Annotated in this window: 117 protein-coding genes and 3 pseudogenes (1 of these 120 running past the window's edge); 78 read left to right on the forward strand and 42 right to left on the reverse strand. The window is 44.0% G+C overall.

Features of this window, described 5'->3' with window-relative positions; genetic code table 11:
* Positions 1–175: 175 nt before the first annotated feature.
* Together AB4263_RS17975 and AB4263_RS17980 are read left to right on the forward strand one after the other, a co-directional pair.
* Positions 176–1096, forward strand: coding sequence for a LysR family transcriptional regulator (locus AB4263_RS17975; RefSeq protein WP_372083661.1), 921 nt, complete (start codon positions 176–178; stop codon positions 1094–1096).
* Positions 1097–1277: 181 nt separating this feature from the next.
* A complete protein-coding gene (locus AB4263_RS17980; protein ID WP_102333278.1) occupies positions 1278–3323 on the forward strand; it encodes a TonB-dependent receptor domain-containing protein in 2046 nt (681 codons plus the stop codon).
* Positions 3324–3452: 129 nt separating this feature from the next.
* On the opposite strand, the gene AB4263_RS17985 is transcribed toward AB4263_RS17980, so the two are convergent.
* Positions 3453–4196 (reverse strand): class I SAM-dependent methyltransferase, encoded by a 744-nt coding sequence (locus tag AB4263_RS17985; RefSeq protein WP_029235353.1) that lies wholly within the window; start codon positions 4194–4196, stop codon positions 3453–3455.
* A 459-nt stretch (positions 4197–4655) separates the two neighbouring features.
* Here AB4263_RS17985 and AB4263_RS17990 point away from each other — a divergent pair, with 459 nt between their 5' ends.
* The 7 genes and pseudogenes from AB4263_RS17990 (at position 4656) to AB4263_RS18020 (ending at position 12565) form a co-directional block, all read left to right on the forward strand.
* Positions 4656–5180 carry a GNAT family N-acetyltransferase gene (locus AB4263_RS17990; RefSeq protein ID WP_017059192.1) on the forward strand — a complete coding sequence of 175 codons (525 nt, stop codon included), beginning with the start codon at positions 4656–4658 and terminating at the stop codon, positions 5178–5180.
* A gap of 14 nt (positions 5181–5194) precedes the next feature.
* On the forward strand, positions 5195–5791 hold the full coding sequence (locus tag AB4263_RS17995; RefSeq protein ID WP_017059193.1) for a LysE/ArgO family amino acid transporter: 597 nt from the start codon (positions 5195–5197) through the stop codon (positions 5789–5791).
* 13 nt (positions 5792–5804) lie between these two features.
* Positions 5805–5981: pseudogene (locus AB4263_RS18000) on the forward strand (porin family protein); the annotation flags it as partial.
* Positions 5982–6194: 213 nt separating this feature from the next.
* Complete coding sequence (gene sbcD, locus AB4263_RS18005) at positions 6195–7448, forward strand: exonuclease subunit SbcD (RefSeq protein ID WP_372098651.1); 1254 nt, start codon at positions 6195–6197, stop codon at positions 7446–7448.
* A 4-nt stretch (positions 7449–7452) separates the two neighbouring features.
* Positions 7453–11169, forward strand: a complete 3717-nt coding sequence (locus AB4263_RS18010) for an AAA family ATPase (protein ID WP_372098652.1) — start codon at positions 7453–7455, stop codon at positions 11167–11169.
* Positions 11170–11443: 274 nt separating this feature from the next.
* Positions 11444–11587, forward strand: coding sequence for a DUF2256 domain-containing protein (locus AB4263_RS18015; RefSeq protein WP_004733920.1), 144 nt, complete (start codon positions 11444–11446; stop codon positions 11585–11587).
* Positions 11588–11680: 93 nt separating this feature from the next.
* Positions 11681–12565, forward strand: a complete 885-nt coding sequence (locus AB4263_RS18020) for a PA4780 family RIO1-like protein kinase (RefSeq protein WP_029235559.1) — start codon at positions 11681–11683, stop codon at positions 12563–12565.
* A 147-nt stretch (positions 12566–12712) separates the two neighbouring features.
* Here the strand turns inward: AB4263_RS18020 and AB4263_RS18025 are convergent, their stop codons facing one another.
* The 3 genes from AB4263_RS18025 to AB4263_RS18035 all read right to left on the reverse strand — a co-directional run bounded on the left by AB4263_RS18025 (position 12713) and on the right by AB4263_RS18035 (position 15740).
* The gene (locus tag AB4263_RS18025) at positions 12713–13453 is read right to left on the reverse strand and encodes an SDR family oxidoreductase (RefSeq protein WP_065583629.1); all 741 of its coding nucleotides are present in this window, start codon (positions 13451–13453) and stop codon (positions 12713–12715) included.
* Positions 13453–15024, reverse strand: coding sequence for a cryptochrome/photolyase family protein (locus AB4263_RS18030; protein ID WP_372098653.1), 1572 nt, complete (start codon positions 15022–15024; stop codon positions 13453–13455). Before AB4263_RS18030 ends, AB4263_RS18025 begins: the two co-directional genes overlap by 1 nt.
* A gap of 293 nt (positions 15025–15317) precedes the next feature.
* Positions 15318–15740: a universal stress protein gene (locus AB4263_RS18035; protein WP_017063967.1), complete on the reverse strand. Its 423-nt coding sequence runs from the start codon at positions 15738–15740 to the stop codon at positions 15318–15320.
* Positions 15741–15975: 235 nt separating this feature from the next.
* Between AB4263_RS18035 and AB4263_RS18040 the strand changes: the two genes are divergently transcribed.
* From AB4263_RS18040 to AB4263_RS18085, 10 genes and pseudogenes are all read left to right on the forward strand, one after another.
* Complete coding sequence (locus AB4263_RS18040) at positions 15976–17106, forward strand: PcfJ domain-containing protein (RefSeq protein ID WP_017059201.1); 1131 nt, start codon at positions 15976–15978, stop codon at positions 17104–17106.
* 39 nt (positions 17107–17145) lie between these two features.
* Complete coding sequence (locus tag AB4263_RS18045) at positions 17146–17280, forward strand: hypothetical protein (protein ID WP_017059202.1); 135 nt, start codon at positions 17146–17148, stop codon at positions 17278–17280.
* A gap of 66 nt (positions 17281–17346) precedes the next feature.
* Positions 17347–17781 (forward strand): annotated as a pseudogene (locus tag AB4263_RS18050) (GNAT family N-acetyltransferase).
* A gap of 242 nt (positions 17782–18023) precedes the next feature.
* A complete protein-coding gene (locus AB4263_RS18055) occupies positions 18024–18278 on the forward strand; it encodes a DUF3297 family protein (RefSeq protein ID WP_017059204.1) in 255 nt (84 codons plus the stop codon).
* Positions 18279–18783: 505 nt separating this feature from the next.
* Positions 18784–20157, forward strand: coding sequence for a glycerol-3-phosphate transporter (gene glpT, locus AB4263_RS18060; RefSeq protein WP_029235560.1), 1374 nt, complete (start codon positions 18784–18786; stop codon positions 20155–20157).
* 77 nt (positions 20158–20234) lie between these two features.
* Positions 20235–21290 carry a glycerophosphodiester phosphodiesterase gene (gene glpQ / locus AB4263_RS18065; RefSeq protein ID WP_372098654.1) on the forward strand — a complete coding sequence of 352 codons (1056 nt, stop codon included), beginning with the start codon at positions 20235–20237 and terminating at the stop codon, positions 21288–21290.
* A 263-nt stretch (positions 21291–21553) separates the two neighbouring features.
* On the forward strand, positions 21554–22018 hold the full coding sequence (locus AB4263_RS18070; protein WP_017059207.1) for an ASCH domain-containing protein: 465 nt from the start codon (positions 21554–21556) through the stop codon (positions 22016–22018).
* Between the two features lie 130 nt (positions 22019–22148).
* Complete coding sequence (locus AB4263_RS18075) at positions 22149–22652, forward strand: HAD family hydrolase (RefSeq protein WP_137002090.1); 504 nt, start codon at positions 22149–22151, stop codon at positions 22650–22652.
* A gap of 112 nt (positions 22653–22764) precedes the next feature.
* Positions 22765–23145, forward strand: a complete 381-nt coding sequence (locus tag AB4263_RS18080) for an STAS/SEC14 domain-containing protein (RefSeq protein ID WP_372098655.1) — start codon at positions 22765–22767, stop codon at positions 23143–23145.
* 233 nt (positions 23146–23378) lie between these two features.
* Positions 23379–23780: pseudogene (locus AB4263_RS18085) on the forward strand (NUDIX hydrolase).
* A gap of 53 nt (positions 23781–23833) precedes the next feature.
* On the opposite strand, the gene AB4263_RS18090 reads toward AB4263_RS18085, so the two are convergent.
* Positions 23834–24235, reverse strand: coding sequence for a YkgJ family cysteine cluster protein (locus tag AB4263_RS18090; RefSeq protein WP_017065706.1), 402 nt, complete (start codon positions 24233–24235; stop codon positions 23834–23836).
* Between the two features lie 208 nt (positions 24236–24443).
* Here AB4263_RS18090 and AB4263_RS18095 point away from each other — a divergent pair, with 208 nt between their 5' ends.
* The 8 genes from AB4263_RS18095 to AB4263_RS18130 all read left to right on the forward strand — a co-directional run bounded on the left by AB4263_RS18095 (position 24444) and on the right by AB4263_RS18130 (position 29001).
* Positions 24444–24605, forward strand: a complete 162-nt coding sequence (locus AB4263_RS18095; RefSeq protein ID WP_017066554.1) for a hypothetical protein — start codon at positions 24444–24446, stop codon at positions 24603–24605.
* A complete protein-coding gene (locus tag AB4263_RS18100; protein ID WP_372098656.1) occupies positions 24605–25303 on the forward strand; it encodes a pseudouridine synthase in 699 nt (232 codons plus the stop codon). The genes AB4263_RS18095 and AB4263_RS18100 overlap by 1 nt, the downstream gene beginning before the upstream one ends.
* Positions 25304–25368: 65 nt before the next feature.
* Positions 25369–25743, forward strand: a complete 375-nt coding sequence (locus AB4263_RS18105) for a VOC family protein (RefSeq protein WP_017059214.1) — start codon at positions 25369–25371, stop codon at positions 25741–25743.
* A gap of 94 nt (positions 25744–25837) precedes the next feature.
* Positions 25838–25972, forward strand: coding sequence for a hypothetical protein (locus AB4263_RS18110; RefSeq protein WP_017059215.1), 135 nt, complete (start codon positions 25838–25840; stop codon positions 25970–25972).
* A gap of 77 nt (positions 25973–26049) precedes the next feature.
* Positions 26050–26463, forward strand: coding sequence for a GFA family protein (locus AB4263_RS18115; RefSeq protein ID WP_017059216.1), 414 nt, complete (start codon positions 26050–26052; stop codon positions 26461–26463).
* A gap of 229 nt (positions 26464–26692) precedes the next feature.
* The gene (locus tag AB4263_RS18120) at positions 26693–26944 is read left to right on the forward strand and encodes a hypothetical protein (protein WP_017066550.1); all 252 of its coding nucleotides are present in this window, start codon (positions 26693–26695) and stop codon (positions 26942–26944) included.
* Between the two features lie 331 nt (positions 26945–27275).
* Positions 27276–28022: a hypothetical protein gene (locus tag AB4263_RS18125; RefSeq protein WP_017061792.1), complete on the forward strand. Its 747-nt coding sequence runs from the start codon at positions 27276–27278 to the stop codon at positions 28020–28022.
* 118 nt (positions 28023–28140) lie between these two features.
* Positions 28141–29001, forward strand: a complete 861-nt coding sequence (locus tag AB4263_RS18130; RefSeq protein WP_017061793.1) for an NAD(P)-dependent oxidoreductase — start codon at positions 28141–28143, stop codon at positions 28999–29001.
* Between the two features lie 153 nt (positions 29002–29154).
* Here AB4263_RS18130 and AB4263_RS18135 read toward each other — a convergent pair.
* A protein-coding gene (locus AB4263_RS18135) for an IS3 family transposase (protein ID WP_102420178.1) occupies positions 29155–30332 on the reverse strand; the annotation gives its coding sequence in 2 pieces (ribosomal slippage) (positions 29155–30074 and positions 30074–30332; 1179 coding nt in all).
* 71 nt (positions 30333–30403) lie between these two features.
* Here AB4263_RS18135 and AB4263_RS18140 point away from each other — a divergent pair.
* From AB4263_RS18140 to AB4263_RS18200, 13 genes are all read left to right on the forward strand, one after another.
* Complete coding sequence (locus AB4263_RS18140) at positions 30404–30784, forward strand: NUDIX hydrolase (RefSeq protein WP_372098702.1); 381 nt, start codon at positions 30404–30406, stop codon at positions 30782–30784.
* Between the two features lie 25 nt (positions 30785–30809).
* Positions 30810–31247: an NUDIX pyrophosphatase gene (locus tag AB4263_RS18145; RefSeq protein WP_372098657.1), complete on the forward strand. Its 438-nt coding sequence runs from the start codon at positions 30810–30812 to the stop codon at positions 31245–31247.
* A gap of 87 nt (positions 31248–31334) precedes the next feature.
* Positions 31335–31742: a bleomycin resistance protein gene (locus tag AB4263_RS18150; RefSeq protein ID WP_372098658.1), complete on the forward strand. Its 408-nt coding sequence runs from the start codon at positions 31335–31337 to the stop codon at positions 31740–31742.
* A gap of 77 nt (positions 31743–31819) precedes the next feature.
* Entirely contained in the window at positions 31820–32254 is a 435-nt protein-coding gene (locus AB4263_RS18155) for a GNAT family N-acetyltransferase (RefSeq protein ID WP_372098659.1), read from the forward strand.
* 89 nt (positions 32255–32343) lie between these two features.
* Positions 32344–32700 (forward strand): hypothetical protein, encoded by a 357-nt coding sequence (locus AB4263_RS18160; protein WP_372098660.1) that lies wholly within the window; start codon positions 32344–32346, stop codon positions 32698–32700.
* Positions 32701–32736: 36 nt separating this feature from the next.
* On the forward strand, positions 32737–33207 hold the full coding sequence (locus AB4263_RS18165) for a GNAT family N-acetyltransferase (RefSeq protein WP_372098661.1): 471 nt from the start codon (positions 32737–32739) through the stop codon (positions 33205–33207).
* 77 nt (positions 33208–33284) lie between these two features.
* A complete protein-coding gene (locus tag AB4263_RS18170) occupies positions 33285–33629 on the forward strand; it encodes a VOC family protein (RefSeq protein ID WP_017061800.1) in 345 nt (114 codons plus the stop codon).
* A 119-nt stretch (positions 33630–33748) separates the two neighbouring features.
* A complete protein-coding gene (locus tag AB4263_RS18175) occupies positions 33749–34165 on the forward strand; it encodes a VOC family protein (RefSeq protein ID WP_017061801.1) in 417 nt (138 codons plus the stop codon).
* A gap of 129 nt (positions 34166–34294) precedes the next feature.
* Complete coding sequence (locus AB4263_RS18180; protein WP_372098662.1) at positions 34295–34876, forward strand: HD domain-containing protein; 582 nt, start codon at positions 34295–34297, stop codon at positions 34874–34876.
* A gap of 203 nt (positions 34877–35079) precedes the next feature.
* Positions 35080–35337, forward strand: coding sequence for a hypothetical protein (locus AB4263_RS18185; RefSeq protein ID WP_017066541.1), 258 nt, complete (start codon positions 35080–35082; stop codon positions 35335–35337).
* 181 nt (positions 35338–35518) lie between these two features.
* A complete protein-coding gene (locus tag AB4263_RS18190; RefSeq protein WP_372098663.1) occupies positions 35519–35983 on the forward strand; it encodes a DUF302 domain-containing protein in 465 nt (154 codons plus the stop codon).
* 259 nt (positions 35984–36242) lie between these two features.
* Positions 36243–36758 (forward strand): adenylate kinase, encoded by a 516-nt coding sequence (locus AB4263_RS18195; protein WP_372098664.1) that lies wholly within the window; start codon positions 36243–36245, stop codon positions 36756–36758.
* 132 nt (positions 36759–36890) lie between these two features.
* Positions 36891–37133 (forward strand): hypothetical protein, encoded by a 243-nt coding sequence (locus AB4263_RS18200; RefSeq protein WP_029235167.1) that lies wholly within the window; start codon positions 36891–36893, stop codon positions 37131–37133.
* Positions 37134–37237: 104 nt separating this feature from the next.
* Here the strand turns inward: AB4263_RS18200 and AB4263_RS18205 are convergent, their stop codons facing one another.
* Positions 37238–37570 (reverse strand): PBPRA1643 family SWIM/SEC-C metal-binding motif protein, encoded by a 333-nt coding sequence (locus tag AB4263_RS18205; protein WP_017068336.1) that lies wholly within the window; start codon positions 37568–37570, stop codon positions 37238–37240.
* Positions 37571–37825: 255 nt separating this feature from the next.
* Here AB4263_RS18205 and AB4263_RS18210 point away from each other — a divergent pair, with 255 nt between their 5' ends.
* The 7 genes from AB4263_RS18210 to AB4263_RS18240 all read left to right on the forward strand — a co-directional run bounded on the left by AB4263_RS18210 (position 37826) and on the right by AB4263_RS18240 (position 41698).
* A complete protein-coding gene (locus AB4263_RS18210) occupies positions 37826–38542 on the forward strand; it encodes an HAD family hydrolase (RefSeq protein WP_372098665.1) in 717 nt (238 codons plus the stop codon).
* Between the two features lie 51 nt (positions 38543–38593).
* Positions 38594–38977, forward strand: a complete 384-nt coding sequence (locus AB4263_RS18215) for a nuclear transport factor 2 family protein (RefSeq protein WP_372098666.1) — start codon at positions 38594–38596, stop codon at positions 38975–38977.
* 89 nt (positions 38978–39066) lie between these two features.
* Positions 39067–39798 carry a glucose 1-dehydrogenase gene (locus AB4263_RS18220; RefSeq protein WP_017066537.1) on the forward strand — a complete coding sequence of 244 codons (732 nt, stop codon included), beginning with the start codon at positions 39067–39069 and terminating at the stop codon, positions 39796–39798.
* Between the two features lie 93 nt (positions 39799–39891).
* Positions 39892–40524 (forward strand): type B chloramphenicol O-acetyltransferase, encoded by a 633-nt coding sequence (gene catB / locus AB4263_RS18225; protein ID WP_017063920.1) that lies wholly within the window; start codon positions 39892–39894, stop codon positions 40522–40524.
* 170 nt (positions 40525–40694) lie between these two features.
* Complete coding sequence (locus AB4263_RS18230; protein ID WP_017068339.1) at positions 40695–40946, forward strand: Rho-binding antiterminator; 252 nt, start codon at positions 40695–40697, stop codon at positions 40944–40946.
* Between the two features lie 8 nt (positions 40947–40954).
* The gene (locus tag AB4263_RS18235) at positions 40955–41188 is read left to right on the forward strand and encodes a hypothetical protein (protein ID WP_017068340.1); all 234 of its coding nucleotides are present in this window, start codon (positions 40955–40957) and stop codon (positions 41186–41188) included.
* Between the two features lie 60 nt (positions 41189–41248).
* Positions 41249–41698 (forward strand): GyrI-like domain-containing protein, encoded by a 450-nt coding sequence (locus AB4263_RS18240; protein ID WP_372098667.1) that lies wholly within the window; start codon positions 41249–41251, stop codon positions 41696–41698.
* A gap of 223 nt (positions 41699–41921) precedes the next feature.
* Here the strand turns inward: AB4263_RS18240 and AB4263_RS18245 are convergent, their stop codons facing one another.
* The gene (locus AB4263_RS18245) at positions 41922–42512 is read right to left on the reverse strand and encodes a glutathione S-transferase (RefSeq protein WP_017061817.1); all 591 of its coding nucleotides are present in this window, start codon (positions 42510–42512) and stop codon (positions 41922–41924) included.
* Positions 42513–42685: 173 nt separating this feature from the next.
* Between AB4263_RS18245 and AB4263_RS18250 the strand changes: the two genes are divergently transcribed.
* Positions 42686–44941, forward strand: a complete 2256-nt coding sequence (locus AB4263_RS18250) for a peptidase U32 family protein (protein WP_372098668.1) — start codon at positions 42686–42688, stop codon at positions 44939–44941.
* 187 nt (positions 44942–45128) lie between these two features.
* On the opposite strand, the gene AB4263_RS18255 is transcribed toward AB4263_RS18250, so the two are convergent.
* Both AB4263_RS18255 and AB4263_RS18260 read right to left on the reverse strand, forming a co-directional pair.
* Positions 45129–45593 carry a thioesterase family protein gene (locus AB4263_RS18255; protein WP_065583652.1) on the reverse strand — a complete coding sequence of 155 codons (465 nt, stop codon included), beginning with the start codon at positions 45591–45593 and terminating at the stop codon, positions 45129–45131.
* Between the two features lie 149 nt (positions 45594–45742).
* Positions 45743–47578: an ABC transporter ATP-binding protein/permease gene (locus AB4263_RS18260; RefSeq protein ID WP_372098669.1), complete on the reverse strand. Its 1836-nt coding sequence runs from the start codon at positions 47576–47578 to the stop codon at positions 45743–45745.
* A gap of 563 nt (positions 47579–48141) precedes the next feature.
* Between AB4263_RS18260 and artP the strand changes: the two genes are divergently transcribed.
* The 10 genes from artP to AB4263_RS18310 all read left to right on the forward strand — a co-directional run bounded on the left by artP (position 48142) and on the right by AB4263_RS18310 (position 54979).
* Positions 48142–48870 carry an arginine ABC transporter ATP-binding protein ArtP gene (gene artP, locus AB4263_RS18265; RefSeq protein WP_032545343.1) on the forward strand — a complete coding sequence of 243 codons (729 nt, stop codon included), beginning with the start codon at positions 48142–48144 and terminating at the stop codon, positions 48868–48870.
* A 120-nt stretch (positions 48871–48990) separates the two neighbouring features.
* Positions 48991–49722, forward strand: coding sequence for a lysine/arginine/ornithine ABC transporter substrate-binding protein (locus tag AB4263_RS18270; protein WP_372098670.1), 732 nt, complete (start codon positions 48991–48993; stop codon positions 49720–49722).
* A 3-nt stretch (positions 49723–49725) separates the two neighbouring features.
* The gene (gene artQ / locus AB4263_RS18275) at positions 49726–50412 is read left to right on the forward strand and encodes an arginine ABC transporter permease ArtQ (RefSeq protein ID WP_017078229.1); all 687 of its coding nucleotides are present in this window, start codon (positions 49726–49728) and stop codon (positions 50410–50412) included.
* Positions 50409–51077, forward strand: coding sequence for an arginine ABC transporter permease ArtM (artM, locus tag AB4263_RS18280; protein ID WP_017068344.1), 669 nt, complete (start codon positions 50409–50411; stop codon positions 51075–51077). The genes artQ and artM overlap by 4 nt, the downstream gene beginning before the upstream one ends.
* Before the next feature lie 322 nt (positions 51078–51399).
* Positions 51400–52185, forward strand: coding sequence for a hypothetical protein (locus tag AB4263_RS18285; protein WP_372098671.1), 786 nt, complete (start codon positions 51400–51402; stop codon positions 52183–52185).
* A gap of 313 nt (positions 52186–52498) precedes the next feature.
* Complete coding sequence (locus tag AB4263_RS18290; RefSeq protein WP_372098672.1) at positions 52499–52921, forward strand: hypothetical protein; 423 nt, start codon at positions 52499–52501, stop codon at positions 52919–52921.
* 26 nt (positions 52922–52947) lie between these two features.
* Positions 52948–53400, forward strand: coding sequence for a hypothetical protein (locus AB4263_RS18295; protein WP_372098673.1), 453 nt, complete (start codon positions 52948–52950; stop codon positions 53398–53400).
* A 104-nt stretch (positions 53401–53504) separates the two neighbouring features.
* Positions 53505–53909, forward strand: a complete 405-nt coding sequence (locus AB4263_RS18300) for a DUF1801 domain-containing protein (RefSeq protein ID WP_372098674.1) — start codon at positions 53505–53507, stop codon at positions 53907–53909.
* A 194-nt stretch (positions 53910–54103) separates the two neighbouring features.
* Positions 54104–54385: a hypothetical protein gene (locus tag AB4263_RS18305; RefSeq protein ID WP_017059577.1), complete on the forward strand. Its 282-nt coding sequence runs from the start codon at positions 54104–54106 to the stop codon at positions 54383–54385.
* A gap of 78 nt (positions 54386–54463) precedes the next feature.
* On the forward strand, positions 54464–54979 hold the full coding sequence (locus tag AB4263_RS18310; protein ID WP_372098675.1) for a GNAT family N-acetyltransferase: 516 nt from the start codon (positions 54464–54466) through the stop codon (positions 54977–54979).
* 253 nt (positions 54980–55232) lie between these two features.
* On the opposite strand, the gene AB4263_RS18315 is transcribed toward AB4263_RS18310, so the two are convergent.
* The 17 genes from AB4263_RS18315 to AB4263_RS18395 all read right to left on the reverse strand — a co-directional run bounded on the left by AB4263_RS18315 (position 55233) and on the right by AB4263_RS18395 (position 75076).
* Complete coding sequence (locus tag AB4263_RS18315) at positions 55233–55892, reverse strand: sugar transferase (RefSeq protein ID WP_017063903.1); 660 nt, start codon at positions 55890–55892, stop codon at positions 55233–55235.
* A gap of 9 nt (positions 55893–55901) precedes the next feature.
* On the reverse strand, positions 55902–57089 hold the full coding sequence (locus AB4263_RS18320) for a glycosyltransferase family 2 protein (protein WP_017059581.1): 1188 nt from the start codon (positions 57087–57089) through the stop codon (positions 55902–55904).
* Positions 57086–58186: a glycosyltransferase gene (locus AB4263_RS18325; protein ID WP_017070860.1), complete on the reverse strand. Its 1101-nt coding sequence runs from the start codon at positions 58184–58186 to the stop codon at positions 57086–57088. The genes AB4263_RS18320 and AB4263_RS18325 overlap by 4 nt, the downstream gene beginning before the upstream one ends.
* 398 nt (positions 58187–58584) lie before the next feature.
* Entirely contained in the window at positions 58585–60009 is a 1425-nt protein-coding gene (locus AB4263_RS18330; protein WP_017063900.1) for a Wzz/FepE/Etk N-terminal domain-containing protein, read from the reverse strand.
* Positions 60006–61124 (reverse strand): glycosyltransferase, encoded by a 1119-nt coding sequence (locus AB4263_RS18335; RefSeq protein ID WP_372098676.1) that lies wholly within the window; start codon positions 61122–61124, stop codon positions 60006–60008. The genes AB4263_RS18330 and AB4263_RS18335 overlap by 4 nt, the downstream gene beginning before the upstream one ends.
* Complete coding sequence (locus AB4263_RS18340) at positions 61117–61902, reverse strand: DapH/DapD/GlmU-related protein (RefSeq protein WP_372098677.1); 786 nt, start codon at positions 61900–61902, stop codon at positions 61117–61119. The genes AB4263_RS18335 and AB4263_RS18340 overlap by 8 nt, the downstream gene beginning before the upstream one ends.
* 92 nt (positions 61903–61994) lie before the next feature.
* Entirely contained in the window at positions 61995–63371 is a 1377-nt protein-coding gene (locus AB4263_RS18345; RefSeq protein ID WP_372098678.1) for an O-antigen ligase family protein, read from the reverse strand.
* A 251-nt stretch (positions 63372–63622) separates the two neighbouring features.
* Positions 63623–64729 (reverse strand): glycosyltransferase family 4 protein, encoded by a 1107-nt coding sequence (locus tag AB4263_RS18350; protein ID WP_102320216.1) that lies wholly within the window; start codon positions 64727–64729, stop codon positions 63623–63625.
* Positions 64710–66221 (reverse strand): sigma-54 dependent transcriptional regulator, encoded by a 1512-nt coding sequence (locus tag AB4263_RS18355; RefSeq protein ID WP_017059588.1) that lies wholly within the window; start codon positions 66219–66221, stop codon positions 64710–64712. Before AB4263_RS18355 ends, AB4263_RS18350 begins: the two co-directional genes overlap by 20 nt.
* A 223-nt stretch (positions 66222–66444) precedes the next feature.
* Complete coding sequence (locus AB4263_RS18360) at positions 66445–66849, reverse strand: Hpt domain-containing protein (protein ID WP_017059589.1); 405 nt, start codon at positions 66847–66849, stop codon at positions 66445–66447.
* Between the two features lie 394 nt (positions 66850–67243).
* Entirely contained in the window at positions 67244–68476 is a 1233-nt protein-coding gene (locus AB4263_RS18365; RefSeq protein ID WP_017059590.1) for a glycine betaine/L-proline ABC transporter ATP-binding protein, read from the reverse strand.
* The gene (locus AB4263_RS18370; protein ID WP_017059591.1) at positions 68469–69368 is read right to left on the reverse strand and encodes a proline/glycine betaine ABC transporter permease; all 900 of its coding nucleotides are present in this window, start codon (positions 69366–69368) and stop codon (positions 68469–68471) included. Before AB4263_RS18370 ends, AB4263_RS18365 begins: the two co-directional genes overlap by 8 nt.
* Positions 69369–69515: 147 nt before the next feature.
* Entirely contained in the window at positions 69516–70508 is a 993-nt protein-coding gene (locus tag AB4263_RS18375; RefSeq protein ID WP_017059592.1) for an ABC transporter substrate-binding protein, read from the reverse strand.
* Between the two features lie 554 nt (positions 70509–71062).
* Entirely contained in the window at positions 71063–71752 is a 690-nt protein-coding gene (locus AB4263_RS18380) for a tyrosine-protein kinase family protein (protein WP_017063892.1), read from the reverse strand.
* Positions 71752–73851 carry an SLBB domain-containing protein gene (locus AB4263_RS18385; protein ID WP_102320213.1) on the reverse strand — a complete coding sequence of 700 codons (2100 nt, stop codon included), beginning with the start codon at positions 73849–73851 and terminating at the stop codon, positions 71752–71754. Before AB4263_RS18385 ends, AB4263_RS18380 begins: the two co-directional genes overlap by 1 nt.
* Positions 73848–74684, reverse strand: a complete 837-nt coding sequence (locus tag AB4263_RS18390) for an OmpA family protein (RefSeq protein WP_102320212.1) — start codon at positions 74682–74684, stop codon at positions 73848–73850. Before AB4263_RS18390 ends, AB4263_RS18385 begins: the two co-directional genes overlap by 4 nt.
* 62 nt (positions 74685–74746) lie before the next feature.
* Positions 74747–75076, reverse strand: a complete 330-nt coding sequence (locus AB4263_RS18395) for an STAS domain-containing protein (RefSeq protein WP_050621341.1) — start codon at positions 75074–75076, stop codon at positions 74747–74749.
* Positions 75077–75387: 311 nt separating this feature from the next.
* Between AB4263_RS18395 and AB4263_RS18400 the strand changes: the two genes are divergently transcribed.
* On the forward strand, positions 75388–76230 hold the full coding sequence (locus tag AB4263_RS18400; protein ID WP_065584423.1) for a DNA ligase: 843 nt from the start codon (positions 75388–75390) through the stop codon (positions 76228–76230).
* Between the two features lie 101 nt (positions 76231–76331).
* Here AB4263_RS18400 and AB4263_RS18405 read toward each other — a convergent pair whose 3' ends face one another.
* Positions 76332–77702: an MATE family efflux transporter gene (locus AB4263_RS18405; RefSeq protein ID WP_372098679.1), complete on the reverse strand. Its 1371-nt coding sequence runs from the start codon at positions 77700–77702 to the stop codon at positions 76332–76334.
* Positions 77703–77863: 161 nt separating this feature from the next.
* Between AB4263_RS18405 and AB4263_RS18410 the strand changes: the two genes are divergently transcribed.
* Complete coding sequence (locus tag AB4263_RS18410; protein WP_017063887.1) at positions 77864–78472, forward strand: riboflavin synthase; 609 nt, start codon at positions 77864–77866, stop codon at positions 78470–78472.
* A 108-nt stretch (positions 78473–78580) separates the two neighbouring features.
* Here the strand turns inward: AB4263_RS18410 and AB4263_RS18415 are convergent, their stop codons facing one another.
* Both AB4263_RS18415 and AB4263_RS18420 read right to left on the reverse strand, forming a co-directional pair.
* Positions 78581–78784: a CPXCG motif-containing cysteine-rich protein gene (locus AB4263_RS18415; RefSeq protein WP_017059600.1), complete on the reverse strand. Its 204-nt coding sequence runs from the start codon at positions 78782–78784 to the stop codon at positions 78581–78583.
* A 63-nt stretch (positions 78785–78847) separates the two neighbouring features.
* Positions 78848–79714 (reverse strand): fructosamine kinase family protein, encoded by an 867-nt coding sequence (locus tag AB4263_RS18420; RefSeq protein ID WP_017059601.1) that lies wholly within the window; start codon positions 79712–79714, stop codon positions 78848–78850.
* A gap of 585 nt (positions 79715–80299) precedes the next feature.
* On the opposite strand from AB4263_RS18420, the gene AB4263_RS18425 reads away from it, so the two are divergent.
* Positions 80300–80644, forward strand: a complete 345-nt coding sequence (locus tag AB4263_RS18425) for a DUF3802 family protein (RefSeq protein ID WP_010440912.1) — start codon at positions 80300–80302, stop codon at positions 80642–80644.
* A gap of 107 nt (positions 80645–80751) precedes the next feature.
* On the opposite strand, the gene AB4263_RS18430 is transcribed toward AB4263_RS18425, so the two are convergent.
* Positions 80752–81237: a C40 family peptidase gene (locus AB4263_RS18430; RefSeq protein ID WP_017059602.1), complete on the reverse strand. Its 486-nt coding sequence runs from the start codon at positions 81235–81237 to the stop codon at positions 80752–80754.
* Positions 81238–81341: 104 nt separating this feature from the next.
* Here AB4263_RS18430 and AB4263_RS18435 point away from each other — a divergent pair, with 104 nt between their 5' ends.
* Positions 81342–83387, forward strand: a complete 2046-nt coding sequence (locus AB4263_RS18435; RefSeq protein WP_372098680.1) for a methyl-accepting chemotaxis protein — start codon at positions 81342–81344, stop codon at positions 83385–83387.
* Positions 83388–83576: 189 nt separating this feature from the next.
* On the opposite strand, the gene AB4263_RS18440 is transcribed toward AB4263_RS18435, so the two are convergent.
* A complete protein-coding gene (locus AB4263_RS18440; RefSeq protein WP_102320209.1) occupies positions 83577–84380 on the reverse strand; it encodes a sterol desaturase family protein in 804 nt (267 codons plus the stop codon).
* A gap of 68 nt (positions 84381–84448) precedes the next feature.
* On the opposite strand from AB4263_RS18440, the gene AB4263_RS18445 reads away from it, so the two are divergent.
* Together AB4263_RS18445 and nagK are read left to right on the forward strand one after the other, a co-directional pair.
* Positions 84449–85195 carry a tRNA-uridine aminocarboxypropyltransferase gene (locus AB4263_RS18445; RefSeq protein WP_081324484.1) on the forward strand — a complete coding sequence of 249 codons (747 nt, stop codon included), beginning with the start codon at positions 84449–84451 and terminating at the stop codon, positions 85193–85195.
* Positions 85196–85357: 162 nt separating this feature from the next.
* The gene (gene nagK, locus AB4263_RS18450) at positions 85358–86266 is read left to right on the forward strand and encodes an N-acetylglucosamine kinase (protein WP_017068179.1); all 909 of its coding nucleotides are present in this window, start codon (positions 85358–85360) and stop codon (positions 86264–86266) included.
* Positions 86267–86445: 179 nt separating this feature from the next.
* On the opposite strand, the gene AB4263_RS18455 is transcribed toward nagK, so the two are convergent.
* The 6 genes from AB4263_RS18455 to AB4263_RS18480 form a co-directional block, all read right to left on the reverse strand.
* On the reverse strand, positions 86446–86712 hold the full coding sequence (locus AB4263_RS18455; protein WP_017063882.1) for a DUF2960 family protein: 267 nt from the start codon (positions 86710–86712) through the stop codon (positions 86446–86448).
* 281 nt (positions 86713–86993) lie between these two features.
* Positions 86994–88811: a bifunctional molybdopterin-guanine dinucleotide biosynthesis adaptor protein MobB/molybdopterin molybdotransferase MoeA gene (locus AB4263_RS18460; protein ID WP_017071478.1), complete on the reverse strand. Its 1818-nt coding sequence runs from the start codon at positions 88809–88811 to the stop codon at positions 86994–86996.
* Entirely contained in the window at positions 88811–89395 is a 585-nt protein-coding gene (gene mobA, locus AB4263_RS18465; protein ID WP_004733776.1) for a molybdenum cofactor guanylyltransferase MobA, read from the reverse strand. Before mobA ends, AB4263_RS18460 begins: the two co-directional genes overlap by 1 nt.
* A complete protein-coding gene (locus tag AB4263_RS18470; protein ID WP_372098681.1) occupies positions 89373–90092 on the reverse strand; it encodes an energy-coupling factor ABC transporter ATP-binding protein in 720 nt (239 codons plus the stop codon). The genes mobA and AB4263_RS18470 overlap by 23 nt, the downstream gene beginning before the upstream one ends.
* Before the next feature lie 10 nt (positions 90093–90102).
* Positions 90103–90801, reverse strand: coding sequence for an ABC transporter permease (locus tag AB4263_RS18475; RefSeq protein ID WP_372098682.1), 699 nt, complete (start codon positions 90799–90801; stop codon positions 90103–90105).
* 208 nt (positions 90802–91009) lie between these two features.
* Entirely contained in the window at positions 91010–91816 is an 807-nt protein-coding gene (locus AB4263_RS18480; protein WP_372098683.1) for a substrate-binding domain-containing protein, read from the reverse strand.
* Between the two features lie 302 nt (positions 91817–92118).
* Here AB4263_RS18480 and AB4263_RS18485 point away from each other — a divergent pair, with 302 nt between their 5' ends.
* On the forward strand, positions 92119–93582 hold the full coding sequence (locus tag AB4263_RS18485; protein ID WP_065584417.1) for a sigma-54 dependent transcriptional regulator: 1464 nt from the start codon (positions 92119–92121) through the stop codon (positions 93580–93582).
* Entirely contained in the window at positions 93572–95599 is a 2028-nt protein-coding gene (locus AB4263_RS18490; protein WP_102333335.1) for a cache domain-containing protein, read from the forward strand. Before AB4263_RS18485 ends, AB4263_RS18490 begins: the two co-directional genes overlap by 11 nt.
* A gap of 368 nt (positions 95600–95967) precedes the next feature.
* Here AB4263_RS18490 and AB4263_RS18495 read toward each other — a convergent pair whose 3' ends face one another.
* Together AB4263_RS18495 and AB4263_RS18500 are read right to left on the reverse strand one after the other, a co-directional pair.
* Positions 95968–96855 (reverse strand): mechanosensitive ion channel family protein, encoded by an 888-nt coding sequence (locus AB4263_RS18495; RefSeq protein ID WP_372098684.1) that lies wholly within the window; start codon positions 96853–96855, stop codon positions 95968–95970.
* 1 nt (position 96856) lies between these two features.
* Positions 96857–99202 carry an ATP-binding protein gene (locus AB4263_RS18500; RefSeq protein ID WP_017068188.1) on the reverse strand — a complete coding sequence of 782 codons (2346 nt, stop codon included), beginning with the start codon at positions 99200–99202 and terminating at the stop codon, positions 96857–96859.
* Positions 99203–99664: 462 nt separating this feature from the next.
* On the opposite strand from AB4263_RS18500, the gene AB4263_RS18505 reads away from it, so the two are divergent.
* On the forward strand, positions 99665–101248 hold the full coding sequence (locus AB4263_RS18505) for an ABC-F family ATPase (RefSeq protein ID WP_372098685.1): 1584 nt from the start codon (positions 99665–99667) through the stop codon (positions 101246–101248).
* A 222-nt stretch (positions 101249–101470) separates the two neighbouring features.
* Here the strand turns inward: AB4263_RS18505 and fdhD are convergent, their stop codons facing one another.
* Positions 101471–102292 carry a formate dehydrogenase accessory sulfurtransferase FdhD gene (gene fdhD, locus AB4263_RS18510; protein WP_372098686.1) on the reverse strand — a complete coding sequence of 274 codons (822 nt, stop codon included), beginning with the start codon at positions 102290–102292 and terminating at the stop codon, positions 101471–101473.
* Positions 102293–102689: 397 nt separating this feature from the next.
* Between fdhD and AB4263_RS18515 the strand changes: the two genes are divergently transcribed.
* The 11 genes from AB4263_RS18515 to cobB all read left to right on the forward strand — a co-directional run bounded on the left by AB4263_RS18515 (position 102690) and on the right by cobB (position 114276).
* Entirely contained in the window at positions 102690–103154 is a 465-nt protein-coding gene (locus tag AB4263_RS18515) for a DUF3305 domain-containing protein (RefSeq protein ID WP_372098687.1), read from the forward strand.
* Positions 103144–103827: a DUF3306 domain-containing protein gene (locus AB4263_RS18520; protein ID WP_017066647.1), complete on the forward strand. Its 684-nt coding sequence runs from the start codon at positions 103144–103146 to the stop codon at positions 103825–103827. Before AB4263_RS18515 ends, AB4263_RS18520 begins: the two co-directional genes overlap by 11 nt.
* A 299-nt stretch (positions 103828–104126) precedes the next feature.
* Positions 104127–105788: a 4Fe-4S dicluster domain-containing protein gene (locus AB4263_RS18525; protein WP_372098688.1), complete on the forward strand. Its 1662-nt coding sequence runs from the start codon at positions 104127–104129 to the stop codon at positions 105786–105788.
* Between the two features lie 9 nt (positions 105789–105797).
* Positions 105798–106436: a molecular chaperone gene (locus tag AB4263_RS18530; protein WP_105057160.1), complete on the forward strand. Its 639-nt coding sequence runs from the start codon at positions 105798–105800 to the stop codon at positions 106434–106436.
* 78 nt (positions 106437–106514) lie between these two features.
* Positions 106515–106715 carry a twin-arginine translocation signal domain-containing protein gene (locus AB4263_RS18535; protein WP_008217926.1) on the forward strand — a complete coding sequence of 67 codons (201 nt, stop codon included), beginning with the start codon at positions 106515–106517 and terminating at the stop codon, positions 106713–106715.
* Positions 106716–106725: 10 nt separating this feature from the next.
* Positions 106726–109581, forward strand: coding sequence for a molybdopterin-dependent oxidoreductase (locus tag AB4263_RS18540; RefSeq protein WP_372098689.1), 2856 nt, complete (start codon positions 106726–106728; stop codon positions 109579–109581).
* Positions 109582–109592: 11 nt separating this feature from the next.
* On the forward strand, positions 109593–110201 hold the full coding sequence (gene fdh3B, locus AB4263_RS18545) for a formate dehydrogenase FDH3 subunit beta (protein ID WP_004742271.1): 609 nt from the start codon (positions 109593–109595) through the stop codon (positions 110199–110201).
* 13 nt (positions 110202–110214) lie between these two features.
* The gene (locus AB4263_RS18550; RefSeq protein WP_372098690.1) at positions 110215–111288 is read left to right on the forward strand and encodes a formate dehydrogenase subunit gamma; all 1074 of its coding nucleotides are present in this window, start codon (positions 110215–110217) and stop codon (positions 111286–111288) included.
* Entirely contained in the window at positions 111272–111688 is a 417-nt protein-coding gene (locus tag AB4263_RS18555) for a hypothetical protein (RefSeq protein WP_017059624.1), read from the forward strand. Before AB4263_RS18550 ends, AB4263_RS18555 begins: the two co-directional genes overlap by 17 nt.
* 376 nt (positions 111689–112064) lie before the next feature.
* Complete coding sequence (locus tag AB4263_RS18560; RefSeq protein WP_017059625.1) at positions 112065–113285, forward strand: ammonium transporter; 1221 nt, start codon at positions 112065–112067, stop codon at positions 113283–113285.
* Between the two features lie 256 nt (positions 113286–113541).
* A complete protein-coding gene (gene cobB, locus AB4263_RS18565; RefSeq protein WP_017063867.1) occupies positions 113542–114276 on the forward strand; it encodes a Sir2 family NAD+-dependent deacetylase in 735 nt (244 codons plus the stop codon).
* A 94-nt stretch (positions 114277–114370) separates the two neighbouring features.
* Here cobB and AB4263_RS18570 read toward each other — a convergent pair whose 3' ends face one another.
* On the reverse strand, positions 114371–115343 hold the 3' portion of the coding sequence (locus AB4263_RS18570; RefSeq protein WP_017059627.1) for an extracellular solute-binding protein. Its footprint extends 65 nt past the window's final position; only the last 973 of its 1038 coding nucleotides appear in the window; its start codon lies off the right edge, out of view — the gene reads right to left on this strand; the stop codon is at positions 114371–114373.

The following is a 115343-nucleotide window of genomic DNA, read 5'->3' on the forward strand; positions in this document are numbered from 1 at the left end:
CCTCCTCCTACTCGATTTTAAACAGTTCTGACTTAGAGCTTTAAAACCCACTTAACCTTAAACTCTGCTCTGCATATTGCTCTAGATCAAAATAGGAGTGATTATCAATTGTATTACATGTTGAGAAATAGCACTATGCGCACATTGAATTTTATATATTGTTAATATTTGCATAATGAATCTTGCTCAAGTCGACCTCAATCTACTCGTTATTCTTAAACACCTTCTTGAAGAGAAGCACGTTTCCAACACGGCATTGGCGCTGGATATGAGCCAACCTACGGTGAGCCGATCTCTGCAAAAACTGCGTACCGTTTTCAATGATGATCTATTGGTGCGAGCGGCTTATGGCTATGAGTTAACGCCAAAAGCAGAAGCCATTAAGCAAGATCTCAATTCGGTACTGACACGTTTAGAAAAGCTGGTACATGGCGATGTATTCGAACCGCAAAGCAGTGACAGTACGGTTCGCTTCTTTGGTTTAGTGCCTAATGTCGCGCACTTGCTGCCCAAGGTAGTTGCGGAGATACGTCAACAAGCGCCAAACATGACTGTTGATATCGACTCGATTCCTAAACGACACTTTGAGCCTCTGTTATCCGGTGATGCGCACTTTGTGTTGTCGACCCACGAGCCGTTAAGTTCAGAGCAAAATTTGTATCGAATGTTCGTGATTAGCCGCGATTACCGTTTGCTGATGAGTAAAAAACATCCTTTGGCGGACAAAGAGATCACGGTTGATGACTTGTTGAATAGCCAACTTGGTCAAATCTCACTGCAAGGGGATAAGAAGCTCTCGATCGAAAGTCGATTTAAAGATCTTGGCTTGATTGATAAGCAGCGCCAGCTGTCCATTCCAATTCAGCTTTCCAATTTTAACGTCGCGCCGGATATGGCAGAAGCAACCGACATCATCTTTCATTTACCGACACCTTTTGCTCAACAAGCCGCTAAGCAAAGAGATCTTGTTTGTAAACGCGTGCCTAAAGCGTTGCGCCACCCATCAGAAGACGTCTACTTATACTGGCATAAGCGCTTTCATAACGACCCGATGTGTCGCTGGGTTCGCAATATATTCAAAGAGCTTTATACATAATCCATCTGCAGGGTGAATGAAAATTACGAATACCTATCGAGTTGGATATAGATCTCTTTCATTATTTGAATGGTGAATAACGAGAATCGATTTTTGGTATGAAACTTTCGTTGATAAGAGTGGTAGTTGGTTGTTTAATGCAAACCATTATCATTACCAATCACATATAAGAATGAATATCATGTCTGAGAGATCTCTTTTGATTCGCAAACCTCTTTTGGTTCGTAAACCCCTTTCGATCGCAGTCGCTGTTATTTGTACCTCACTTTCAGCTAACGTGTTGGCGCAAGAAGAAGCGCAAGCAACAGATGAGCAAATGGTTGTTACGGCAACTCGTACCGAGATGGCACTAAAACAAGCGCCAGCTTCAATGTCGGTTATCACCGCGCAAGACATTGAAGACAGCCCTGGTATTACCTTGGCAGACATCGTTGCAGAATCAACGAGTGTCGAATCTGATTTTGATAGCACACGTGCTGGCCGTCAGATGATCTCTATTCGTGGTATGGATTCAGATTACACTCTTATCATGGTGAACGGTCGTCGTTTAAGCTCTGCAAGTGCCATCATCCGTGGTAACGACTTCGACCTATCAACGATTCCTGCTGATTCGATCGAACGTGTTGAAATAATCCGTGGCCCAATGTCTGCACTTTACGGTTCAGATGGTATGGGCGGTACAATCAACATCATCACTAAGGCTCCAGAAAACGATTGGAGCTCTACACTGAGCATGGACACTTCATCTCCACTTGATGGTGATGGAGGGGAAGAGTATTCGATGGGCTTCACAACATCGGGCGCGTTAATTGAAGACGAGTTGTTTGCTCGCCTATCTGTTAACCAAACTAGCCGTGATGCTTGGCAACCCTATTCTGGTACGCATAGCTCTGGTTACGATCGTTCAGACATTACTGCGTTAGAAGAAAGAGAGACATTAAGCTTACTCGCGAGCCTGACATGGAATGCAACAGACAACCAAACCATTGATTTCGATTTTGGTTACAGTGACGACGAACGTGAATCATCTGCAGAAAACGTATCGTCTGTGATTGAGTCTGACACACGAGTAGTGCGTCAGAGCCAAGCGATTACGCACAGCGGATTTTGGAGCTGGGGTGATACACAAGTTCGCTACTCACGCGAAAATGTGACTGACAACGACGCTGCGGATTCTGATACTAACTACAGCAGTGACATCGAAGAGCTGACTCAAATTGTTGAAGCTTCGGCGACCACTTATCTTGGTGATAGTCACACCGTAACGTTTGGTATGGACTACCAGTTGAGTGAATTAACCAACAAAGAAAACTTAGTCAATGGTACATCTGAAGCTTATCAAGGTGCGTTATTTGTTCAAGACCAATGGTTAATGACGGATCAACTAACGGCAACCATTGGTGGTCGTTTAGATAAGCATGAACTGTACGGTGAAGAGTTCAGCCCACGTGTGTACTTGGTTCATCAAACAACGAATGACCTGATCATCAAGGGTGGTGTGGGTAAAGCATTTAAAGCACCAACATTGACTCAAAATCAGACAGACTACACAGTTAATAGCTGTAAAGGCGTATGTGATTTACATGGTAATGAAGATCTTAAGCCCGAAACCAGCTTGAACTATGAGATCGCTGCGATTTATAGCCAACCTCGTTGGAATGTTGAAGGTGCCTTATTCCGAAATGAAATCAACGACCTAATTGATCGTGATGAAACCTATTGTGAGAACGGCGGAGTGTTTGAATCGGGTAAAGGTTGCGCTGATAGTTCAAGCTCAACTGGCTATGTGAATGGTAAGCGTACTTATACAAACGTATCAGAGGCTGTAGTTCAAGGTGCTGAGCTTACAGGCCAATTCCAAATTACTGATGAATGGGGTGTGTCTGGTAATTACACATTCTTAGACACTGAAGATAAGTCTACTGGTGACGAATTACTTGAGCGTTACAAGCATTCGGGTTTAGTTAAACTGAACTGGAGCCCAACTTACGATCTAAGTACCTTCGTGAGTGCGCGTTACCGTGGTGAACGTCAGATCGAAAGCGATCTAACTCAAGACGCTTACACAACGCTGAACCTAGGTGCTATCTACAACGTGAATGCTTCAGTGCGACTACGTGCAGGTATCACGAACTTAACTGACGAAGCTGTATCACAAGAGCTAGAGAGCATGGGCTATGTTGAAGAGCCACGTACTTACTACGTAGGTATGACAGCGGACTTCTAATTTAGAGTTCAGTAACTGATAGCTTGATACAAAAGAACCCACACTGGCTGATGCTCTAAAAGGAGAATGGCGAGTGTGGGTTCTTTTTTGATCTATAGATTTGGTTTAATTTGCCGTTTATCTATTAATCTAGATTTTGACACATGTGATCAGCGCATTACCGGACTGAGTATCCCAAGGAATCAGCTTGTCGTAATCGTGCTCGAAGATATTAACCTCGAAGTAGGGCTTCAATATCTCGATTAACTCTTTAAACGAGAATGCCACCATTGGGTGTTCATCATTCCACATTTGAGTTTCACCAGCAGTCGTCTTTTCGATGCTAAGCTTTAGCGCTTGCTTATCACCCTGACCAGAGTAATACCAACCAGAACGGAACGTGAAATCGTCTTTGTCTTGGTTTGTTGTGTGTCTAACAAACAGGTCGTTGCTGATCTTGTCTTTATCAACCACGTTAAAACAGAAAATACCTTCTGGCTTTAACGCACGATGCACACTTTCAATACACTCTTTAAGCTTCTCAAGGCCATCGTTGTAATGGATGGAATACAGGAAGCAAGTGATAAGATCGAGTGGTTCCGTGACCTCAAAGTTACTCATGTTTTGTACTGAGAACTTGGCTTCCGGGCAGCGAACTTCTGCGATATCTAACATCGGCTTGTTAAGATCTAGGCCACCGCTTTGGTAACCGAAATCAATAAAATGACGAACGTGTGGGCCAGTGCCACAAGCTAAGTCGAGGTGTGTTTTTCCTTCATTTCCAAAGATTTGATGGAGTCTACGTACGCAGTTACTTTGCGCTTGGTAGTCAATATCTACACACATTAAATCATAGTAACCGGATAGGTCGGTATAGAGTGCGTTGGCGGACATATTTGCCTGCAGCATAAGCTGAAAAATTAGGGTGGCGCATCATATACCGAAATTGGAAAATCGCAATCAAATATTCGATCAATGAAAGCGTTTTATTTTCTAACTTATGGTCGTTTTAAATGAGACCGTTTAAAGGGATGTTTAAGCTGCCAACAACATCAGTACGCGTGTCATCGCTATTCACTTTGCCCTGACTACTTATTCGTTAACTAAAACAGGTGTTGCTCCCTCAATGCAGCGACCATACGGGCTTTGCGGAACGCTTTTATCACGAGACGAGATCGGAAAAATATGGTATCTAGGTAAACCCAGTGTGACATTTATAATTTTATGATTAATCAGTAATTTTACTGATTCAAACCGAGTTCTTGAAAAGGAAACAATTCAGGAAAGTGGGCTGTTGATAAAAACCAAATCACTCAAGCTAAATAAGCGAACTAAACAAGGAGAGTTGAAACAATGACATCAGCAATAAATGCACAGGGTTCAATGGAAAATAGAACAGCATTGGAAAGCAGTGCTTCAATAGAAATTAAGGTGGATGACTTGTCGGGTGGGGAAGTCATTGAATTGCTTGAAGAGCACCTTGCTGATATGTACGCAACTTCGCCAGCCGAAAGCGTCCATGCACTGGATCTAGATGGGCTCAAGTCACCAGAAATTACCTTTTTCAGTGCTTGGAAAGACAGCCAACTACTTGGGTGTGTTGCCATTAAAGAGCTAAATACCCAACACGCTGAACTCAAATCGATGAGAACCTCACAGTTTGCTCGAAAGTCAGGTGTTGCGAGCCAACTTTTACAGCACGTATTGGATACAGCAACCGCCCGCCAGTATCAAACAATCAGTTTAGAGACCGGCTCAGAAGACTACTTTAAGGCTGCGCGTAACCTGTATGAAAAGTTTGGCTTCGGATACTGTGAACCCTTTGCTGATTATGTGTTAGACCCGCACAGCCAGTTTATGAGTATTGAGTTGCGTTAAGAGACTAGCCTTAGATGTCGACTTACTTTGCAGGTTTCTCCCTTGGCCTTTCGCTGATTCTTGCGATTGGCTCTCAAAATGCGTTTGTTTTAAAGCAAGGGCTTAAGAACCAACACGTATTGGCAGTTTGTGCTGTATGTGCCATTTCTGACGCCTTACTGATTAGCTTTGGCGTGACGGGCTTTGGCGCAATCGTTAAGCAGTTCCCACAAATTGAGCAGTTCGCCCGTTATGGTGGCGCTATCTTTTTGGGTGTCTATTCATTCTTAAGCTTCCGATCAGCATTTACCGAAAACCACGCCTTAGAAGCCACGGCAGAAACTAAAGACTCATTAACCAAAGCGATTGCGATGTGTTTGGCGTTCACTTGGCTTAACCCGCATGTGTATTTGGATACTGTGGTATTGCTGGGGTCTATCTCAACTCAATATCAACCGGATCAAATGTTGTTTGGCGCTGGGGCGGTATCGGCGTCATTCGTGTTCTTCTTTTCACTTGGATATGGCGCTCGCTTCTTGGCTCCAATGTTTAAGAACCCGAGAGCGTGGAAGGTGTTGGAATTTGTCGTTGGCGTGATCATGGCATCTATTGCAATATCTTTGATTGTCTAGCTGCGCGTAATTAGGCTTCCATTTTGGTATAGGTGTTGAATACACGCCAGTAGAAAACCTAACCTTACGTTTAATCTCACAAGCAGACGCAGTAAACATCGAATTCTTCGATAGAACAACGGGTAATCGATTAGAAAGCCGTGATGTAGCGTTTAGCACAGTAACTCTGGGTGCTTCGTACAATTTTTAATGACCGATGTGGAATAGCTTAAAGCTAAAGCTATGGACACCTAAAACCGCTCTAACGTTGAGCGGTTTTTTTATGTCAAAAATAACGATTGGTCACGCTATGGGCGGAGTTGGTCCAAAGCCTGAAATTAGTTGGTTTTCACAAGCTTATAAAAGGGAATTATCTCGACTATTTTGGTAGATTAAAGGTATTACAGACTTCCAGTGAGCAGCAATGAAGATTCTTCACACGTCCGATTGGCACCTTGGCCAAAACTTCTACAATAAAAGCCGTAAGAATGAACATGAACGGTTTTTACAATGGTTACTTGAGCAAGTTACAGAGCACGACATCGACGCGATCATTGTTGCTGGCGACATTTTCGATACCAGTACACCGCCGAGTTACGCTCGTGAGATGTATAACAAGTTTGTGGTCGATTCGAACAAGATCGGTTGCCAATTGGTGTTATTAGGTGGAAATCACGATTCAGTCTCTGTGCTTAAAGAGACGCAACAGCTGCTCAAATACATGGGCGCAGACGTGATTCCTAATACCAATGAAGATCATGCGACTCAGGTTGTCGAACTAAAAGGCAAGAATGGTGATGTAGAAGCGCTGGTTTGTGCTATTCCTTTTATTCGCCCTCGCGATGTGTTGACCAGCCAGGCGGGTGTCACAGGCGTTGAGCGTCAGAAGCAACTCGGCGATGCAATCAAACAGCACTACCAAAGTGTTTATGATGCCGCTGTAGAACAACGTGCGACGTTTGAAAATAGCGAGCACATGCCGATTATCGCTACTGGTCATTTAACGGCGATGGGCGTTCAACAATCGGATTCGGTACGTGATATCTATGTCGGCAACCTTGATGGTTTCGCCGCTGATGGCTTCCCAGACGCAGACTATATTGCACTTGGTCATATCCACCGCCCACAAGTGGTGGCAAAGCGTGAATACATTCGTTATTCAGGCTCTCCAATCCCACTAAGCTTTGATGAACTTAAATCTCAGAAACAAGTGTGTGTTGTTGAATTTATTGAAGGTGAGCGCACCATTTCTCAATTGCCTGTTCCTACATTCCAACCTCTAGCTGAAATCAAAGGCGACTTGAGCGAGATCGAATCTCAGCTTAACCAATACATAGGTTTAGATAGCGACCAAAGCGTGTGGTTATCGATAGAAGTGCAAGCACAAGATTACTTGTCGGATCTTCAAGAACGCATGCGCGCACTAACCGAAGGTTTGAATGTGGAAGTACTTCAATTGCGCCGCGCAAGAGAACGTCGTAATCAAGCATTAGAGCAAGAGTCAGCAGAAACGCTGTCAGAATTGAGCCCGATGGACGTGTTTACGAAGCGTATTGCCTTAGAAGAGTTTGAAACGGATTCTGAAAAAGCGCGTTTAGAGCGAATTACGGTGAAGTTTAAACAAGTGATGGTTGAAGTGTCTGAAAGCGCTCAAGCGCCCAATAAAGTAGAAGAGTAATCGTATGAAGATTTTAAGCCTAGAATTTGAAAACCTGAACTCTTTGAAAGGGCGCTGGAAGCTCGATTTTACCCAATCGCCGTTTGCAGAAAACGGTCTGTTCGCAATTACTGGTCCAACAGGGGCGGGTAAAACCACCATTCTTGATGCGATTTGCTTGGCACTTTTCCATCGCACACCGCGTTTGAAAAGCATTGCTAAAGGTAATAATGAATTAATGACTCGTGGTACGGGCGAGTGCTTTGCTGAGCTTGAATTTGAAGTGCAGGGTAAAACGTACCGCTCTAACTTCCACCAAAAGCGCGCACGTGGCAAACATGATGGCGCACTGCAAACGCCGACCTGTGAATTTGCAGATGCCGACACAGATAAAGTGTTAGAGACCATGCTCACTAAGAAGATCAAGTTGGTGGAGCAGGTCACGGGCCTCGATTTCTCACGCTTTACTAAATCGATCATGCTGTCTCAGGGTGAGTTTGCGGCGTTCTTAAATGCCAATGCCAACGATCGTGCAGAGCTACTAGAAGAGCTAACGGGTACCGAAGTGTATAGCCTGATCTCAGAGCGCATCTACGATCATTTTAAGTCGAGTGAAGAGTCGCTTAATCAACTTAAAGCGAAAGCTGAAGGTGTGAGCTTACTGTCTGAAGAGCAAATCAAAGAGCTGACCGCAGAGCGTGAAACGCTAGAAGTAGAGCAGAAGCGTTTAGCCGAGCAATTAAAAGAGTGGCAAGTGCATCTTAGCTGGTGGAAAGACGTGACCAAAGCTGAGCAAACTATTGCGACCAGTGAGCTCGATCTGAAAACCGCTCAAGATGAACTAGACCGTAACCAACCGTCACTAGAGCGCTTGGCAAACAGTGAGCCGGCTGAAAAGCTGCGTCCAGTACACAAAGATTTAAAGCGTTGCGAACAAGAGGTGAACACTACTCAAGCTCACCTAGATAACAGCACCAAGTTACTTGCCGTTCGTGATGCAGAAATGCAAGACGCGCAAACTAAACTGACTCAAAGCAGTGCGATTGTCGAACAGGTAAAAGCCGAACAGCAGGATCAAGAGAAGATCATCGAGCAGGTTCGCCCGTTAGATAACCAAATTGCCGTACTCAAAGATAAGCAAACTGCGGCCGTTAGTGCAGCGAATACGCTTAACGAGCAACATACGCAGCAGCGTAATCAACAGATTGTTTTAGTCCAAAAAACAGATGCACTGAAGCAACAAGATAAACTCAGCACTGAGTACCTAAATACGCATCAAGCTGACCAACATCTGGAAAAATACCTAGGTCAGTGGCAAGCAAAGGTCGAGCAAGTTCGTACTCTAGAGCGCCAGCATTCAGAGCAGTTGAATTCAGCGAAGCAAGCTTTGTCTGCAGTTGATGCACAGCAAACGATCATCAAATCCGCGCAAGATGCTAAAGCAACGCAAGATAAAACTTTAGCTGAATTGGTTGTTCTCGAGAGTAGTGCAAAGCAACAGTGGGAAGCCTTGCAAGGCAACACTAGCGAGCAAGTGTTGAATTCGCAAAAAGATCTGTTGGAGTTTTGGAATCGCAATACGCACTCATTACTCGAGATCAATCGTGGTTTCCTAAATGCCCAACAACAGCTGCACGCAAAAACACAGGCACATCAAACCAACACCCAGTTGGTCGACAAGCTTTCGAAAGAGCGTGAAGTGTTGCTTCTGCGATACCAAGAAAAAAAGACCTCACTTGAACGTTTAGTTCGCTTAATTGATCAAGAAGGTGACCTTGCGAAATACCGAGCGTCATTGAAGCCAGGTATGGATTGTCCATTGTGTGGTTCAACAGACCATGCGATCGAACAATCACAAAGTTCGAAGGATTTGAATGCCCAGAAAGAGCTTGAGGAACAAGAATTAGCAGCGATTCAGAAAGAAGGCCAAGAGCATCGTCAGCAGTTAGATTCTCTTACCCTTGTGATTGTGGCGCTTAACGATGACATTCAACGTGCGCAAGCGGATATTCAACAAGCTCAGCTGAATTGGCAAGGCGTTGTCGGCAAGCTTCAACAGAGCTTATCGGATTTCGTTGGCACGGCTCCTGAACTGGCACTGCTAACGATTAACGATTTAGGCAATGAAGCTACAGTCGCGACCTTTGCTCAGCAGTGTGAACTTCAACTAAGTCAGAGCGCGCAGCAACTCAAAGCGTTGGGTGATGCTAAAGCGCATTACGCTGAAGCTGAGAAACAACGCCTGTCTGTAAGTGTTATGGCTGACAAGGCGCAGTCTAATCTCGAGTTGGCCGAGCAACGCTTAGCTGATTTGAATAAGCAAAACCAAGTCGCAAACGAGCAAGTGACTCAAATAGCTCAAGCGAAAGGCCAGCAATGGAACGCTTTGAAAGAGAGCATTGTTCAAACTTCTATCGAAGCACCTGAACTTGAGCATATCGATGATTGGTTTACTGCGAAATCGCAAGCATCAAGCACATGGCAGCAAACCAAACAGCAACAGGCCGATATTGAGAAGCAACTGATTACTCAAAATGCCGAATTGAAAACGTTAGACGACAAGCTAAGCAGTGTTGAGAAAGAGCTCGCGACACTGACGCAACATAGTGAGTCTTTAGTGTCAGAACTCACTCGTGTAACGGCTGAAAGAACAGAGTTGTTTGGTGACAAAGACATTCAAGCTACCAGCAATGCGATGAAGCAAAGAGTCACTGAAGCAGTAAATGCATTTGATGCCGCGCAGTTAGTGCTTAACCGCAGCGAACTTGAACATCGAACCGAGCAAACCAAACACACTGGTTTCTCGGACGAGTTAGTCAGTAAGCAATCGAGCTACACACAAGCGTCGAATGCTTGGTTAGAAGCGCTGAAAACTAGCCCGTTCGAAGATGAGGCTAATTTTGAAGCAGCGTTGTTAGATGAAGAGGTTAGAACTCAACTTCAAAGCCTGAAGAAGTCTTTAGACGAAGCGATTGTCAGTGCGCAAGCTAGGTTGAACGCCGCCAAAGCGACACAAGTGGATCTACTAAATCACGAAAATGCGAAAGCATGGCAAGAGCAAGACCAACAGCAAGTTGAAGAAGCGACTACTGAGTGTCAAAACGCACAGCAAAGCCATGCGACAAAGATCGGTGCAATTTCTGCCAATCTTGAAACGGATAGCCAGAACCGCAGTAATCAGCAAGATCTGTTCAAGCAGATCGACGAGCAACAAGTCGAGTTTGATGATATTTCACGTCTGAACTCACTTATCGGCTCTAAGAACGGCGATAAATTCCGTAAGTTTGCCCAAGGTTTAACGTTGGAAAACTTGGTGTACCTTGCGAACAAGCAGCTACAGCGTTTGCATGGTCGTTACGAGCTTAAACGCAAAGCCGACGATGGTTTAGAACTGCAAGTGCTCGACACATGGCAGGGCGATGTGATGCGTGATACCAAGACGTTATCAGGTGGCGAAAGCTTCTTGGTGAGCTTGGCGTTGGCATTAGCGCTTTCTGATCTTGTGAGCTACAAAACCAGTATTGATTCTCTGTTCTTAGATGAAGGTTTCGGCACGTTGGATAGTGACACATTGGACATTGCACTGAATGCGCTCGATAACCTGAATGCGTCTGGCAAGATGATTGGTGTCATTAGCCACGTTGAAGCACTGAAAGAGCGAGTGCCCGTTCAGCTTAAAGTAACAAAACACTCTGGCTTAGGTGTGAGTGAGATGGAGAAGCAGTACAAGGTTGTTGCTTAGTCTTGATATAGATGCGGATAAACAGCCCCTGACTCAGTCGTGTTTCCTTCTCGAGGATGACGGAGTTTCGGGGCTGTTATCAATCACTCCGCCGTCACGTTCTGCAGTAAAGAATGATTAGAGTAACTGCCGCTATTCCCTAAAGTGAGTTACGAACGTAGTAGGGACTTTAGATTTGTTCTTATTACCTTCGTCATTCCCTAGAGTGAGGAACGAACGTAATAGGGAATCACTAGTAGACGCGGGAAGTGAACTCGTCAAAAAGGAAACGGCCATGCACAAGAAGCCTCATTTACCAACTAAGACATGTCCTATTTGCCAAAAGTCTTTCTCATGGCGTAAAAAGTGGCAACGTTGTTGGGATGACGTGATTTACTGTTCTGAACGTTGCCGTCGTCATAAGACAACTTTGGCGTAATTTCTGTTCGTTTTTACAACACGTTAATAGTTTCGTCATTCATTTCTTAAGTTAATATTTCTATCTGTAAGACAACTAATGTATAAAGGCGGCATGAAGATACCTAAAAGAATACAGCCCTTAGTTGACGATGGTTTAGTCGACGAGGTGACAAGCCAACTCATGAGTGGCAAAGAAGCATCGGTGTACATTGTGCGCTGCGGCGATACGATCCGTTGTGCCAAGGTATATAAGGAAATAAGCCAACGCAGCTTCAAAAAAGCGACCGCGTATCGTGAAGGCCGAAAAGTCCGAAATAGCCGCCGCGCTCGAGCGATGGAAAAAGGCTCTGGCTTTGGTCGTGAACAACAAGAAAAGGTTTGGCAAAGTGCTGAAGTGGATGCCTTATATAAACTGGCAGAAGCGGGTGTTCGTGTGCCAGTCCCTTATGGTTGCTTTGATGGCGTACTGCTTATGGAGCTGGTCACTGACGATGAGGGTTACGTTGCACCACGTTTGAACGATGTGGTGATGTCAGCAGAGCAAGCGATCGAAGACCACGCCGTGATGATGACTTACGTAGTTAAAATGCTGTGTGTTGGTTTGATCCATGGTGACTTGTCTGAGTTCAACGTATTGGTGGATGAGTACGGTCCAGTAATTATCGACCTACCACAAGCGGTTGACGCTTCGGCTAACAACAACGCTGAGTGGATGCTGGCTCGTGACATCAATAACATCCGTGACTATTACGCTCAGTTTGCTCCTGAACTGGCAAAAACCGAGTATGCCAAGGAAATGTGGGCGCTGTACGAGAAAGGCGACTTGAAGCCAGACAGCAAACTGACGGGTGAGTTTACGGAAACCGACGACTTGGCTGATATCGAAGCCATCATGCAAGAGATAGACGCTGCGCGAATTGAAGAACAACATCGACGCGAGCGAGCTAAAGAAGAGAAAGAAGGTGTTGACGATACTAAGTTCAATTGGGCTGAATAATCGTGATGATCAGTTTTGATCTTTAGCTAGATATCAACCAAACGCCTTTTAAAACAGAGGCATTCTTTCTAAATAAAAACCCAATGGAGCTTCAACTCTGTTGGGTTTTCTTTTTTAGCACTAATGAAAGACGAACACTCGTATCAACTACCAATTTAACTGTTCACCATCGTAAGCGTAGAAGTGCCCACTGTTATCCGGTGTGGCAGTGCGAATAATATCGACCAACTGATGGGCGACATAGCTTGACTCAAACAACTTACCTTCAGGGACATTGGTCTGAAAAGGCTTCGACAGAGCTGTGTCTGTCGTGCCCGGGTGCAGAGCCAACACGGTGCCTTTCTTAATGGTGCGTTGCCATTCGATCGACATGGTTTTGATGAACATATTTAGGGCTGCTTTCGATGAGCGGTAGCTATACCAACCGCCTAATCTGTTGTCTGAAATACTACCTACTTTTGCGGATACCACAGCAAACTTTGGATTGTCGCTCGCTTTAAGTATCGGCGTGAAGTGTTTTGCTAATAACAAGCTGGGCAGGGTATTCACAGAGATGTTTTTGAGGAAAAACTCAGGGTCGATGGACGACAAGTTCTTTTCCGGTCCAAGATCTGGAGTGTGGAGCATACCCACGCAGTTGATCAGCCAATCAAGTTGTTCAAACTCAGAACTCAAGCGCTTAATATCAGCTTCGTCGGTGGCGTCGACTTTGTGCCAGCTCAAGCGATTGTTTTCTAGTTCCGGCTGTTGAGAGTGGTAAGTCGCGTCTACATGCACATCAAGAAAATCAAACCGAGAGAGCTCAGATAATAGGTGTTTAACCACAGCGAAACCAATACCGCCGCTCCCACCGACCACCAATATGTGTAATCTGAGTTGCTCCACCATTATAAGTTCTCCAAGTTTGTGATTCGTTGTTCAGCAGTATCGAGAATCGCTTGTTGTGATTGCTCATCCATGTTGTCCCAAGAGCGATATAACATGCCCATACGTGGGTTGCGGTTTAACGCATTGCGGTGCTGGTCCATAAAGCGCCAATACAAGCTATTGAAAGGGCAAGATTGCTCGCCGCTGCGTTCTTTTATCTTGTAGTGACAGTCTTTGCAGTAGTCACTCATGCGGTTGATATAGGAACCGCTGGCAGAGTATGGTTTGGTTCCTACGATCCCGCCATCCGCAAACAGTGCCATACCTCGCGTATTTGGCATTTCAACCCACTCAATCGCGTCGACGTAAATACCGAGATACCAACTATCGACTTGGTCAGGGTCTATACCCGTGATTAAACAGAAGTTGCCAGTGATCATTAACCTTTGGATGTGGTGCGCGTAAGCAAACTCAAGAGACTGGTCAATCGCATGCTTCATGCAGTTCATCTTGGTTTGTCCGTCCCAAAAGTAATGGGGCAGGTTATTATGTGCTGAGTAATGGTTTTTGTTGGCGTAAGCAGGCATGTTTGCCCAATAGACGGCGCGTATGTATTCTCGCCACCCCAGTATTTGGCGGACAAGTCCTTCGACCTGTGCAATATCGATGCTTGGCTTATCTGGTGAGCTGTCTCGAAGACAGGATGCTTGGTAGGCCGACAGTGCTGCATCAATCACTTCTTTAGGGCTCAGCAGTTTACTGTTCAGCGAGAACGATATACGGCTATGATACAAGCTCCATTTAGAGTCGTGCTCTGTCGTCATCGCATCTTGAAACTGCCCAAATAACGGCAAGCAGACTTGGCAGAAATGAGCGAGTAGAGACAAGCTTTGTGCGCGGTTCACCGGCCATAGTAACTGGTTACCGACTTGACCAATAGTTTGCACTTGGTGGTGCTCGATACGCTGCAAAATGTCGGTTATGTCATTGGTAAACATTAGCGGCTGAGGCAGGTTTTCGATGTCTTGTTTCTTGAGCTTATTTCGATTGTTCGCGTCGTAATTCCATTTTCCGCCAACGGGCTTTCCGTCTTCTAGCAAAATGTCGAAACGTTTTCTCATTCGGCGATAGAAGTGTTCCATCATGATGTGTTTGTCTTTTGGAAACTGTTGTTCTATCTCCTCGAATGGAAAGAGGAAGTGTTCTGTATCACAACAACCTTTGGTCGCATTGGTCAGCTTGAGCTTGTTCATCTGCTCTAAGAGGCGATATTCATCTGGCCTTTGATATTCGAATTTCTCTGCGCCGAATTCGTGTACATAGTGCTTTAAAAGTGTGTCTAGGTTTTCATATTGCGTTGTGTCGTCAAGAGTAAGGTGGAGTACTTGATGACCTTGTTCTTTGAGTTCGTTAGCGAAGTAACCCATCGCACAGAAAAACGCGGCCACTTTTTGAACGTGAGAGGCAGAATAATCTGTTTCTTGTTTTAGCTCAGCAATGATGTAAATAACGTCATCGTTAACCTGTCTAAACCATGAATGCTCAATGTTGAGTTGGTCACCTAATACAAGTCGTACCGTTTTAAATTTCATAATGCGTCCTGGTTTGTGAGGCTTGTTGTGACTGCGTTACCGCCTGTCCATTGATTGATGAAGGCATGGTCTGGGTCGTACATTTCAGTACGTTGATTCAAATCGAAATGACGTGATTTGTTAATTATTAGACGCTTACGAGTTGATAGGCTGACAAGCTCACAAATGATTACTCTAAGTGGGAAATAGGAGATTTCGGTCAGGATGAGTGTGTTGAAGAGGATATCAAGCCAACCAATAATACCGATAGAGGTTGGCAAAGCCGGTTATTTTTGAGTGTCGAACTGGAGTTTCTATTCCATAGGAACAACGAGAATATCGATAGGGGAAGTATCGATGATCTGTTTAGAATGGGAGATGAGCTTATGCCAAAAATCATGGTGATGGCCGCATAGCAATAGGTCAACGCCGTTGGCTTCGATGGCATTTTTGAGCTTATCGTTCAAATCACCCGTTCCCACGAAAATGTGCTTGATTGGGTGCTTGGCGTAGGCTTCAAACTCTTTCAAATGCTTAACGGCATCTTCATTGATGGGTAAATCACCGTCATTTCCCTGAATATCAACGAGCTCTGGATAAATTTCTCCATGCGTACCATCGATATAAACAAATGAAATGCCAGCCTCCAGTTTATCAGCGAAGAAGGTCGCTCTATCAATGAGAATCTTGGTGTCGTCAGACAGTTCAAGTGCGACCAGAATATGTCGGTAATCCATAATTAAAGCCTCTTGTTGTGAGTTATGTAACAAGCATAGTTTCTGTTGACGCAAATGATATCGAAGAGATCTCATATTCCGTAAAATCATCATTCAATGTTCTTCTAAGCACTATCGTATTTATATCGCTTTGATTGGTAAGAAATTTACAAAAGGTTGATATAGTGGTTGAAGCGCTAGCTTATGCTGTTAGATAGGCTTGATAGTTCAATGCGCGAATAACGAAGAGGCATCAATGACAGCACTACTAACCATTCCCACTCGAACATTAGGTTTCGACTACGATATTGAGATCCGAGACTGGTCTCAAAAGCTCGTCGGCTTTCATGTGTTTGAAGATGGTAGACGACCGCTTGATGGAGGCATTGGGCTGAGCCTCAACCTTGTTGAACAGTTTGACGTGAATGGTCGTTGGCTAAATTCATTACCTGCGCGTTATCGTGAAATCACCGACGACTTTCCAGAATACCAATACCAGATGTTGTGGCTTGCTGCGAATACTTATGAAGCCGCGCAATTGCTTGAATTAAGGCCTGTTATTTTGGCTTTGATCTGCATGAAATACAGTGTCGACAACAAGAAAGCACTGGCACTAAGTCGCTTAGGGCAGAAGAAGATCCTTACCAAGTTGGGCTTAGACGGCAGCAAGGCGACACTCAAATTCATCGACAAGCTAGAGCTTCATTACAATGTTGGTGATGAACTCGACCACATTGTTCGTATTCTCGAACCGCTGCAAAGACGAGTCCTTAAGTTTAAGCATTACTCAAAAGTTGGATACACAGCCCTGCGTTTGGACCAAGTTCATCCATTTCTAACTGGTAGCAGGCTAGGGATTGCAATGGTGGAAGAGGGCAGACTTAACGCACCGTCGAAGATGGCGATGTTCCAAGATGCGATATTGCTAGGGCAAGATTTGGAGATGGATGATCCACTGCGCGCGATTACCAGTCAGAACTCTTTTGCGATGTTTGAGCAACTGCATGACCGCTGGACGGAGCAACGCCAATTACGACGCTTGGAGGGTAACTGCCCAATGGATAAAGACATCCCTTATCCCGTTCCTTTACTTGGCAATGACAACATTCATCCGCTCACGGATTATTACGACCTTGAACACGAAGGCATCGAGCAGAAGCACTGTATTGGCGTGTATCACAACCGAATCATGAGCGATCGTTATGTGGTGTTCCGCATGCTCAAGCCTCAGCGTTTAACCATAGGTTTGCGCCGTGTGCCAAGTAAAGCATTTCCTTTTGAAATTGACCAAATCTGCGGAAAACGAAATGCTCCTCCATCAGAATCCGCTCGCCAAGTGATTCACGACTGGTTGGAAGCGAGTAAGCAGAAGTATCCTAAGCAATAACCATCCCAATCAATAACCATGAAGTAGAAGGAATACAGGATGTTTCAACAAGGCGATCTTTGCCCGCATTGTGGTTTGATTATTGTGATGCCTACGGATCTGCAAGGTGAATGCCTAGGATGCGGCGAAGAAATTAATCAAGACCCAGCAGACGATTACGACGAAGAAGAGTAGCTTTACCTACACTTAGATTAAACAAGGCTAGGATAGCCGAATTACTCTCTTTAAAAGGACGGAAAAATGCAGAAAGTAATCTTTAGAAATTGCGATGAAAACTCACCTTATTGGCATGAGTTAGAGGGCTTATTTCAAAGTGAATGATCTGATTTCAAGTTTAAAGATACATATAAAGAAAACGTACAACTCCCTCCAGTAATAACAGTACTTCGCGATAATGTGGTCATTGGTGGCTTGGCGTATTCCTATTTTCAAGAACCTCACCAAGTTCGTGATGTAGTGTGGATCAACGCTGTGTTTGTCGACCCTCAATGGCGCGGTCAAGGCATTGCCAGTGAACTGATTAATCGTGGTGTCAGACAGGTTTCTTCTGCAGTGCAAACTCAACTCTACGCGTACACCAATATCATGGGTCTCTACCAAGGGCTAGGTTGGTCAATCGTAAATATCGAATCAGAACCGAACCATAAAGTGATGAGTATTGAGCTTAATCGATAAGCTCGGAATAAAAGCCTGATATTAGTTTATCTGCCGTTCGAGTAATGAATTTCTCCCTTTCATCCATAATGCATAAACCTGTTAAATTTTCGTTGAAACTCATGCCGATATCGCCTTTAAATCAAACAACTAGCTGTTGATTAAAACGATCAAGACGATTTATTGCAGCAGTTGTTGAGCACAAAGCCTATATTGACTAGAATGACGCACTTTTTTTATTTACGTACATACAGGTAATGAACATGAGCGATACTAATTCAAGACCAGCTTTACCAGATCATCTTGCAGGCAACCCACGCAGCCCACACCACGTTGCTGAGTGTTTCGAATACCCAATCGGCATTCGTCTAAATGGTAAAGAGCGTACTGATGTTGAAGAATACTGCATCAGCGAAGGTTGGGTTAAGATCCCTTCTCCAAAAGCGCTAGATCGTTTTGGTCAGCCGATGCTTATTACTCTAAAAGGCACTGTAGAAGCTTTTTACATCGACGCATAATCATGTCGTGTGGCTAGCTAATACTTCGAGTAATTAGCTAATGTTTGCTTAATTAGCCAACATCAAGACACCAAGCGTTATTACCTAAAAGGGTCTAGAGAAATCTAGACCCTTTTTGTTTGCATTGATTTTAGCGAACTTCTTTAACCAATAGCCCAAACCACCTTCATAACTCCACAGATTCAACCAAAATTGTTGTTATTCACTATGCATTCGCAGTAATAACAAAGTTGTTGTTGGTTGATTTATGTTCGCTCGCTCTTTTTGGATTTGTTCGTACTCGAAAGTTCTGATGTTTAATTAAACAGATACAAACAAAAATATGAAGCGCAGTCTAATTAAATGAAACTAATGTGCTGTATTTAAAGTTATTTTTTGTTAATAACTACCTCTATCACAGAAATTAATCCTGAAGCACATACAATTCCCTTGATTTCGAATGAGCGCTAAATTTTTTCGTTCGAGCATTTAAATTCTTCCTTCGCCCAATAATTATGAGGTTCCTATGTTTGGAATATTCAAACCTATGGCGCATATCGATCGCTTGTCATCAGATAAGATCGATAGCACCTACACACGACTACGATGGCAGCTGTTTCTTGGCATCTTCGTTGGCTATGCGGGGTACTACTTAGTCCGTAAAAACTTTAGTTTGGCGATGCCTTATCTCATTGAACAAGGTTTTAGCCGTGGAGAACTAGGGGTTGCATTAGCGGCGGTATCTATCGCTTACGGCTTATCTAAGTTCTTAATGGGCAGTGTTTCTGACCGTTCTAACCCTCGTTACTTCCTCAGCGGTGGCTTGTTAATGTCGGCACTGGTGATGTTCTGCTTTGGCTTTATGCCTTGGGCAACAGGCAGCATCACTGCGATGTTTATCCTGCTGTTCTTGAATGGTTGGTTCCAAGGTATGGGTTGGCCAGCTTGTGGACGAACCATGGTCCACTGGTGGTCACGAAAAGAACGTGGTGAGATAGTGTCAGTATGGAACGTTGCTCACAACGTGGGTGGCGGTTTGATTGGCCCAATGTTCTTGTTGGGGCTGTGGGCTTTTAACGACGATTGGCGAACCGCTTTTTATGTTCCTGCATTTTTTGCCACTCTCGTTGCTGTCTTTGTTTGGTTTACTGTAAGAGATACACCTCAATCTTGCGGCTTACCACCGATTGAAGAACACAAAGACGATTACCCAGACGACTACGATACGTCTCATGAGAAAGAAATGACGGCGAAAGAGATCTTCTTTAAGTACGTTTTCTCTAACAAGCTGTTGTGGTCAATCGCTATTGCCAATGCGTTTGTTTACCTTATCCGCTATGGCGTACTCGATTGGGCTCCAGTTTACTTAAAAGAAGCAAAAGACTTCTCTGTAGATAAATCATCTTGGGCTTACTTCTTGTATGAGTGGGCAGGTATCCCTGGCACCTTATTGTGTGGTTGGATTTCAGATAAGTTATTCAAAGGCCGACGTGCACCTGCAGGTATCTTGTTCATGGTTCTAGTGACAGTCGCTGTGTTGGTATATTGGCTGAATCCAGCAGGTAACCCAACGGTTGATATGCTGGCACTGGTTGCGATTGGTTTCCTTATCTATGGTCCTGTAATGCTGATCGGTTTGTATGCACTGGAACTTGCGCCTAAGAAAGCAGCGGGTACAGCGGCTGGTCTAACGGGTTTGTTTGGTTACTTAGGTGGCGCGGTTGCTGCGAACGCAATACTCGGCTTTATGGTTGACCATTACGGTTGGGATGGCGGCTTCATTATTTTGGTCGGCGCTTGTGTGGCTTCAATCATCTGTCTGCTGTACGCCTTCTTAGGTGAGCGTGCGCACCATAAACAAAAAGATCTCGAACGAGAGAAAGAAGCGTTAGCTCAGTAGTGTATTTACTGAATCACATCTATAAATAACAACAGAGGCAGGTATATCCTGCTTCTGTTTTATCAAGGGAAACAATAATGAAAACAACGTCACTGTCTCTGACCTTATTAGCACTAAGTTTATCTACAAATGCGTTCGCCGATCCTTTAGTGATTGCGCATCGCGGCGCTTCTGGTTATTTACCCGAGCATACATTACCGGCTAAAGCACTCGCTTACGCAATGAAACCTGACTATATCGAACAAGATGTCGTGATGACTAAAGACGACCAATTGGTGGTTTTGCATGATCATTATCTAGATCGAGTCACCGATGTCGCGGATCGCTTTCCAGACCGTGCTCGTTCAGATGGCCGTTATTACGCGATTGATTTTACGCTCGCTGAGGTCAAATCATTAAAGGTGACTGAAGGCTTTAAGTTAGATGAACAAGGCAACAGAGTGGCAGGGTACCCAACGCGCTTCCCAATGTGGCAGTCTGATTTCCGCGTCGCTACATTTGCAGAAGAAATCGAGCTGATCCAAGGCTTAAATAAGACCTTAGGTTATGACGTGGGTATCTATCCTGAAATTAAAGCACCTTGGTTCCATCGTCACGAAGGCAAAGATATCTCCAAAGCTGTACTTGCGACCTTGCATCAATATGGTTACCTATCGAAAGACGACAAAGTGTACTTGCAGTGTTTCGACGCCAATGAACTTCAGCGTATCAATGATGAACTTATGCCAGCGATGGAAATGGATCTTAAGCTCGTTCAGTTGATGGCCTATACAGATTGGAATGAAACCATGACTTACCAAGGTGACAAAGCAACGGCGTACAGTTACGACTGGATGTTTGAAGCTGGTGGCATGGAAAAAGTGGCGAATTATGCGGAAGGAATAGGCCCTTGGAAGCCAATGTTGGTGGATGATGCATCGACCAAAGATAACATCATTATTAAACCGTTAATGAAGTCAGCAAAAGACGCGGGCTTAGATGTTCACCCGTACACGTTCCGTGCTGACCCGGGAAGAATCCCAGCTTATGCTGATAACTTTGATGGCATGTTGGATGTCTTCTACAACCAAGTCAAAGTTGATGGTGTGTTTACCGACTTCCCAGACAAAGCGGTCGACTTCTTGAACCGTTAATACCCCCGTCAGTTACGAGCTATTAGTAACGAGATACTAAGAGCCAAAAGCACCGACTAAAGGTGCTTTTGGCTCTTCTTTCACTTTTTGGATCTCCTTGTACTGGCCTCGAAATCCTACCTATATTCTTCTTTCTCAGCCCACATTTTGATATTCACTCGGTTTACAGCTATAACCTGACTTGATAGGTTACTCCCAATGCAGCCAGATGCTTAATCTATAAGTGTTTATCGGCTCAACCTGATATTGAATTTGGAAAGATCATGGAAGAAAGAAGCAAAGCTTATCTTGATAGCTACCTCAACACATTACCAGCAGACGTTGCTTCGCAATACACCTCTTTTAGTGCCGACTATTACTGTGCTGATGAATACAACGCCAACCTCTGCGCCCAGTTAATTCTCAAGGGTGAAAAACAAGCGTCTTGCAGCCTTGAATATTGGTACAGCCATGAAGGTGAGACGAGACCAGTAGTTGGTCACTTGCAAGTCGTCACTGACTGGGATGGCAAGCCAGTTTGCATTGTAGAGATCACTTCAGTCTCACAGTGCAAATATAACGAAGTGACGGCGGAGTTTGCTGCTGCCGAAGGCGAGGGTGACAAAACACTCGAATGGTGGAAAGAAGCTCACTGGAACTTCTTCTCTCGTGAATGTGAAGAGCTCAAGATCTCACCAAGTGAAGACATGTTACTTATGTTGGAGCGTTTCAAAGTGGTTTATCAATAAAGGGTATTTTGTGTTTAGAAGATCGTGCTCCATAAACAGTAACAAGGTTGTCCATAATGAGCCTAACCGTCCGAGAAGTTTTTATAGGCTCGCTTAAACATTAGATAATTCATCGTATGCAGGAGGCAAGATGACAAAGCTAATCGAATTAACAGAAATAGTCTTATTCGACTGGGGCAATACGCTGATGGTCGATTTGCCAGACGCACAAGGGAAGATGTGTGACTGGGAAACCGTACAAGAAGTGAGTGGTGCTCGTGCATTACTGGGGGAGTTGTCGAAAACTCATCTAGTTTATGTTGCTACCAATGCTGGTGATTCCAGTAAAGACGACATCATTCGAGCCTTTGAGCGTGTTGGCCTGTCTCAATATATCTTGGGTTACTTTTGTAAGGCGAGCATTGGCTTTTCTAAGTTCGAGTCGGGGTTCTATCCTGCCATTATTTCTAAGCTCGGTGTTTCACCACAAGAGATCACCATGGTAGGCGACACTCTAGAGAAAGACATTTACCCAGCACTTGAAGCGGGTTTGCAAGCGGTGTGGTTGAATACGGAAGGAGTTGATCTTAAGTCAGAGCATCCGAATATCGTACAAGTTCAAAACCTAAGCGAACTGTTGGAGAAACGCGATTAACTCTCTGATATTAAGTTCAGATAAAGCGCTTGTCCGTTTTGACGTAAACCTCTCATCTCTTTGCTGTTTAATCCTCTAAGCTAACTCTAGTTTCCACTATGAGGGCTAGGTTATGAGTATCGAATGTCACGGAATATCGGTTGGAATTGAACGTGTTAGCGGTGAAACCATCGTTGTGTTCAAAGCGAAAGGCAAACTCACACACGATGACTATCAGGCAATGATGCCAATTCTAAATACCACGCTAGAAGAACTCGATTCATCTAAACTCAAGATGCTGGTCGATATCTCAACCTTAACAGGATGGGAGTTACGTGCAGCTTGGGATGATTTTAAACTGGGATTAGAGCTCAATTCTAAGATAGACAAGATTGCTATTTTCGGCGATAAAAGCTGGCAAGAATTCGCTTCAAAAGTAGGGAGCTGGTTTCTGTCCGGTGAGATTAAGTCATTCGAAGACCATGACTCTGCGCTTAAGTGGCTAGTCGATTGATACTATTCGCGGGCAGCTAGAGAGCAGTTCGTAAACATCGCCAATGACAGTTGACGAGAATTGTCTCGAACGCTGTCATTTTTCGTTTTGGTTATGATATTTCCTATTTGATTCAATAGAGTATATTCATTCCAGCGTGTAACATACCCAGGCTTTGTTTGGTCGTGACTAATAGAATAGCGCGGCCAGATTCAGTAATAACGAGAACTAAAACAGAAATAAGGTCTAACGACATGCATAAGGTAATTGATAAGCTGGCTTGTATATTCATCAAAGACGGCAAGTTGTTGATGGTGAGATCAAAAGGCAAAGAACTGTTCTAGCTACCGGGTGGTAAGCGTGAAGCTGGCGAAAGTGATGAGCAAGCACTGGTTCGCGAAATCAAAGAAGAGATCTCAGTCGATTTAGTGCCTGATTCCATCAAATACGTCGAGACGTTTACAGGCCAAGCTGATGGCAAAGCGGAAGGCGTATCAGTGCAATTGACTTGTTATCTTGCTGATTATACAGGCGAACTGTCTCCAGATGCTGAAATCGAAGAGCTTAAGTATGTGGATATCAACGACAGAGCGGTATGTTCATTGGCAGCACTGGTTGCGCTTGATTGGTTAGAAGCGAACCAGTACTTGGCTTAAGGTTTTAGCGGCTATTAGCTAATGCTGAAGATTGATCTTCAAAAGATCATCGCTTACGAATAGCTTGAAGGGCGGCTGTCTTTCATCAACAGGTCGAGTTTCCTTTGAGCTTTCTTCGTGTCTTGTAAATCCACCACCTCAATCATTTCACACTCATCTCGTACCATCTCATTAATTAGGCTTGGGTAGTGTCGGCAATCTTCTGGTCGGTCTAAGTAAATGCTACATGTGTACTTGGCTTGAGCCTTGGTGTCTTTCGTCGGAACCAGCTCCAGAAAAGGGCAGCGAGTTAAACGTTCGCCAGATTCAGGGTCGAACCAGATCTCGCTTCCTCGAACATATTCAAAGATGTCTGGGTTGAACAACTCCCACAAATCGATCTCTTCTTGAGTCGCGGCAAGGTCGCCATCTCCGTATTTGATACAGCATTTTCCGCATTGATTACAATCTTTCATTATCGACTTCATAAGTTGGTGAGCTTTTATCATTTTACCACTGATAGGCGTGGCACGTTGATTTTGTTGTTCATGGTTAAGCCGTTACGGGCGGGAACTTGGAATAGCGGTACTTAAAATCAATTTATCTATGAACCGCCACTCCAATCAAAGCTGTAAACAGTGATACAATTTGCGCCTCTCACGTTATTCAAGCAAAGGCATCAAGATGAGAACCGTATACACCACCGAAGTCAACATTAACGCAAAGAAACAAAAAGAGGCTTACCCAAAGCTCGCTTTATGTGACAAGTGCGTTGGTGACTATGTGGTTATCGAGCAAGGTGAACGAACTTACAAGCCTTGTGCTAAATGTGGTGCCGACGATTAATGCGCCTTGATAAATACCTATGTAAAAGCACTGACCTAACCAAGCCTGAAGCGATTGAACGCATCCATAATGGCGAGGTGAACGTAAACAGTGAAACAGTCACCGATGAATCGACTCAGGTTCATGAAACCAACGCCATCTTGTTTAATGGCATGCCGCTTAAATTGCGTGAATTTCGATACCTCTTAATGCACAAGCCTGCGGGTACTATCTGTTCTAATGTCGATGAAGTTTATCCTTCACTGTTCAACTACATCGAGATAGACAAAGCATCAGAACTGCACATCGCAGGGCGCTTAGATGCCGACACCACAGGTTTAGTCTTAATTACCGATGATGGGCGATGGTCATTCAACATCACGTTGCCAACCAAGTCATGTAAGAAGGTGTACCGCGTGACATTGTCACGAGATATCAAAGACGATGTCGCTGATAAGTTTAAAGCGGGCATTCAATTGCAGGGCGAGCAAAAACCGACGCGTCCGGCAGAGCTTGAAGTGATTACCAATAAAGAAGTGCTGTTGACCATTACAGAAGGCAAGTTTCATCAAGTAAAACGAATGTTTGCTGCGGTAGGGAATCGAGTTGTTGGCCTACACCGTGAACAGATTGGTGATGTTCGTTTAGATGTTGAAGCAGGTCAGTGGCGTTATTTAACCGAAGCCGAAGTCGACTCATTTCAGCAGGGCTCTGAATAGACGCTGTAACCACTTAAAGCGTTAAGCGTGTCAGCACTGGAATATCAACACTATAAGGATGTAGGATGGAAAACCTCAAAGTCTCAGAAATTAAGTCTTTCGTACCCGCGAAAGACTTCGATTTATCTAAGCGTTTTTACCAGTCAATCGGCTTTGAAGTGATGTCTGAATTTCACGATATCGCCTATCTGCGTCACGGCAGTTGTGCGTTCCTTCTGCAAAACTTTTATGAACCTGCGCACTGTCACAATTACATGATGCACTTGCTGGTTGAAGACGTAAAAAGTTGGTATCAACACATCCAAAACTCTAATGTAGTGTCGGAATTTGAAGTTACCGTTTCCGAGGTTGTTGAGCAGCCTTGGGGAATGCTTGAGTTTTGTATCACTGACCCAAGTGGTGTGCTGTGGCGTGTGGCTGAAAACATCAGGCCGCGTTAATTCATCCAACTTGCATTGATAGTATGTCTAGGTTCACGGTGCTTTTCTGTCCTATTTGCTAGAGTGACAATTCAATGAGCATGGAGGTTTTATAATGGGAACTGTAATCGGTTTGGTGATTTTAGTTGCTATAGATTGGTATCTTGTTCGTAAAACAGGGCTTCATATTCATAACTGGATCTCTAAAAAGTATGCCGTGTATTTGTCGGAGAAGGGAAACAAAAAATAGCCTTTCTTATTAAGTCATCGGTATAAAAAGCGTTATCGGCTATTCATTTTACACACATTGCAAAGATTGGAGGATTTATGAAAGGTAAAGGAAAGTGCCTATGTGGCTCGGTTAAGTTGGAAGTAGAGTACGCCAGTAATGAATTGGGGGCTTGTCATTGTAGTATGTGTAGAAATTGGTCGGGCGGTCCGATGTTAGCCATTGATTGCGCTGATTCAGTTAAAATATCAGGTGAATCGAATGTAGTTAGATATAAGTCGTCCGATTGGGCTGAGAGGGGTTTCTGCGGTAAATGTGGTACTCACTTGTTTTACTTTTTGGTGCCAAATAATCAGTATCACCTTCCTGTCGGTTTATTGATGTCTGGGGATGACTACAAGTTAACTCATCAGATATTCATCGATGAAAAGCCCGAATACTACGAATTTAAAAATGAAACAAAAAATATGACTGGTGCAGAAGTATTTGCCCACTTTGAAAGTGGAGAGTAGCACTTAGTTTTTATTAGCTTAAGACTAATTCACAACGCTCGGCATTTTTTAGTTTCGGTCGAGTTTTGTGTTTGCGGTGTAATGGTTTCGGTTAGGTGGTGCTCACGCCTAACATCCCAGCATCAACCCCCAACTTGAAGTACCTCGAAACTCGATTATGTGAACTCCTAATAGCTGAATAGTTACTCTAATATACAATGAGTTTTCTAATGGCTCTGAGGGGGCGGACATGACAGATATGGCAATATCAAGTTACCTTGGCTGGTTGTTACTTCTTATAGGTTGTTATCCTTTCTTGCTTGTTGGTGTCAGTATGTTTTTCTATGATGCAGAGCGTAAACAAGCATTAAGGTGGTTGAACGGAGTTAGTTTTCTATTGGCTGTATTCCTTCTTTACATGCATATGCAGACAGAAGTCATCTATGGTCGGGAACTGCTCGAAGCCTGGTATCATGATAACCCAGAAGATAGGCCTCAATAAAAAGTACATAACAAGTGTTTATTATCCATTTCGGTATATAAAAATGATGCTAAACGATTGGCATTTCCAGCTAGAATCAACTTTAGTGTTTTCGGCACAATGGGTGAGGTGAGGTGATCGCGATGTCAGCTACTTCAAGCGGCGATAACTCTTCTAACCAATAGTGCTTATCGGAGTGAACCATGTTCTCTTAACAAGTATAGCTCACCATTTTTGGCATCAACTACGTACGGTTTTTGACTGGTTAAAAGAGTTACTTAATGTTGGTAATTACTTAGGTTACTATTTAGCTCAGTATTGATTTGATATACAAAATTTTTGGACGAAGGTTATGAGAAAAATAATATTAAACATTGTCTTACTATCGGTGTTTGTTGCGTCTTTATTTCTAACAATTTCATCAGCAATAGACATTTCAAAAGAAGTGACAGTAAAGCTCCATGAGTTTGATTGGAGTGGTGTCTCCGGTGTAATGGACATGGTCATGGTTATTTTAACTTTCGTCTTACTGGTTGGACTGAAACAAGGTTCGAAATCTATTGAGGAATCGACCCGAAGTCGTAATGCCGAATTGTTGAATTGGGCGATGGAAGAGATGTCAGCATTAAAACCTGCGATTAGGTTGGTGACAGACGCTCACAAAAGAGAGCCTTATAGTCAGGTAACTAGTGACGTTAGTGTGGATTATGTATCGACATGGAGCAAAGAAGAATTACAAGCAGCTCAAGCTGTAAGTGTCGCGTTGCAGAGAATGGGGTACTTTGCTACTCATGATTTGGTATCAAAAAAGCATTTTCTGAATCTTTGGGGGCCTTTATATCTATCATGTTGGTATTCACTCGAAGGTTGGGTTAAACATAAGCGACTTCAACTTGATGAACCTTTTGATATCGCTGATGGTGCATACTCGAGACTGTACTTTGAAAAATACGCCATGTACTGTGAAGAAAAGTTACCGCCTTTGTTATTGAATAATACAAGAAAGCAGTTTGGCTTAGAGCCAATGGTTCAACCCAAAGCCCACATTAAGTTGGGCATAAAATTGAAAGCAAGGCTCACAGAAAAGGTTGATATCTAACTATTCACATCACAATACTTTTTGGAATCAAAGGGGCTTGTTAACGCGATCAACACATAAATGCCAAGAGTGTATTGGCTGATCGTATATTGAAGAATGTTTCTTCAAAGGGAGATGCATGTCATTGGTTATGTGTAATGGAGAGAATAAGGGAATAACGAAAGTACTAATTGCGGGGGCTAGTGGATACATTGGTCGTCACGTTACATCGCTATTCACAAAAAGTGGCTTTGAAGTTTTTACATACGGTAGAGACAAAGTCGTCACTCCTCCTTTAGTTGGGTTAATAAAAGATAGAGCTGACTATGAAGGCTTCTTTGACGTGGTTGTGAATTGTGCGCGTCCACATTGGTCACAATTCTCCGCACATGAAATTGCCGATGTGGAGCAGGAATTGCTCTCTGAGTTAGACCTACTTGCTGCTAAAGGAGCAACAAAGATACATACATCAGGTGTTTGGCTATTTGGCAACGCCTCTAGCGCTGATTTGAGACAGTTTAGACTGAAACCCTTAGACGCCGTTAGATTAGACGTAGAAACGATACATAGCGCTATTAGAAACAGGTGGCACGTCGTTTACTGTCCTAGTTTGGTTTATGGCGGTGAGGATTGTCAGCTAAAACGAATTGTAGAATCTTTCGCTAGCCAAACGATTCAAGTAGGTGTGCCGTCTATCGGCTATAACCAATATGTTCATGTCTACGACATTGCGAAGTTCTATCTACTTTTGGCGCAAGGCCGAACCTTAGAAAAGCAGCATTTTATTGCTGAGACGCAAGGCTATAGTCCTGCAGAGTTCGCTCGACTCTTACTAGCTGCAAAAGCTGTAACAAAAGTAAGAAAGATCCGTTGGGAAGAGTTTGAGGTAGAAAACGGTTCGTTAGCTGTAGAAGTCGAGAAGATGAACCTTACACTTCCAATTAGTTATTCGTTTGAGGCTACTGAGTCAATTAGCGAATATATTGGAAATTACATATAGTTGAGTGCTTATTTCTGATTCTCAACCCTCGGTACTTTTAGTTGAGTTTAGTCTCTCCGGCGTATGAGCTTAAGTTAATCAGCAGCGTCATTTTTTAGTTAGCTCGCATTGAACGACAAGCGCGCTCCACACCTTTATACAGCATTGTAGTGGTCAACTGATATTGGCCACGTTCCTAGAGTTTAACCAGAACAATCGTTCTGATTCATTGGGAGTCAAACCACCGTTGTATTGGTGCGGGCGGAGTTGGCAATAATACCCAATAATGTATCGAGTAATTTCTTGTTGTGCCTCTGCAAAGCTCCGATAACCTACTGTAGGTATCCATTCCGTCTTCAAGCTTCTAAAGAAGCGTTCCATTGGTGCATTATCCCAGCAATTTCCTCGTCGAGATAAGCTTTGCTTGATCTGAAAGCGCCACAGTAATTGCCGATAACTTCGGCTTGTATAATGACTGCCTTGATCACTGTGAAACATGACGCCCTGTGGTTTACCACGAGACTCATAAGCCATGGCAAGAGCCTTACGAGTTAATCGACTATCGGGCGATAATGACATTGCCCAACCAATCGTTTTTCTAGCGAACAGGTCTAAAACTACGGCTAAGTACATCCAACGATAGCCAGTCCAAACATAAGTAACGTCACCAACCCAAACTCTGTTTGGCTCCGTAACTGCAAACTGGCGGCCTAAGAGGTTTGGGATCTCAATATGTTCTTGTGATGCTTTACGATACCTGTGTTTTGGCACTTGGCAGCTCACTAGACCAAGGGCTTTCATGAACTTCGTTGCTCTGTAGCGACTCAGGTTAGTTCCCTGACTCGTTATTATGTCAGCAATGGTTCTCGCTCCCGCAGAACCGTTGCTTGCGGCATGTGCCTCGCTAACTAAACTACGGAGCTTTGCTGTTTCGGCATCAATTTCTACTGGACGTTTTCGCCAGTAGTTATAACTGCTTCGATGAACATTGAACACTTCACATAATATTTTTACGCTGTGGCTCTGCTTGAGTTTCTTGATTATCAAGAATTGTTCAGTGAGTCCGACATCAACAGAGCCGTGGCTTTTTTTAATATTTCATTATGCTCTTCAAGGCGAGCTAACTTCTTTTTTAATTCACGTATTTCAATTTGCTCAGGCGTCATCGGCGATGCTTTAGGTGCTTTCCCCTGACGTTCCTCTTTTAGTTGGCGAACCCACTTATCCATCGTGGACTTCCCAACATTCATAGCTTGAGCAGCCTCTGTCACAGAGTGGTTCTGATCTAGAACCAGTTGTGCCGCTTCTAATTTGAATTCAGCGCTAAATAGTCTTCTTGTACGTTTTGTCATAGTGTCACCTGTTAACTTATGAGGTGATGATATCACCTCTAACTAAGTGACCAAATTCAGCGTACCACTACATTCTACGTGAAGGACGAGTACTACTTGGAGAACGAATTGGTTCTCATGGGGCTCATACGTGGGCAACGCCGGGCGGACACCTTGAGTGGGGTGAAAGTATCGAAGAGTGTGCCAAACGCGAAACACTCGAAGAGACTGGTTTAGTTGTTAGTGCATTTGAGAAGCTTTCTTTTACCAATGATATTTTTGAGAAAGAGAACAAGCACTATATAACGCTGTTTGTTGTTGCTTCTGACGCTAGCGGCGAACCAGAGATAACAGAACCTGATAAATGTAAGCAGTGGAAATGGTTTAAGCTCGATGAGTTACCAGAGCCATTGTTTCTTCCTCTGACGAATTTGCTTAACGATCCGGTCATCCTTGGGAAGCTAGCGCCGTAAACGTGAACGATTGGAGGGCATATCAATGAGATCACCTTTTCAAGTTTTAGTCTTTCCCTACAAAACAGTCGATAACAAATCTCGATTTTTAATCGCACGCAGAAGGGACAATGGTGTTTGGCAGGCAATATCGGGTGGTGGCGAAGACAATGAATCATTACTTGAAGCAGCAAAACGAGAACTCTCTGAAGAGACTCGGCTAGTCGGTTGTAATTGGCAGTTGCTCGATTCAATGTGCATGCTTCCAAAAGTCTTTTATGCAGGAAATCACAATTGGACTGAGCATCCATTCGTAATTCCTGAGCATTCCTTCTCAGTTAAAGTGACGAAAGATCCTCAATTATCAAATGAACACACAGATTACCGTTGGTGTGACTACCAAGAAGCTATTGAACTTCTAACATATGACTCGAACAGAAACGCGCTTTGGGAGATCAACGAAAGGCTTTACAAAGCTAGCTAAAGTATACAGATTAATTAAATCTATATTAGAGTAGAAATCCTGATTAGATTCTTACTAATCTCTCGCTATTTAGTGAATAGGTAAATCATGACATTACGAGTAGTTCCAGAGCTTTATTGTTTCGATATTAATGTGAGCAAATCCTTCTTTGTCGATGTGTTGGGGTTTGAAGTGAAATACGAGCGCCCAGATGAGGAGTTTGCTTATCTAACGCTTGATGGTGTTGATGTGATGCTTGAAGGGATTGCGGGCAAAAGTCGAAAATGGCTTTCAGGTGACCTGGAATTTCCTTTAGGGTGTGGCGTTAACTTTCAATGGGATGTTATCGATATCGAACCACTTTATCAGAGAGTTAACGAAAGCGCCGCTGATTCTATTTGCTTAGCGTTAGAGTCGAAGTCTTATCAATGTGGGGGTTTGATCGCGACTCAGAAGCAGTTCATCGTTCAAACTCCTGACGGTTATCTCTTTAGGTTCTGCCAAGATATTCGTTAACACATAAGTATTATTAGCTACTCATTTATTACGAGAAACACGGCTAACTAAGTACCCGTATAAACAAGGAGAGTAGAGTGGTCAACATTCGGGAAATGGACATTTCAGACTACGACTCAGTGATCGCGTTGTGGTGCCAGACAGGAGGCATGAGTATTCGCGATGCCGATTCGAAAGAAAGCATTGCGAGCTATTTAGAGCGTAACCCCGGTCTGAGTTTTGTGGCTGAAAGTAACAACGAGATCATTGGCGCTGTGTTGGTCGGAACGGATGGACGTCGTGGGTATTTACAACATTTAGCTGTCTCGGCCAACTTCAGAGGGCAAAAGTTAGGTTGTAAGCTTGTTGCAGAGGCGGTCAACGCCCTTGCAGGGTTAGGCATCCCGAAGACCCACTTGTTTGTCTATAACGACAACATCAATGCTCAACAGTTTTACGAAACGTTGGGCTGGTTTCCTCGAGATGAAGTTCGAATGTACTCGTTTAATAGTTCGGATAATAGTAACGTTTAGCTTTAAAGGTTCGCGCTGGCTGAGCTTGAATTTGTAACAGGTTCGCGCGCATCCGCCCAATATCAAAACAATCCTTGGAGTATTTAGAAATGTTGTTTTCTAGTCTGTCTAAACCATTGGTTCATAGCTCCGAGTTATGTTCTGAGCTGCTCAACTTCTTAACCGAGCATAAGAGTGATTTCGAAGAAAAGTTAATCCCTGATCTGTCATACATCGATGATATGGCACATGTGGTGAACGGTATCAAAATCAAAGGCGTTCTCCACATCAATGCGAATCAATACCGACTTCAATATTCGTTTGATTGGGAGCGGTTTCTAGGCTGTTCAGATAGAAACGAAACCGGTGTAGAGAATGGAAGTGTTCTATTCACTCTTGAGGACGATAACGTTCTTAATATCAACTTCCCAAACTACGGTTCTCGAGACACTAGCGATGAGCTTTAGTCGGTTTTTCACGCGTGTTATACAGAAGGAACAACAATGATAACTATCGAAAGGCTTGAAGAATCCCATGTGGTGTCAGTTCAGGCCATCCAACTCGCCGATGAACAGGTTAAGTTCGCTGGTACAGCTGCAGAGTTTTTATTAGACGGCAGTGAAACGACGCACTTGCACGTGATTAAGTCTGATAACGAAGTTGTGGGTTTCTTTAAGCTGGATATCGCTTACGCAGAGCACTACGAATTCTGCCCTGAAGGAAGCATTGGCTTGAGAGCTTTTGTGCTTGATAAAAACCAGCAAGGTAAAGGTTTAGGAACAGGCACGGTGAAGGCTTTGTTTCCGTATTTAAAAGCGAATTACTCAGCGTATGAGTCGATTTACTTAACTGTGAATTGCAAAAATCCGGCAGCATTCAACTGTTATAAGAAAGGCGGCTTCGAAGATATCAATCAACAGTATTTAGGTGGCGCAGCAGGCCCGCAATTTATCATGCGCGGTCGAATTGCTTAGTAATAAATTATTGATGAGAAACACCTGCACAGCTGTATGCAGGTTGAGAGTCTTAAAGAACACGAGAATGAAATTTGATGAAGGTTCAATATCTTGAAGTGGTTACCCCAGAGGTCGATGTCGTTTGTGCAACATACGCTCAGCTCTACAACGTGAAATTCAGTGGTGCAGATGTGAACCTTGGTGGGGCGCGCACTGCAAAGCTATCTAATGGCGGGGTAATTGGCATTCGAGCACCGCTTCGTGAAACTGAAGAACCAACTGTTCGTCATTACACGTTGGTTGAGGATATTCAGTCTGCAGTAACTGCAGCCGAGAAACTAGGCGCCGAAGTTGCGGTGCCGCCAATGGAGTTACCACGTCACGGGATGTGTGCCATTGTCATTCAAGGTGGCGTCGAGCTCGGATTCTGGCAGTTATAAATGATGTATACCTTTTAGATTGTGACGGACGAGATACTACGATTTATGATGCGACACCTAGTGTCTTTACCTGCTTCATGGCATCATTCCACGCAGCTAAAACCCCAACAAGGTATGTTATGAAACAGAATATTGTCCACATTGCACTCGTGGTAAAAGACTACGATGAAGCGCTTGATTTCTATGTAAACAAGCTTAAGTTTGATCTCATCGAAGACACGTATCTGCCAGAAGAAGATAAGCGCTGGGTTGTTGTTGCTCCACCAAATTCAACCGGTGTGAGCCTGTTACTTGCTAGAGCTTCCAAGCCAGAGCAACTCGATTTCATCGGCAACCAAGCTGGTGGACGCGTATTCCTATTCTTAAACACCGATGACTTCTGGCGTGATTACGAACGTATGACGTCTTTGGGCATTAACTTTGTCCGAGAGCCTAAAGAGCAAGGCTACGGCACCGTTGCTGTGTTTGAAGATCTTTACGGTAACTTGTGGGATCTGCTTCAGTTAAATCCTGAACACCCTATGGCTAACAGGTAGATAAGCTTAGCCCACAACCATCGGGTGTTGCGTATTACAAAATGTCGGTTCATTGGGAGTAACGCTTCTCTTTCGTTAGGTTAACCCTCCGCACCGCTAAATCATCAACTTAAGTTAAGGAAGCTCATCGTGGAAGAAATCAAAGGCATTCTGCAATTCATGGTCGAGATTGAACAATTAAAGGATGTTCATCGACAGACAAAACCGGTTGGATTGGATCGATATGAAAACTCCGCTGAGCACAGTTGGCACGTCTGTTTGAGCGCACTCATGTTGAAAGACTATGCCAATGAAGAAATCGATATTACGCGAGTAATGAAGATGCTGCTGATTCATGATCTTGGGGAAATCGATGCCGGAGACACCATCATTTATGCCAGTGAAACCGAAGAAAACAAGCTCAAAGAGAGAAACTGCGTTGAGCGCTTGCTGAAATCATTACCGAGCCATTCAAGAAGCGAGTATTTGGATTTATGGCTTGAGTTCGAAGCAGGTGAGTCACCAGAAGCCAGATTTGGTAAGGCGATCGATAGAGTGCCGCCTTTGCTTCATAACATCCATGGTGGTGGTCACAGCTGGAAGAAGCACAACGTATCTAAAGACAAAGTACTGACCTTCAATGGCGAGCGTATTTCTAAAGGCAGTCGTGCTCTATGGAAAGAACTAGAAGTACAACTTGAATGCGCTGCAGACAAAGGGTTATTAAAGTAAAAGCTAATTTCATACCTTAGCGTAAGTATAGCTTTAGCGGCTCAATGAGGGAGATCTCGATGGTAACTGATTCAAGATGCATGGCACTTACCTTGTGTCTCATTTCTTTCTAATAAAACTCTAGTGGACAACAATAAGTTCGAGAACCGAGTGATAAGTTGTTAGTATGTATTAAATTTATAAATATCAGTTGGCTTATATAAATGCTTGATAATAAGTATATTAAACACCCTTATCACTGTGAGCAGTGCGACGCACTTACCCCGCACCTTGCTGTTAGCGCTTCCGATGCTGAATCTAAAGCGGACGCTGAATCTGAAAAGAAACAATGGAAGTTAGGCGTGTTGATGGAGTACCTGGTGACGTTATTGTTTAGAGGTGACCATAATGTTCCCGGTTTTTATGTAGACAGTGATTACGAATACCAATGTGAGAAATGTGGAACCAAATCGTGGCACTGATCGTGTGTTTAACTTTTGAAAAAATCCCCACCTAAACTGATGATAATAAGACGCATTAGAAAAGTGATCCTCTCTGCAAACTGAGAATGGAATCGCGTCTATACTGACATGGGTTACGTCGCTGAATTTGGAAGTGGCGCTATGAATGTAAGTTTGATTAGGTTAAATCTCAGAGGTGACGATGAAAAAACTACTACCACTATGCGCCATTTTACTCTCGGTATCATTTTCAGCTGCGGCTTCTGATGGTTTGATTAAATACCAAAGTAATTATTCAGTGAAAGAGACCGCTGACCGCTTTGAAGAAATCGCCAAGAGCAAAGGTTTGACCTTGTTTGCGAGAATCGACCATCAGAAAAACGCGAGTAAGGTCGATCTTGAATTGAGACCAACGGAAGTCATCATCTTTGGTAACCCGAAAGTAGGGACACCATTAATGCAATGTGCTCAAGAAGTCGCGATAGATTTACCGCAGAAGGTGTTAGTCACTGAGGATTCTAATAAGAAAGTATGGTTGTCTTACAACGATCCTAATTACTTGGTAGAGCGTCACGCGATCAATGGCTGTGACGAGGTCGTTAAGAAAGTATCGGGTGTACTAAGCAAGCTATCAGAAGCGACAGTGGCGAAAAAGAAAGCAAAATAACCAAGATCAATAAGCACTCATTAAGACTATTAATGGGTGCGATATGACGATGATATCGCCCATTAGTCATTGTGTTGACAACTAAGCAACAGTATATAAAAGTAGTTTTATGAAACTGAATTTAGCGCAATCTAACCAACGAATTATCATCATTCCATAGGAATGGTGGGATTGTTGATGCGCTTTGTTTATCGAACCCACCCGTAAGGTGGGTTTTTTGTCGCTGTCTTATGGGTTTTATCTGAATAGAGGAAGTCATATGAAAAAGGTCGCGGTTTTTGGCAAACCTGGGAGTGGAAAGTCCACAATCAGCAAGGCGTTGGCTCTAGCTACAGGCATAGAGCTTCACCAGTTGGACTCTATTGTTTATAAGGCCAACGGAGAGTTTGTTGAGCGTGAAGTGTTCGAGCAGGCTCATGAGAGCATACTTAAGTCAGAAAGCTGGATCATCGATGGTTTTGGCCCTCTAGGCTCGTTCAACACACGTTTAGATGCAGCTGATACCTTGGTTTATATCGACCTTCCTTATTCAATTAGCTACTGGTTTGTAACCAAGCGAATGCTCAAAGGTCTATTCGTTAAACCTGAAGGCTGGCCTGATGGAAGTTCAGTTATAAAAGGCACGATACAAAGTTATAAGACACTAAAACTGTGTCCTAAATTTTGGAATGACGACTTTAAAGCGCAGTTAGAATTGCGCGCTAAAGAGAAAGAGGTTTACATCATCAGAAGCGTGACTGAATTGAATAACTTTGTTCATCAACACGTCACTTAACAGTCGAGAGCTTACCTTTCTTTGAAACGCTTTAATTTGCTCATAACTTCATGAAAATATATAGATTTAACTCAACATGTGGCATATTTGCCATGTGTTGAATTTGTGCTTTGAATTAAGGCTATAGATATTATGTATGGAAGTGAGAAGACGAGAGCGTTCTGCTGTAACTGTAAGGAACTTACACTGCATAGGTACACGATGTTCAGTAGCCAAGTGCAAAAGGCACCACAAGCTGAAGATAAAGAACCGAGCTTACTCCAACGAATTTTATCGGAGTTTCTATCTTTTGGTGTTACAGGTTCGGGCGCGACAGGTGATTACAAATGTACCCAATGTGGAACATATCTGAATACACCAGACAACCTCGACTGAGTTTGTGAGTTTGGCTTAGGCAAATAAAAACGGGAAGACCTCAATGATCTTCCCGTTAGATATTACTTAACTCATCGTGCTATTGGCAGTTTGAGTGAGAAGCCTTATGCACAACACTTCTTGTATTTTTTACCGCTGCCGCAAGAACACGGATCGTTACGGTTAGGGGTCTTTTCAAACGTCATCGTTTTTGGCTTGTTCAGTAGAGTATCAAGCTCGATGGTGTTCTCTTCTTTGTCTGCGTCGACTGTAACAGTAACGAAGATAGTATTTTCAGCGGCTAGTGCTTCAACTTCTGCTTTGCGCGCTTCAGTTTGAACCATTACTGCGATTGGAGATTCTTCAGTACCCGCTTTCACATCGCGGTTTACGTTGTAGCCAGCAAGAACGTGGTTCTGTCTTGTTTCGATACGGCCTTTGAAAAATAGTTTCGACATTGGGTACTCATTAAAAATGTTGAATGGCGCTATTTTTAACGGCGATAGCGCAATGGAGCGGGGATTATACGCATATATTGCAATTGATAAAGCAGTGATGTGAGCAAACACTGTTTGGTTTTTGTTTGCTAGTAACGGTTTGTTCTCTAGCTTTGCTTCTATTCGACAAATTTCGAAATTCAAGACAATAAAATTGCCCTAAATAGGCTTATGAATGATAAATTCAAATTACTAATCGAAACAAAGAGATAGTGTATGAAGTTAGATGCCATCCTTTGGGATTACGATGGAACCATAGTCAATTCCGTTCCAAAGAATATCGCAATCACAAAAGACATTATCTCTTTAGTCGCGCCACACTTGTCAGGCGACAACTTACCTAAATATTTGCTTAGCGAAGCGCTTTATCATGAAGCCAACCACGGGGCTAAAAACTGGCAAGCCTTATATATCGACTATTACGGCTTATCACACGATGAAATGTTGATCGCTGGTGGAATGTGGGCAGAGCATCAAGAGAAAAACCAAACAGCCGTTGCTTTGTTTGAAGGAATGGAAACCGTGGTTAATCACTTTGCTCATCTTCCACATGGGATCTGCTCTCAAAACTCTCAATTGAATATTCGTGGTGTACTCGACAGTTATGGCATCGGCGATTTGTTTAAATCGGTCGTGGGCTATGACGATGTCTCGAACGGCAACCAAAAACCCCATCCATTTGGTGGTGTGAAATGTGTCGAGAACATATTTGGCGCAGATCCGACTAACGAGCTTTGTTTGATGTACATCGGTGACCATGAAGCGGACACACAGTTTGCTCGCAATATTGAAGCCGCGCTGGGTAAAAACGCAAAAGTGATTGCCGTTGCAGCAGGTTATAGCCGATCGAAACCTGAAAATTGGCAAACCAAGCCCGATTACATTGCTAACAGTGTCGATGATCTTTTAACGATCATTAGCAAGTACGCATAACGAAGCAGACATTTAAAAATCACCACACGTAAATAACTTTAAGGAAGAATAATGACACCAAAACAAGTGGTATTGGGATTTTGGGATGCAATGCGCAGTAATGATTTTGCAAAGGCAGGTGAATGGCTAACCGCAGATTTTGAAGGCTATTGGCCGCAGTCGTCTGAATTGACGTTAGGGCGCGACAACTTCACTGCAATCAATACTGAATACCCAGCCAATGGTGTTTGGGAATTCACGCTCAATTCGATTGTCTGTGAAGGTGATACGGTAGTCACGGACGTTTCGGTCACTGACAGTGTGTTGAAAGGCCGAGTGATCACCTTTCACACGGTGGTTGACGGTTTAATTCAAAAGCAAACTGAGTTTTGGCCAGACCCATTCGAAGTGCCGGCGTGGCGATCGCAGTGGGTTCAGATCGTATCGAACAATTAGTTTGTATCGATACGATCAGTTTGTCACGAACAACTAGGTCGTATCGAATAATCAGGTTGCACAGAATAAGTAAACATTAGGAGGTTTCATTGAGCAAGGTAGTGGTTGTAACCGGCGGAAGCCGAGGCATTGGCGCAGCGACGTCTAAATTGTTGGCCAGTCAAGGCTATGCTGTATGCGTTAACTTCATACACAATGAGTCGCGAGCTGAAGATCTAGTGAATGAGATTCGCGAACAAGGCGGAACCGCGATTAGTGTGCGTGCGGATGTGTCTGTTGAATCGGACGTGAAATCCTTATTCGAGATTGCTCGTAACAAGCTAGGTCCAGTGACTCACTTGGTTAATAATGCCGGGATCTTGTTTACCCAGTCACCATTGGTTGATATTGAATTGGATCGCTTTGAAAAGGTTATGAAATCCAACGTATCAAGCTGCTTTCTGTGCAGTAAAGCCTTTATCAAACAAGCCGATGGCGCGGGTTCGATTGTGAATGTATCGTCTGCCGCTTCTCGCACTGGCGCACCGTTTGAGTATGTGGATTACGCAGCATCGAAAGGTGCGATGGATTCACTCACCAAAGGCTTATCGCTTGAATTAGCTTCACGCAATATCCGAGTGAATGGCGTAAGGCCAGGTTGTATTTATACTGAGATGCATGCAGACGGCGGAGAGCCAGATCGCGTAGACAGACTAGCTTCGCAGTTACCGTTACAACGAGGTGGCACACCAGAAGAAGTCGCTAACTCTATCGCATGGTTATTGTCAGACGAAGCTTCGTATGTCACCGGCTCGTTTATTGATATTGCAGGCGGTCGATAGGGCACGTTTGCCTTTACACTAATATAAACAAGTTACAACCATCAACACGCAACAAAAGTACCTAACTAAAAGAACGAAACTAAGAGTACAACCATGAAAAACTATTTTGAAAGCCCGTTTGTTGGAAAGTCACTCAAAGAACAAGTGACCAACCCAAACATCATCGTGGGCGAGCACAGCTATTACTCGGGTTACTACCATAACCACAGCTTTGATGACTGTGCGCGTTACCTATTACCGGATAGAACCGACATCGATAAGCTGATCATTGGCAGCTACTGCTCGATTGGTTCTGGCGCCGTGTTTATGATGGCGGGCAACCAAGGCCACCAAAACCAGTGGGTGAGTACCTTCCCGTTTTTCTATCAAGACGATGAGAAGTTTGAAGGTGCGATAGACGGCTTTGAACGCTCTGGTGATACCGTGATTGGTAACGATGTGTGGATTGGTACAGAAGCCATGATCATGAGTGGTGTTAAGGTTGGTGACGGAGCCATCATCGCAAGTCGAGCGGTTGTGACTAAAGATGTCGCGCCATACTCGATTGTCGGTTCAAACCCAGCACGCCATATCCGTTATCGTTTCAATGAGACTGAAATCGCTCAGTTGCTAGAAATGAAATGGTGGGAATGGAGCGAAGAACAAATCAAAGGCGCAATGTCGCTAATGTGTTCTTCAGACATTGGTGGTTTGTACCATTATTGGAAAGGATTCTTGAAGCCTTAAATTGTCGTTCACAGATGAAATGTGAATGGTGAGAACGAGATTAAATTTAACAAATTACTCAATAATCTGATTATGGCAATGCGATTGTGATACGAGTAACTTATTGATTGTAAAGATATTGCATAGTATGGCGTGTCGCATTAGCGTGGTGGATGAATTGGAGGGGTATTATGATTAGTTGCAACGATTACGATTATATTGAAATTGTGTGCATGCACCGATACCCAATCAAGTTAACGCTGAAGTCTGGCGAGCAGATTGAATGTGTCGGGTTAGATACCCAGCGCAATGACAGCCGTGAAGAGTGCATTAAAGTCAGTACTCAAGGCGAGCAACAACTTGTCGTATTAACTCAAATAGCGACATTGGATGTCTGTGTCGACAACCCTCACTTTCAGCATGTTTCATTCAAAACGTCATAGGCTTTCAAATGAATAGAACCATAGAACAATGCTATTGCACCGCGTGCAGAGAAGAGACACAACATGTTGTTGTGTTGGTCAGAAAGACGAGTGCGTTTGCAGACAAACCTAACCAAAAGCGAAGTGAGTTTTGGGCAGGCATGATAAAAGGTTGGTTCCTTGGCCCGTTTGTCGCGTCAATGGATGAGTTTTCTCGTCACCTTGTCTGTGAAAAATGTGGACACAAAGAGATTCAAGATTAGAATTCGATTCAACGCGTACTGAACCTTCTGGTTTAAGAAAATGGCTTAGGAAATAGAAGAGTGAAAGAACAAATATTAGAAGCGGTAAAAGCATATGGTTTCTCGGTAAGAACCAACAATACCGATGAGGTTGATCCGGCTAAGGCGCAAATTGGGCAATTGTGGCAAGGCTTTTTCGAACAAGCTTTTCCTAAGCTGACCCCAGACTCAAAGGTATACGGCGTTTACACCAACTACGAGTCTGACTTTACGGGCGAATTTGATGTTATCGCGTGTACTAATGCACTTACGGATCAGAATGTTGATACGCTTGTAGAAACCGAAATACAAGCAGGTAAATACTTAACGTTTTCTGCTGAAGGTGAATTACCACAAGCTGTGATCGACCTATGGGGTGAAGTGTGGGCGTATTTCAGCGCTGCTGACTGCCCACATGTGAGAACTTACACGACAGATTTTGAACTATACAAAGGTGAAACTGAAGTCGAGATTTCGATAGCGATTCAGTGATCAGGTTAAAATGAACAAAAGGCTTAGCTTAGACTGTGTTTGCCAGTTAAGAGACAGTAGTTACCGGTAAAGAGACAACGGAATCCCAGTTAAGCCTTTGAATATCTGTTCTTTACAAAGAAGATACAGTGTCACGTAACTACTTTAATACCTAGGAATTATCTATTCCAGAATTCCCCTAGATCACCCTAGATACCCTTAAGTCACCCAAAATTCTCTTAAGTTATCCAAAAAGACAATCTTGCTTGGTTTCATTCCACAAAGGGTATTGCTTCATGACTTGGGTGTAGAGCTTACTTTCAAGGTGCGCTCTTAACCAACGTCCTACGTTTTGATATTCCGATTTCACAAACCACTTCTTTTCGACTCGCACAAACTGACTGACGAAAGGCATCACCGCAAAATCGGCCAAGCTTGGGCTTTCTCCAAAAAAGTAGGGCTGATCGGTAAGTCGCACTTCTAACTGCTTAATGAAGGTTTCGCAGGCTTGTCGGCGTTGTTCAACATCGATGTTTCGGTAACGAACCGATGCACGATACCTTTCTAAGTGACCAATAAATTCTTCATCGTTGGTTTTAATGAGCTGCTGAACTTGTTCGCTAAGCGTTGGATTGCTTGAACGCAGAAGATCTTGAGGATCGTTTTGTTGAAGTGACCAGTTCATCACATCCAAGCTCTGTTCAATGACTTGTCCATTGGGTAACACCAATACAGGCACTGTTCCTTTTGGCGAACTGGCCAATAGTTCGCTAGGCTTGTCTTTGGTAACGATTTCTCGAAGTAACACTTTTTGCTGTGATAGTGCGATGCCCATTCGTCCGCGCATTGCATAAGGGCAACGGCGTAAAGAATAAAGGATAGGTAGATCGGATTCGTTCGGCATTATTGAGGTCATTTAGTTTGAAAAGTGTTGTACGGTGGTAAAGAGATCGTGATGTGGGTAGAATACGCGGCTTAAAAATTATAAGTAAGTGAGCGACTTCAAAAATGAGCAGAAAAATTGAGTTATTAGCCCCAGGTGGCGATGTAGAAGCGATAAAAGCCGCCATCGTAGCGGGTGCTAATGCAGTTTATTGTGGTTTAGACACATTCAACGCTCGTAACAGAGCCTCTAACCTGTCGTTAGACGAATTGAATGGTGTGATTCGCCTTGCTCATGAATACGGCTGTGAAGTGTTCCTGACTCTTAACGTTGTGCTACTGGAGCACGAGACTAAGAGCATCACCAAACTGCTGAACCAGCTTGTGAACACCAAAGTGGACGGCATCATTGTTCAAGACTTGGGTTTATTCAACCTGGTTAAGAAGCATTTCCCATCGTTAGACGTTCACGCGTCGACTCAGTTAACTACGCACAACGAAGGTCAGATTAAGTTCTTGTCTAAGATTGGCGCGACGCGCGTTAACTTGTCTCGTGAGTTGAACCTGCCTGAAATCAAGATGCTGACGGAAGTGGCACACGATCACGACGTATTAACCGAAGTGTTCGTACACGGCGCTCTGTGTATCGCATTCTCTGGTCAATGTTACTCAAGCTCAGTAAGTGTGGGTAACTCAGGTAACCGTGGTCGTTGTAGCCAAGCGTGTCGTGATGAGTACGAAATCACCAACGCGGGCAACAAGTTCCCACTTAACCTGAAAGATAACTCAGCTTACTACGACCTACCTGAATTGGTTGATGCGCAAGTCGACTCATTGAAAGTAGAAGGCCGTATTAAAGGCGCACACTACGTTTACACTGTGGTAGACACATGGCGTAAACAGATTGATAGCTTTGTAGAAAGTGGTTTGTTGATCGAAGACGATTCGAACCTGCACAAAGTATTCAACCGTGATTTCACCAACTCTTTCCTAAAGGGCAACCTAACGAAAGACATGTTCATCGATAACCCGCGCGACAACAGCATGAACTACGCTGTTGAAAAAGCGACGGAGCAGAACAACGAAATCTCAGTTGTACAGATTCAAGAAGTGACCAACGAACTTCACCAAGCGAAAGACGTTCTTGGTAACGAAATGCGTGACAAGATCGAGTTCCTTGATATTCGCAAGACACCAGTAGCACTGTCGTTCAGCGCAAAAGTGGGTCAACCATTTACGGTGACTGTGAACACGCCAAAAGAGAACTTTACTCTTCAATCTAAATCGCTATTGAAAGCGGTTGAAGAGAAGGCGATTACTCAAGAGCTACTTGAGAAGCGCTTCAAAAACGTGAAGAGTGCAGTTCACACGCTAGAAAGCCACGACTTCAGTGAAGTGGATGCAGGCTTGTTGATTCCTCTAAAAGAAGTTTCAGACCTAAAAGACGAGATCGACTTCATTCTGAACGGCTCTGTGGAAGTGATTAAGCACGTTGAAGTGCCAGCACTGCCTCAGCACCCTAAAGTGAACGAGAAGCCGACTATGTCGATGCTTATCGCCGATGTAGAAGACTTACACCTGTGTGACGTGACTGACGCGGATGTTTACTTCAAACTTCCAGAAAGCTTCAAGAAGCGTTGTAACAAGTACATCGACATCTTGGCAGCAAACCCACGTTTGATTCCTTGGTTCCCAGCGGTATTGATCGGTAAAGATTACGACGAAGCGGTTCGTATTCTTGAAGAGATCAAGCCAGCTCGCATCGTAACCAACAACACGGGTATTGCTTACAAAGCTTACGAGATGGGTATTGAGTGGGTTGCAGGCCCGTTCATGAACACGACCAACTCTCACGCACTGGTTACTCTGAAAGAAGAGCTGAACTGTGCAGGCGCATTCATTTCGAACGAGATCAACAAAGGTCAGATTCGTCATATTCGTCGCCCAGAGAACTTCAAACTGTTCTACAGCATTTACCACCCAATCTTGATGATGACCAGCCGTCAGTGTTTCTTCCAAAGAACCGTGGGTTGTAACAAGCCAAGCATCGAAGCAGGTTGTATGTTGAAGTGTGAGAAAGCGACCACGATTACCAACGTGAAAGGCATCTCTTTTGCGGTTGATAAACAGAAGGGTGGCTACCCAAGCATTTACAACCACGAGCAGTTCTTGAACCACGACGCAGTAACTGACTTCTCTGGTCTGTTCGACGAGTTCTTCATTGACCTAACCAACATCGGTGCAGGTTCTAAAGAAGTGAAAGACAAAGTTGAGCTTATCAAGCATTTCGAAGCGCTACTGAACGGCGTTGAAGGTTCACAACAGAACCTAGAGCAGATGGTTGAAGTTCGAACTAATGCTCAGTACGTGCAAGGTCTATAGCGTACAAGGTTTATAGGGTTCAATGTCTATGGGCTGTAAGGCTTATAGCTTCTAACGCAAAGAGCGTTCAAGGTTTATAACGCTCAACCGCTTATAAGCACTTTGAACCAATAAACACAAGGCCACTCAATCGAGTGGCCTTTTTAATGTCTGAAACTTTCTGAATCTTTCTCAACCAACGAATACGTTATTCTGTCACGGCTTCTTGTTTGAAGCATGGGCTTTTCAACGTGTTCATCTTTTCGATTTCATTGGTTAAGCGCAGCGAGAGCAGGGCTTTCTGGTTCGAAGCAAAATCAAACATCACGATAGTCGCAGTGCCAACGGTCGTCAGTTTCTGTTGAGCCTTACTGACAATCGCGTATTCCATGGTGAATCGGTCATCTTGAATATCGGTAACACGTGAGCCGACCATCAAGGTATCTGGATACGTGACTGGGCGGAAATACTTACAGTAAGTGTCACCAAGAACAGGACCAACTTTGGTAATCGCCATCTCTTCCATCAGCTCGACGTGCTTGAAAAAATCTAAGCGAGCGGTTTCGAAATAGCGAAAATATACAGCGTTGTTAACGTGATTGAGTGCGTCCATTTCTCCCCAAGCGACAGGGATTTCTGTTACTACCGGGTAGCCAGATAATAGTGCTTCCATGCGAACTCTCTTATTATTATGTAGGGATAAGTTGTTATTGGAATAAAAACCCTACCGCTAAATTAACAAAACTGCAACACGCGTGATTTAAGTTTTTGAAGCTTGAAACCACACAATGTCAGTGACTTAGTTGCACATCCACTCAATAGTTAGGCACTAAGGTGTTTGAATTGCAGCTCAACCAAGCGTTGGTACAATTCGCAGCTATTAATGAGAGACTGGTGGTCGCCGATGTCTACTAGTTGTCCTTTATCGAGCACCGCAATTTGGTCGGCGTGTTTAATTGTTGATAATCGATGGGCGATAATGATCGTCGTTCTGCCACGCATTAACTCTTCTAACGCTTGTTGTACGTGATGCTCACTTTCACTGTCTAGTGCGCTGGTTGCTTCATCCAACAATAGAATATTTGGATCTTTCAAGATGGCACGTGCGATAGCAATACGTTGTCTCTGCCCACCAGAAAGCCTTACACCACGTTCACCAAGAAAGCTGTTGTAGCCATCAGGTAGGTTTTGAATGAACTCGTGTGCGTGCGCTTTCTTCGCCGCTTCGATCACTTGCTCGTCTGTTGCCTGCGGGTTGCCGTAGCGAATGTTATGGAACACATCGTTACTGAACAGAGCAGGTTGTTGCGGTACCAATGCCATCTGCTTTCTTAGCTCGTTAGGATCAAACTGATTCAGTTCAACACCGCCTAAGGTGACCTTACCCACTTGTGGGTCGTAGAAACGTTGCAGCAGTTCGAACAGGGTAGTTTTACCTGCGCCAGACGGGCCAACCAGTGCCAACACTTTGCCTTCATGGGCAGTAAGCGTGAGGTTGCTTGTTGCGGGTTGGTCCGGTCTTGATGGATAACAGAAGGTCACATCATCAAATGCAACTTCTGGCGTTACGTTAGCAAGCGAAGTTGGATTCGCAACTTGCGCAACAATATGGCTTTCAACTTGTAGGATCTCGATTAATCGCTCGGTCGCACCTGCCGCGCGTTGCAGTTCACCCATCACTTCAGAAATCGTACCTAACGATGAAGCAACCATAATTGCGTAGAACACAAACGCGGCTAAGTCACCAGCCGACATAGTGCCGTTGATAACATCACTGCCACCAACCCAAAGCATGCCTGCAATAGCACTAAATACAATCACGATAACGCCAGAAATAAGAATCGCGCGCTGTTTTACACGCTGGCGACCAATCTCATACGCCTTTTCCACTTCTACCGCGAATGATGCTTTCTCTTGCTCTTCTCGGCTGTAGCTTTGCACCGTTTTAATGTGCTCAATTGCCTCACCTGCGTAAGAACCCACATCAGACATGGAATCTTGGCTTTGGCGAGATAGGGCTCTTACACGGCGCCCATAAACAAGGATCGGAATCAAGATAAATGGCACCGAGGCCAATACAATCAACGTCAGCTTAATATTGGTCGCAAACAGCATGATGATTGCACCAATACACATCAACGCGCTGCGCATCGCCATAGAGAACGATGAACCTATGATGCTTTGAAGCAGAGTAGTATCCGTGGTGATTCGCGACATGATGTCGCCACTGCCATTGGTTTCAAAGTAACTCGGGTGCAGCGTCACCACGTGATTGAAAACCGACAGGCGTATATCCGCACTTACTCGCTCACCAACAGAAGAGACCAAATAGAAGCGGAAGAAGGTGCCAATCGAGATCAGCACGACCACCACCATGATGAATTGAATCGCGCTGCCTAAGTCTGACAACGATTGTTGGCTGAAGCCTTGGTCGATAAGAAGACGAATACCGTGTCCGACTGAAAGGGTTAAGCTCGCTGTGAAGATCAACGCGATCAACGCAGCAATAACACGACCTTTATAAGGCTGAATGAATTTACTCAGCTCAAACAAAATACTGAGGCTTTTTTTTTCAGGTTTGGGTTCTGGCGCTTGTTGAGTCGATCGCTGAGTCTGTCGCTGGTTCGAGTCGAGCGTAGAAGAGACATCGTTTTGCATATGACTGCCTTAATGTGTTGTCGCTTTAAAAATAGGTAGCTTGTTGCTTGTTGCTTGTTGCTAATTGCTTTATGACTTATTGCCTGTACTGCGCGTTGTTCGCTGGGCAGTAATTGTTGTTGAGAATCGAACCCATTAAAGCATTTATTGCGCTGTGACGCTCCCTAGGAAACTCAATTTCCAATATTTCATCAACACTAAGTGAATAATTCGAAACGACCTTAAAGGAAAACTAAGCATTTTGATCCAGTCAGTTTGATAGGAAACCAAGCTATTTAACCCTAATTTTTATGCAAGTAAATTAGCGTTGATAGGAGAGTGCACACATAAACAAGCAACCGTGCGATGATTTATAAATTGATAGCAAAACGTTTGCTATTTATCTCGATATTAGCTTTATCAATGACTTATAAGTTTTGGTTGTAAGACCAGTTATAGCGACTGTTTTTTGTGGAATATTTGTTACAAAAATTCAACAAAGTAGTTTTTTATACATTTTTCTTGCATAAAAACTCGGATTGAATAGAATAACCAACAAATGACAATTAATGCAGTATTGTGGCATGAGTATTCAAGTAAAGAGCATCAACAAATCATACGGTGATACCCAAGTTCTTCACGACATCAGTTTCGACTGTGAGAGTGGCGAAACCTTGGTATTGCTTGGCCCAAGCGGCGCGGGCAAGAGTTCATTACTGCGTGTATTGAACCTGCTTGAAATCGCGGACAACGGCGAATTAGACATTGCGAATGAGCAATTCGATTTTTCAAGCCAAATCCAAGAGAAGCAGGGGCTTAAACTTCGTCGTAAAGTCGGCATGGTGTTCCAGCAATACAACTTATGGCCACACATGACGGTGATGGAAAACTTGATTGAAGCACCAACCAAAGTGGCGGGTTTGGATAAGCAAGAAGCGATTAAGCAAGCGCAAGAAGTCCTAAAGACACTTCAACTTGCCGACAAAGCAGACGCTTGGCCACTTCAACTGTCTGGCGGTCAACAACAGCGTGTTGCGATTGCACGTGCGCTGATGATGAAACCGGATGTGTTGTTGTTTGATGAACCAACAGCGGCGCTTGATCCTGAGATCACCAACCAAGTCGTGAGCATTATTAAAGAATTGAGCGGAACGGGCATTACCCAAGTGGTCGTGACGCATGAAGTCGATTTCGCGAAGAAGATTGCTAGCCACGTTCTGTACCTAGAGAAAGGGTACATCGTTGAACACGGCACCAGCGATTCATTCGTTAATCCGCAGACACCTGAGTTTGCTGAATATTTGACTCATTAAGTAAGTCACTTATTAAAAGAAAGTTGACTCACTAGATCTAGCTAAACACAACATCAATTAAAACAATCAAATTATAAGAATGGCCACAGGCCGCTATTACACAGTATTCGGAGTAACAAAATGAAAAAGATTCTACTAGCTTCACTTATCGGCCTTGCTTCTTTCAACGCAGCGGCTAAAGAAGAAATCAAATTCGCGATGGAAGCAACGTACGCACCATTCGAATACATGGATGAGAACAACCAAATTCAGGGTTTTGACGTAGACTTAGCAAACGCACTTTGTGAAGAGCTGAAAGCAACGTGTACTTTCCACAACCAAGCATTCGATAGCTTGATCCCTGCACTTAAATTCAAACGTTACGATGCGGCTATCTCGGCAATGGACATCACAGAAGCGCGTCTTAAACAAGTGAACTTCTCTAACGCATACTACGATAACTCTGCAGCATTCATTTCTTTCGAAGGCAAAGTAGCAGACCAAGCAGCACTAGAAGGTAAGCGTGTTGGCGTTCAAAACGGTTCTACTCACCAGAGCTTCCTACTTGAGCAAATGACTGGCGTAACAGCGGTACCTTACTCAAGCTACCAAGATGCATTCATCGACATGAAAAACGGTCGTATCGATTCTGTATTCGGTGACACAGCCGTTGTAGCAGAATGGTTCAAGAAAGAAGACAACCTAACGTACGTTGGCAACCAAGTAACAAACCAAGAGTACTTCGGTAACGGCTTTGGCATCGCAGTAAACAAGAGCAACCAAGAACTTGTAGACCAGCTTAACGTTGCACTTGCAGCAGTGAAAGCGAACGGCGAATACGACAAGATCTTCAACAAGTACTTCGGTAAGTAATTTATGGAATTAACGGGTTACTCTTTAGGGCTCGTCGAAGCAAGCTGGATGACTGTTCAGCTTGCGTTCGTAAGCCTATTGGTTGGATTGGTTCTAGCAGTTTTGTTTGCAAGTGGTGAGATGTCTCGTCGTATTGCAATCAAATGGCCAACGACTGCATTTGTGACGATTGTTCGTGGTTTACCAGAAATTCTGGTCGTACTGTTTATCTACTTTGGTTCGACACAAGTTCTGTTCATGATCACTGGCGACTTCATAGAAGTGAGCCCGTTCTTATCTGGTGTTGTTGCACTGTCACTTATCTTTGCTTCTTACGCTTCGCAAACCTTGCGTGGTGCATTAAAAGCAGTAAGCAAAGGGCAGAGAGAAGCAGCAAGCGCGCTTGGTATCTCTCAATCACGTTCATTCTTTCGTATAGTTTTACCTCAAGCGGTAAGACACGCACTACCAGGGTTAACCAACCAATGGTTAGTGTTACTAAAAGACACTGCATTAGTATCGCTGATTGGCGTAACGGATTTGTTGAAACAAGCACAACTAACATCCGCTGCAACGCACGAAGCATTTACTTGGTACGCGACAGCAGCAGCAATCTACTTGGTCATCACTTTAATCACACAAAGATTGGTAAAAGTGATTGATGGTAAGTTCTCTATTCAAGGTTTGGGTAACAAAGGGGCAATGGCATGAATCAACAATACCTCTCTCAAATGCTTGAAGGCTTAGTGACCAGTCTTCAACTCACAGGCGCTTCATTGCTTGTTGGTTGTATCTTGTCACTGCTGATGACGGTAACGCTAATCCTAAGAATACCTGCGATTCACTGGTTCACTCGTGGCATCATCACGCTGTTCACTGGCACACCATTGTTGGTTCAAATCTTCTTGGTGTATTACGGCCCGGGTCAGTTCGATTGGATTCGTGAAAGCTTCATGTGGACTTGGTTAAGCCAACCTTGGTTCTGCGCAATGTTAGCATTAGCTTTGAACACCGCGGCATACAGCACGCTACTGTTCAGAGGCGCATTCAACGCCATTCCAGCAGGGCAGTGGGAAGCATGTCGCGCACTTGGTATGGACAAAATCGCAACGCTGAAAGTGTTACTGCCATATGCACTACGCCGCGCCGTTCCAGCTTACTCGAACGAAGTGATTCTAGTTTTCAAAGGTACGTCACTGGCAAGCACCATCACCATCATGGACTTGATGGGCTACGCTCAGCGTATCAACGGCCAAACCTACGACACGCTAACCGTGTTCGGCATTGCTGGCGCATTCTACTTAGCAGTAAACGGCATACTAACGCTGATTTTCCGCCAAGTAGAGAAGAAAGCCCTCGCATTCGAAGCCGCGTAAGCTAGCCACAAACAAATTTAATTAACGTATAAAGCCTGCCATTTATGTTCGCATAGATGGCAGGCTTTTTTGTGTTTGGGGTATGTGTAGGGGGGTTGTGTTTATGCACAGTGTTAGAGGGTGTTCGCTAGAATCATACTATGCGGAAATATTCTGTATCTTGCCATTAAATGAGTTTATCTATGTTTTAAGTCACTGAAATGCTGTGATTAATCGTGGTAAATTTGTGTGCATATTAAACTAGATGGAATGATTCTGTATTTAAATGCAGAATTTTTCTGTCTAAGAGCTGTTAAGTCTCTTAATTATATGAGGTTAAAATTTGATTGATCTAGATAACCCTGCAGGTCGCTTTTACGACATTCTAAACCAAGCTAAAGCTAAAAAAGATGAGCAAAAAGTCCGACAAGTATGGGCTCAAATTTTAGATGAAGATGAAACTAACGATTCCGCAATTACGAAAAAAGTAATTGAGGTTTATCAATTAGGAGAGCAAGTTAAGGACTTAATTAAAATGAATGAGGGTGCTAACACCGAGTTATATCTATCCTCATTTCCACAAGTTGAGCGAGCCATATTCCCACTTAATTTGAATGCTACTTGGAAAGGGCAAAAACAACAACTGAGTGATGGTGTAATGACTAGGCTTCAATTCTGCTCTGATCTGCTCTCTTCAACTTATAAAGAAGAAACCTTAGCTAAAGAAGATCTAGAAGTAGTTACCAAACTTATTGAAGAACTCTTCGACTCAATTTTAAGCAGTTCTCTAGAGTCTGGAATAAGAATTACACTTCTCGAAGAAGTTGAACGCTTACGAACTGCATTATCAATGTACAAAATTAATGGTGCTAAAGGGCTGAAGCAATCACTACAATCTACTATAGGGATGGTCGTCGCAAATCAAGACGAACTTTCAAATGTTGCTAAATCTAATTCAAATGTTATCGAACGCTTGGGAAAATTAATCGATAAAGTTGATTCATTTACAGCTAAAGCGTTAAAAGTACATAAGGCTTTATCCAAGCCTGTACGCTTTCTTATTGGTTGCATACCAGGTGATGAAGTTGAAGAACCTGCTGAGTTAGTATGCGATGAAGCCGAGACTTAACAAGGCCTTTAAACGGAACAAAAACAGTTGGTTATGTTTCGTGCCTCAACAAGTGTAACCAACTATTTTTGTCCGCTTAAGGCGGCGTTGATATGACCCCCTCTGTCAATAAGAGCGTAGAAGTTTCTGCTCCCGCATTTATAGAGCCTAACTTGTGTTCTAAGTCTCACGTTACATTGGGTTTATGAAAGTCTGAGTCGTCCATCGAATAGTCGTGTAACAAGGGCATTTCTCATGCCGTATTTTTGGTAATTAGTTCTTCCTGTCGATTATCGAATTTGTCCTAAACCCACTATTAAGGCAGGGAACCCCAATGAATAGAACGCTATGGTTCGCACTCATTTCGCTTTTGTTTTCAATGACAATGGTATTTTGTACATACAGTTATGGCATAGAGAGCCACGTTGAAGTAACCACACTCACTTTAGTATTGTCTAGCCCTCTGATTTTTACCTTTGCGCTTGTTGTCATTTTTTGTGGCGCACCAGTCATTAGCAAGTACAAGTTACTTGGAACCATCGCAATTTGTGTGCATGGATTTACAGCCTCACTGCATGTGCTGTGGAACGGATTTATGTTCGTCGATGTGATTAATAAACAAGGCTTAGGTCCGGGACAAGGTTATTCTGGCTTGATACTTTGGGTTGGTAGTATTAAGGCGATGCTACTTGGTTTAGTTGTGGGAGTATGCCTGCATTACTTGCTACGATTTTTTAGAAAGGCTGCAGTAAGATAACTGTTGGCTAGTTAGTGGATTGTTCGTTGTCTATAGGAGTTGCCACTGTGTTTTATAGTAAGGAATCCAACAAGGGATTGCTGCTCATCCTTGTTGCGATAAGTGCTTTCATTGTCGTTACCTCTGATAATAACCCCGGGACATTAATCGCTCACGCCATCAACGGCTTAATTGCTTTGCTCTTTTTCTCCATGACCATTGAGGTCAAAGACAATGTACTAAGTTGGTATTTCGGCTTTGGCTTTTTGCGTAAGAATGTAGAAGTGTCAGACATTACCGAGACATCGTTCTATCAAAGCAAGTGGTATCAAGGTATTGGTATCCGAATGCTGAGCGATGGTTGGTTGTATAATGCATCGATAGGTTCAGCGCTTAAGTTAAGCCTAAGCAATGGAAAGCATGTTTACATTGGTTGTAAGGATACGGACGGTTTAAAGCTGGCCTTGAAAACCGCTAACGAACAGATAACTCAAAATTGATTTACGAGGCTTGGCACTTTTCGTTTCAAGTTGGACTAATGTTTAAGGTTCTATGCTTTAAGTGAGCTGGACTTTAATATCACAACAAATGAATCGGAGGTTGAATGGACAGAGCAATCAAAACACATTTCGACGAGTATCCCGATGATGTTCGAGCTCGGCTTGAAGAGTTGCGTGCATTAATTTTTGAACTTTGTTCTGATTTGGATTTAGGTGACGTCGAAGAGTCTCTGAAATGGGGCGAGCCGAGTTACAGCGTTAAGACGGGCAGTCCAATTCGAATCGATTGGAAATTAAAATCGCCAAATAACTATTACTTGTTCTTTAACTGTCAAACAAAGCTAATCGACACATTCAGAGAATTGCACGATGACACATTGGCATTTCAAGGTAATCGGGCAATCATCTTGAACCTAACTGAACCACTTCCCAAAGCACCAATCAAGCAGTGCTTAGAGTTAGCCTTAACTTATCAACAACGAAAACATCTACCGCTTCTTGGCGCGTAATTCTTACGCGCTGTCATTATATTTCTTAAACTGGTTATCTGTGTTCTAGCTATCACTCTTTAAAGCGTTAAGAGTGTACCATCTTGATTAGTATCAAGAGGCTAGGGAATCTCTATAACCAACGCTGATTGTATTGCTTACCGTTTAAAAAGGTGTTCTAGTCACCTTGTATTTCAGACTTAAAAGGAAGTTGTATGAATTTAGATAAAGCCAAAAAACGTATCGCAAAGCAGGTTAAAAAAGGCGACCACGGATACCCAAAAATCACGTTAGCGTATTACGGGACGACCAAAGATCTCGCAACGGAAGTCGCGGTTCAATTTATGCTGGGTGAGGGCGATGGTGTTCAAGAAGAGCGTTTTTCTTGTGAAACCGAAATCCGAGATAATGAATTAGTTCAAACGACGTTACTCAAGATAATCGAGCGAGCAAATGTTAACTCAGTGATTGAAGTTGAAGGCGTGGCTGTTCTTTAGTTTGCTTTAGCCTGGAAACGAAGCCAACACGAGAACGCAGGTGTATAATCCACATTTTTATCAAATTGGGCAGGACACATGGCGATCTCGTTTGAAACTCAAAGACTAAAAGTAGAAGAAGTCGCAGGTGAACTTACTGTTCCTGAACGTTCGGCTCTGCTTGAGCGAGTACCTGGCATTCTAATCCCGTCAGTCGTTGAAAACCTTCCACCATACTTTCATGGTATTGTGTCAGGTGAGCTGGCTGAAATTTGGCTCGACCGAATGTTGTCGGAGAGCCGCTTACTTCAAGTGAAATCCAACGATAATCAATTAATTGGTTTTCTGTTCGCTTATGTAGAAGACGAAAGTGATGCTCATATTGGCTACTTGCTTGCAGAAGAATGCTGGGGCAAGGGTTTCGCGAGTGAGTTATTGCAGAGTTTCATCACAGAAGTCGCAAAAACCGAGTCATGGTCCACACTGATTGGCGGTGTCGACCGTTCAAACATAGCCTCTACACACTTACTTAATAAGCTAGGTTTTGTTGAGCAAGCCTCTGACGAAAGTGCCGTGGTTTTCTATGAATATAAGCTTCCTCGTCTTAACTCTTAATTCTTAACTCTGAGCTCTCAGCTCTTAATTTCTAATCCCTAACTCAAGCCACATCTGCGTTATACATTCATTGCCAATGTTTACGTCAATTGATAGGGAAGAATCCTTATTACACCATTCAACTGAGAACCGAGAGCAGCGAGTCTAGTTAACGTGGGCTAATTCGGCACTATGTGTTTCATTAGCGACTTTCCAATCGCCCCCTAAGGCTTTATAGAAAACAGGCTTTGTATCCACATTAGACCATACTGGTTTAGCGACCTCGACCATCTACCATTACGATGATTGTTTTAGAGATGATGCTGAGATCAGCGGCAATCCAAGACTTAACCGAACATAGGCTTAGTGCATAACTGTGGTCAAAACCTACTTTACGACGTACATCATCAATACAGGTGTCGTAACCTTGATTTACTTGTGCAAGCCCTGTAATACCAGGCATTACACCGTATGTGCGGTCGGCAAAGTAAGGAATTTCGTTCTCTAGTTTGGTGTAAAAAGTAGGGCGTTCAGGGCGCGGGCCAATTAGAGACATTTCACCTTTCAGTACATTGATCAGTTGTGGCAGTTCATCAAGACGTGTCTTTCTCAAAAAGCGGCCAACAGGCGTGATTCGTGGGTCATTCGCGGTAGCCCAAACTGCACCAGAGCGAGTTTCTGCATCCTCGTACATGCTACGGAATTTCATGATCTCAAAGATTTCCATTTTCTCCGGTGTCGATTTACCAACGCGCAATTGACGGTAGAAAATAGGGCCACGAGAAGTGAGTGCAATCGCCATCGCAATCAACGGAAATACGGGCGCTAGCAAAATCAAAGCAATCAGTGAGCTTACAAAATCGAAAGTACGTTTAGCACGTGAGATTTTGTATTGGTATAGGTTTTGGGTAGATAGCTGTTCGATGTTCATCATAATAAGTCCTTAATGATTTGCTCGTGTCCAAGGTGAGTTTTCTAGTCCGATTAGGTAACGAATGCCACCAATGAAGTTGGCGTAGTGTCCAACTATCAAATAAGAGATTAATGAAATAGGTTTGTTTACTAGACGCTTTGGCAAGATGCAGCCAAGGACGCCAATGGTATAAACGGCAACTTGAGCCCATAACAGCGCTTCAAATACCAAGTAGTTGCTAAGTAAGATTGAGCACACTAAGCACACAATCATTAAATAGGGAGTGAGCAGGCGAAGTCCTTTTCCTGAAAAGAACGCAAACGCGATGCCTTTGAACTTCGGGCTGAACAAGGCAAATAATCGAATCGCTTGTTGCATGTTACCCGCTGAAATACGAAGTCTTCTTTTGAAGTCCGTTTCTAGGTTCGATTCCTCTAGCTCTAATGCCACCATTTGGGTTTCGTATTCGGCGATGTAACCTTGTTTAACGATTTGCATCGGTAAGATGAAATCATCATTAATAGTGTTGAGTGGAAGCAGTTCGAACAGGTGTGTTCTAAACAAGTAGAAAGCGCCATGAGAACCCAAGCTAGAACCTAACGAAGCCTCAGACTCTTTAACCGCGGTTTGGTACTGCCAATACGTGTTTTCGCCTTCATTGCCTGTTGGACAAAGTTGATACGTTGCGTTTACCACTCCAACCTTGTCACTTTCAAAATGAGCGGCAGCTATAAGCAAAGCATCCAATGAAATAAGGGCAGAAACATCACTCATCGCCGTGATATCACTGGTTATACGTGTCACTTCTTCATTAACAACCGCGACTTTACCTCGGTTTACTTGATGGTCATGTATCTCAAAATAGACATCACTGCACATCGCTTCTTGTATGGTCATTTGTGCAATGGCGACTGTGTTATCAGTGCAACCATCGCAAGCGATAATGACTTCCAACTTCTTTTTTGGGTAATCGAGTGAAGCAAGGTTACGAATCTTGTCTGCGATCCACTGTTCTTCGTTAAATGCAGGAACAAGAACGGTGATGGTCGGCAACGTGCAATCTTGCTGTTCCTCTTTGTAGCAACGATGACTCTCTTCAACTTTGCGTGCGGGGTGGCTTTTCGCATACCAACGCAGTAACAAAGGGTAGGCTGCGTGATGATAGACAATCAACGCACCTGAAAACAAACAAAGTCCCGCAAGCAACCAATCAATCATGCGTAAGCTCCTTCTGATATATCGTTGTAAGACGAAACCATTTTGATGATGTCGAAGTTTTCGAGTACGTAACGACGAGGTGACAAAAAGCGTTCATTTTGCTTTTCTAATAGCGCACTAGCTAACCCCACAATGCTGCCGCTTTTGACGAGGGCGCCGCTGACTGGACATAAGGTTTCATCGACGGCACCAACGTCCATTGCGACGGTTGGAATATTGCATGCTTGAGCTTCAAGTGTAGAAAGCGGCAGCCCTTCGTGGCGTGAAGGTAGGCAGAACGTATCCAACGCTCCGTAAAACGTGGTCATGTCTTCAACTAAGCCAAGAAAGATGACTCGGTCACTCAGATTCAAGCGGCTAGTCAGTTGCTCTAGTTGATTGCGTTTAGTACCGCCGCCAGCCAATGCGACAACCATGTTTGCAGGTAAAAGAGTCAGTGCTTTAATAAGTTGGTCTTGGCCTTTGACATGTTCTAGTCGACCTGCACAACCGATGATGTGTTTGTCTGTCGGCAGGTTTAGTTTTGCTCTCGCGTGTTCTTTCGACATTGGCTTAAACTTCTCACAATCAACGCCATTTTTGATGGTAATGATGTTCTCATAAGAAAAAGCAGTGCGTAGTTGGTTATAAACACGTGTCGCGTCGGCAACTAACGTTGGTTGAGCAGCTTTTAAAGCAAGCGCTTGTAATCGACGACGTTTGTTGTTGTTCAGATGCCAAGCGTCATGTTCGGTATGGATTCGAGTTGGAACCCCGGTTACGCGAGCGGCATAACCAGCGTATAACAGTGGGCCAATATGATGGGTATGAACCACATCAGGGCGAATCGCGTTGAAGGCTTTAATTAGCTTAATAATGATATTGAATTGTACGCCTGGTGCTTTATCCAAAAAGACGATTTGCTTTTTGTATGGCTCTAGCTTCGGCCAGTTGTTTATAGACTCTTGTTTAGTACCCTCTAAACTGACAATCAACACTTGGTCTGTTGGTTTAGCAAGGCGGAGCAAATCCAGAGTTAGGGTTTCTAATCCACCCGGTGCAAGGTGCTGAACAACGTGTATGATCTTTTTGCCATGCTTCGTTAAATGCGTATTCATAGTTTGGACCCTGCCTTTATAATTGTTGTTTCGCCTTTCTGACGTTTCTCTTGAAGTAACTTCTTTAAAACGTTTAACTACACAAGGAGATTGCAGGAGTTGTGCCAATTAAATAACCGTTATTTTTCAGTTGTTTAGATTATTTAATTCTAGGGCAGTTTTCATTTCTCAAAATGGGAATCAAAACAAAATACAATTGAATGGCAGTTTGAATCATAGGGCTTGGGTAAATCGAAAGTAGCATTAGAACTTGGGGCTCTAAATAAACAAAACGCCAACCGAGTGTTGGCGTTTTGCTCTAGGATGCACGAAGCTTGGAAACTAGAAAGCTAGGAAGCACGAAGCTAGGAAATTAGAAAGCTGTGAATCTAGCAAGTCAAAAATGGCTTTGAGGCTGACTAGCTCATTTTAGGGATCACCGTTATCACAGGGACACCCAAGATATCTTCGATTTCGTCTTTGCGTTTGATTGAAGAATCAAACAGTTCAAACAATACCGCTAAACCAATACCCAAACCGATACCTGCAACGAATCCAGCCAGAATAAAAACAAAAGTCGGCATGTTAGATTTGACACTCGGTGTGAAAGGCAAATCGATAATCTTCACACGTTTGTTTTGCTCGAATACACCAAGCGAACCCGTTAGTTGAGCCATTTCATAACGCTCTGTCAGTTCATCATATAGTTGACGTTTGATTTCAACTTGACGTTTAAGGCGGTACATCTCTTTTGCATTTTCGCCGAAGTTATTGGCCTTGTGTTCTAATTCGAAAATCATAGTTCGAAGGCTTTTGGTCTCTTCAGTTAAAGACTCAAAGCGAGCACGAACCAGCTGTAGGCTGTGTAATTGAGTGACCAGAAGAGGTTGGGTATCAGAAAGTTTGTTCAGTGTCGTACTACTTGCGATGTCCCAAAGCTGGTCGCTGTTCATCGTTGGCTGGGTTACCTCGAGCAAACTCTTACGTTCATTCTCTAGTCTGTCTAGCTCACGCACTTTAGCTTGCACAGCACTGTGCTTGTCCGTGTATTTAGCTTGTAACAAGGTAAGGTCGCTACGAATGTCGATGATCTGGTCTTCTAATTTACCGATCACAGGGTTGGTTCTTGAAAGTTGTTGGTCGATTGACCCTAAACTTTTTTCGACACCCGATAACTCGGCCTCTTTTTCTGCCAGTGTTTGTTTGAGTGAAGCTAAGCGATTCAAACTTTGGCTCTGTACCTCAGGCGTCGAATGAACATTCTCATTCATGTATGCAGCTAGCGCTTCTTCTGCTTCTGCAAGCTCTGCGCTACGTTTGTCGATATGGATTTTCAAGAAGTTACTTGAATCTTCAATCGATGAACGTTCCGGTGCGAGTAACTGTTCAATGAAATGTTCACTTACCGAGCGCAGCGTCGCTTCCATTCCATTTGGTGTGTTCGACGTTAGACTTATCTTTAGAAAATCTTTTCCAAGCTGAGTCACCGTTAGACGTTGAGACAGGTCAGTAATGATCTCTTGTTTCTCAATTTCAGGCATATCTGGTGTGGTTAATTGCAGTTCATCAGCGACCGAGTAAAGCACATGTCGACTGTGAAGCAGTGTTCTCAATGCGTTAAGTCGATCTTTGAGCATCGTCGAAACGGCAATGTCTTCCAAGAATGGATTCATCTTGGCCGTTTCTTGAATCAACATACTGGTATGCGCGTCATATTTAGTTGGAGCCAACTTGCTCACACCAAAGCCTACAAAGGGCAAAATAAGCATTGGCAGAACGATAACGTAGCGTTGGCGCCACATCGCATTGATGATGACTAATAACCGCAATTTCAGATTATTCATAATAGCTCCAACATCCAATGTACGAAGTTACCACGGTTCTGCCAGCTCTCTTGTTCGACGACAGAGATAGGTGAGTTGCTTAGCTCGCGTGCATGATCAAGCGCCCAAATCATTTGGTTGGCACTGCCAACCGTGGTTACGTGCCCTTGATATGGAACCAAAGCAGGGAACGGTGTTGTGATAATTGGTGTGCCCGCCGCAAGGTATTCCATTAGTTTGAGTGGGCTACACGCTCGGATCTGCTCGTTATCAACAAACGGCAACAAGCTCACATCCCAGTGTTGAGAATAGCTTGGTAGCGTGTGGTGTGGACGAGGGCCAAGGTAATGTACGTTACTCAACTTAGGCAGCATGAGCGTATCAAGTTCGTTTGGACCTATGAAAACAAAGTCCCATTCCGGCATCGCATTCGCAACATGATCAATCATTTCATAATCAAGCCACTTAGAAAGGCTGCCATAAAAACCAGCAATAGGGCGGTGGTTGCTTGGTAAATCTTTTGCTCTTGGTGCGGGTGTTGAAAATAGGTCTACGTCGACACCATGTGGTAGCAAGTGCGCTTTATGCTTTGGAAATTTACCCATCAATTTTTTGCTAGCCGCGAATATAAGCGTTGATTTTTCGATTAGCTCTGATTCGTGCTGTGCAACGGTGTCATGATCAACACCAGCCAGCGCGCTAAAATCATCACCGCAGTAATAGACCACAGATGACTCGCCTAAGTGTCCACACAAATCAACAGCGGTCGGAAGAGAAGTCCATAGGATAGGCGCGTTAAGATTAAGCTCTGCAAGAACCGGTTTTAGTTGGTGCAACATCATTTGCTGAGCCAACTTTCTAGAAAATTTAGAAGCAGGCGCAGGGATTGTCTTTAAGTTAACGATAGTAATGTTGTCGTGTCCCTCAGAGTCGAGCATGTTTTGAGTAACGGCTTTGGTTTTACCAAACAACTTGTTGAACGCTCGGCTGGCATCTTTAGCGGACAGCTTCGGTTGTCTTAAGCCAATAGAGTTGACCCATAAGACTTTGTGTTGCTTAGCAAGGTGACGAACTAAATGTTGAGTCGATGAAGGTAGGCCACCAAAGTCTTCACCAAATACGATTAAATCACGCATGGTCACCTCCATGAGTCTCTAACGAATCGAACATATCGGATTCTGTCACTTCAACGGGTTTGATGTGACCGACAACTCGAGCTGGGTTACCGCCTGCGATTGCGAAGGCAGGAATATTCTTTGTTACTACGCTGCCTGCGGCTATTACGGCACCTTCGCCGATGGTTACGCCACCTTTGACCGTCACATTCGTGCCCAACCAAACATCGGGTTCAAGAATGATGTCACCGATTTGCTGAGGGTCGTCACCTTCACCTAGCGCTCGGCGTTTTGCATCAAGCGGGTGTCCAGAGTATCCAAATAGAAAAGCGCCGCCTGCGATTCGTACGTTGTCAGAGATAACGACTTTACCGCCAACAGCGATAGTCGACTGCCAACCAATGTCGACGTTGTTGCCAATCGACAATAGTGGGTGTTCCAAGCCTTCAAGTGGCTGAGTACAACCAGAGAATGTCGTGTGGCCAGAGATACGGCAGTTATCGCCAATCGAAATTTGTACCGGACCGCTGACGAAAGGCAGTCCACCATACAAATACAGGCGTTTGCCACATTGAGCCACACGACCTTTGAAAGCCGGAGTCCAGTAGAAGAATCGCGTAAAGCCAGAAACCAGATTCACCACTAGCTTGTGCGCTTGATATAGACAGCGATTAAATAGTTTAGGGGTAGGTAGCTCTGCGCTTCTGATGTCTTTCAAAATGAAAAACACATTTCTAATTCGAGAATTAGGATGAAACTTAAGCCAATGTTTGAATTGATGTATAGATACTGACGTCATAATGAAAATCCTCTTTTTTGTTATATAGAAGTACTTTCATATATTGTGCCATTTAATAAATATAATACTTTCAATAGGTTAAAATGTGACTTTTAGGTTTTCTCATTTTGACAGGCAGTTTGAGATACGTTTGAGACGCAAACTGTGAGTGCTGCGAGGATATAAATCGGCCAGTTGAAGCCTTGAGTCAAAAATGTACCCGACACGATTGTTCCAATCAGACCGGCATAGATCGCATAGGCGACCGCGTTGAGTTCGGGTGCGATTTCTGTGGTCGAGTTTTTTAATCTCGCGAGCGTAGAGCGAGAGGTTTTGATCAAAGAAACGATAAGGCAGACAAAAATGATCAGACCAATAAAGCCTGTTTCTGCTAATACACCAAACCAAGTACTGTGAACGGCGTGATTAAGTCCGTCCCAGTGCGAACTATAAAAGAAGTAGTTCGAGAAGAAGTTGTTCAACCCTACGCCGGTCAGTGGGTTCTCAACTGCCATTTTTACTGCCGCTTCCCAAGCATAGATTCGCCCCATTGCAGATTCATCGATGCCTTGTTCAGCTGCACCACCAGAAGACCTGTCTGAGATCCCAGCAACCAAGTAGAGCACGACGGCCGCGACAGTTCCTACGGAGATTAAGAGGACTTTAGAGCGCACTAGCTTCCACGCAAAAATACCAATCACCGCAATACAACCCAGTAATCCGCCACGGCTTTGAGTGGCAATAATAGCGGCGAGCAGTAACAGACAAACTAAGGCACTGATTAAACGTTTGGATCGTGAGATGCCAGTCGTGGTGGCTTGGCTTATTGTAAAGGCGAGTGGGAACATCAGTACCAGTGCTAGGTCGTTCGGGTCACCTAACATAGAGCCAAAATCGCGGCCAATAGTCACGCGTGAGCCCTCGACAAGCCCAATACCATTTACTGAGTTGTACACGGCAATAGAGCTGACTAAAGCGCCAGCGTAGATAATCGTCATCGCGGTTTTTGCGAGATTTTCAGTGGTGTTTACTAGCCAAGTAATCGCAAGCGTCATCACGATAATTTTCCAATAAACGCCCTTGAATTCTGCTAGTGCTATTGGCCTGTTGGACGCGAAGATAATACCAATGAAAACCAATACCCAAAATATGGCGAGCCAATTTAAACAAGGGTGCCAGAAGATTTTAAGCTCTTTACTAATTAATGCATGCCAGAGCAAAGCTGACAGTGCTCCTAGTGAAAGCATCAGCGGTATTTTTAACGAATAGAGCTGAGGTACGGCTTCGTGAATTCGGAAAAATGAAAAGACAACGAACAATAGAACTAACCAGAATGTCTTGTTTAACACGAATAACCCGGCTAATGGCACAAGAGCGAGCGCCACAATGACAGCAGGATGAGGCACAAAGTACCAAACAACACCAAGCCCAACACACAAGGTGCTGATCGTGATGATGACTGGCAATCTATTGGCTTCAGGGTTGACCATTGTGACCTCTATTGGCAAATAAACTCTTTAGGACTCGGCTCGCAATCTTTTTAGACGTAGTTACGCCTGATGTTAAAGATTGCAAAGTGAGTGCCAGTTATGCATTTTGTTTAACTTACTGATTTAATGTTGGATTATTAAGTGAGGGCGTAGCCTTGAGGTGAGTTTTGTCATTTTGAGAATCAGTATAAAACTGACTAAAGTACTTAAATCATCAAGCCCAAATAACCAGTTATCGACTAAGGCTAGAATTAACGGTCGAGTTGATAGATTTCCAACAACTGCGGGACAACGGCTTGTGGAGAGTATTGGTTTTTCACGGTTTCTATCGCGTGACTCTTGAGAGAGTCACGCTGCTCGTTCGTCAATGACATCCACAAAGATAAAAACTGTTCTAGCTCAGCTTCTGAATTTGCAAGGTAGCCGTTAACTTGATGCTCGATGAGTTGAGGCAAGTTACCAACTGAGGTGGCGAGAACGGGAATGCCACGAATCATGGCTTCTAATGCCGCCATAGGTAAGCCTTCAAAGCGAGAAGGGATGATTAACAGATCGATTTGGCTCCAGACGTCGTCCATATTGGTCTGATGCCCATGAAAGGTCACATTATCAGGCTGCGATTTAACTAAGATGTCCATTTCTGGCCCGTCACCAAAAAGCTCAAACCGAACATCAGGAAACTGTTTGGCTAATGCAACAAATCGATCAGGCGCTTTTTCATGGCTCAATCGCCCCACAAAACCAACATGGAATGGGCTTGATGAAGGGGAGCTTGTTAACCCGGTTGGCATTTTAACAAAGTTATTCAATTGATGGGTTTGACTCGGCACTTTCGCTTTAATCTTTTCACTGACCACGAGCGACTGATCAGAAAGAAAACTGCTGTAACGGTCGAGCCAATCATAAAGCCATACTTTGCCTGTTGGGGTTTCACCTGCGTGATAAGTGGTGATTTGCTTTGTGTTGTTGAAACGAGGCGGAAGCTTGATTAACTTGCTGACCAAACTGGCTTTGTAACCATGAGCATGGATAAGCCTTGGTTGATAATGTTGAACTGCACGTTTCAGCTGTGTCGCGCTATTGCCATTTGAATCTACAGAACATGAGGCTAAATCGGAGAGGTAACTAAAAGGGATGTTTAGCGCATTCAACTTTTCAACGATGATCGCTTCAGGATTAAACTTAGTCAAAAGAACGATACGAACAGCCTCTGAATACTGAGCGCTTTCCGATATCAGGCCTTGTGCTAATTCTAAAACATGCGTTTCTATGCCTCCAAAAGTTTGGCTGTCGATCAACAGCCAAATCTCATGAAGGTTTATGTCGAGTATACCTTGGTTAGGCTTGATTGTACTCATCTTCCGATTCCCAAGCCTGTTTCTTACGATAAACAGTAGAAGGGCTAAGTTCTAACAGCACAGCAGCGTTTAACACATTCCCATCGCAATGATTGATGGCATGTTGAATGGCTTCACGTTCTATTTGCCACATTGGACGAATAGCACCTTCGCTTGTGGTAAATGCAGGCGTCATCGGCTCATTGTGAGCTTGAGCAACTGACGATTGTTCCAACTCTTCCGGAGTAATCGGTGGCAACTTAGCTTCTGGTGCTTCAACAACTGCAGGTTGAGGCGCAGTTACTCGAATTGGTGTCACTGATTTAGATGATGGAGCGGCATCTACTTTATTAATCGGAGGCGGTAACATGTCTTTAGTCACGCTCGTTTCATTGTTCAACACCACTATGTTACGGATGATGTTTTGCAACTGACGCACATTGCCTGGCCACGCATAACGTTTAAGTAGATTCTGCGTTTCTTTGTCTATTGATTTAAACTTCTTCTTGTCTTGCTTCGCGTACAGTTTCAAGAAGTGATTAGATAGGGTGACAATGTCACTTCCTCGTTCACGAAGCGGTGGCATTTCGATAGGCACAACGTGAACACGATAGTAAAGGTCTTCTCTAAAACGTCCTTCTTCTACTTCAACCAGTGGATCGCGGTTGGTCGCACAGATAATTCTGACATCCACTTTAATCTCGCGGTTGCCACCGAGTGGAGTAAACGTACCAGTTTGCAAAAATCTGAGGAGCTTCTTCTGCATCTCCAGTTCCATTTCACAAAGCTCATCGAGAAATAGGGTACCGCCATGCGCTTGCATTGCTGCACCTTTACGGTCGGTTGTCGCACCGGTAAACGCACCTTTAACGTGACCGAAGATTTCACTCTCCATTAGGTCTCGAGGGATAGCGCCGCAGTTAATGGCCACGAAGGGTTTACCATTACGCTGACTCTCTTGGTGAATCGCTTCCGCACACACTTCTTTACCTGTACCACTTTCGCCGTTAATAAACACGCTGGCAGTGGTTGGTGCTACCGAATCAATGATCTTGTAAACCGCCTGCATGGGTAGGCAAGAGCCAATGAAATTATGAAAACGATCACGATCGAATTTGCTTTGCATGTTATCGACGAGGTTTTCGAGTTTCGCTCTTTTTAGATGCAAGCTAACAGAGGTCTTGAGTCGATCGGCTTGAATGGGTTTCTCTAAGAAGTCTTCTGCACCGCGTTGGATAAGGTCTACCGCGATGTTTACTGAACCATGCGCTGTCGCGATGATGACAGCGGTCGGTATTTCGTTAGCAGTAATCCAATCTAAGACTTCTTCGCCTGGCATGTCAGGAAGCTTAAGGTCGAGAATCACAAGCTGTGGAGAGTGCCTTTCAATGAAGGTCTTAGCTTCCGCGCCGGTTTCGACGTGGAAAATATCATAGGGCTCGTCTTTTACGTACTGCTTGTAGAGTACGGCGAGTGAGGTGGAGTCTTCAACTAACAATACCTTAGGGCGCATTGTGTATTCCTTTTGAAACTTTATCCTAACCAATCAATAACATAGTGATATGCAACCATCAATACGAGTCTTGTGTATTTGTTATCTACCACATGCAATCTTTTAAGAAGCGGCCTGTATAACTTCTCGCATTGCTGTTCATGATGGAGCCCATCTTATGGCGACTATATTAATAACGACTGTTTTGAGTTTTTAATCTGATACCGATAATGAACATGCAAAGCTAGCTGAAGCCTGCCTCTTTCCTTTCAAGCAAGGCTTTTATTGAACGCTCTGCGAGCTCTAGTAATTCATCAACTTGTCGAAATGCCGCATCATGACTCTGTTCTAAACATAGCTTTTCTAAAGCTCGAGCTAATTCACCCAAAGGGCGATTACCTAACGAAAGCGCTGTGCTGCCGAGAGTGTGGACCTCGAACTCAAGTGTTTGAGCGTCTTTCTGCGTGACAGCCTCTTTTATGGCGACCAAGCGTGTTTGTGATTCTTCGACATAATGGTCGATCAAGATAGGGATAATGTCCGCACTTGTATCGCGAATCATTTGCTCCAGAACGCTTTCATCGACAAGCTCGCTCACTTGTTGTGAGTTTAGATTTGTAGCTGCGTCTGACGCTAAAGTAGAATTCATCAAACTAAGTCCTTTTATTGAGCTTAATATCTGTTAATACTATTAAGTTTTAGTCATTTTCTAGAATAATTTCAACTGGTTGCCGTACAAATAGAGCATTTAATTGGCATCTCACTCATCTTGCTATTGGGTTTGTGACAAACCTAACGGACTGATTTTATTTTGTTTTCTCTTATGAAATATAAACTTAGGTGCCTATAAAGCCTAAGGTGCGGGTAGATCTCAGAAGAAAACGAGCCCGATACAAATAAAAAAGACCACTGCAGTGAAATAACAACAGTGGTCTTAGAGCGGTTTATGTAGTTTAGGCTAATCTAAATAGCAATAACTCAAATAACGATAACCCAAACAATGATAATTTAAACAGCCGAGCTTTAAATCACGAAAAGTAGGACTACGAAGCTTTATCAATCTTTGGCTTTGGGTCGGCTTCTACTTCTTCCTCGCTACTTTCTGAGAAGATATCAGCAACAGCGCTTCTCTCGAGTTCACCTTTTAGATTACCGTCTTCATCAACAACTGGAAGAGAGTAGTCACAAGACATAGTGTCCGGTAGCACTTCTTCAATCACCGCATCTGGTAAGATGGCAGGGACTTCTTCGTATATCTCATCACTAAAATCATGTACCGATGAATCTTCAACTGCGTCTTGTAGGCTCTCTTGTGTGACTAGGCCTTGATAGCCGTCATCCGTTACGTGATAAGCGTAATCGTTTTTCAGCATCTTCATCTGTGCCAGAGCACCTTCAATCGTTTCTGATGTGATTCGATACAGAGGAGGCTGCATAACGGTTTCAACGGTCAGTGCACGAGCACGGTTTACGTCTTTCACGAACGCTTCCACGTAATCATCGGCTGGATTTAGCAGAATCTCATGTGGTGTGCCTTGTTGTACTAACTCGCCGTCTTTCAAAATTGCGATTCTATCGCCTAGGCGGAGTGCTTCGTCCAGATCATGAGTGATGAAAACAATCGTCTTATGAAGCTTCTCTTGAAGTTCGATAAGCTGATCTTGCATTTCACTTCGAATCAAAGGGTCGAGTGCCGAAAAGGCTTCATCCATTAACAAGATTTCAGCGTTAGTACACAGAGCGCGAGAAAGGCCAACACGTTGTTGCTGACCACCTGAAAGTTGCGCAGGGTATTGCTTGCCGTAACCTTTCAAGCCCACGGTTTCTAACCATTCGTTGGCTTTTGCTAAACGGTCTTCTTTTTTGATGCCTTGTACTTCCAACCCGTACGCAACGTTTTCAACCACAGTGCGATGAGGCATTAAGCCAAAGCGTTGGAATACCATCGACATTTTATGACGACGGAACTCTTCTAGCTGTTTAGTGTTGAGGCTCATCACATCAATGCCTTCAACCATGATTTTACCTTGAGTCGGGTCAATCAAACGGTTGAAGTGGCGAATCAGCGTCGATTTACCCGAGCCAGAAAGCCCCATGATAACGAAGATTTCACCACGGTTAATCTCAAGGTTGATCTCTTTTAAACCAACGGTATGACCCGTATCCGCAAGAATCTGATCTTTGTGTTCGCCGTTTTGAACTCGGTTCATAACAGACATTGGTTTCGGTCCAAACACCTTGTACAGACCACTAATTTCAATCAATGGTTTAGTCATGCTTGAATCCTCCTAAATGCGCATTAGTTCTTCTTGCGTACGCCTGAGAAGCGCGGTCAAAAAGGATTGCGAGGGCAACGATGGCGAAACCATTCATCAAGCCTAATGTGAAGTACTGGTTAGTAATCGATTTGAGAACCGGTTGTCCTAGGCCTTTCACACCAATCATGGATGCGATAACAACCATAGACAGTGCCATCATGATGGTTTGGTTAATACCCGCCATGATCGTTGGCATTGCTAGAGGAAGTTGAACACCCCATAAGCGTTGCTTTTTGCTCGCACCGAAAGCGGTAGCGGCTTCAAGGACTTCTTTATCAACTAAGCGTATGCCTAGGTTAGTTAGACGAATTACAGGTGGGATCGCGTAGATAACCACGGCGATTAGCCCTGGAATCTTACCGATGCCCAGTAGCATTACCACTGGAATCAAATAAACGAACGCAGGCATGGTTTGCATGATATCGAGCATCGGCGTAACAATTGACTGAGCTCGATTTGAACGAGCCATCGCAATACCAATCGGAATGCCCAAGAATATTGAAACCAAGGTACATACAGTGATGATACTGAGCGTCCGCATGGTGTCTTCCCACATTCCAAAGTAACCAATGAGAAGTAGAGAAGCAACACAGCCTAGAGCCAGTTTCCAAGAACGGCTTGCTGCGTAGACAAGGCTGGTACACACAGCCAGGACTATAATCCAAGGTGTTGAGATAAGGAGTTTTTCAAACCAAACGAGGAATGAAAGAAGAGGGTCAAAGAGAGATTCAATCATTTCGCCGTATTCACGGGAAAATTCACGGTATGCGCCATCTAGCGTCTTTTTTATGGTTCGTAAATCACCGCGTTCCATCTCTGGAAAGCTTGATAACCAATTGCTGTCAGCCATTTTATATCCTTATAGTTCGGAGCCACTTGTCCATGCGATAAGAAAATCGCTAATGAAAAGGGCTCCGAATCATGAATAACATCAAGTATAGCGACGTTATTTCTGTTTTATTGTTGAAGCGTAATTACTTGTTATTAAATCAAGCTCTTACAGCTGAGCTTCAACTTTCTTAGCCACTTCTTCAGAAACCCATGGGTGCCATACTTCTGGGAATTCACTTAAGAAATGCAGACTCGCTTCTTCGCCATCAGCTTGGTTGTCTTCCATCCAAGCAAGTAGCGAGTTCATTTTGTCGTTTGTGAAACCACGTTTAGTAAAGTAGTCGTACGCTTCAGGAGCACGTGACGCAAAACTTTCAGTGGTAATCGTGTGGACAGGTGAAGGCGGGTACATGGTTGCTTTTGGCGATTCACAATCTTCTTTGGTGGTACAGTTAAGGAACTCTTCCTCATTAACGCCACTGCCAAAGTCGACTTTAACCATGTCGTATTTACCTAGAACAGCGGTCGGTGCCCAGTAGTAACCAAACCAAGCTTCTTCACGTTCATAAGCTTTTGCGATAGAGCCAGATAAGCCGGCACTCGAGCCTGGATCAACAATCGTGAAACCGCTGTTTTCTAGCTCAAGAGCATTAAACAGGTTTCCGGCGCTGATCTGACAGTTCCAGCCTGCAGGGCAGCTGTAGAATGCAGATGTATCTGGGTCTTCAGGGTGTTTGAATAAGCTTGCGTTTTTGCGTACGCCTTCGATAGTTGCCATTTCAGGGTACTGTTTTACTAGGTAAGCTGGAACCCAAAAGCCTTCTTCGCCGCCGTTCACAAGTGCTTTACCTGCGTAGCGAAGACGTTTTTCTTCAACACCTTTATCTAATGCGTCTTTTAAGCTGTTGCTCCAAAGTTCAGGTGCAACATCAGGCTGGCCTTTTTCGATCATAGACGTGCCTGTTGGCATAGTGTCGCCAGGGATAAGTTCAGCATCACACCCATAACCATGTTCAAGGATGAATTGGTCGATATTGGCGATCAGTGTTGCAGAGTTCCAGTTCATATCTGCAATTGTTACGCTGCCACATTCTCCAGCGTTAGCATTACCGCTGGCTGCTGCTACTAACAAAAATACGGAGCTTAACTTGTATTTCATATTGAGTTTCCTTTCTCTTTAATAATACAACTAAGGTAACCAAGGTAAATTGATTATCTAAATTGCTCGATGGTGATCCTTTCCGTGTATTTGAACCATTTGAGCAGAAGGAGGGATGGGTGAAGTTTGAATAGATAAACGTGCAAAGTCAGTGAAGTGTGATTTGCCAATTCATCCACTGTGTTTCAACAGCCATCGGATAACTTTGTCAAACTATTACAAATTCGTCAAAAACCACCTCTATTTATAATCTTAGGGAATAATCGTACGAATTCCATCTTTGATGCGATTTACATGGCACTTTAACCGCCTGTGTCACATTACCGCTAAAGTTAGGTGTGGGTCTGTTGATTTTTGGATGAGTTTAAAGGTGGTAAGACCACAACTTGCGTGCGTGAAATGCGTTGAATAGTTTTTAAAATCGTATTTTTAGTCATATTTTCGCCAAAAACACTCAATTTGGTTTTTATTTATTCAGAACTGTTGGAGCTTGAAGTCTAATAAGATAGGTGGCTGTCATGGTTTAATGACAGCCAGAAAGTAGCAAAAGAAAGTTACATCGGAAGGTTCAAAAACTCATTTTGATACAGCTTGTTTGCCAAGCTATCGCGAAGCTTAACGGGGATAAATTTCATTCGATTGATTTGTCTGACCAACTCTTGTGCAAAGCTAGGCTTTTGTTTCATGTTCATCACGCAGCCCATTAGATTGATACTTTGTGCATCAAGCAGCTTTTTCGCTTGTTCTAGGTGGTGACTCGACGTTTCTCCATAGGCGACAACAATTAGTGTACTGCCACAAGCGCTCGCGACAGACTGCGCCGGAATGTTTCCTTTGTTTATGTTGAGAAGCGGTGAGGTATCAATGATGACTCTGTCGTATTTCTCTAACCATTTGTTGACCACTTTTTGTAACGTTGTCGGATCTTTATAAGCCAATTGCGTTGAAGCAACTTGTGGAGCAGGGACACCGATAAATGTACGCTGAGATTCAACATGTTCAATCAATTGACCTTGCTGATTATCTTCTAGCATATTCAAATCTTTGAAAGCAGGGTTGAATAAGTTGAGATCAACATAAAGCGTTGAATGACCCGCAAGAAGAAAACGCTCGGCTAATGCGGTTGCAATAGATGTTACGCCGTCACCTGAATGGCAGGCGGTGACGCATATTGATTTTTGGCCGTTAAGTTCAGAAGCTAAATACAGTTGCTCGACTTCGGCATGGGTCGCTGAAATTGTCATTATAAAGCCCCTATTAATACGATGGTGGTGGTGATACGCAGTATGTCATCAAGTCCGACGCGTGCTTTTTCAATAAAGCTTTCGCGACGGTCTGGGATGTAAATCGTGTCACCAGCGCGTAGCACCGGCAAGTTGTAAATGTTCGCCGTTTTGCTGAATTCAACAAGGTCAAAAGTACGAGCCTGACCTTGGCAGCAAGACATATTGACGATGGTAATTTTTTCTACATAAGCATTGTCGGTAGGTCCTGCTGCTTCTGCCAGAATATCTAGAATGGTCATGTTGTCGTTGAACACATAACGCCCCGGATTGTTAATCGCACCAAGCACACGAACGGTTTCTTCTTTCGGTGTATCTAACCAGTTTTTGCCTTTCTCTGGGATGTAAATCGTGTCGCCAGTGGTTACGTTTGGCAGTAACGATTCGTCACCGGTTTCGAAGTACAGTGATAAGTTAAGTTTGCTTACTTGCGAATAGGTTTTGTCACGATGCGTTACTCGAACGTTGTGGATGTCGGCATCCTTTGTTGGACCGTCAGCCGCAGACAAGATATCAAGGAAGTGCATGTCTTTGGTGAAGCGGTAACGACCGGGTGCATTCACTTGTCCAAAGATGTAGATCGAAGCATCAGAGCTTTGACGAACCCATTGTGATTTATTGTCTGAAGGATCTTGTGGCAAGTCGTGAACGCGCACGATAGAACCCGCTCGAATTTGTGGCATTTGATCACGTGGCGCACCATTTCGAATAAAATCATCAAGGTTAAACACGACTAGCTTTCTACCCGTAACAACCTCGATTTTCGATGTGTCAGCGCGTAGCGTAGGGCCGCCGACGTGTGCCAATAGCCCCATGAAGTTCATTTCATCTGACCATTCAATACGACCAGGTCGATTGACCTCACCAATCACGTTAACTGCTCGGTCTGGCGTGATTTTCAACCAAGACTTCTCGTTCATGTCGGTTTTCTCGGGAACGAAAATCGCGTCACCCGCTTTGATGCTAGGAGGGTTGGAGTTAGGCAAGCCTTCAGTGTAAGCCGCTAAATCGAATTTAAGCACTCTACCATCTGCTTTGATGACACGGATTTGTCGTGACTCTGCAAATCGAGTTGGGCCGCCCGCATTAGCCAAGATATCCATAAAGGTCGCGTCTCTTTTACCTTCAAAAGCACCAGGGGCTGCGACTTCGCCCATCACGTAAACCATGTTCGCGCCGGATTTGATCTCTTCTTCTTGCTTGGGAACGAAAATAGTCGCACCCGGGCGTAAAATTGGAAGCAGACTTTCGTCACCAGAATCTAAGTAACGTTTTAGGTTGAATAGCGTTGGAGTGTTGTTCGAAATCACTCGGATTTGCTCAACACTGGCATAGCGAGTGACACCGCCCGAACGCATAAGTACGTCGACAAGGTCGGTGTTCTCTTTGTAAGTGAACGAACCCGGCGCGTTTACTTCACCAAACACTTTGATGGAGTTACGAGAGTCGGCACTGTCACCTGAGTTAGCAAGCTTTGCTGCGTCGAACTCTTGTTCAATGTTACCGACTAATGGAGAAGCTGGAACGAACAGTGAATCCAGTGATTGCAGAGTAGGTAATGTTGACTCGTCTCCTGAATCAAGGAATCGTTTGTAGTTAAACTCTTTCTTATCCGCGCCTCGCTTAAGAATAAGCTTGTCCAGTTGCGCGCCCGGGCGTAAACCACCCGCAGCGTAAAGTGCCATTTGGATGCTAGAACCTAATGCGAGAGTGTATTCGCCAGGCTGTTCTACATAACCTTGCACATAGATAATGATTTGCTGCTCTTTTACATACACTGAAGCGTTCGAAAGATCTTTATAAGCGGTTGCCAGCGACTCTAGAACGACTTTGTTAAGTTGTTCGCTGTCGTAACCTGCAACAAACACAGCGCCTACTTCAGGAAGGGTAATACGTCCACGCTTATCCACCTGGAACCCCGTGTTTAAGGTGCTTTCACCGGGTACATTAACTTGGATAAGGTCACCGACTTGAACCGCGTCTGAAAACTCGTCGTTAGCATTGACAACATTCGCAAAGCTCAACGACAGGGTGATGATAAAAGCGATTAAGGATTTCATATTCCACCTCCCATTTTCTCGGCATTCTTAGGCGAGATAACTTCGATACTTACTCGGCGGTTAGTTAAACGTGTGCCGTCAGATTCGCCTTCAAAAAGAGGGACGGTTTCGCCAACAGATACGGCTTTGATTCGTTGAGCGCCTAGTCCAAAAATAGTCAGGTAGCGTTCGACTTGTTTCGCTCGTCCAAGTGCTAACTTGTCGTTGTATTCTTCGGCACCCGTTGCATCAGCATGGCCGGTAACAACAAGGTCTAGGGATTTGTGTTCTTTAAGTAAAGTGGTCGCCTCGGCCAGTCTTCCCATATACTTAGGATTTACTTCAGTCGAGTTTTCCGCAAATTGGTTGTCAACATTAAGTAGGTCATACAACTGTTCAATAACCGACAGTTGCATTCTAAATTGATTTTCATTTTGTGGTGGCTCACAGCGGGCTTGTGAAGTTACGTAATCCAGTTGGACCTCAAGTTCATTTAGGCGTTTTCTTTGGATTACTAAGTCGTTGGCTGCATCCAGTAGTAGACCACCTTGAAGTTCGCGAGCAATACGATTTTGCTTTTCGATTGCTTGAACAACAGCAGCGGGGAAACACCAACGAGCACCTTCTTGAATCAAAGCATCAAGGTGCAATTTAGCGAGCTGCCAATCAAAGCGTAATCCATGTTCTGGACCAAGAGGCTCGTCTGGCATGACAGGAGAGAAGTCTGAGTTTTGATAGTTAATAGAATCGTAACTTTCAGCCAAACCCCCTGTGCCTTGTTCAGGATAGCTAGTACAGCCACCCAGAACGAGAGCGGACAGAGAAAGGGCTATGTAGTTTTTCAGTATTTTCATGCCAACGTCCTATGTTTCTAATTTTTCTTATTATTTTTTGTTACTTCTAGCTTAGTGGGTCTTCATGAATTTGCAGGATTTTTTGAATTTACTGGGATAGCGTGGCCAATACGCAGCAAGTTCATAATTTCAAGAGGTTGACCCGTCACATTTTCAAGTCGCATGTTGCGCTCGCGTTCAGTCAGACGTTTGAACATATAAACAATCGCGCCAACACCAGATGAATCTAAAAACTCAACCTGACTAAAATCAACTTCGATTTCAGGGTGACCATCGTTAGAAATCACATCATCGATGTCGGTTTGTGCATCACGACTGCCTGCTGCATCCAGATCACCGAAAATAGAAAGTGTCAGTGTCGTTGTGTTTAAATCAATCTTACGTAGTTCCATAGCGATATCTCCTTTTAAGTATGTATGGACAACTGCACTGAATGTGCCAACTTTTATGTTGTTATTTTTCAATAATTTATGTTTAGTACGAATTCCTATCTCAAATTGAGAAAAGACGTTTCTCAATATGAGAACTAAAAACGGCGGAATATATGAGAGTTATAGATCATTAATTTAATGAATAAATGAAAAGGTTAGATAAGGTTGATGAGTGGATCGCATCTTCTAGCAAAGGTTGTCTACCTACGTGTCAGAACGCTTAGGATTAAAGGCGTTTGTTGACTACTACAGATATCAATACGGAGCAGATGATGAGATTAACTAAATTGGCGATAGCAACTCTATGGGCGTGTTCGCTTTCTTCTCATTCATCCTATTTACCTCCCGACCATTTGGTACTGGCCAATACATACCAACAAGGCATTGATGTTTCTGAATACTGGAAGAGTGAAAAGCTTGATGGAATTCGGGCTCTTTGGGACGGACAACATCTTTATACACGCAATGGTAATCGCATTTACTCACCCAAGTGGTTTACTGAAAACTTACCTAAGGTCCATCTCGAAGGAGAGTTGTGGGCAGGAAGGGGCAAGTTCCACCTTGTTCAATCTACCGTTCTCGATCATACGCCGAGTGACACAGCATGGCGCCAAATCGATTTCATGCTGTTTGATATGCCAGGCGCTGCGGGAGATTATCAAAAGCGTTATTACAACATTTTGCATTGGGTAAGCGTGATTGGAGAATCTCATGTCAGCTACATAGAACATGTACCAATTCACAGTGAAGAGGCTTTGTTTCATCAACTTGATAATGTCGATGAGCGTAATGGCGAAGGTTTGATGCTTAGAAAAATCACCAGTCGTTATCAAGCAGGCCGAAGTAATGATTTGTTAAAACTGAAAAGGCATCATGATGCCGAAGCCACAGTTATTGGCTACAAGGGTGGGACAGGGAAGTATAAAGGGATGATGGGTTCAATCTTGGTTCACACAGAAGAGGGTGTGGAATTTTATATAGGCAGCGGGTTCAGTGACCAAATGAGACTCGCACCGCCAGAGATCGGCAGCCGTATTACCTTTCGCTACAATGGTTTTACTCAAAACGGAAAACCCAAGTTTGCCCGCTTTGTACGAGAGAAGAGTGAATATTAAGGCAGATACGATCTACCTAACCATTAAACGAAAAAGAGCCCTGAAAATCAGAGCTCTTTTTTGTGTTCGAAATCAGATAGACCGACTAAGCGAGTGCGAATCTAACGAGAACTAAATTCTAACTGTACGTCATCATCCTGCTTGTGCATCCAGTGTAAGCGCATACCTAGCATAATCGCTGCTGATGTTAGACCGACAATGAAACCAATCCAGAAGCCGTGCGCGCCCATAGGTTCAACAAGCCAATCTTTCATTCCTAAGATGTAGCCGATAGGAAGGCCAAGCAACCAGTAAGCAACGAAGGTAATGTTGAAGATTGAACGCATGTCTTTGTAGCCACGCAGAGCACCTGCAGCGATAACTTGGATGGCATCAGTACATTGATAAACCGCCGCGAACAACAGCAACTGCATTGCAACGGTAATTACCGCAGTGTTCTCTGTGTAAAGTAATGCAACCTGTTCTCTGAACAGGACAGTTAACGCCGCTGTCATTAAGGCTGTCACTAAACCAACAATGATACCTACGTGTGTCGCGATCTTAGCGCCTTCGGTGTTGTTTTCGCCCAACTTATGCCCAACACGAATACTCACGGCTGCACCGATACTCATTGGAATCATGAAGACCAGCGAAGAGAAGTTGATCGCGACTTGGTGCGCGGCAACAATCAACGAGCCAAGTGGGGCAACCAACAAGGAAACAACCGCAAACAGAGTTACCTCGAAGAAGATAGCGGCCGCCACAGGGAAACCAAGTCTAAACAGACGAATTTGAGCTTTAAGTTGCGGTTTATGGAACGTACCGAAGATGTTGATTTTCGATAACCGTTTTGAAGTTAAAACGTAAGCGAATAGCAGTGCAAACATCACCCAGTATACGATAGCCGTTGCAACGCCACAGCCAACACCACCCAATGCAGGAGCACCAAGTTTTCCGTATACGAACATCCAGTTAAGCGGGATGTTTAATAACAAGCCAATAAAACCAATCACCATTGCAGGCTTCGTTAAAGACATACCATCGGTAAAACTTCGCAATGTTTGGAACAACAAGAAAGCGGGTACAGCAAACATCACCGCATTCATATAGCCGATGGTCTTTTCCGCCATGAGTTGTTCAATGTCCATCCACTCCAATATCAATTGTGTTTGAAAAAGCACACCAATGATTGGAAGGGAGATGACGAGCGCTAAAAATGCGCCTTGTTGAATTTCGAATGGAATTTTTACTTGTCGACCAGAACCATTCAGTTGTGCAACGACAGGAACCAACGCCATCAATAGACCAACACCAAATAGGATTGATGGTAGCCAGATACTTGCTGCAATCGAAACCGCCGCCATATCGATAGCACTTACGCCACCGGCCATTACGGTATCAACAAAACCCATTCCAGTTTGTGCAACGGATGCGATCAATACTGGGGCCGCAAGTTTAATTAGATTCGAGGATTCTTCTTTGTAACGATGCACAAACAACTCCAAATAAGAGGGAAAATTAGAATAATAGTGTAGGAAAGGACATTTTGAAGGAATCAGAGACAATGATCTTAAGCTTCCACTGGACGAATCATAAAGAAATGTCACAATAACTGCTATGAAAAACTGTTACTAGAATGCTAAATAGGAATCTTATGTTTACAGGTATCGTTCAAGGCATGGCAACACTGGTTGCTATCAACAAAAAAGAGTCGTTTCAAACTCATACCATTGAGCTAAGCGATGAAATGGTTGAAGGATTAGCCATTGGTGCTTCAGTAGCTCATAACGGTTGTTGCTTAACGGTAACGGAAATTTCAGGTAACCAGATTGCTTTTGATTTAATGCAAGCGACATTGCGATTGACGAACTTAGGCCAACTGAATGTTGGTGACAAAGTGAATGTTGAGCGTGCAGCAAAGTTTGGTGACGAAATTGGCGGGCATAGCATGTCTGGCCACATTACTCTGATGGCTAACCTAGTCGATGTGATTAAAACAGAAAACAACCGTACACTTTGGTTCGAACTACCAGAAGAATCGATGAAGTACGTATTGAGTAAGGGTTACATTGGTGTTGATGGTTGTTCATTGACGATTGGTGAAGTGGAAGAGAACCGTTTCTCTGTTCACCTGATCCCAGAAACACTGAATCGTACTCTGTTTGGCGGCCGTGAAGTAGGCGACCAAGTAAACATTGAGTTCGATCCACAAACGCAGGCAATTGTTGATACTGTCGAGCGTGTATTAGCGAACCAGAAATAGCCACTAAGCGCATTGAATCGGTGGCAATAAAATCACACCGATGACCAAATTAAAAAAGAGCACGTGAGGTGCTCTTTTTTGATCATGGTTTAAACGAGAAACTGATTGTCAGAATACTTGTTCATCATCGGCATCAATCGAAAGGTTGATTCTGTCTCTTACTTCGTCAACCTGCATATCCAAATGAATGGCATTGCAACACGCTGGACAATCATCATAGAAGTCTTGGCTACCATTAGATGCATCAAGCGTGATGTTAATACCGTGCCCACAATGCGGACAGGAGACATGTTTCTCTGTGTATTTATGCATGGCAAATTCTCCTCACTGTAACTGATACCAATCGTATTCGGTTATAAACAGCTGTAATTGGTATTAAACGGCCTGTATCTTCTGAATGCATGCTTCAGTGTGTGCTAAATATTCGCCGCCAAATTGATTGCAGTGGTTAAGAAGATGGTACAAGTTGTAAATGTCTTTCCGATCAGTATAGCCAACGTCGAGTGGATTGACGCTCTGGTAACCTTCATAAAACTCTTTAGGGAAACCTTCAAACAATTCAGTTAACGCCAAATCACACTCATGGTCCCCCCAGTAACAAGCAGGGTCGTAGCAAATTGGGCCAAACGCAGAGTTAGCAACATTGCCATTCCAAAGATCCCCATGAAGCAAAGAAGGGCGGGGGTTGTGGCCAGCAAGACGCATATTCACCACATCAACGATGTCATCGATATCACCAAACTCGATGCCTTTCTCTTTGAGCAGTTGCAGTTGGAAACCAATGCGTTGCTCAGAGAAAAAGCGTCCCCATTTCTTATGCCAAGGGTTGGGTTGAAGTGTGCTGCCGATATAGTTGTCTTGGTCGCAACCAAACTCTTTTTGCTCGCCCCATTGATGAAGCCGCGCAAGCTGAACGCCGAAATCGAAGCTATTGTTGCCCGTCTCGAGCGGTTTGGTCGGCAAGTAATTCAGAATAATGAACGAGCACTCTTTGGTTTTGCCAATAAGCACCAACTCAGGAACGTAAACAGTGGAGGTTTCTCTTAACAAGCGTAAGTTCTCAGCTTCAATTTCAAACTTAGGTAAAAATTCTCGCTGATTCACTTTCACAAAGTAACGCTCATTACCATCGCTGATCATATAGCAATCGTTAATGTCGCCACCAGAAACCTTGGTACGTTCAGTAATCTGAAAGTTAAATAGAAGAGTATCTGAAAGTTGTTGAGAAATGGCCTGCCACATAGGAAATCCTCAAAGACTGAAAGTTAAAAAGATTGAAGGTTAGAAATACTGTTTGTTTAATAGCAATAGTTTAGGATAAATCTGAACAATTTATAGACGCACTCGTCAATGTTCTTAGCTCTTCTTCATCTTACGTAGAATCAATTGGCCGAATTGTGAACTCGAACTGATTCAAGCTCTTTGAAATACAAACATAAATTGAAAACCTGACGTGATGAAATAGTTTGGAACTGGTCTCACAAACGAAACGGTTTTGAACGCCACAAACTGGAAAAGAGGTTTGAGCTTGTTATTGTCTAGCGACTAAATCAAATGAGCTTTTAGAGTAAGTTGAAAGGGCTATTGTTAACTGGCGCAATACTTTGCTTCAAAGTTTGTCTTACACTTCTTTAGCGTGAATTTACTTATGTCGTAAGTAGGCAGGTATACCACATAAAGCTATATCGATTTAATTTTAAGCTGAAATACTAACTAGGATCATTTAAATGTGGTTTTGGGCAATAAAGTGATGACAAATAGCTTCATTTACATAGTATTAGGCAAGTACGTATTAATCTGCTCTAGAGCTTAAAACGGAGAATTATTGTGGTTGTAGAAACCGATGGCTATTTGGCTTTAATCGAGCACCTATCATTCAACCTTGATGTGTTTACCAATAGTAATGGTGATACTGGAAACGAAAGTGTCGAAGACATTGTTACCGACATGATTTCAACAAACATCATGGCTATTTTCGAGCAAAACCCAGAGTTGCATTCGAGCGTTCGTTTTCAACTTTTGAAAGAAGCAGATGCCGTAGTAGCGGATCTTGGTGAAGTATTAGCGGGTGTGTGGGCTAAGAAAGCGACTAACGAACAAATTGTATTCCTCGATGAGTACATCGCGTTAGTGAAGAACCTGTTTGATACTGCTGTTGCTAAATACGATTAACGGTTTGTTTGCTCATTTATCGTCGTAATTAATCAGCATAATAACAACGGGCGTTTAAGTCGTATCTTTCTAGAGTTACCTCGCTCAGCGGTTTATCTTTCGAACCGCTATAAACGCCTAAAGTGCCAAAACTTGGATGCCCAGTAAGGGTTATCTAACCTAGAAATAATGACACCTTTCGATGTCGAGGCATGTAGAAATTGGTTGTTTCCTAAATAAACGCCTACATGTCGCACCGTCATCGAAGTCTTGAAAAACACCAAGTCACCGCTTGTTGCCTGCCCATACGCAATTTCTTTTCCCTTTTTACTCTGGTCTTTTGTGGTTCTTGGTAGAGCTTGTTGAGTCGCATTTTGCACGGCGATTTGAACAAAAGCAGAGCAATCTATACCTCGAAATGAGGTCCCACCGAAATGGTATGGCACGCCTTTCCACTGTTCATACACGCTCATATAAGCGTTTGTAGTCAATTGTTCTGACTTTGATAGGGGTTTCTGTGCGGTTTGACTAAGCTGAGAAGGCGAAGGTGACGAGCTACAAGCAGCCAATGTTGCTAAAGTTATTGTAACTACAGCCATTTTTCTGATTTTCATATGTAACTCTTCTGACAAAAAACTGAAATAAAAACGTCATCAAGGACTTCTAGTATACGACCTAACTTAAGGATATCTCTTTTCGTAGTCAAACTGGATTTCACATGCCCGACACAAATTTATCAATAAAACCCTCACGTTATACATTCTCGCTCATTCAAACCGTCACTGCTGTATTTATTTCCATTCTTTTACTTGTTACTTTTTTATCAATGGTTAGCATTCGGGGCGTTGAACGGGTCGGGGGACATTTTGATGCACTCTCGGAACAAGCATTACCCCTTGCTCTACATAACGCCGAATTAACGCAAAGCGTATTAGAACAAGTAAAACTTCTCACTTACAGCACCCAATCAACCGACTTAGATACACTTAATGCCACAAGGGGCTCAATTGACCAACTCGCGACAGAGAGCAATACCACGCTAGAGGAACTTCTTTTTATTTCCAAATCTTTTCCTGATGCGATCTCTTTAGAGCAACAACAAATCCTTGTCGATGACATGGCGCAACTGCAAGCTATGACCAACACGGTACTGCTGGCGCAGATTGAGATTCAAAGTAAGCAAAATCTGATCGACAGTAAAATGGGCGAGTTCCGTTATGGCGTTGGATCTATCGGACCAGAAATGAATCGAATCAGCTCATTCTTGGTTGAAGACAACCCAGAAGCGAGCGATGCAGCGAACCGATTCACATCCAGTGCGTCTGCTATGGCGAACACCTTCTTGATGCTGATGATGCAATCTGACATTGATAAAGCACAAGACGAATACCGTCAATTGAGAAACCGAATCGCAGGCCTTAACTTGGCTTACAGCGATTTTGCTGATTGGCACCCAGACATCGCTGAGTTCGCGAGCTTAACGGCGCCTTACGAGATGGTCAAAGAAGGCTTTACCGAAGAAGGCGTAATCAAACAAATCCTCTTGAAACTCGAACTGGTTCAGCAGCAAGAGCAGAACTTAACGCAAGTCATTAACTTAGCGAACACCGTCATTAGCACATTGAATCAGCTGTCTTCTACCGCTTCCCACCTGATTGATGAAAGTGAACTGATTGTAAATCAAACCATCACCAATATTGATCGTGTGTTGTTTATCAGCGGGCTGGTTATTGCCGTAATCATTGTGATTTCATGGTTCGTGTTACGCCGTTGGATGAATAAAGGGCTAAAAAACATTACTCAACAGTTGAGTTCACTTGCAGATCATGACTTCTCTAAACAGAGTGAATTGCTTGGGCCGCTAGAGCTTCAAGTTATCACTTCAAAACTCAATACGGTCGTTGATTCCACCGCGGACTCGGTTCGTTTAGTAACGCGTAACTGTGAGACGCTTTATCAAACGGCTGAAGTAAGCCATGACGCTGCAGAGCAAACCAATTCGAGCTTGAACGAACAGAACGAATCACTTCAGAATATGATCACCACCATTACTGAGCTGGAAGCATCGATTGGTGAGATTGCTCGTATTTCTAACGCATCGAACGACGATGCTCAAATAGCAGAAGATGAGTCAGTGAATGGCAGCCAAGTGGTTGGCCTTAACCAACAACGATTACAAGCGCTTGAGCACTCTCTTAGCATGAGTGAAGAGTCGATGGCTGACTTGGATGGTCGAGTGAAACAGATTCGTGAAATGGTCGACATGATCAGTGGTATCGCTGAAAACACCAACTTATTGGCACTGAACGCTGCGATAGAAGCGGCGCGAGCAGGTGAACAAGGTCGAGGTTTTGCGGTAGTTGCAGACGAAGTGCGTAAATTGGCGAGCGGCACATCCCAGCAAACCACCAATATTCGTAGCATGATGAACGAACTAGTAGCGGCAGCAGATCGCTCACGTGCTTCTGTAACGGAATCGAGAAGCGAGATGGCCAATGCACTGCAAACCAGTGGTGATGTAAGACAAGCCTTCGAGAAAATAGAATTTGCAGTAAGCCAAATCAAAGGGCGTGTTGAGCAAATCATGGTGGCAACCGAACAACAAGCACGTGCGACTGTCGATGTAACGCATTCTATCACTCGCGTGTCTGAGCAGGGCGAAAATACTAAGCTGCAACTTGAATCTATGATCGAGAGTTCAGAGCAAGTCGGAGAGATAGCAGGGCACCAACAAGCTATGCTTCATAAGTACGTTTTAAACTAAACGAGCGTGCTGAGTTAAGCCAAACAGCACAAGAGTTGAAGCGCTAACTGCTCTTATAATTCTATCGATACAGAAACGCCCTTAAGTTCTCACAAGAATCTAAGGGCGTTTTGTTTTCGGATTAAGATAACTTTGGTATTAAGCTAAGGTTGGTCTCAATATAAGCTTGAGACTCAACTGAATTCGAACTTAATCTTTCGTTGTCGGGAATCGTGCAAATGGCTGACGTAACATTAAATCTAGCCGTTGCTCTTTACCATCTTGAATCTCGGGAACACCAATATGCACCTTGTCATGACCAAGCTTGGGTTGGGCGCGGTAAGTCTTAAACCAGATGTCCCACACTGATAAAAAGAAGCCAAAGTTTGAGTGCGTTTCCTTAACAATGACCGAGTGATGAACGCGGTGCATGTCTGGTGTCACAATCACTTTTCTCAATCGTTTATCGAACCATAGCGGAAGACGTGCATTGCTATGGTTAAACATCGCGCTCGCATTAAGAACAATTTCAAAGATCACGACAGCAATGACAGGCACACCAAGTGCGATCACCAAACTCACCTTGATGAGCATTGAAAGAATCATCTCAATAGGGTGAAAGCGCGTTCCGGTTGTGACATCGATATCTAGATCCGCATGGTGAACTCGATGTAGCTTCCACAACCAAGGAACACGGTGAAACACCAAGTGCTGTAGGTAAATGGCACAATCCAAGAGCAATACACAGATCAGAATGGTCAATTCTTTCGGAAGTGACAGGGTATTGAACAGACCCCATTGGTTTTCTTGTGCGATAACCGCCGCTTGAAATGCTGCGATAGGAATTATAGTGGCCAATAGAAAGCTGTTCAAAGCGACTAACGCAAAGTTGTTTCCCCAGCGAAACCATTTGCTTTGAGTCAGTGCTTTACGTGGAAAACGGTATTCCCAAAGCGCACACAGTCCGAAAACGACAATAAAACAAACAAGGCGAAGCAGTGATGGGTCTTGCATGGGAATTCCTTCTATCATTCTAGGGACACTGTAAGTACAATCGTGCCACTTTTCTAGATTTATCGTTATTGTCCATGAGAATCCACGCTTTTCACCGTTTATATCAACACCGTTTGTCTCTTTCTACCAAGCCGTTTAACGCGCGCGGGTGTAAAGTGGTTCGATGTCAGTTCTGTAAAATCAAACAAGACAGCTGTATCTGTGAACATCAACCAGACGTAAATACGAACGTCGCGACCATGTTGATCTTATCGGACAACGAAATACTCAAGCCAAGTAATACCGGCCGTTTAATCCTTGATACCGTTAAAGACAGCTATGCCTACCTTTGGCACCGCACTGAACCGAATCAAGAGATGCTTGATGTGCTGAAAGACGATAAATATCAGCCAGTCGTGGTCTTTCCTGAAGATTATACCGATGACAAATCGCGTGTGGTTGCAGATCTTGTTGAAATGCGAGATTCGAACAAGACGTTACTGCTGATCTTTATTGATGGTAGTTGGCGTGAAGCACGACGTATTTTCCGTCGTTCAGAGTATCTGCAAGACTTACCGGTGTTGTCGATCGAACCAGAATCGGTTTCGCAATACATGATGCGTAAGTCAGACAACGAACAACATCTCTCGACTGCAGAAGTAGCGAGCTTGGTTTTGAAACAGGCTGGTGAAGAGCAGGGCGCAAAGACTTTACAGCTGTGGTTTGAGACATTTCGTGAAAGCTACATGCTAAGTAAGACGCGTTATAAGTCCGATCCAACCAAACCAAGCCTGAACGCTTTCATAGAGCACACTAAAAATGAGACGTCACTCTAACCTTTAACCGCTTTGTGCTGACTTGTTGTTCAAACAGATTCGAACACGAGATAAGTTTGTTATCCATCACGGTTTGTAGGGGGAGTGTTATGGATAATGCGTCCTAGATGTTTAATTTGAAAATTTATTTGCCCGAATTTAGGGAAAAATTGGAGAGATTTCATGTATTACGGCTTCGATGTTGGCGGCACAAAAATTGAATTTGGTGCGTTCAATGAAAAACTTGAGCGAGTAGCAACAGAACGCGTACCAACGCCTACTGAAGATTATCAACTGCTACTTGATACGATTGCCGGTTTGGTGAAGAAGTACGACAGTGAATTTTCTTGCGAAGGTAAAATTGGTCTTGGTCTTCCTGGTATGGAAGATGCTGACGACGGCACAATGCTGGTTGTTAACGTGCCAGCTTCAACGGGGAAACCACTACGTAAAGACCTAGAAGCACTTATTGGTCGTAGTGTGAAAATTGAAAATGATGCGAATTGCTTTGCGCTTTCAGAAGCGTGGGATGACGAGCTTAAAGACGAACCATCAGTAGCAGGCCTAATTCTAGGTACTGGTTTTGGTGGCGGGTTAGTTTACGAAGGCAAAGTGTTCTCTGGTCGTAACCACGTTGCTGGTGAACTGGGCCATATGCGTCTTCCTATTGATGCTTGGTTCCACCTTGGCGACAACGCACCGTTACTCGGTTGTGGTTGTGGCAAGAAAGGTTGTCTAGACAGCTACCTATCAGGTCGTGGCTTTGAATTGATTTACGAGCACTACTTCGGCGAGAAGAAGAAAGCAATCGAGATCATTCAAGCGTACAACGAAGGTGAAGCAAAAGCGGCTGAGCACGTTGATCGTTTCATGGAGCTATTGGCTATCTGTTTCGCGAACCTGTTTACCGGTCTTGATCCACACGTAGTTGCATTGGGTGGCGGTCTTTCAAACTTCGAACTTATCTACGAAGAGATGCCAAAGCGTATCCCTAAATACCTACTGTCTGTAGCGAAATGTCCAAAGATCATCAAAGCGAAGCATGGTGATTCAGGCGGCGTTCGTGGTGCTGCATTCCTTAACATTAAGTAATCGTGACTTAAGTTAAGCTAGCTAAGGTTAGATAGTTAAAAAGTACAAATAAAAATGCCGCAATCTCGAAAGAGGTTGCGGCATTTTTTATTGTTCGGTGCTTTCGTTTCTTTAGCTGTTAGCTGTTAACTACAAACGAAAAGCTAGAAACGACATATCAAGAAAAGAGCCAAGAGGGCTTACTTCTTCTTTTTACCAACACCAAGATTGTCTTTTTGCTTCAACGTAAGCTTAGTAAAGCCAAGCTTGCGGAAGTAGTTGTCTTGGTAGTTGCGAACCGCTTTAGTATCAGAAATCAACTCAAGCTGTTGCTCAGTTTTTAGATACTCAGAGATATCGATGCCTTCAGCTGCAGCAACAGCTTCTTGGATCGTGCGGTGTTCTTGTTTTGAAAACAGTAACTCTTTGTCTTCGTCTTTGTAAGTGTACAGAATGGTACGAGCCATGATGCTCTCCAATAGAATTATTACTTTGCGCGCACTCTACATAAAAACAGTACGTGGCTCAAGGTTATGATAAGAAATCTTAAGATTATCGTTCTAACGTTTAGCGTAATTTAAGCTATTTGTCTTTTAGGCAACGAACAGGTTGTCTTTCACGAAACGAAAAGAACAAAAAGCCCCTTAACATCGAAAGCTCGATAGAAGGGGCTTCGTCTATGTCTTAGCAATGAGCTTCTAAGTCAATTAAAAAGCAGCTAAGTCAATTTAGGTGTTTGAGCTTTGAATCAAACACGACCTTGCAGAGGAATGATCGTCACTGTCTCGCCAACTTTCACAGTATCAACTGCTGGAGAGATTTCGATTAAGCAGTTCGCTTCACTCATTGAACGCAGAATACCTGAACCTTGCTTGCCCGTTGTTTTCACTTCAAGCACGCCAGATTCATTCATCGAGAACACACCACGGCTAAATTCAGTACGGCCTTGGCGTGAGCGCAGTTGTTCAGTTGCTACAGCATTTGCTTTTACTGGTGTCCAGTTCGTTTGACCTTGAAGCTTGCGGATCGCAGGCTCAACAAAGTTAATGAACGACACCATCACAGCAACAGGGTTACCCGGTAAACCAAAGAACGGCTTGTTCTCAATCTTACCGTAAGCCAATGGGCGACCTGGACGCATGTTGATACGCCAGAAGTTGATTTCACCCAGTTTATCTAACGCAAGCTTGATGTAATCCGCATCACCAACAGACACACCACCAGAAGTCAAAACCATATCGGTTTCAAGCGACGCAGAATGCAGCACATCCATCATCTTCTGCTCATCATCTTCAATGATGCCGTAATCGACGATGTCACAGCCGAGCTTTTGAAGCATGCCGATAATAGTAAAACGATTTGAGTCATAGATAGAGTTTGGTTTTTGCTCGTGCCCCGGCGCTTGAACTTCATCACCCGTAGAGAACACACCCACTTTCACTTTACGCAGAACAGGGCAGGTACCAAAACCTAACGACGCCATCATGCCCATTTCTGGCGCTTCAATGCGTGTGCCACGTGTAAAGACAGGTTGGCCGATTTCTAAATCTTCACCTGCCATACGGACATTTTGTCCAACCGAGATTTTAGCATCAGGGAAGCTAACTTTATCGCCATCTTGGACGGCTTGTTCACGCATCACGACAACATCAACGCCTTCTGGCATTGGTGCGCCGGTCATGATTTTAACGGCTTCACCTTGTTGCACGATTTGCTCGTAGCTGTGACCCGCCATGACTTCAGCAACGATGTTGTAACTGTCCAATTCTAGATCTTCACTACGAATTGCATAACCGTCCATTGCAGAGTTGGTATTCTGAGGAACGTTGATTGGCGAAATCACATCTTCAGCCAGCACGCGGCCGTAGCCTTGCAGTAATTCAACACTCTCTGTGAGATCGAGTGCGTCAATGCTATCAACAATCTTTTGTTGGCCTTGAGTAACGGTTAAACCTGCAGGAGAGAACGAATCACAACAAACAGCTGGCGCTGCGTCTTTTGAAGGTGAGCATGACACGGCTCTGCCTGTTGTAGAGACAAGGTCAAAGGACTGCGCGTAATCGATGATGAAATCACGAATCGCTTCTAAGTCGCTGATCGCCATTTGTGGCAGCTCTGATTCAACTTGGCTGTCTGCCGCGATAGCAATAATGTTGTTATCGTTTGGATATAACCAAGGTTTGCCCACTTCATCTCGGTGCAGTTCAATTTTAGGGAAGGCGATGTTCTTACAGCCTTCAACCAAAATCAGATCAAGCGTGTTGGTATCAAATCGAGTCAGCAGGTAATAAAAATCTGCTTCGGCTTCTGGTGTTTCTGTCATCATCACGTGACGATTACGAGAAGCAATCAACATTTGGTTCGCGCCCGCTTTACGTAAGCGGTAACTGTCTTTACCCGGCTTATCGACATCAAAATCGTGGTGAGCATGTTTTAACACGCCAACTTTTAAACCCGCATCAGTCAACAGAGGAAGCAGGGCTTCAAGTACGGTCGTTTTGCCTGTACCGCTATAAGCAGCAAAGCCCAATAAAGGAAGGTTAGGGCGTTGTTTAGAATCTTTCATTATTGAAGCGTTCCGAATTGGGTGAGTTCTTCTGGCGTGTTCAGATTAACAAAGCAGTTAGGAGAATCGCTGAAATCAACGTATTCGGTAACACATTCTTTGTATAGCAAGATGATTTTACGATCACCACGTTCCAAAAACGCTTCTAGCTTTGGCAGAACACGTTTGTGGAATAGGGTGAATACCGGTTGCTTAAATTCGCCATCATGCGCGACAAGAATGTCACTGTCTTCTTTAACTGCAGAACAAAAACGCTCAACAAGGTCGTCACTGATTTGTGGGCTGTCGCAAGGGACAAAGCCGACCCAGTCTGTGCTCGCGTTTTTAAGGCCAGCATGAATACCGCCCAATGGACCTGGATAGTCAGGGAAAGAATCGGAGACAACCGGAGCAAATGCTTGGTAACTGTCTAAGTTACGGTTGGCATTGATGGTGATGCTGACATCTTGTTGTGACAGCTTGTTTATAACGTATTGAATAAGCGGAGAACCGTTGAGCTCAACAAGTCCTTTATCTTTTCCGCCCATGCGGCTGGCCTGTCCGCCAGCCAAAATAACCCAACTAGTTTGCGTTGGAAGCAGCATAAATATTCTCTTGTGCTTTATCTTTCTGAATAACTTGCAGAAGCGGCGATTCGGTCAAAGTATTGTCTTTGATCCACCATTGCTTCTTACATAAGTCGGTTAACGCGTTAGTTTGGTGACTAGTGATGACTAAACTCGCGCCTCTTTGAAGAAGATCTTCGGCCATTATCACCAATCTTTCAATAGATTCTTTGTCTAAAGAAGCACTTGGTTCATCCATAAGCAAGATTGACGGCTTAAGAATCCAAGCTCGTGCCATTGCAACGCGTTGACGCTCACCACCAGACAACACAGAAATGTGTTCATCTGCCAAGGTTTCTAAACCTACCATTCTCAATGCATTAATTATTTGAGCTCGCTTATCTTTTTGGCTCTCTTTGTTAAAGCGAATGCCATAAGCGACATTTTGGTACACCGAACCATCAAAAAGATAGGGGGTTTGATGCAGGTAGATAATGTCTTTGAACTTGAGCCTAGGGAATAAGATCTGCTGCCAGCTTCGTGTCGGAGACTGAATGCGGCCAGAGCTGGGCTGAATCAATCCAGACAATATTTTAAGTAGGGTCGTTTTACCCACACCATTATCTCCTTTGAGATAAATGGCATCGTTGGGGCCGATCGACAATTCGGGAATATGGAACAAAACACGCTCTTTGTAGCGCATTGAAATTTGCTGCGTTGTTATTTTTATACTCATGACAGCGTTCCTAAGTTCTTAAATAGCCTTTTCCTCTCACACTGGAAAGGAAAAAGTTAAGGGCTAATGCCAATGCTAATAACACCATACCGAGGGCGACGCCTTGAGCGAATGCGCCTTTGTGGCTTTCCATAGCGATAGCTGTTGGGATGTTTCTTGTCATCCCCATAATGTTGCCACCGACCATCATTGAACAACCAACCTCAGTGACGATACGAGAGAAGGCAGCGATAGTTGCAGCTAAAAGAGGGAAGCGCGTTTCCCAAATTAACGTACACGCCACACGAGTCGTTGATACGCCAAGCGTGCGCGCGGTTTCTACCGCTCGGCGGTCACTGGCCTGCAGAGCGCCATGCATCATCGCAACTAGGATTGGGAAACAGATCAGCATCTGACCTAGAATCATCGCCTTTTGGGTGAACAGTAATTCCCAATCACCTAACGGGCCAGAGCGAGAGAGCATCATGTACATCAACAAACCGATAACCACGGTTGGGATAGCTTGCAGGGTGTTGATCACCGATAACAATGCCCACTTCCCGGGGAACTCGGTATAAGCCAATAAGAAAGCCATAAGGATTGCAGGAAAAATCACTAATGAGATGGCGGACAAAGACACGCTGAAGGATACCGCAACGATTTGCCACAATTCGTGGTCAAAACTCACTAGTAGATTCATTGCATCAATCGTTGTTTGCCATAGGGTCATGAAGTATCTCGTGTGAATCGATAATAGGTTTTTATCGGTAATGACTGATGTTAATCATAGCTGACACAATATATTTGAGCCTGTATTGGTCAGCTATTGTTTTTAAGCGTGATCATAACTGATTCGTTAAGTGTAGTGTTTGTTGGTTTGGACCACCTCTTCAACACTGCTCTTTACTTACAGCCAACGACTCACGACTTGGAACAAACTATTCTGCACTTGCAACGAACAGTTGTTTGCCATGCAGTTTAAAGTCGTTAATCAGTTTCTGGCCTTTAGGGTTAACTAGCCAATCACTGAATACTTTCGCAGCTTGGTAATTGATGCTTGGGTAGCGTTCAGGGTTAACAAGAATCACTTGGTAAGGGTTAAATAGGTTCTTATCACCTTGGAAAAGGATTTTTAGGTCCAGTTTATTTTGGTAAGCCAACCAAGTACCACGGTCTGTCATGGTGTAGCCTTGCATTTCAGACGCCATGTTCAGAGTAGGGCCCATACCTTGACCAACACTGCGGTAGCCACCGAAGTTTGGTTCCATTTTAGTTTGCGACCAAATACCCATCTCTTTCTTATGAGTACCTGAATCGTCGCCGCGAGATACAAACGTCACGTTATTAGTCGCGATCGCTTTAAACACATCTGCCACTGCTTTTTGAGATTCAATTTTCGCAGGGTCGCTTTGTGGACCAACGATGACAAAGTCGTTATACATCAGCTTACGAGGTAAAACGCCGTAGCCTTTTTCTACGAAATTCGCTTCAGCTTTTGGTGCGTGAGTCATTACCAAATCAACATCACCATTTTCGCCCATGCGAAGTGATTTACCGGTACCCGCAGCTAGAACATCAACCTTGATACCAGAATCTTTTTCGAACTGAGGCAATAAGTAGTCCAGTAGACCAGAGTGATAAGTACTTGTGGTTGTCGCCAACTTAATATGAGTGGTGTCTTCCGCGCTGCTAGCCGTGTAACTGACGATAGATAGAGCTGCAATAGTTAGGGGAATTGCTTTCATTATTATTATGTCCATTCTGTTATAAATGAATGACATGCCTTCAATTTTAAAGGGCTCAAAGAGGGCATGTGCATAAGACGCTAATTGTTGTAATTAGAAATCTACACCTTATAAGCAATCTTAATGCCAACAAATAATGCATCAGATTTCATTAAATTGCTGTTATTTCGGACAAAACTGAGTCTTTTACCCCGTTAAAATGAATCAAAACATGAGCTAGGACAAAATGTCGCACATTGTCCCTGTTGGAGAAAAGGTTAATTGGTACACTCTGTCCCAACTTTTCTCACCGGCTAATCATTATGTCTTTACCTAGTTCATCTGCATCCAATCTCAACCCGAACACATTGACTCAGTATCAGGCCTTTTCCGTTTTGGTCGTCGATGATGAATTGGGTATGCAGGCTATCTTAAAGAAAGCACTAGGTAAGTTCTTTGGCAAGGTGTCGAGCGCAGGATCGGTTGAAGAGGCTGAAACGCTGCGTTCGAGCGAACATTTTGATCTGATTGTCCTTGATATCAACCTACCAGGCCGATCTGGCATTGAGTGGGAAGAGGCGTTTAACGACAACGACAAACGCGCCGATGTGATTTTCATGACGGGTTATGCCGATCTAGAGATGACCATATCCGCGCTTAAGCTTGGTGCTTCAGATTTTATTCTTAAGCCGTTCAACCTCGAACAGATGATACAAGCGGTTCTGCGTTGTATGGATAAGCGACTCGACCAAAGAATGCAGTACGCGTTGAAGCGTGATGTGAGTCGTCATATCAAGACTGAACTGATTGGCAATTCAGACAAGACCAAACAACTTAAATTGCTGATCAGTCAATTTGCACCGTCTCGAGCGTCCGTCTTGATAGAAGGTGAGTCGGGTACCGGCAAAGAGCTGGTTGCTCGTGGTGTACATGAAGCCAGTAAACGCACAGGTCCATTTGTGCCAATCAACTGTGGTGCGATTGCTCCAGAGCTTCTAGAAAGTGAACTGTTTGGACATACATCAGGCGCATTTACTGGTGCGAAGAAAAACCGTGAAGGTCTTTTCCGAGTCGCAAGTGGTGGCACCTTGTTCCTTGATGAAATTGGTGAAATGCCACTGCCAATGCAAGCTGCATTGCTACGCGTGTTAGAGCAAAGAACCATTCGTCCAGTCGGTAACGAAAAGGAAATTTCCGTTGACGTACGAGTGGTGGCGGCGACCAACCGAAATCTTCAAGAAGAGGTCGATAAAGGGCACTTCCGCCGCGATCTGTTCTACCGACTCAATGTACTTAAGATTGATGTGGTGCCATTGAGAGAACGCCCGTCAGACCTGATTGAACTTGTTCCATACTTTACTCGTCTTTTATCGAGCGAGCTTGGCATGCCAGTTCCAAATTGGGCACATGAAGATATCTTGGCGTTGAACGAATACGAATGGCCGGGAAATATTCGTGAACTTAAAAACTTAGTCGAACGATGCATTCTTTTAGACAAGCCACCAGCACACTATTGGCGCGAGATTAATGGTGATCCTGTTCCCGCTAGCATTTCAGTGACGGTGTCACATGGTGCGGAAATGCCAAACTTGAATAATGCAGACGCTGCCGAGGGTTATCCAAACACTTGGACACTCAAAGAAGTAGAAAAATCTCATATAGAACAGCTGGTTAGTTTTCATGATGGCAATAAATCGGCAGCTGCAAGAGATCTTGGCGTCGCACGTAAAACGCTAGAGCGTAAGTACAAAGATTGGAACACAGAAGGCTCTGAATATGCCGATTAGACGTCGTTGGTGGTCAAAGTGGGCGTTCCGATTCAAAACCATGGTTCGCTACCGATTATTATTCCTAACATCAGCTCCGATCATTCTGACCTTGTGCGCGCTTGTGGCTATCACACTGTATTGGTCAATACGTTACACGTGGCAGGGCGCTCTGATTGATGTTGATGAACGCTTGGATGTTGCCGATAACAGTATTCACCTGATCCAAAATCAGCAAGCATACAACGTTCGTGCGTTCGCCGAGTCTTATAACTTTCGAACCAAACTTGCGAGTGATCTTTCACACGAAGAGCTAACGCGCTGGGTGTCTGAGAACAAATCTCGCTATGAGCTCGATTTTCTGCGCTGGCGCAGTGTCGAGAGCATGGAAAAGAAACTCGAATATCTAAACTTAACTCACAAGCCTTCATTTTTCAGTGTCTTAAGCCGTAATGAACTCAATTATCTCGATCGTGACCTCGCTAAAAAAGCGGAAGTTCCGATGCTCAACGGGCAAGAGGTCGAGACTCGCGGATTGGTAAGCCGAACCGTTGTATCCATCAAAGATGAACATGATCATGTGATTGGTTTTCTGGATGGTGGGATCTTACTGAATAACAGTACTCAACTTGTTGACCAAATCAGTAACCTTATCTATCCACAACGAGAAGGTTTTAATCGTCATATAGGAACGGTCACGGTTTTCCTTGATGATCTTCGTGTTAGCACCAACGTGCCTTTGAGCAGTGAAGACAGTGTAGGGCGCGCCATTGGTACACGTGTTTCTCACGAGGTTCACTCGAAAGTCTTGAATGAAGGTAAAGAGTGGCTAGATCGAGCGTATGTTTACGATGCTTGGTACATCACAGCTTACCAACCAATCCATGACCAGTTTAATAATGTGATTGGTATGCTTTACACCGGTTATTTGATTTGGCCGCTGATAGAAACGTACTTAACCAACCTTGGCGAAATTAGCATTACCATTGTGTTGCTTCTGTTGGCATCCGGTTTGATCGTTCACCGTGGCGCACGTGATCTTTTCAACCCAATCGAACGCATTCATAAGGTCGTCAAGCTAGTCCAGATGGGGCAAGACAAGCGAATTGGTACGCTAGGTTTGGATGATCAACACGAACTGACACTGCTCGCTAAACAATTCGACAAGATGTTGGATCTACTGCACGAGCGCAATCAAGAGATTCAACAAGCGGCGTCTGAACTAGAGTGCAAAGTGCATTCTCGTACCGCGAGTTTGAAAGAGAAAACTGAAGAACTCGAACTGCACATCAAGCTTCTCAATCAAGCCAGAGATAAGCTGGTGGTCAATGAAAAACTGGCCGCGTTAGGTGAATTAACGGCAGGTATTGCTCATGAGATCAATAACCCAACCGCCGTGATTCTTGGCAACGTTGAACTGATGAAGTTTGAACTGGGCGATGAAGTGAGCCGTGTAGATGAGGAAGTCCACGCGATCATGGAGCAGATTGACCGAATTCGAAATATCACACGAAGCCTGCTTCAATACAGCCGTCACGGCGGCGTACAAGACGAAATTACGTGGCAACATATCAACCCAATAGTGGATGAAAGTATTACGCTCGTAAAAACAGGTGCGAAGAAGAAAGGCATTGTGTACGTATCGCAGCTGAACGCTAAAACCTCAGTCGAGGTCAATCGAAACCAATTGCTACAGATTCTGGTTAACCTACAAATGAACGCGATTCATGCAATGGACGGTCAGGGCACGTTAACCATTTCGAGTGAAGACTGGGTTGAAAATGGTGTGTCTCATGGCGCTATCGTTCATGTTCAAGATGAAGGCTGCGGTATTAAGGAAGAACAACTGAAACGCATCTTCTCGCCTTTCTATACCACCAAACGAGATGGCACGGGCTTAGGGTTGTCAGTATCTCAGAGTATCTTGAGCCAAACTGGCGGCGAGATCCGAGTTGAATCTGAGGTAGGTAAGGGAAGTTGCTTTAGTATCTATCTTCAACAGAAAGCGACACCTCAATTGCTTGTATCAAACCTATAAGTTCTAAGAACTCATTCACTGATATTATCATCTGATAATATTTCTAACGCGCTTGTGCTATTACACGAACGTTTTAGCCCAAGCACGAAAATTCCGCACTACTAATCTATCGCAAACCAAATCTCAACTCGCTGCAAATGAGGTACTCCAAGCCTCACAATCGCTCGCAGAAGACAGTCAGAAAATGGCGAACACTACAGAACACCTTACTGAGCAATTGAAATACTTTAAGGTTTAGCATCAATAGGACTATTAGCTTAAAGATAAAAAGCTCATAAAAAACACCTCCGCACTTGCGATAAGTTCGGAGGTGTTTTTATTTATGGCTAGTCATTTGCTATAAGCAACAAACGTCTAAAGCATCAAGCCTAATGCGCCGCTACTGAAATTTTCGGTGGGTTGATGTTGTGCTTCTTAAACTCTTTCATCACACGCAAAGTAATGTCGGTTTCAAACAGCTTCTCATACGCAGTATCCACAACGTAAGCCTTACAAGTTAGCTGTATTGCTAGGTAGTTATCGGTAATCGTCTGTTTAACCAAAACCGTTACAGGTTTCGGCAAGTGGATATAACGACTTGAAGACGCCGCTTCTTGAATCAGATCGCGGGCTAGGGTGATGTCTTCATCCATACCAACGTAAAACGGAATCACCACCTGCATGTCCAACGCACCGTAGTTACCACTGGTGGTCACTTCATTTAAGAACTTGTTGTTCGGAATGGTAATGATGTCATCGTTCAGGGTTCTCATTCGCACTGAACGCAAACCAATGGTAATGATATCACCGTAGTTGCCTTCGAACGTGACGCGGTCACCAACTTGAAAGGGCCTATCAATCATTACCGTGATGCCCGCGATGAATGAAGCTGCCAAATCTTTAAGCGCAAAGCCGACTGACACGGCGAGGGTACCACCAATCAAAGCCAGTATTTGGTCGTTGATTCTAAAGCTCATCATGAACACGATAAGACCTGTGCTCACATAGATAAAGAACTGAGTAAACGACTGCAGTTTCTGTAGCAGCATTCGGTATTGCACGAATTGGCTACCAAAACTGGTCACCATCGAGTTGATAAACTTAAGAAGTAACCACATCGCAGCAATAACGATCATGGAGAAGAACACGCCGCTCCATCGCACTAGACTCGCTATCTTTGAGATGTTTTCTACGTTAGCTAACTCTTCCGTTGCAAAAGTCGGGAAACTGACAACACTTGCCAAGCCAACAAATAGTAGGATAAATAACTTCTTCATTTTACTTCACCAGTAGATGTTGACGGTCGAGAACGTTAGTAATGTGGCGGAACCAGTGCTCGGAAATTCGAGCCTTTTCTTCATGCCAACCAATATAACCACGGCTTTCAAAGTAACGCAGAATGCCGGTTATCTCAGCCGTGCTTAGCTGCGTACAATCAGACAAGACTTCCGGAGACGCGATTTCCAACTGCACGATAGAACGAAGCACAGCCAGCATAGGTTTTGGCATGTTTTCTAGTTCTTGTGCTTCTGGTACATGGAACAAGCGCACCACGGCTTGATCGGTATCTTTGTTTCGATTCAATGAGAGTCGGAAGAAGCGCAACGCAACGGTAGGGTTACCATCAGAGTAATGCCACAAGATTCGGTAGAAGCCTTGGCGTGCGCGATCTTCCTCGCTCATGTCATCTTGGTCCCACTGTTTAGGCACCACCAAACCATCAAACGATAACGGCTTCTCAAGCTCCGTATTAATACGGCTATTTAGAAGCTCACCGACTTGTTTCTCTGTCCAACGCGGAAGGAAACACACCAAGTCAAACAGCAAACGTTCGCCACGCGCTCGATCGACAAACCGCCAGCTTGATTTGGCGATCGATATCACGACACGGTGGTTCTTTTTAGAACGACGCAGTAGATTGGTTAAACGTATCAGATCAGACAATCCGCCAACCATTGGCTTAACTAGACGTTGTGCATTATCGATCGCAATCAAGTACGTGGTCTTGCTTTTACGAAGGTGAGCCAAGATCTGAATCTCAGTCGCTTTTTCTTCCAAGCCGATGCTCACCGCTAGATGCGCTAACAGCTCTTGATAACCAGCGTAAGGGCAACTTACGTAGACAGGTTCAGCGTTAGAGACTTTGTGCAGCAGTGTATAAAGCAGCGTTGTTGCGCCCACACCACGTTCACCTGAAACAATACAGATAGCAGGGCTGTCTGACATCAAGTAGCGAGACAGTTGCTTAACCTCATCACCGGCGTAATCAATCAGCGTGCTGTCGATATTACCCGGAAGAATGTATTCATAGGTTTGATCGCCTTTGATTCGAACCAAGTTTTGCTGATTCTTGTCAAGGTCAGACTGCTTAGCCACTTCAATTCTAAACAGGTACGCCAAAGCTTGGCTAAACAGTGTGTAATTAGACAGTAAGGCCATGATGCGGTGTTGGAAGTTGTAAACACTCAACCATACGATGCCAATGGCCGTCGCCAATATATTAAGTAAGAAGGTATCCTTGCGGTTTACTGCCCAGTTCACCCATACCGGACGATCAGAGATGTGTTGCAGCGTATCGAAGACTTTCGCACGCCATAATCTAAGCACTGAAATGGTAACCAGTACAAACCAGAAAAATAGGGCGCTGTAGATCCAGCTATAGATAGTGCCTTTGCCTAGCGTGATACTCGATATTTGCAAAGTCACACCCGCAACAATGAAGCTCCAAACATAACGGCGAATGGTCGATAGGCGCAGCGCAATCACTTCTTGATTGGATGTGCGGCCCAAACGATACGCAAATTCCAAAATAAAGCTGATAGCAATCGAACCACCAAGAATCCACCAAGTGAAGATCTCAAGGAAAATCAGGTGTTGCAGGCTAGGGATGCTGGAGAGCACTCTTAAAGAAAGCGTAATCGCAATTAACCAAGCAATCGCACGATCAGCACGGCTGATGTACCAGATCACACGTACTAAAAATGGAGGGTTCGTTTTCGCTTCAAGAAAATTAATTCTGAACAACTCAATCAAACGAGTGCTATTGGCAAGCCACCACGCTAAACCAAAATAGATAAACAACACTTTTAACGATGCACCAATCACAGGCACTGGCGAAATAAAGATGTCTTTAACGAGCGCTTTAAAGCTACGAATTTGGAAGTAAACAAGATACTCAATGTTGAGCTTGGTTAATTCCCACTCTTGCTTAAATTGAGTTACGCCGTAGGGGCCAAAACCCGTTAGGCGCTCTTTATTAGCGGAATTCGTCTGCTCTAACAGGTGTTGCTTGCTCACATTCAAGCTATTCAAAGTGACGTAACTGGTTTGAACGGCAAACCATTGATCGGCGTCGTTGTTCGCTCTGTAGGCTTTTATCTGTTGCTCGAAGGTTTTGATTTCCTGCTTTTGAACTTGTAGCACTTCAGCGAGCAATATATTGACTTGGCGTCTGTCCGACGGTTCCATAAAGAGGGGGTCGGGTAACGAATCAATTCGATCATCGAGATCAACAGCAGAATCGGATACCTGCGGCTGAGATTGTAAGTCATATTCCAAGTTGGCATGACTAGGCCAAGAGAGAATGGCCAAAGTGAGGATTAAGAAGCGCGATAGTGAACGCATAAAAGTCTCTTAGAATTATGAGGTTAGGATTACTATAGTTAGATAATCTGACTTTGTGAAATCCAACCCCGTGTCGGGGGCGAGTACTTTATTCCTGTTTCGAGCGATTTTGTCATGAAATTGTCAGGGATTAGGCTAGTATTTGAGCATCTTTATTATGTCTTCTGTTGCGTTGATCGGGTTGGCTTTTACTGTGACCAATCAGCATACGATATATTCAATGGTTGGCATGATTTGGGACGTTATATACCGCCCATTATGGTGCGCTGTTCGATATTTTGTTTTTCCTTAAAATCGACGGTTTTACGGCGATAAATAGAAAACCAAAAATGTGAGTCAGTTCAAACTATGATTTGGCTAGGTTATCACTCACTTAATGGCCAGTAATTGCAATCAATACTTGCAGTTAAAGCCCTGAACAAGTAACGTTGCGGCGTTTTTCACATTAAAAAGGTAATGGCATTGATCTCCACAGCAAATATCACCCAACAATTCGGCGCTAAGCCACTTTTCGAAAATATTTCAGTTAAGTTCGGCGAAGGCAACCGCTACGGTTTAATCGGCGCGAATGGCTGTGGTAAATCGACGTTCATGAAGATCCTATCTGGTGAACTTGAGCCAAGTGCTGGTAACGTAAGCTACGATCCAAACGAGCGCGTTGCTAAGCTAAACCAAGACCAGTTTGCTTACGAAGAATTCACGGTAATCGACACGGTTATCATGGGTCACAAAGAGCTTTGGGCTATTAAGCAAGAGCGTGACCGCATTTACTCTTTGCCAGAAATGAGCGAAGAAGACGGCATGAAAGTGGCTGACCTTGAAGTTCAGTTCGCTGAAATGGACGGTTACATGGCAGAAGCTAAAGCTGGTGAGCTTCTTCTAGCGGTAGGTATTGAAGAATCAATGCACTTCGGTCTGATGAGCGAAGTAGCACCGGGTTGGAAACTTCGTGTTCTATTGTCTCAAGTACTGTTTGCAGACCCGCATATCATGCTTCTTGACGAACCAACGAACAACCTGGACATGGACACCATCAATTGGTTGGAAGATACGCTAAACCAACGTAACTGCACAATGATCATCATTTCGCACGACCGTCACTTCCTAAACTCTGTTTGTACACACATGGCTGACCTTGATTACGGCGAACTTCGTCTATTCCCAGGTAACTACGATGAGTACATGACGGCTGCGACTCAAGCTCGTGAGCGTCTACTGTCTGACAACGCTAAGAAGAAAGCACAAATTGCTGAACTTCAAACGTTCGTATCTCGTTTCTCTGCTAACGCATCTAAAGCGAAGCAAGCAACGTCACGTGCTAAGCAGATCGATAAGATCCAACTAGACGAAGTTAAAGCGTCTAGCCGTCAAAACCCATTCATCCGTTTCGAACAGTCTAAAGAGCTATTCCGTAACGCACTTGTGGTTGAAAACCTATCTCAAGGTTTTGAAGAAGACCTATACAACAAGTTCGACGGTATTTTCGAAGTAGGTGAGCGTGTTGCTATCATCGGTGAGAACGGTGTGGGTAAAACAACACTACTTAACACACTAGCTGGCGCTCTTGAGCCTCGCACAGGTGAGTACAAGTGGTCTGAAAACTCAAACATCGGTTACTACGCTCAAGATCACGCACACGATTTCGAGACAGACATGAACTTGTTTGATTGGATGAGCCAATGGCGCCAAGAAGGCGAAGACGAGCAAGTTGTTCGTGGCTTCCTAGGTCGTATGCTATTTGGTCAAGACGACATTAAGAAATCTGTAAAGGTTATCTCTGGTGGTGAGCAAGGTCGTATGCTTCTTGGTAAGATCATGATGCATAAACCAAACATCCTGCTAATGGATGAGCCAACAAACCACATGGATATGGAATCTATCGAAGCGCTTAACTTGGCTCTTGAGAACTACAAAGGCACATTGTTCTTCGTATCTCACGACCGTGTATTCGTAGACTCGCTTGCAACTCGTATCCTTGAAATCAAAGATGGCAAGATCAACGATTTCCGCGGTACTTACGCTGAGTTCTTGAAAGCACGCGGCTAAGCTTTAAGTTAGCCTTAGTTTTCAACTCTATGCGTTGGAAATTAAGCTATAAATTGAAAATTAAAAACGCCGTCATACTAAAAAGCATGACGGCGTTTTTGTATCTAGTTAAGTTTCTATGTATTTATCCTTGATGGGTCACTAACTATTTACATCAGAACTTTACAATTAGAAGCGGTTAGTGAATCACCAATCAAACCTACGCTTTTTTCCGACTGCTGATTATTCACCTTTCACATCAAAGTCAATCTTGTCTGCACCCGTGAACACTTGGAAGCGTAAACCTTTAGCGCGAGCAATCGTAGTGATGCCGAACTTCTGCGCTAAATCTAAGCCCATTTGTGTAACGCCAGAGCGTGACAGTAGAACAGGGATTCCCATCTGCGCAACCTTAATCACCATCTCAGACGTTAAACGGCCTGTGGTGTAGAAGATCTTATCTTCACCTGTCTCTTTGTTAAGCCACATCTCACCAGCCAATGTATCAACGGCATTGTGTCGGCCAACATCTTCAACAAACGATAGAACCTTGTCGTCTTTGCAAACAGCACAGCCATGAACCGCACCCGCTTTCTTGTAGGTGTCGTTATAATGAGTCAGCGCTTCTAGAGCCGTATAGATTTCAGATTGCTTAATCTTGGTTTGAGGCACTTGGTAATCTTCCAATTGCTTCATCACGTTGCCATACATGGTACCTTGGCCACAGCCAGAGGTAACTGTCTTCTTCTTAAGCGCTTGCTCAAGTTGGCTCGTATCTTCTTTGGTGATAACCGCTGCTGAGCTGGTTTCCCAGTCGATGATGATTGATTCAACGGCTTCTGGATTAGAAAGGAAGCTTTGGTTTTTCAAATAACCCAAGACTAATGCTTCCGGGCGTGAACCCAATGTCATTAGAGTTACGATCTCTTTCCAGTTCAACATAACGGTAAGAGGGCGCTCGCACGCAATTTGTTTCGTTAGCTTTTCGCCATATTCATCAAACACTTCAACTTCGATGGTCTGAAGTGGGTTTTCACTGGTTTTTATTATGTTTGGTTTTACCACAGTCACGTCCTACTTAATGAGATAGCGATTATAAGGGATAAGAAGTTAGGCAAGAGTCATCATACGACTCTTTAGAATACATGCGTTCTCTGTCACTTAGTCAGTCTTAGCTTTAACTCAAGCATTTAGCAATTCTCATTCCAAAATAGCGGCTATTCGAGAAAACATGAAGCATTCGATTAAAATAGCGCAAAATATGAGAGTTCACCGAGACTAACTATCTCAAACCAGCGCGATCGACTAACGTTATAGGGGTAACTTTACGACAAACGCACTAAAGACGGAGCAGGACTTAAAATGTATTGGCGTGTTTATTGCTTTGTAGAGGGTATATGATTATGCGAAGTACAAAATGTCCTACGTACGATCAGAATAAAGAAAATCAATTGGGTGCAGTATGTCTGAGATAAAAGAATTCCAAGAACACTACGAAAAAACAGAATCAGCTTGGCCAATCGGTGTCCAAAGAATAGAGAAAGAGATCAAAACTGGCATTTGGGTAACAACTCAATGGGAACTCATCGGTTTTGAATTATCACCTGAACATGAAACCCCAGACGTATGTTCGCTTCAGTTGCACAAAGACGAGCGTACAGACTATCGTTTCAACCTAAGCTCTCAGCAACCTAAGCTTTTCTTAGTGATGGATAATGTCGATTCAGGCGTTAAGCCCGTCATTCAGTTACTTACAGCATCACAAACAGTCGCAGGCCAATACATGGACGGAGATAACCAAGTATTGTCTTACGACATGCCATTGCCTGTACAAGCTTGGATGGAAGCATTCATCGGTCGTCATGGCGAGTTATTAGAAGCAAGACGTAAGAAACGTAAAGGCGCGGGTCGATCAAATGGCAACTAACTTTTTTAGCCGTTGGTCTCAACGAAAGCTTGATGAATCAACCGACCAACCTTTAGAATCGCAACAAACGCTTGAGGAAACTGAGCTTACTTCCACTGAGGCTTCGTCTGCTGCTTCATCTATAGACGCAGAAACATCGGAGTCACTAGAACGTGGAACTTTGGAAAAAGAGTCTCCAGAACACGCTGTCGATTCTCAAACTATTGACTCTCAGGAGATAGCATCAGAAACGACTGAAGACTTGTCTGTTGCTCAATTATTGGTGTCAGAAGCTTCAGAAAGCGTAAAAAAAGCGGCATTGCGTAAATTATTCCTCTCAGAAGAATTCAACGTTCGTGATGGTTTAGATGATTACGACGACGATTACAGTAATTTGAAGTCTCTTTCTGAAGGGGTTGCGGAAACCTTGCGTGATTGGGTTAAAGACAAAACGGAAGAAGAAACTGCGCCAGAAGAAGAGCAAATCATTGATAATAAAGACGAATGTGAAGTTTTAGAAAATTCTGAAAGCGATCTTGAGGTATCTGATAATAAACTTGAAACGTCAGAAAGTGCCGAAATAACCGAACAAGAAAAAGAACTGTATAAAAACACAGTATCGGATAATAACGCTACAATGTCAGACGAAGCAGACCTGAAAGAGGTGGGACAAAATATACCACACAAAGAATAGGTACATTTTGACTAAACACTCAATGAACCGCTTGCGACAAAATGTCCCAAGCGGTTTTTTTATACGCACAATAAACGTTATATAGGATTAAATCACTGAAATATAAGGCATATTAAATTGGCATGGCATTTGCAAAATAACGTTCATTATCAACTTTTTTGTAGATAGACGAGTTCACGGTCTGACGAACGACACACTGGCTAAAGGGTTAGTTGTTAACGGATTACTCAGCAAGTTCTCTCTCGCTTACTACAATGAAGGTTGAACAGATTATCCATGTCCAAAGATGGAACTGAGCAATGCTTAAACAATTATTAGAACAAGCAAATTCAAATAACGCTAAAGCAAGACTGTATGCATTTGAAAATACAGTTGAGTTAACAAATCTGATTCCACCTACTGTTAGCTACGAAAGCGGCGGTAATACACTTGTTATTGGTCCAACTGCGATCATTGAAAGTGCTGCGGCTCAATTACCTCAATTGACGAGCCTAACCTTATTGTCAACAGATGGCGAAAAGGGCACAAACCCAGAACTGTACTTCGCGAATTCGGTTCAAGTATCCGGTTTCCTTGGCACGTTTGAAGTTGTGATCGAAAACAAAGGCACATCAAGCAATCTAGCGAAAGTCGCGATTAATCACGATTGTTTCGATGTTGTTTTAGACCTATGTCTGAATAGCTGCATGACAGAAGAAGTACCTGTACCGGGTTATTACCCAGTAGGTCGTGGCTATCCAAAACTTGCTGAAGCACTGGAAGAGATTCCAACGCTTATGGGCACATTTGATAAGCCTAAGTTCTTCCGTCTCGACACTGGCCTTTGCGCGCACAGTTCTCGTGGCGTAAAAGGCTGTGAGCGTTGTGTTGATGCTTGTCCTGCTGGTGCACTTTCAAGTGAAGGCTCAGATAAGACGGGTCATAAGATCGAGATTAACCCTTACCTATGTCAAGGCGTGGGTACGTGTGCAACGAGCTGTCCGACAGAAGCTATCTCTTACGCATTACCTAACCCTGACGATACTCAAAAATTCATTGAACGTACGCTAGCTAACTACGAGCAAGCGGGTGGTCTGGATCCAATCGTACTTATCTGTAGCTCACGTCATGAGACTTACAACGTGATGGCTCTTAAAGCGCTACCAGATAACGTGATTCCAATTGTCGTAGAAGAACTGCCATCTATTGGTATCGATACTTGGTTTGCAGCTTTAGTTAATGGCGCAACTCAGGTTCTGTTTGCCGCATCTCGCTTTATGCCAGAAACGATCATTCGTGTTCTGAATAACGAAGTAGGGATTGCTCAAGAACTACTAGATCAAATCGGTATTCCAAAAGAAACCATCGATATTCTGTACTTAGAATCTCTACGTGAATGTCCTCCAACACTTTGTGTGGATTCATTCGACCTTGCACTTGGCGATCTTCAAGGCAACAAGCGCCAACGTCTATTTACAGCACTTGATGCGATGTCTTCAGCTCGTATTCCTGTTGAAAATATTGTTGAGCTTCCGTCAAACGCACCTTACGGCAACGTTTCGTGTGATAGCAAAGATTGTACGTTATGTATGAGCTGTGTGGCTGTGTGTCCGACACGTGCACTTCATACCGACGGGGCTTCTCCATCACTTAAATTTGTAGAACAAGACTGTATTCAATGTGGCTTGTGTGAAAAGGCATGTCCTGAAAATGTTCTGACTCTTACGCCTCGTATGAATTGGGTAAAAGAAGAACGTCAAAAAGCAGTTGTGATTCATGAAGAGAAAGCTGCGGAATGTGTACGTTGCCATAAACCATTCGCACCTCAGTCTATGATTGACATGTTACAGAACAAGTTACGCGGTCACTCTCACTTTTCAGATGAAGCAGCGATTAATCGTATTGCTATGTGTGAAGACTGCCGTGTGGTGGATATGTTCGATTCAATGGCTCAAGACCCATTGAAACAATTGAAATACTAGGAGTTAGCCTTGGAAACGAATTTGGATCAGGCACAAGAACAGACACTAAGAACTGAGATCTATTTGGTTCTATCCGCACTGTTTCGCAGCGCACCTTCTGAAGAGGTGATCGACTTTCTAAAAACGCTAGACATTGAAGCGTCTGAAAGCGCAATGCAAAAGGCTTGGATTGCCATTCAACAAGCGGCAACAGAATCAAACCGTGAAGCTCTTGAAGACGAATATCAAGATTTGTTCATCGGTATTGGGCGTGGAGAAGTCGTTCCATTTGGTTCGTGGCATCGCACTGGCGCCATGATGGAAAAACCATTGGCAGAGATTCGTCATGACTTAGAGCTTTTAGGCATTGAGCGTGATGATCAAGTGAAAGAGCCAGAAGATCACATCGCCGCACTGTGTGAAGTGATGGCTATGCTAACGGCTGAAGAAGAAGCACTGCAACAGGCGGTATTCAATAAGCACCTTGGCCCTTGGTTTAACTCTTTCACGCGTCAGCTTGAAGGGGCAGAAAGCACGAACTTCTACAAATCGGCCGCTCAACTGTGTGAAGCATTCTTAACGTTAGAACAAGTGCGTTTTAGCGTGAATACAAAAAGCAGTAAGCACAAATTAAAGATTGATGTGAAAAACGTCACTGATTACGAGTAATCGAGCAGTACGCGATTATATCGATAGAGGGGCATTAAGCCTCCAAAAAAAGATCTACCGTAAGGTAAGGAAGCAATGATGAAAGATAATAAAGATATAAATACGAGCCGTAGGGATCTACTCAAAGGCTTGACGACTGCAGCCGTTGCTGGTGCCGTTGTCGCTGGTACAACTAAAGTGGCAACCGCTTCAGAAACTGTTGAAATTTCGAAAGAAGACGTGAAGAAGACAGGGTATCGTGAGACGCAACACATTCGCGATTACTACGACACACTTTAGGAGATAACGGATGAAACTTGTCAAACGCTCCGATAGTGTGAGCAAAGAAACCAATCAGCTAGGTGTGTCTCGACGTGCCTTCATGAAAAACACTTCATTAGCTGCTGGTGGCGCAGTGGTAGGCGCAAGTCTATTTGCACCAGGTATGATGAAGAAAGCACAGGCTAAATCAGTCAATCCAGAAGCGAAAACAGAAGTGAAACGTACTATCTGTTCTCACTGTTCTGTGGGTTGTGGTATCTACGCTGAAGTTCAAAATGGCGTATGGACAGGTCAAGAGCCTGCATTCGATCACCCATTCAACGCTGGTGGACACTGTGCGAAAGGTGCAGCACTTCGTGAGCACGGCCATGGTGAACGTCGTCTTAAGTACCCAATGAAATTGGAAGGCGGTAAGTGGAAGAAGCTTTCTTGGGAACAAGCGATTGAAGAGATCGGTAACAAAGCGCTAGAACTTCGTAAAGAGTCTGGCCCTGATTCAGTTTACTTCCTAGGTAGTGCGAAACACAGTAACGAGCAAGCTTATGCATTCCGTAAGATGGCGTCGCTTTGGGGCACCAACAACGTTGACCACCAAGCGCGTATTTGTCACTCAACCACAGTAGCCGGTGTTGCGAACACTTGGGGTTACGGTGCAATGACAAACTCGTTCAATGACATGCACAACTGTAAATCGATGCTGTTCATTGGTTCAAACCCAGCAGAAGCTCACCCAGTAGCGATGCAACACATCTTGATCGCGAAAGAGAAGAACAACTGTAAGATCGTTGTTGCGGATCCTCGTCGTACGCGTACTGCTGCGAAATCAGATCACTACGTTTCTCTTCGTCCAGGTTCTGACGTTGCGTTTATCTGGGGTGTGTTATGGCACGTCTTTGCAAACCAATGGGAAGACAAAGAATTCATTAAACAACGTGTATTCGGCATGGACGAGATCCGTGAAGAAGTCGCGAAGTGGAACCCAGCAGAAGTTGAACGCGTAACTGGTGTTAGTGAAAAAGACGTATACCACACCGCGAAACTACTTTCTGAAAACCGTCCGGGTTGTATCGTTTGGTGTATGGGTGGTACTCAACACACGACTGGTAACAACAACACACGTGCTTACTGTGTACTTGAGCTTGCGCTAGGTAACATCGGTAAATCAGGTGGCGGTGCAAACATCTTCCGTGGTCACGATAACGTACAAGGCGCAACTGACCTTGGCGTACTGTCAGACACACTTCCTGGCTACTACGGCTTGTCTGAAGGTTCTTGGCGTCACTGGTCGAAAGTTTGGGATATCGACTTTGATTGGATCAAAGGCCGTTTCGACGACAACGCATACGGTGGTCAAAAACCAATGAACAGTGCAGGTATTCCTGTATCTCGTTGGGTTGATGGCGTACTTGAAGACAAAGACAAGATTCGTCAGCGCGAAAACATCCGTGCCATGTTCTACTGGGGTCACGCGGTCAACTCTCAGACTCGTGGTCCAGAGATGAAGAAGGCGATGCAGAAGCTGGATATGATGGTTATTGTTGACCCATACCCAACGGTTGCAGCGGTAATGAACGATCGTACCGACGGAGTTTACCTGCTACCAGCAACGACTCAGTTTGAAACCTACGGCAGTGTAACGGCGTCAAACCGTTCTCTACAGTGGCGTGACAAGGTTGTTGATCCTCTATTCGAATCTAAACCTGACCACGAAATCATGTACCTGCTTTCTAAGAAGCTTGGTTTCTCTGATCAGCTGTTCAAAAACATCCGTGTTGAGAACAACCAACCACTGATTGAAGATATTACACGTGAATTCAACAAAGGTATGTGGACGATCGGCTACACAGGTCAAAGCCCTGAGCGTTTGAAAGAACACCAACAGAATTGGCACACATTCCACAAAACGTCTCTAGAAGCAGAAGGCGGTCCAGCAAATGGCGAGACTTACGGTCTACCTTGGCCATGTTGGGGCACACCAGAGATGAAACATCCGGGTACACACATCCTTTACGATACGTCTAAGACGGTTGCTGAAGGTGGTGGTAACTTCCGTACTCGTTTTGGTGTTGAGTTTGAAGGTCAAAGCCTACTGGCAGAAGACAGCTACTCGAAAGGCTGTGAGATCAAAGACGGCTACCCAGAGTTCAGTGACAAACTACTGAAACAACTGGGTTGGTGGGATGATCTAACTGCAGAAGAGAAAGCGGCTGCTGAAGGCAAAAACTGGAAGACTGACGTTTCAGGTGGTATCCAACGTGTGGCAATTAAACACGGCTGTATCCCATTTGGTAATGCGAAAGCACGTGCGATTGTTTGGACATTCCCAGACCGTGTACCACTGCACCGTGAGCCACTTTACACGCCACGTCGCGACCTAGTTGCTGATTACCCAACGTGGGACGACAAAGAAGCTATCTTCCGTGTTCCTACGCTTTACAAGTCGATTCAAGAGCAAGACAAATCTGGCGAATACCCGATTATCCTGACCTCTGGTCGTTTGGTTGAGTACGAAGGTGGTGGTGAAGAAACCCGTTCTAACCCTTGGCTAGCAGAACTACAGCAAGAGATGTTTGTTGAAGTGAACCCGAAAGATGCAAACGACATCGGCTTTAAAGACGGTGACGATGTTTGGGTTGAGGGTGCAGAGAAGGGCCGTATTAAGGTGAAAGCGATGGTTACACGTCGTGTGAAACCGGGTCTGGCATTCATCCCATTCCACTTCGGTGGTAAGTTCCAAGGCGAAGATTTGCGTTCTAAATACCCAGAAGGCACTGATCCTTACGTTATTGGTGAAGCTGCTAACACAGCAACCACATACGGTTACGACCCTGTCACGTTGATGCAGGAAACGAAAGTAACCCTTTGTAATATTCGTAAAGCGTAAGGAGTCTTAAAATGGCTAGAATGAAATTTCTTTGTGACACCAAGCGTTGTATCGAATGTAACGGTTGTGTCACTGCATGTAAGAATGAAAATGATGATGCTCTGGAATGGGGTATTCAACGTCGTCGCGTTGTGACACTGAACGATGGCGAACCAGGTGAAAACTCTATCTCAGTAGCGTGTATGCACTGTACTGATGCCCCTTGTATGGCAGTTTGCCCGGCAGACTGTTTTGAACATACGGAAGACGGCATCGTACTTCACAATAAAGATCTGTGTATCGGTTGTGGTTACTGCTTGTTTGCTTGTCCGTTTGGCGCACCTCAATTTCCTAAACAGGAAGCCTTTGGTGAGCGCGGTAAAATGGACAAATGTACCTTCTGTGCTGGCGGCCCAGAAACAGAGCCAGGTTCTGTGGAAGAACGTCAGAAGTACGGTGCGAACCGTATTGCTGAAGGCAAGCTACCAATGTGTGCTTCTTTATGTTCGACCAAAGCACTGCTAGCGGGTGATGCAGAGAAAGTCTCTGATGTATTCCGCCAGCGTGTTGTTGAACGTGGTGCGAAGGGTGCAGGCTGGACAGACGGCAATGACCTTTCTTACGATGCGACTAAGAGCTAAGTAGGAGAGACATATGCTTACAATGTTTAAGCGTCTCTTCCTTGTTGTGCTGCCGATGTTGGCAGCACTAACAATGCTTTCTCCTTTGAGTCATGCATCTGAGACGAACTCATCACAAACTCAATCGAGCTCTGCTGAAAGAGAAATCACACAACTTGCTGGCGCTGATTTTTGGCGACAAGTAAGAAACGGTGAAGAAGGTTACACCACATCTCAATCGGCTGAGCACGGTGTGTTGATCAGTACCCCAGGTCAAACGTGGTACATATTGAAAGAGAAGTGGATGTCACCAGCCGGTGCTGTCGCTATCTTTGGCAGTATTGCATTCGTTACTCTAATGTACGTTGTGATTGGCCCATTAATGCTGAGTGCGCCAAGAACAGGCCGTAAGATCAAACGTTGGTCTCGACTAGACCGTGCCTTGCACTGGAGTATGGCGTTTACCTTCTTAACACTGGCGTTCAGTGGTTTGATGTTGGTTTACGGTAAGCACTTCTTGAAGCCGTACATTCCAACAGACCTTTGGGGCTTCATCGTTCTATTGGCGAAGCAATACCACAACTACATCGGCCCGATTTTCTATGTGCTGTTGATGGCTGTTCTCATCAAGTGGTGGCGCAAGTCTATTTTCAAGATGGTCGATGTACAGTGGTTCATGAAACTGGGTGGTATGGTCGGGAAACATAAAGGTTCTCATCCATCTGCAGAGTTTTCGAACGCGGGTGAAAAAGCACTGTTCTGGCTATTGATTGTTATGGGTAGTGTGGCTGCGATCAGTGGCTTGGTTTTAGACTTCCCAATCTTCGGTCAAACCCGTCGAGATATGGAGCTCTCAAACCTAGTCCACATGTTGGCTGCTTTGATCCTTATCTGTGGTTTCGTGTTCCACATCTACATCGGCTTGTTCGGTATGGAAGGGGCACTAGAAGGCATGGTAACAGGCGAAGTTGATGAGACTTGGGCTAAAGAGCACCATGATCTTTGGTACAAAGAAGTGATGGAACAAGAGAAAAACGGCGTTGAACAAAGCGCTAACGCAGCAACAAAGAAAACGGAAGGGGTGAATAAGAATGAACAAACCTCATAAAGGTATTTGGGTCGCTTACATACTAAGCTGCTTTACGCCATTTACTTGTCTTCTCTCTGGTGTGGTTGCCATCATCTACGCGGGCTATCGTTTAGATAAAGGTGAAGACGGCGAAGTAGTGGATACCCATTACTACGGCTTGATTCGCTCGTTCTTCTTGAACTTGACGTTCTTTGTTGTACTTATCGTGACAGTAGCGACCTCTAATGGCGTGTTGATCGGTGTGAACGATTACTGGTATCAAAATCATATTATCGATGACATCGCTTACTACATTCCGTATGTAGGCATGCTGTTTGGTGGTGTTGCGATTGTGGTTTGGTTTATTCGTATGTATCAAGGTATGCAGCGTTTAAGTCAAAACCTACCGCAAAACCCGACAACAGGTCCAAACTTGTAGTCGAGTATCGGCTCACTAGATAGCGAATTATCTAGCACAATAGTCCTTTTGAAAGCCCAATGATTTCGGTCATTGGGCTTTTTGTTTCTAATCAGCAACGAAACTTAATGAAGCATAGTATTGACCGCTTCAATATGGTGCAACTCCCTTAATTGGTGCAATTCTTGTTTCCATTTTCACGCTCATTAAGAACCAAGAAAGTGCACCGATAAATTTATTATCAATTAATCAGTAAGTTAAAAGCAAAAACTGTTGCACGAAAATTACACCACACACTTGGAACGCATCTTGCGTTCACTGTTGAGTCTTTAATTAATTACAACATTGAATCGCACGATATCAGTGCAAATCAGATAAAGCGAAGGAGAATGCTTTAATGAGTGAAACGGTGACTCAAGTTCATAGTGCAGTACAAACCCTTACCCAAAGTTCAGATACTTTATTCCTATTACTCGGCGCCATCATGGTTTTCTTGATGCACGCTGGCTTTGCATTTCTAGAAGTCGGTACCGTTCGAAAGAAGAACCAAGTCAACGCGCTGGTTAAGATCCTTTCCGACTTTGGTGTCTCCGCCATTGCTTACTTCTTTATCGGTTACTGGGTTGCTTACGGTGCACACTTTTTTGCAGACGCAGAAACACTTTCGCAAGGCAACGGATATGAACTGGTTAAGTTCTTCTTCCTAATGACATTCGCAGCGGCAATTCCTGCGATTGTTTCTGGTGGTATCGCAGAGCGTGCTCGTTTCTATCCAATTTTGATTGCGACACTGTTTACGGTTGGTTTCATCTATCCATTTTTTGAAGGCATCATTTGGAACGGCAACTTTGGATTCCAAGATTGGCTAGAAGGTCAGTTTGGTTACGTGTTCCATGACTTCGCAGGCTCGGTAGTGGTTCACGGCGTAGGTGGTTGGATTGCTTTGGTCGCAGTTTACTTCTTAGGGATGCGTAAAGGTCGAATCCGTGCAGGCAAACACACCAACTTCGCACCATCGAATATCCCATTCTTAGCACTAGGCTCTTGGATCTTATGTGTGGGTTGGTTTGGCTTTAACGTGATGTCAGCTCAAGCGATCAATGGCATCAGCGGTCTCGTGGCAATGAACTCTCTCATGGCCATGGTTGGCGGTATTCTTGCGGCTCTAATTGCAGGTAAAAATGACCCGGGCTTCATCCACAATGGTCCTTTGGCTGGTCTCGTCGCTATCTGTGCGGGCTCAGATTTGATGCACCCACTTGGCGCTTTGGTGACGGGCGGTGTGGCAGGTGCGCTGTTTGTTTACCTATTTACTTATATGCAAAACAAAACACAGATCGATGATGTACTGGGTGTATGGCCTCTACACGGCGTATGTGGTGCCTGGGGTGGCGTTGCTGCTGGTATCTTCGGCCAACAAGCTTTCTGGGGTCTAGGCGGCGTGAGCTTTGCTTCTCAGTTGATTGGTACAGTCGCAGGTGTTGCTGTTGCTTTCGTCGGCGCGTTAATCGTATACGGTGTGTTGAGCAAACTAACAGGCCTACGCTTAAGTGAAGAAGATGAATTCAACGGTGCGGATCTTTCTATCCATAAGATCTCTTCTATCAACGAAGACTAACGTTGTTCACTTGGTGGGGTAAAGCACATCAAGTAGACAACTGTTGAACAGAACTAAGCGGCTTCGGTCGCTTTTTTGTTTCTATGGATAGCAAAACAGAGAATTTGAGTAACAACAACCACAACTATCAAGCGAGTTATGTCACAAATAGCCAATGAATTCAGTTGCCTAAGACTATGGTCTAATCCCCAAAACTATTGTTGGAATTTGAACAGTGCTAAGCTGTTACAAAGTGACATATCTAAAAGGACGTTATATGCATTTCCCATATCGAAATATCGTAATTCTTACTGGCGCTGGCATCTCTGCAGAGTCGGGGATACAAACATTCCGAGCACAAGACGGGCTATGGGAAAACCACAAAATCGAAGATGTAGCGACGCCTGAAGGGTTCGCAAAAGATCCTGACTTGGTACAAGCCTTCTATAACAAGCGTCGTCACGGCCTGCAAAGTGAGAGCATTCAGCCCAATTCAGCCCACAAGGCGCTAGGAGAGCTCGAAGACAAGCTTGATGGCAAAGTTACCATCATTACTCAAAACATCGACAATTTGCACGAGAGAGGCGGTAGCAACAACATTATTCACATGCATGGTGAACTTTTAAAAGCGCGTTGCAGTGAATCCAATCAAGTTGTAGAGCACAAAGGCGATATTGAAACGGGTGAACTTTGTCATTGCTGCCAAATCCCTGCACAAATGCGTCCACATATTGTTTGGTTTGGCGAAATGCCACTAAGAATGGGCGACATTTATTCCGCACTGGAAGAAGCGGATCTGTTTATCTCTATCGGAACTTCAGGTGTTGTTTATCCAGCGGCAGGCTTTGTTCACGATGCGAAAATGCATGGTGCACATACTATCGAGATAAACCTCGAACCAAGTGCGGTTGAAAGTGAATTTGAAGAGAAGCGCTACGGCAAGGCGAGTATCGAGGTGCCTAAACTGGTTGGCGAGTTATTATGTACAGAGAAAGGTTCTTTAACGGCCTAAGCCTTGTCTTTAATAACACACATCAGTTTCTGAATCTGAAAAAATAAAGCGGCTTACGCCGCTTTATTTACTTAACTTCTTAACTAACAATAACTTAGTTGTTTACTTTAAGTTTTTGGAAGTACTCGTCATAAATAACGCTCGCTTCACCAACTTCATCTTGCCACACACCGTTATCCATCACTGATTGTGGTGGGAAAACGTTCTTGTCTTCAGCAAATTCTTTAGGAAGAAGAGGGTAAGCGGTTTTAACTGGTGTCGGGTAACCGATCTCTAGAGCAATTTTCGCAGCGTTCTCTGGGCGAAGAAGGAAGTCGATCATCTTATGAGCCGCTTCAGTGTTCTTAGCGCCTGCTGGAATTGCTAGGCTGTCCATCCAGAAGATAGCGCCTTTTTCTGGCCAGATAATGTCAATCGTTGCGCCTTCTTGGCGTGCCATGTAAGCAGAACCATTCCAAAGCATACCAAGAGACACTTCACCTGCTAGGTAAGGGTTCGCTGGGAAATCTGAGTTAAATACCAATACGTTTGGCATTAGCTTACGAAGTTCTTCGTAGGCTTCTTTGATTTCTTCAGGGTTAGTCGTGTTTGGAGAGTAGCCCAGTTTAGATAGAGCGATATGGAAAACCTCACGAGAGTCATCCATCATCATCAGTTGACCTTCCCACTGCGTATCCCACAGATCGCCCCAGTTTTTAACTGAAGACTTGTCTAGCATGTCTGAGTTGATACCAATACCCGTCGCACCCCAGATGTATGGGATTGAGTAGTTGTTATTTGGGTCAAATGGCTTATCTAAGTAATTTGGATCCAAATCTGCAAAGTGGCTTAGCTTGGTTTTATCAAGCTCTTGAAGCATGCCTTCTTTACGCATCTTAGAAACGAAGTAAGTAGAAGGAACCACTAAGTCGTAACCCGTACCTTGAGTTTTTAACTTAGCGTACATGCTTTCGTTAGACTCATAAGTTGAGTAGTAGACTTTAATGCCCGTCTCTTCTGTGAAGTCTTCTAGTACTTCATTTGGAATATATTCAGACCAGTTGTAAAAATACAGTTCTTGGTCAGCT

Origin of the sequence: Vibrio sp. 10N.261.55.C5 (assembly GCF_041470505.1) — a bacterium.
GTDB lineage: Bacteria > Pseudomonadota > Gammaproteobacteria > Enterobacterales > Vibrionaceae > Vibrio > Vibrio crassostreae_C.

What these genes read in the sequence shown, in the direction of transcription:
- AB4263_RS17975 (WP_372083661.1), top strand. Translation starts at nt 176, where the DNA reads ATGAATCTTGCTCAAGTCGACCTCAATCTACTCGTTATTCTTAAACAC.
- AB4263_RS17980 (WP_102333278.1), top strand. Translation starts at nt 1,278, where the DNA reads ATGTCTGAGAGATCTCTTTTGATTCGCAAACCTCTTTTGGTTCGTAAA.
- AB4263_RS17985 (WP_029235353.1), bottom strand. Translation starts at nt 4,196, where the DNA reads ATGTCCGCCAACGCACTCTATACCGACCTATCCGGTTACTATGATTTA.
- AB4263_RS17990 (WP_017059192.1), top strand. Translation starts at nt 4,656, where the DNA reads ATGACATCAGCAATAAATGCACAGGGTTCAATGGAAAATAGAACAGCA.
- AB4263_RS17995 (WP_017059193.1), top strand. Translation starts at nt 5,195, where the DNA reads ATGTCGACTTACTTTGCAGGTTTCTCCCTTGGCCTTTCGCTGATTCTT.
- sbcD (WP_372098651.1), top strand. Translation starts at nt 6,195, where the DNA reads ATGAAGATTCTTCACACGTCCGATTGGCACCTTGGCCAAAACTTCTAC.
- AB4263_RS18010 (WP_372098652.1), top strand. Translation starts at nt 7,453, where the DNA reads ATGAAGATTTTAAGCCTAGAATTTGAAAACCTGAACTCTTTGAAAGGG.
- AB4263_RS18015 (WP_004733920.1), top strand. Translation starts at nt 11,444, where the DNA reads ATGCACAAGAAGCCTCATTTACCAACTAAGACATGTCCTATTTGCCAA.
- AB4263_RS18020 (WP_029235559.1), top strand. Translation starts at nt 11,681, where the DNA reads ATGAAGATACCTAAAAGAATACAGCCCTTAGTTGACGATGGTTTAGTC.
- AB4263_RS18025 (WP_065583629.1), bottom strand. Translation starts at nt 13,453, where the DNA reads ATGGTGGAGCAACTCAGATTACACATATTGGTGGTCGGTGGGAGCGGC.
- AB4263_RS18030 (WP_372098653.1), bottom strand. Translation starts at nt 15,024, where the DNA reads ATGAAATTTAAAACGGTACGACTTGTATTAGGTGACCAACTCAACATT.
- AB4263_RS18035 (WP_017063967.1), bottom strand. Translation starts at nt 15,740, where the DNA reads ATGGATTACCGACATATTCTGGTCGCACTTGAACTGTCTGACGACACC.
- AB4263_RS18040 (WP_017059201.1), top strand. Translation starts at nt 15,976, where the DNA reads ATGACAGCACTACTAACCATTCCCACTCGAACATTAGGTTTCGACTAC.
- AB4263_RS18045 (WP_017059202.1), top strand. Translation starts at nt 17,146, where the DNA reads ATGTTTCAACAAGGCGATCTTTGCCCGCATTGTGGTTTGATTATTGTG.
- AB4263_RS18055 (WP_017059204.1), top strand. Translation starts at nt 18,024, where the DNA reads ATGAGCGATACTAATTCAAGACCAGCTTTACCAGATCATCTTGCAGGC.
- glpT (WP_029235560.1), top strand. Translation starts at nt 18,784, where the DNA reads ATGTTTGGAATATTCAAACCTATGGCGCATATCGATCGCTTGTCATCA.
- glpQ (WP_372098654.1), top strand. Translation starts at nt 20,235, where the DNA reads ATGAAAACAACGTCACTGTCTCTGACCTTATTAGCACTAAGTTTATCT.
- AB4263_RS18070 (WP_017059207.1), top strand. Translation starts at nt 21,554, where the DNA reads ATGGAAGAAAGAAGCAAAGCTTATCTTGATAGCTACCTCAACACATTA.
- AB4263_RS18075 (WP_137002090.1), top strand. Translation starts at nt 22,149, where the DNA reads ATGACAAAGCTAATCGAATTAACAGAAATAGTCTTATTCGACTGGGGC.
- AB4263_RS18080 (WP_372098655.1), top strand. Translation starts at nt 22,765, where the DNA reads ATGAGTATCGAATGTCACGGAATATCGGTTGGAATTGAACGTGTTAGC.
- AB4263_RS18090 (WP_017065706.1), bottom strand. Translation starts at nt 24,235, where the DNA reads ATGAAAGATTGTAATCAATGCGGAAAATGCTGTATCAAATACGGAGAT.
- AB4263_RS18095 (WP_017066554.1), top strand. Translation starts at nt 24,444, where the DNA reads ATGAGAACCGTATACACCACCGAAGTCAACATTAACGCAAAGAAACAA.
- AB4263_RS18100 (WP_372098656.1), top strand. Translation starts at nt 24,605, where the DNA reads ATGCGCCTTGATAAATACCTATGTAAAAGCACTGACCTAACCAAGCCT.
- AB4263_RS18105 (WP_017059214.1), top strand. Translation starts at nt 25,369, where the DNA reads ATGGAAAACCTCAAAGTCTCAGAAATTAAGTCTTTCGTACCCGCGAAA.
- AB4263_RS18110 (WP_017059215.1), top strand. Translation starts at nt 25,838, where the DNA reads ATGGGAACTGTAATCGGTTTGGTGATTTTAGTTGCTATAGATTGGTAT.
- AB4263_RS18115 (WP_017059216.1), top strand. Translation starts at nt 26,050, where the DNA reads ATGAAAGGTAAAGGAAAGTGCCTATGTGGCTCGGTTAAGTTGGAAGTA.
- AB4263_RS18120 (WP_017066550.1), top strand. Translation starts at nt 26,693, where the DNA reads ATGACAGATATGGCAATATCAAGTTACCTTGGCTGGTTGTTACTTCTT.
- AB4263_RS18125 (WP_017061792.1), top strand. Translation starts at nt 27,276, where the DNA reads ATGAGAAAAATAATATTAAACATTGTCTTACTATCGGTGTTTGTTGCG.
- AB4263_RS18130 (WP_017061793.1), top strand. Translation starts at nt 28,141, where the DNA reads ATGTCATTGGTTATGTGTAATGGAGAGAATAAGGGAATAACGAAAGTA.
- AB4263_RS18145 (WP_372098657.1), top strand. Translation starts at nt 30,810, where the DNA reads ATGAGATCACCTTTTCAAGTTTTAGTCTTTCCCTACAAAACAGTCGAT.
- AB4263_RS18150 (WP_372098658.1), top strand. Translation starts at nt 31,335, where the DNA reads ATGACATTACGAGTAGTTCCAGAGCTTTATTGTTTCGATATTAATGTG.
- AB4263_RS18160 (WP_372098660.1), top strand. Translation starts at nt 32,344, where the DNA reads ATGTTGTTTTCTAGTCTGTCTAAACCATTGGTTCATAGCTCCGAGTTA.
- AB4263_RS18165 (WP_372098661.1), top strand. Translation starts at nt 32,737, where the DNA reads ATGATAACTATCGAAAGGCTTGAAGAATCCCATGTGGTGTCAGTTCAG.
- AB4263_RS18170 (WP_017061800.1), top strand. Translation starts at nt 33,285, where the DNA reads ATGAAGGTTCAATATCTTGAAGTGGTTACCCCAGAGGTCGATGTCGTT.
- AB4263_RS18175 (WP_017061801.1), top strand. Translation starts at nt 33,749, where the DNA reads ATGAAACAGAATATTGTCCACATTGCACTCGTGGTAAAAGACTACGAT.
- AB4263_RS18185 (WP_017066541.1), top strand. Translation starts at nt 35,080, where the DNA reads ATGCTTGATAATAAGTATATTAAACACCCTTATCACTGTGAGCAGTGC.
- AB4263_RS18190 (WP_372098663.1), top strand. Translation starts at nt 35,519, where the DNA reads ATGAAAAAACTACTACCACTATGCGCCATTTTACTCTCGGTATCATTT.
- AB4263_RS18195 (WP_372098664.1), top strand. Translation starts at nt 36,243, where the DNA reads ATGAAAAAGGTCGCGGTTTTTGGCAAACCTGGGAGTGGAAAGTCCACA.
- AB4263_RS18200 (WP_029235167.1), top strand. Translation starts at nt 36,891, where the DNA reads ATGTATGGAAGTGAGAAGACGAGAGCGTTCTGCTGTAACTGTAAGGAA.
- AB4263_RS18205 (WP_017068336.1), bottom strand. Translation starts at nt 37,570, where the DNA reads ATGTCGAAACTATTTTTCAAAGGCCGTATCGAAACAAGACAGAACCAC.
- AB4263_RS18210 (WP_372098665.1), top strand. Translation starts at nt 37,826, where the DNA reads ATGAAGTTAGATGCCATCCTTTGGGATTACGATGGAACCATAGTCAAT.
- AB4263_RS18215 (WP_372098666.1), top strand. Translation starts at nt 38,594, where the DNA reads ATGACACCAAAACAAGTGGTATTGGGATTTTGGGATGCAATGCGCAGT.
- catB (WP_017063920.1), top strand. Translation starts at nt 39,892, where the DNA reads ATGAAAAACTATTTTGAAAGCCCGTTTGTTGGAAAGTCACTCAAAGAA.
- AB4263_RS18230 (WP_017068339.1), top strand. Translation starts at nt 40,695, where the DNA reads ATGATTAGTTGCAACGATTACGATTATATTGAAATTGTGTGCATGCAC.
- AB4263_RS18235 (WP_017068340.1), top strand. Translation starts at nt 40,955, where the DNA reads ATGAATAGAACCATAGAACAATGCTATTGCACCGCGTGCAGAGAAGAG.
- AB4263_RS18245 (WP_017061817.1), bottom strand. Translation starts at nt 42,512, where the DNA reads ATGGGCATCGCACTATCACAGCAAAAAGTGTTACTTCGAGAAATCGTT.
- AB4263_RS18250 (WP_372098668.1), top strand. Translation starts at nt 42,686, where the DNA reads ATGAGCAGAAAAATTGAGTTATTAGCCCCAGGTGGCGATGTAGAAGCG.
- AB4263_RS18255 (WP_065583652.1), bottom strand. Translation starts at nt 45,593, where the DNA reads ATGGAAGCACTATTATCTGGCTACCCGGTAGTAACAGAAATCCCTGTC.
- AB4263_RS18260 (WP_372098669.1), bottom strand. Translation starts at nt 47,578, where the DNA reads ATGCAAAACGATGTCTCTTCTACGCTCGACTCGAACCAGCGACAGACT.
- artP (WP_032545343.1), top strand. Translation starts at nt 48,142, where the DNA reads ATGAGTATTCAAGTAAAGAGCATCAACAAATCATACGGTGATACCCAA.
- AB4263_RS18270 (WP_372098670.1), top strand. Translation starts at nt 48,991, where the DNA reads ATGAAAAAGATTCTACTAGCTTCACTTATCGGCCTTGCTTCTTTCAAC.
- artQ (WP_017078229.1), top strand. Translation starts at nt 49,726, where the DNA reads ATGGAATTAACGGGTTACTCTTTAGGGCTCGTCGAAGCAAGCTGGATG.
- artM (WP_017068344.1), top strand. Translation starts at nt 50,409, where the DNA reads ATGAATCAACAATACCTCTCTCAAATGCTTGAAGGCTTAGTGACCAGT.
- AB4263_RS18290 (WP_372098672.1), top strand. Translation starts at nt 52,499, where the DNA reads ATGAATAGAACGCTATGGTTCGCACTCATTTCGCTTTTGTTTTCAATG.
- AB4263_RS18300 (WP_372098674.1), top strand. Translation starts at nt 53,505, where the DNA reads ATGGACAGAGCAATCAAAACACATTTCGACGAGTATCCCGATGATGTT.
- AB4263_RS18305 (WP_017059577.1), top strand. Translation starts at nt 54,104, where the DNA reads ATGAATTTAGATAAAGCCAAAAAACGTATCGCAAAGCAGGTTAAAAAA.
- AB4263_RS18310 (WP_372098675.1), top strand. Translation starts at nt 54,464, where the DNA reads ATGGCGATCTCGTTTGAAACTCAAAGACTAAAAGTAGAAGAAGTCGCA.
- AB4263_RS18315 (WP_017063903.1), bottom strand. Translation starts at nt 55,892, where the DNA reads ATGATGAACATCGAACAGCTATCTACCCAAAACCTATACCAATACAAA.
- AB4263_RS18320 (WP_017059581.1), bottom strand. Translation starts at nt 57,089, where the DNA reads ATGATTGATTGGTTGCTTGCGGGACTTTGTTTGTTTTCAGGTGCGTTG.
- AB4263_RS18325 (WP_017070860.1), bottom strand. Translation starts at nt 58,186, where the DNA reads ATGAATACGCATTTAACGAAGCATGGCAAAAAGATCATACACGTTGTT.
- AB4263_RS18330 (WP_017063900.1), bottom strand. Translation starts at nt 60,009, where the DNA reads ATGAATAATCTGAAATTGCGGTTATTAGTCATCATCAATGCGATGTGG.
- AB4263_RS18335 (WP_372098676.1), bottom strand. Translation starts at nt 61,124, where the DNA reads ATGCGTGATTTAATCGTATTTGGTGAAGACTTTGGTGGCCTACCTTCA.
- AB4263_RS18340 (WP_372098677.1), bottom strand. Translation starts at nt 61,902, where the DNA reads ATGACGTCAGTATCTATACATCAATTCAAACATTGGCTTAAGTTTCAT.
- AB4263_RS18345 (WP_372098678.1), bottom strand. Translation starts at nt 63,371, where the DNA reads ATGGTCAACCCTGAAGCCAATAGATTGCCAGTCATCATCACGATCAGC.
- AB4263_RS18350 (WP_102320216.1), bottom strand. Translation starts at nt 64,729, where the DNA reads ATGAGTACAATCAAGCCTAACCAAGGTATACTCGACATAAACCTTCAT.
- AB4263_RS18355 (WP_017059588.1), bottom strand. Translation starts at nt 66,221, where the DNA reads ATGCGCCCTAAGGTATTGTTAGTTGAAGACTCCACCTCACTCGCCGTA.
- AB4263_RS18360 (WP_017059589.1), bottom strand. Translation starts at nt 66,849, where the DNA reads ATGAATTCTACTTTAGCGTCAGACGCAGCTACAAATCTAAACTCACAA.
- AB4263_RS18365 (WP_017059590.1), bottom strand. Translation starts at nt 68,476, where the DNA reads ATGACTAAACCATTGATTGAAATTAGTGGTCTGTACAAGGTGTTTGGA.
- AB4263_RS18370 (WP_017059591.1), bottom strand. Translation starts at nt 69,368, where the DNA reads ATGGCTGACAGCAATTGGTTATCAAGCTTTCCAGAGATGGAACGCGGT.
- AB4263_RS18375 (WP_017059592.1), bottom strand. Translation starts at nt 70,508, where the DNA reads ATGAAATACAAGTTAAGCTCCGTATTTTTGTTAGTAGCAGCAGCCAGC.
- AB4263_RS18380 (WP_017063892.1), bottom strand. Translation starts at nt 71,752, where the DNA reads ATGACAATTTCAGCGACCCATGCCGAAGTCGAGCAACTGTATTTAGCT.
- AB4263_RS18385 (WP_102320213.1), bottom strand. Translation starts at nt 73,851, where the DNA reads ATGAAATCCTTAATCGCTTTTATCATCACCCTGTCGTTGAGCTTTGCG.
- AB4263_RS18390 (WP_102320212.1), bottom strand. Translation starts at nt 74,684, where the DNA reads ATGAAAATACTGAAAAACTACATAGCCCTTTCTCTGTCCGCTCTCGTT.
- AB4263_RS18395 (WP_050621341.1), bottom strand. Translation starts at nt 75,076, where the DNA reads ATGGAACTACGTAAGATTGATTTAAACACAACGACACTGACACTTTCT.
- AB4263_RS18400 (WP_065584423.1), top strand. Translation starts at nt 75,388, where the DNA reads ATGAGATTAACTAAATTGGCGATAGCAACTCTATGGGCGTGTTCGCTT.
- AB4263_RS18410 (WP_017063887.1), top strand. Translation starts at nt 77,864, where the DNA reads ATGTTTACAGGTATCGTTCAAGGCATGGCAACACTGGTTGCTATCAAC.
- AB4263_RS18415 (WP_017059600.1), bottom strand. Translation starts at nt 78,784, where the DNA reads ATGCATAAATACACAGAGAAACATGTCTCCTGTCCGCATTGTGGGCAC.
- AB4263_RS18420 (WP_017059601.1), bottom strand. Translation starts at nt 79,714, where the DNA reads ATGTGGCAGGCCATTTCTCAACAACTTTCAGATACTCTTCTATTTAAC.
- AB4263_RS18430 (WP_017059602.1), bottom strand. Translation starts at nt 81,237, where the DNA reads ATGAAAATCAGAAAAATGGCTGTAGTTACAATAACTTTAGCAACATTG.
- AB4263_RS18435 (WP_372098680.1), top strand. Translation starts at nt 81,342, where the DNA reads ATGCCCGACACAAATTTATCAATAAAACCCTCACGTTATACATTCTCG.
- AB4263_RS18440 (WP_102320209.1), bottom strand. Translation starts at nt 84,380, where the DNA reads ATGCAAGACCCATCACTGCTTCGCCTTGTTTGTTTTATTGTCGTTTTC.
- nagK (WP_017068179.1), top strand. Translation starts at nt 85,358, where the DNA reads ATGTATTACGGCTTCGATGTTGGCGGCACAAAAATTGAATTTGGTGCG.
- AB4263_RS18455 (WP_017063882.1), bottom strand. Translation starts at nt 86,712, where the DNA reads ATGGCTCGTACCATTCTGTACACTTACAAAGACGAAGACAAAGAGTTA.
- AB4263_RS18460 (WP_017071478.1), bottom strand. Translation starts at nt 88,811, where the DNA reads ATGAAAGATTCTAAACAACGCCCTAACCTTCCTTTATTGGGCTTTGCT.
- mobA (WP_004733776.1), bottom strand. Translation starts at nt 89,395, where the DNA reads ATGCTGCTTCCAACGCAAACTAGTTGGGTTATTTTGGCTGGCGGACAG.
- AB4263_RS18470 (WP_372098681.1), bottom strand. Translation starts at nt 90,092, where the DNA reads ATGAGTATAAAAATAACAACGCAGCAAATTTCAATGCGCTACAAAGAG.
- AB4263_RS18475 (WP_372098682.1), bottom strand. Translation starts at nt 90,801, where the DNA reads ATGACCCTATGGCAAACAACGATTGATGCAATGAATCTACTAGTGAGT.
- AB4263_RS18480 (WP_372098683.1), bottom strand. Translation starts at nt 91,816, where the DNA reads ATGAAAGCAATTCCCCTAACTATTGCAGCTCTATCTATCGTCAGTTAC.
- AB4263_RS18485 (WP_065584417.1), top strand. Translation starts at nt 92,119, where the DNA reads ATGTCTTTACCTAGTTCATCTGCATCCAATCTCAACCCGAACACATTG.
- AB4263_RS18490 (WP_102333335.1), top strand. Translation starts at nt 93,572, where the DNA reads ATGCCGATTAGACGTCGTTGGTGGTCAAAGTGGGCGTTCCGATTCAAA.
- AB4263_RS18495 (WP_372098684.1), bottom strand. Translation starts at nt 96,855, where the DNA reads ATGAAGAAGTTATTTATCCTACTATTTGTTGGCTTGGCAAGTGTTGTC.
- AB4263_RS18500 (WP_017068188.1), bottom strand. Translation starts at nt 99,202, where the DNA reads ATGCGTTCACTATCGCGCTTCTTAATCCTCACTTTGGCCATTCTCTCT.
- AB4263_RS18515 (WP_372098687.1), top strand. Translation starts at nt 102,690, where the DNA reads ATGTCTGAGATAAAAGAATTCCAAGAACACTACGAAAAAACAGAATCA.
- AB4263_RS18520 (WP_017066647.1), top strand. Translation starts at nt 103,144, where the DNA reads ATGGCAACTAACTTTTTTAGCCGTTGGTCTCAACGAAAGCTTGATGAA.
- AB4263_RS18525 (WP_372098688.1), top strand. Translation starts at nt 104,127, where the DNA reads ATGCTTAAACAATTATTAGAACAAGCAAATTCAAATAACGCTAAAGCA.
- AB4263_RS18535 (WP_008217926.1), top strand. Translation starts at nt 106,515, where the DNA reads ATGAAAGATAATAAAGATATAAATACGAGCCGTAGGGATCTACTCAAA.
- AB4263_RS18540 (WP_372098689.1), top strand. Translation starts at nt 106,726, where the DNA reads ATGAAACTTGTCAAACGCTCCGATAGTGTGAGCAAAGAAACCAATCAG.
- fdh3B (WP_004742271.1), top strand. Translation starts at nt 109,593, where the DNA reads ATGGCTAGAATGAAATTTCTTTGTGACACCAAGCGTTGTATCGAATGT.
- AB4263_RS18550 (WP_372098690.1), top strand. Translation starts at nt 110,215, where the DNA reads ATGCTTACAATGTTTAAGCGTCTCTTCCTTGTTGTGCTGCCGATGTTG.
- AB4263_RS18555 (WP_017059624.1), top strand. Translation starts at nt 111,272, where the DNA reads ATGAACAAACCTCATAAAGGTATTTGGGTCGCTTACATACTAAGCTGC.
- AB4263_RS18560 (WP_017059625.1), top strand. Translation starts at nt 112,065, where the DNA reads ATGAGTGAAACGGTGACTCAAGTTCATAGTGCAGTACAAACCCTTACC.
- cobB (WP_017063867.1), top strand. Translation starts at nt 113,542, where the DNA reads ATGCATTTCCCATATCGAAATATCGTAATTCTTACTGGCGCTGGCATC.